We start from the raw sequence: 110128 nt of genomic DNA, 5'->3' as shown, positions 1-110128 counted from the left end.
GCGGAAGGTCGGAAAATTCGGGAAGGCGGACAGTCATGTGGTGGCATGATACGGACTAAAGCGGGGAGCACCATCTCGCCGCCCGGATAAAATTAAGGGGGGACTGGCCATGGCCCGAAGGATTCTGCTGTTCACGCTGCTGGCGCTGTGCGCCTTCGCAGCCCTGGCTGGCCGGTACGACACGATGCGCAAGCAGGTCGAGGCCAGCATGCTGGTTACCGGCGAAGTCGTGGTCGCGCCCGATGGCGCAGTGCAGTCGTACAGCCTCGACCGTGCCGACGCGCTGCCGACAGAAGTCAAGCAACTGCTCGCAGAAGTCGTTCCGGGCTGGGAACTCGATGTGGCGAAGGCCGACGGTGATCCGTTGCAATCGCCGGCCGCGGTCAGGATGAGCGTGCAGTTGCTGGCGCGACCCATCCCCGGCGCCGATGACCAACTCCGGGTCATGATCCAGGACACGGCGTTCTGGGACCCGAAGGCGCCGGTCCAGGTCGAAGCCAAGGGAAAACTCACGCCGCCCGAATATCCACCGTTCGCAAATCGTTCGGGGATGAGCGGAATCGTGTACGTCGTGCTGCGGCTCAATCCCGACGGCGCCATCGCCGAAACGCATGTCGAACGGGTCGACATGACGGTGCTCTCCGATGAAAAGACGTTGCGAAAATTCAGCAAGATCCTCGCCAAGGCCGCTGTAGACGCGGCGAAGCAGTGGACCTTCAGCATTGCACCGGAACGGCTCGCCAGGCCGGGACCGATCGACGTGCGCGTGCCGATCGAGTTCATCAGCTGGAACCAGACTCCGAAAGCGGAGCACGGCCGATGGCGCGCTTACGTACCCGGACCGTACGCGCCGATCCCGTGGCAGAGCCGCACTGCCGACGGCGGTGAGGTCAAGGGCCACATTGGCGCCATGGTGCCCGGCCAGCTCTATTCGACGGACGCACCAATCAAGCTGCGGGGCTCGCCTGCGGGCACCTGAGCGCTGCAGCGGGGTGCCACAAAGCGACACCAATTAGAGCGTCTGTGACAACCACAGCTTCGGATTCCGAGGCCGGGCAACCGCCTTCACGCTTTCCGTGTGCTGATGTTGGCCGCCCGTGCCCGACACCTGCGTTGGTCCCGACACAGGGGCTAATCACGGACGACGGCCGTTGTCATGCGTAGCGCCGGCGTACGTCCATCGCGGAGGCGCTATGAAAAGAATCCTGTTTTTCACGTTCGTGCTGCCGATCCTGCTGGCCGGTTGTTGCAAGCCGCCGGTCATCGGGTCGCAGCCGGTCACGCTGCGTGCGCAGGAAACTGGCATGTGGTGCTGGGCAGCCAGTGGCCAGATGGTCATGCAGCACCTGGGCACCAGCGTCAATCAGTGCACGCAGGCCAACAACCGGTTCGGACGCAGCGACTGCTGCAACAGCCCGGTGCCCAATGCGTGCGTCAACGGAGGCTGGCCGGAGTTCGACAAGTACGGCTTCACCTTCAAGACCACGTCCGACGCTCCGTTGGCCTGGGCAGACGTCCGCAAGCAGATCCACTGCAGGAAGAAGCCATTCGCCTTCAGTTGGCACTGGAGCGGCGGTGGCGGGCACATGATGGTGGTGATCGGCTACGTCACCATCGACGGCGTCAACTACGTCACCATCAACGACCCGTGGGCACCGAACGTCGGTGACCAGCGCGTCATCACCTACGATGCCTATGTCAGTGGTTCCGGCTACACGCACTGGAACGACTACTACGACGTCACCAAACAGTAGGAGCATCGACATGAAACTGCTTATCCTGCTCCTGGGCTGCATGATTGGCGCCGCGGGAGCACAGACCATGAACCAGCAGGCCACCAAGGTGGACGTCCGGCAGGCGACGGAAGCCGCCGGAAAATCGCTGGACACCCTTGCCAAGCTGGTTACCGAGGACAACTACAGCGCCATGGGTTTCGAGTCGGCCAGGGAAGCCGCCGATGCCACCCTTGGCCCACCCATGCCCGTCTACCTGGTGCAACTCGACGAACTGCGCGAGTACGACGGCAGCGATCCCGCTGCCTTGCTCAAGCCACTGGAGCAGGTGATGTTCCCGGTTGTGTCCGGCGGCGCCACCCGTTCCGGCATCACCGTGGAGAACACCGGCGATGGATGGAAGGCGACCGGTTTCGGCAGCGCCCAGCTCACCCAGGCGATCGACCGTGCCAGCAAGGCGGCCGGCGCCACCGACCCGGTCGTCGTGCACGTAGCGGCCCTGCGGACCTACTTCGTCGCCCACAACGACGTGGATGGCATCCTGCAGTTCACGCCCGTCCGGGACGAGCCCGAGCTGGAGTTCAGGGCCGGAGCTTCCGTGCAGGCCGACCAGGCCCTGCTGGCGCTGAAGCCCGTTGCGCAACGCTACAACGGCCTGCCGCTCTGACGCACCCGTGCACTGACACGAAGGCCGGGCGACCGGCCTTCGTACTTTCCAATCAAAGGGGGCATGTTGGGAAAGGGGGGCAAGTCCAGCCTGGCTTCGTCCTCGCCTTTGGATCAGTCGGCCTTCGTCTGCAGACTGACCTTCTCATAACAGCGCTCGTACCTGGGCGCCGGCGGCGAATCAGGGCCGAGGAGTCGGGTCATACCCATCAGGCGCAGGCACTCATGCGGACACTGGCGCAGCGGTTGCGCATGGGGGACATCGAAAGATCTCGCCGCAAGGATGCCAACCCCGGCCGCATGGACACGTGCCATTGGTCCCGAGAAAACAGGGGCGAAGAAAGCAGGGGGCAGAGTGAAGTTCGCTCGAACAAAGAGGCCCGGATTCCTCCGGGCCTTTCATCGATTGAGCGGGGCAGGGTTCAGACCGGCGCAAAGCCCTTGGTCGTCTTCTTGTCGCGCTTCTCGGCCCTCTTCTCTTTCATCGACTTGGCCGGCTTCTTTTTCTGATCCTTTTTCTGGTTCAGGCCCTTGCTCATGTGATTCTCCTGGGCGCACGTGGCGCCGGACTGCGGTCGCAGCCGGTCCATGCAGTATGCGCTTGTGCGGGGAAAAGGGGGCGTCAATCGGTTGCAAGATTCTGTCCGTTTGTTTGAAACGTCTCGCCAGGCGTACGTAGACAATGGAACGGAGGCGCTCTTGCGGGGCATTGCGAATGGCTGAGATGTCATTGGTCGGTGAGATCCGGGTTTTCTGAAGATCGCTCGCGGCAATTCGACGTTCCGTGAAGTTTTGCGGTCTGCTCGACGGCACCATGAACGACGGCGTCACGAATAGTGGATCGTATGATCGTCGTTCATTAATGCGAACGAACATCTGCATGACGCGCATATGCGTACGCGCGTTGCGTTCATGGGCGAATCGCCGTCTCCTCAGTGTCCTCGCTCTCTTTCCGCCGGCAGGCATGTATCGAGCATGGATAGCAGGTCGCTCGGTTCGATGCCGAGATCCCTGAAGCCCTGGGCCCTCGGATTGGCAACGTTGTCGCGCTGCATCAGGGTGACCTGGTCCACGGTCAGCGGCGGGTTCTCCAGAATTCCGGATGCGGCCGCGACAAGTTTCCAGATCGCGAAAGGCATCGGTAGCAGCAGCCTGTTCCTGTCCAGATGGTGTGACACGGCCTGTACCAGCTCACGATAGGTATGGACCGTGGCACCTCCCAGTTCGAAGACGCGGCCCTGCGTTTCAGGTCGTTCGAAAACGGCCGCGGCGGCAGCGGCCACATCCTTGACGTACGCGGGTTGCAGGCGCGTCTTGCCGGCCCCGAACAGGGGTACCACCGGCAGACGGGTCACCCGCTCCAGACTCGAAAGAAATGCGTCGTCGGGTCCGAACATCGTGCTGGGTCGAAGCACTGCCGCCTGATCGAATGTTTCGCGCACGGCGCTCTCCCCGCGAGCGCGGGCACGGACGAAAGCGGAAGGCGAGGCTTCGTCGACGCCGATGCCGGAGACATGCACCAGCCGGGGCACATCCTGCTCCCGGGCACACCGGGCTACCGACCGGGCGCCTTCGACATGAATGGTGTTGAAGTCGAGGTCGCCGCGCTCGACGTATAGAGACACGGCGTTCACCACGCCCCAGGCGCCGGCCACCGCATCCGCTACCGCTGATGCGTCGCGGATGTCCGCCTCCACCCGTTCAGGCTCGGGCGTCAGGCCGCCCGGGTCGAACGTGTCGGGATGGCGGGCGGCGATGCGCACCTTGATGCCCGAGGACGCCAGTCGCCTGACGACTTCGCTGCCCAGGAAACCCGTACCGCCGAAAACGGTGATGGTTCGATCGTCCATGGGCGGATGAACGTAGCATCGCAGCGGTCAACGGGCTGTAAAGCAGTGCCCGTGGCACGAACGCGCGCTGAGTGATGGACTGGCTGGGTCGACACAGGCGTCGGATTCGGGGCAGGGTAGCCCGGCCGGATTTCAGGCCCGGTTCTGGCCGGCGGCGTCCAGCCATTCGCCGAGGCGCTGTTTGTTGGCCGCGTCGAGGTGGATGAAGCGCATTCCGACGAGGATTGCACCGCTGGGCTCGCGTTTCTGGCGGACCACCTGAACCCCGCCTTCCACCGGGATACGACGGTCGCCGAGCTGAAGTTCCACGTGCACCTGGTACAAGGCCTGGTCGACAAGCGGGCCGACGACCTGCACTTTCATACCGCCGCGCGAGATGTCGCGGGTGAGGCCGAGCGCACGCTGGGTCACCACATTGATCACAGGGACAAGTATGTCGACCCCCTTGCGCGGCGCGCGACGGCCTTCCGCATCACCGGTCGTTTCGCCAGTCATCGCGTGCCTCCAGTGCCGGTAAGCAGCCACGCCTGGCCGTCGGCAATCAGGCGTGAGACGGTGTCGACGTCGATCCATGTCTCCTGGCCGCTGTCCTCGTTGGCCAACAACACGCGATGGGCGTCCTTGTGATGGTCGCGCAGCCGGACGCGTACGATACCGCTGTCCCGGCTGAAGGCGATAAGCGCGCCCTTCGGAAGCGAATTGAGGCGTTCCTGCCAGCGCCGCGCGGCGGAGGACTCCAGATCGCCGGCAATCGCGGTGCCACCCATCTGAACCAGCGCGGCAGCGAGGCGCTCGCGTTCGGCTGGTGCGTAACCCGCCAGCGCGAGCGACCCGGCGATCCAGTCGCCAATGGCCGGTTCGACGGCACGGTTGGCGCGGACCGCGTCCACGATCTCGGCGACCACCGTCTTGCAGCGCAGCCATTCCTCGGAATCCGGGCCGAAGCGCGACACCAGGTGCACCATCGCGACAACGGCTTCGTGATACTGGGCCAGCCGGCTTTCCGGCAGCGAGCCCGGCGGCGTGAGTTCGTCGAGCGTGGCGTTCACTATGCGCATCGCCTCCACCTCCGACAGCAGGCCATTGTCGGCTGATGCCGCCCGGGCCTGACCCTGTCCACGGGCGGGGTGGGGGTGCGCACTACGCGCGCGCAGTGGCACGAAGCTCAGGCCGCTCAGTATCCCGGCCCTGTCAAGCAGTTCGTTCACCGCGCCGATGAGTGCCTCGTAGCGTGGACCGTTCTGCGTGTCGTAAACACGGTACAGCACCATGCGGGCGTGGATCGGCAGTTCAATCTCATGCGCGGCATGTCGCAACGCGCGGCAGAATGCCTGCGGGCCAACCGGCAGCAACGCGGCTGTGAGCGGCGGTCGCTCGAGCAGCACGGCGAAACGATGGCCCAGCAGCATCAGCGGGAAGCTTGCGCGCGACTCGTGGCGCGCGGCGATGCCGGCGAGTGCGCCATCTTCGTCGACGATGTGCTCGTCGAGCAGCATCAGTGGCCGCAACTGGTCGCGGAGCATGCCGGTCGACAGCGCGGGAGCCGCGTGATCGCGGGCTGAAAGACACTCGCGCCGCAAGGCATCGATGAACGATGGATGGAAGTCGGCTCCGCGTTGTCCGAGGGCCTGTCGCGAATCTATCCATTGCACGAGCATGTCGTCATCGCGCTCTTCACGTGCGCGCTCGATCATGGCTGCGTCCAGCCGCTTGATGAGCAGCTCGATGTCCGGTCGCATGCGCTCCGCGACCAGATCGAGGATCTGCTCGATCAGGCGTTGTGCGCGGGGCGGCATGGCATCCATGAGGTTCATTCAACCCCCACCTTCATCTACGGATGGTGAACTTCTGGAATATGGATGGTGGAGATGAGGGCAATCCGCCCTGCTGCATGGATCGAGCGTGTGGTCGGTCTCGCTGAATGGGAAGGACATACGCTGGCCGATGGTGAGATGTCCGCACCATAGGTGCGAGTCCCGGCTGGAGGCGGGGAAGGGCACTCCGATCCTGCGTTTTGGACCCCGCGTTTTGTGCGGGTTTCTGCGTTTTTCGATCTCGCAGGCCGATAGGCTGCGAGGCTGATCTCTTCCCGGAGTAGGCCATGCAGCGGCTTGAGCGACCCAGTGTGTTGGAGAATGTCATGCCGGACGCGATCGCGTCTGCTGGGGGAGTCTCCCTTCCGGACGGGGATGAGGCACACCGCATTCTCTTCGAATGGAACCGGACAGCACTGGCTTACGATCGGACGGAAACGGTCTGGGGGCTTATCGAGAAGCGCGCGCGGGCGCATCCGGAGCAGGTGGCAATCGTCGATGGAGACGCCGAGATCGATTACCGGCGCCTGACGGCACGGGCGAGCGCGATTGCGGACGAGCTTGTGGAGCGGGGTGTGGAGCCGGGGACGTTGGTCGGGGTCTGCATGAGCCGCACGTGGGAACTCGTGGCGGCTGTCGTAGGGGTGCTGCGGGCAGGGTGTGCGTACGTGCCGTTGGACCCGGAGTACCCACGCGAGCGGGTGCGCTACATGCTGGAGGATGCTCGGGCAGTTGCCGCCATCGTGGACAGCGAAAAGGGAGCAGAACTCTGTGGCGAAGTACCCTGGCTCGTGCGGCTCGATGAAGTGGGGGAGTCGACCCCGGAAGGGATGGCCGGACCGTCGGCGAGTGGCCTGGCCTATGTCATTTACACCTCGGGCTCGACAGGGCAGCCGAAGGGTGTCGCCGTCGAGCATCGAAGCGTCGTAGCGATGATCAGGTCGATGCGCGAGTTGCTGGACGACGAGGAACTGGCGGGGGTGCTGGCGGCTGCCTCCGTCTGTTTCGACCCCTCGGTCATGGAGATTCTGGGGACGTTGTCGCTTGGCGGGACGGTGGTGCTGGCGGAAAACGCGCTGGCGTTGCTGGAGTTGCCGTCGGCAAACCGGGTGAGGACGGCCATCATGGTGCCGTCGGCGATGCAGGGACTGCTCGCGGCCGGATGGCGGCCGGAGGGGATCCGGTGCATCGTTCTTGGAGGCGAAGTGCTTAAACGGTCGCTGGTAGCGCAGCTGCATGCGCTGGAGCCACGGCCGCGCGTGTTCAACGTATATGGCCCGACCGAGGATACGGTCTATTCGACAGCTGCCGAGATCGCCGTGGGAGCGGAGACGATCACGATCGGCAAGCCGGTGTCGAACTCCCGGTCGTACATCCTGAATGATTCCATGCAGCCGGTTCCGGTCGGGGTCTCCGGAGAGCTGTATCTGGCCGGCGACCAGCTTGCACGTGGATACCTGCATGACGAGGAGCGTACGAGGCAGCGGTTTGTCGAGGTGGATCCGGACGGGCCGATTCCAGAGCAGCGACTGTACAGAACCGGCGATCTATGCCAATGGAGCGAGAACGGCGAGATCGAGTTTCTGGGCCGGGTCGACCAGCAGATCAAGATCCGGGGCTTCCGGATAGAGCTGGAAGAGATCGAGTCCACGTTGGAGTCGATGGAGGGAGTGGACGCTGCAGCGGCGGCGGCCGTCGACGGAGCCGGCGGCAAGAAGATGCTCGTGGGGTATGTGGTGAGCCGGGACAGGGCGGTAACAGGCGAGGCGGCGCGAGCGCACGTGGCGGACCGGCTGCCCAGGCACATGGTGCCCCAGGTCGTGATGCATGTGGAGGAACTGCCACGACTGCCCAATGGCAAGCTCGACCGCAAGCAGCTTCCGCCACCGGAAATCGGACGACGTCATGAAGACGATGGGCACCACGACTTCCACTCCGTAACCGTCGCCTCCAGCGCCGCCGCCTCCAGTACCGCCGGTGGGCTGGCGCACCGCCTGGCGGGCCTTTCGAAGCACGACCGGCATGCGGCCCTGCTTTCGATCGTCAGAGCTGAAGTTGCCCAGATCCTTCGTTTTCACGATCAAGAGCAGATACTGCCGCATCATGCATTGGAAGCCCTCGGCCTCGACTCGCTGGACGCGGTGGAACTGAGCCATCGGCTTGCCACGATCCTGGGCCAAAAGCTGCCCGCATCGATTGTCAACGAGCACCCGACGCCCGCTGCCGTTGCCGATCACCTGCTCGACCTGATGGAGAGCGGCGCCGCAGGGCGTACGACGACAGAGAAGGCGCGAGGTGGAACCTCGGACACGCTCGCTCGTCTCCAGACCCAGCTTCAGTCCGGCTACCCTCCGTTCCTGGCAGCGAAGGCTCCCTCCTGGTCCGCTACCGACAAGGCTACGCTCGTCCAGGAGCTCAAGCGCCTGCTCAGCCGTCCAGGAGCAGACCCGCACAGCAAGTTCGTCCGCACGGGCAGCGCGCATAGAGGCACCGTTGCCGATATGCATACCGGCGAGGAACACGAGTCCATCGTATGGACCACCAACCTCTACCTCGGCCTCAACCGCGACCAGAGCGTCATCGACGAAGCCAGATCCGCGCTGGAGCGCTTCGGGACCGGAATGGGGACATCCGCAACCGCATCCGGCGTGACCGATCTCCACCTGGAGTTCGAAAAAGCCTTTGCCGAGCTGACGGGGAAGCCCGCCGCATGCCTGTTCCCCACGGGGTTCACCGCGAACCTCGGGGTGATCGCAGGAATTCTCGGCGACAGGGATCTGATCGTGATGGACCAGCTTTGTCACGCTTCCATCGTCGACGGCGCCCGCCTGTCGGGTGCGACGATAAGGACGTTTCAACACAACAACCCGTCTGACCTGGAGTCGGTCCTCGAGGCCGAAGCATCGCCTTACCGCACGACCCTCGTGGTTCTGGAAGGCGTGTACAGCATGGGGGAGGGCACGGCACCGGTGCGGGACATCGTGCACACGGCAAAAAAGCACGGTGCACTGGTCCTTGTGGACGAATCGCATTCCTTTGGTTTCTATGGCCCTCGGGGCGCCGGTCTTTGCGCTGATCAGGAAGTCACCGACCAGGTCGATTTCGTCATGACGACCCTCAGCAAGGCGCTTGGGAGCCTCGGCGGTGTCATTGCCGCCAGCGAGGCGCACATCGCCCTCCTGAAGTGGTCTGCTACGGCTTACATTTTCCAGGCGACATCCACCCCGGCTGACATCGCGGCGGCGCTCGCCGCCCTGCGCCGGCTAAGCGCGGACGATTCACTGCGAGAGCGGCTCTGGGATATCACCAATTACATGAGGAAGCGCTTTTCCGAAGCGGGCTACGACCTCGGGACAGGCGATGGCCCGATCGTCACTCCACATTTTCCTGACAGTGAAAAGCTCTACGCGACTGCCCGGGGCCTGAGCAAGCGTGGCATCCACACCTCGGCTGTCACGTATCCGATCGTGGAGCGCGGGCACGGTCGCCTCAGGTTCATCTGCTCGGCTTCGCACACACGGGATGACGTGGACAGAACCCTCGAGGCACTGATCGACGCGGAACGCGAAGCCGAGGCGCAGCAACAGACTATCAAGAGTGGCGCACCGAGTCGGCAGGCCGGACAGAGTTCGAGCGATGCACATCCAGGATGGTCCGGCGTGGAGGAATGGGCCAAGGCTTTTTGTGCCTATCTCAAGGGTGCACTGGCCGGAGCGCCCGGCCTGACACCGAATCTCGTCGTATCGTTCGGACTGCCGGACAATGAAAAACGGATCGCGATCCTGATTGTCGAACGCGACGTCACGCTGGTGGCCCAGGAGACAGCACATTCACCGTCCTGCTCACTTCTGCTCACCGATGGCCGGGCAATCTCCGCCTTGTGCCTGTCTGATGTGCAGGGGCTGCTCGACAGCATCATCAAGGGCTCATGCGTATTGAATGGCCAGGCTGAGGCGTTCATCTGGCTGATCGGGCGAATGGCCGACTGGCAATGCTGGAAGAAGGATCGCCATTCTTCCATTGGCTAGATTCCATTTTTCATTGTCGTGTCATTGACATGGATCAATTCACACGTCCGGTGGCGCCTTACGCTGGCTCCGTTCAGTCGACGAGTCCCCACCATGGCCAGACGCATCCTCCTGCTCCTTGGACACCCCGATGAAGGCAGTACGTACTGCCGCGCGCTCGCGGAAGCATATGCCAGTGGTGCGCTTGCCGCGGGTCATGAGGTCCGCCGGATCGACCTGGCCACGTTCGAGTTTCCGTGGTTGCACAGCAAGGCGGCGTTCACTGGCGCGATTCCGCCTTCTATCGAGTCGGCACAGCAGGACGTGCGCTGGTGCGATCACGTAGTCATCGTGTTTCCACTCTGGCTCGGCATGATGCCGGCGTTGCTGAAGGCGTTCCTGGAGCAGCTGCTGCGTCCGGGCTTCGCTCACGATGTCGCTACCGGTTTCCCGCGCAGGCTGCTGAAGGGACGCAGTGTTCGTGTCTTCGTCACGATGGGCATGCCGGCGATGATCTACCGATGGTTCTATGGCGCGCATGGGGTCAAGGCGCTGAGACGCAACATCCTGGCGTTCTGCGGGTTCGGTCCGATCCGCGAGTGCTTGGTCGGTGCCGTTGAATCTCCCCGGGCCGGAGCGCGCAAGCGCTGGCTCGAAACCGCGACGGGTCTGGGGCGCGCTGGCCGGTGATGAGTCCGCCCACCTCCAGAGGTCTCAACGCCCGATCGGTCACGCGGCTTGCCGCGCTGGCATTGGCCGTCCTGTCGCTGCTGGTCTACATCGATTACCGGAAGGATCTCCGGCAGGCCCAGGCGCGGGTCGCGACCGGCAGCCGGATCGCGGACACGGCATGCGGGCCGATCGAATACGCGGCTGGCGGGCGAGGTCCCGCGGTCATGGTGGTGCACGGCGCGGGCGGCGGGTTCGACCAGGGCATGCTGTTCTCGGACGACCTTGTGGATCAGGGATACCGCGTGATCGCGATGTCCCGGTTCGGTTACCTGCGCACCCCCATGCCGGAAGATGCTTCCGCGGTCGCCCAGGCGGAGGCGCATGCCTGCTTGCTCGATGCACTGAAAATCGACAGCGCGGCGTTGATCGGGGTATCGGCGGGAGCCCCCTCGGCGGTGCAGTTCGCACTGCGGCATCCCGCGCGGACAACGGCACTCGTCCTGCTGGTTCCCGCCATCTACGCGCCGCGTCCGGGAAACGCGCCGCCGTTGAAGACGCCTTCCGGCACGCGCCTGCTGTTCGACACCGCGTTGAGGTCGGACTTCCGGATGTGGGCGGGCTTGAAGGTCGCGCGCCGGAGCATGATCGATTCGATCCTGGCGACGCCTCCCGAGGTCGTGGCGCACGCCAGCTCCAACGAGCAGATGCGCGCTGCGCAATTGCTGGACATGATCCTGCCGGTGAGCAGGCGTCGGGAGGGCCTGATCAACGATGCTGAAGTGACTTCGCATCTTCCCCGTTACGAACTGGAGCGGATCGTAGCCCCGACACTGGCGATCAGCGTCCGGGATGACCAGTTCGGAACGTTCGATGGCGCACGCTACAGCGCCAGCCATATACCCAATGCCCGATTCGTGGGCTTTGAGAACGGTGGGCATGTGTGGATAGGGCACCAGCAGGCAGTCGTGGCCGAGTTGAGCGGGTTCCTGCTCGCTGAAATCCCGCGGCGGGACTGATGTCGGCGCATCGCACACGGCATGTACGTTGTGAACGGGGTTGCGAAAGTAACGAGCTACCCCCGTTTCCGTCAGGACGCCAGCCGCTGCAAGCCCCTCCACATCCGCTGGGCGAGCGGCAGGTCCAGCGGTCCTTCGTCGATCAGGCCGGCGGCCAGCGCACGGCGTAGAGGCGACATGGCAGCGCCGGCACGCAGGATCGCGCGGCGCAACGGCTGCATGCGGCGGCGGTCGTCGGTGAACAGTCCGACCACGGCGCGGGTTCCGAGGTACAGCGGCAGGCTGCCGGCGCGATGACGGTGTTGGTAGCGTGCCAGCAGCGCAGGGTGGGCAGGATCGCCGTGTTGCGCCAGCGAATCGCCCACTGCGTGCGCCAGCCGCTCCACGCTGGCCAGGCCCAGGTTGAAGCCGTGTGCGGTGACCGGATGCATGCCGACCGCAGCGTCGCCGATCAGGGCAAAGCGGGGCGCGACGAAGCGCCGTGCCCAGGTCGCCACCAGCGGGTAGGCGTGGAGGCTGCTGGCCAGGACCATGCTGCCCAGCCGGTGCTCGAAGCGCGTCTCCACCGCCCGCGCGAACTCCGTGGGTGGCAGCGCACACAGCCGCGTCGCTTCCGACCCGGTGACGGTCAGCACCACCGAAGACAGCCGTTCTTCGCGCAGCGGCAGCAGTGCGCGGGTCTGGCCCCGGCCAAACCATTCCCAGGCCGTGCCGTGGTGCGGTTCGTCGTGCGACATGCGGCAGACCAGCATGGTGCGGCCGAAGTCGTGCGACTCCACCGCGATGCCCATCGCTCGTCGGGTCTCCGAGAAGCGACTGTCGGCGGCGACCAGCAACCGTCCTTGCAACACGTGTCCGTCGGCGAGCTGCACGCGCGCACCAGCCTCGTCGGTGGCGACGCCGGTCGCCGTGACGCCAGCGTGGGTGCGGATGGAAGCGCTGCCGCACGCTTCCTTCCAGGCTGCGCTGCGGATCAGGTCGTTGGCGACCAGGCTGCCGAGCTGCGCATGACCGGATTGTCCGGCGTCGACCTTGAAGCCGGCGCCGCTGCTGCCGTCCATCACCCGCGCCATCCGCAGCGGTGCCACTTCGTGTCCGGGAATGTGCTGCCAGACCCCCAACCCGCGCAGGATCCGCATCGAGCCGTGAGTGAGAGCGATCTCGCGCCCGTCGAAAGCGGGATTGGCGATGGAGGCGGCCGGTTGACGCTCCAGGATGTCGATCCGCAATCCAAGCACGGCCAGCGCGCGCGCCAGGCAGAGGCCGGCCGGGCCGGCACCGACGATGATGACGTCTGTGTCCAAGGCATTTTCCGCGAGGGTGTCGCCGGGCAGGCTAGCGCCGCGCGTGCGGCGGGCCCATGATCGAGATCAAGGCCGTCGAAAAAAAGGCCGTGGAGAAGGGCCATGCATGCGCCGGAGGCATTCCGGGCATGGCTTTCCCGTCGTCCCGATTCTCACCCGAAGGCGATCTCCGGCCCCTTCGGCACGATGCCGGTGGGATTGATGTGGCGGTGGCTCTGGTAGTAGTGGCGCTTGATGTGGTCGAAGTCGACGGTCGGGGCGACCGCGGGATGCGCGTACAGACGGCGGGTGTAGGCCCACAGGGCCGGATAGTCCACCAGCCGCCGCAGGTTGCACTTGAAGTGGCCGTGGTAGACCAGGTCGAAGCGCAGCAAGGTAGTGAACAGGCGCCAGTCGGCCTCGGTCAGGGTGTCGCCGCACAGCCAGTGGCTGGCCGACAGCCGCTCCTCCAGCCAGTCGAGCGTGTCGAACACGCCGGTCACCGCCTCGTCGTAGGCCGCCTGGCTGTCGGCGAAGCCGGCTTTGTAGACACCGTTGTTGAGGCCGTCGTAGACGCGCTGGTTGACGGCGTCGATCTCGGCACGCAGTGGAGCGGGGTAGTAGTCGCCCTCGATTGCCCCCGCGTCGTCGAAGGCGCTGTTGAACATGCGGATGATGTCGGCCGATTCGTTGCTGACGATGCGTTGCGTGCGCATGTCCCACAGTACCGGCACGGTCACCCGGCCGGTGTAGTGCGGTTCCGACTTCACGTATATCTGCCAGAGGTTGTCAGCGCCGTGCAGGGGATCGGGGATGACGCCGGGGGCGTCCTTGAAGGTCCAGCCTTCGTCGGCCATCAGCCAGTGGGTGACCGACAGCCCGATCAACGGCTGCAGACCCTTGAGCTGGCGGAAGATCGTGGTGCGGTGGGCCCAGGGGCAGGCGCGGGCGACATAGAGGTGGTAACGACCCGGTTCGGCCTTGAAGCCGCCCTCGCCAGTGGGGCCGGCGCTGCCATCGGCGGTGATCCAGTGGCGGAACACCGATTGCGGACGCTGCAGGCGGCCCTTGTCGTCGATCAGCTTGTCTTTGCCGCTTTCCCAGTTGCCGTCGATCAGCATGCCCATGGTGCGTCCGCATATCTTCGTTGCCGGGTGGTCATTACAAGACAGGCGGCGTGGAGGAGCAGTGACCAACTCGCGGCCAGAGCGATGTGCGTCGCCGTGGTACGAAAAAGCGCCCCGGAACCCCGGGGCGCCCTTGTTTGCAGTTCAGCCGTGAAGGATTACGGGCTGGTCCGCAGGGTCAATCCGTAGGCGCTGAGGATCGAATTGATTGGCGTGTAGTAGCTGTTGCCGCCGCCGGTCCGTCCCTGCCGCCCCTTGCAGCTGCCGCTGCCGCCCGACAGCACGCCCTGGGCCTGGCCGACGCCAGTGATGAAGGAACCGCCGGAATCGCCGCCTTCAGCGCAGGCGGAAGTCCGGGTCAGTCCGGTCACGGTGCCGTCCGGATTGCCGGAGTTGTCCACGTAGGACACGGTCATGTTCTTGCTGAGGATGGAGCCACAACGCCAGCCAGTGGTGCGGCCCGAACGGCAGAGGGCCGCGCCGACCGGGGCTTCAGAGCTGCCGTGCACGGTGACATCGCCCTTGCCGTAGCCGTAGACGTTGGGCGACAGGGTGTGGGTGTTGTCGACCTGGACCCAGCCGCGGTCGGGGCCGGTCTGGTTGCCGTCGGGCATGGCGGAGGCGGCGAACGAACCCAGCCTGACACCGAGTGTCCATTGCGAGACTTCCTGGTAGACGATCTCGCCGGTGTCGCCGCAATGGCCGGCGGTGGCGAAGCCCGGGGTGGAACCCTTGGTTACCGCGAAGCCGATCGAGCAGGCGTACAGGTAGCCGTCGCCGGGCGCGCGCAGGATGCCGCGGCCACCTTCGATGGCGATGCGTCGCTGCGGGGCCTCATTCATGGTCTCGAAACGCACGGTACTGGCATCCACGCCGCTGTGGGCGATGAAGTCGATGGCAGACTCTTCGGCGCCCGGGGCGACGCCCACGACCACGCTGTTGCCGGGCAGATCCACCGACCAGCTGTACACGCCCCTGGGTACCCTGACGCTGCGGGCGAGCTGGCTGTCGAGCTGTCCCTTGGCCGCATTGAGGGCGGCGAGACTGTGACGGGCCTGGCGCGTCTCGATACCGGCAGTGGATTTGACGCCCGCGATCGAGGTGGTTGCGACCACGAAGCCGAACGAGCCGTCGGCCTTGCGCTCCAGCCACGCGCCGGCGAAGTTGCGGCCCAACTGTCGTTGCATGAGCTTTTCCTGCTGCGTGGCCAGGCGCTCGGCCTTGATGTACTGGGCCAGCTGAGTGCCGGACAGGCCCAGGTCGCGCTGCATGGCCGCTTTCAACGCGGGGGAAAGGTCGTCGGCGGCGAAGGCCACCCCGGATACGGCCATGGTGGCGATGGCGAGAACCGACATACTGAACTTGCGCATTCCGAAACTCCTGGGCAAAGAAAAGAAGGGACGTCGACAGCAGTGACGGCAAGTCGGGTGCTGTCGCCATTCACGTACCGACATGGGTAGAGCACCCGGGCATGCCGTGATGCTGAAACGGGCGTTGGTTTGCGTTCCCCTACCTGAGATAGCGGAATTCACTTCACAGTTTCGACTGGCCGGACGCACACCTGATTCCCGTTGCAGGAGAAGAGGGGCGCATATCGCCCTGCATGGGAATACAGGGGAAACAACATGTGCACGACAATAATTCGTTTGCTGCTCGCTGCCGTGCTGATGGCGGCCGGCGGGCAGATGATGCCGGCCAAGGCCGGCGAGACCTACCAGACCTGCAAAGGGTTCATTGACTCGCTGCCCACTACCATCAGTTCCCAGGGAGTCTGGTGCCTGCGCAAGGACCTGAGCACGGCCATCACCAGCGGGTACGCCATCACCATCGCCACCAACAATGTCACCATCGTCTGCAACGACTTCAAGATTGGGGGCTTGGCGGGAGGGCCAGGATCGAGTGCGACGGGCATCTATAGCGATGGCCGCCAGAACGCCGTGATCCGCAACTGCAACATCCGGGGTTTCTACCACGGCGTCCTGATAGTGGGCGGCGCCGGACACCTGGTCGAGGACAACAGGCTGGACAACAACCTCTATAGCGGTATCTGGCTGTTCGATACCGACAACAGCATGGTGAGGCGCAACCGGGTGTACGACACCGGAGGCTATCTGGGTGGCGGCGGTACCTTCGGGATCGCCGCAGATGCGGACATCGTCGACAACACCGTATCAGGCATGTTCACGGATACGGCTGGAGCCAACACGATCGGCATCAGGAGTGGTGGCCGGGGCAGCCAGATCGGCAGGAACCGGGTTGCCGGGCTGATCCCGGGAGCCGACGGCGGGTCTGCCATCGGAATCCTCGCGCAGGGCGGACATCAGACCATAGACGGCAACCGTGTCATCGCAGGCGTACCGGAGGCCGTCGGCCGGGGCATCCAGGCCGTCAGCGAAAGCAACTCGTTCTGCACCGGCAACACCGTCGCTGGATGGGCCTCTCCCGCTGCCAACTCCATCTTCGATTGCCTGGACTCCGGCGGGAACGCCTGGGATTGACTGCACGCCGGGGCGGGGGCTGGCCTCAAGGATTGCTGCCTCTTCGGCAGGGTTGGAGAGCCCCGATCTGGTCTAGAAGCGCTCGCGCCCGCCAACCCGCCCGCGCACCCGATCGAGCAGGGGGCGGGGTCGAACGCCGTGCCGCGCTTGAACACCAGCGTGGGCCGCTCGATGGCAGCGGGCTCGTGGACCAGGTCTCCCGCCAGGATCACGAGATCCGCCTGCAGGCCCGGCTGCACCGTACCGACCTGGTCGGCGATCCCGAGCACCTCGGCGCCGTTCGCGGTCATGATCCGGATCGCTCCTGGCACGTCGAAACCGGCTTCCACCAGCAGTTCGAGATTGCGCTGGTCGCCGAACCCGGGCAGCACGTGGCGCCCGGTGTCGGGACCGGCCACCAGCCTGCCGCCGGCCGCCACGAACATCTTCTCGAAAGCGAGCATCTTGCTGAACAGTGCGGGCTGGTAGGGGCCGTCGTGACTCTCGCGCAGATGCGCCTGTCGAGCGCGATAGGCGTCGATAAGCTCCGGCGACATTGCCGCAAGGGTGCGGCCATCGGCCTGCGGACGATGCGGGAAATGAGTTTCGCCGATCGCCAGCGTGGAGGTCAGCGTCACTTTCTCCCTGACCAGCACCGCGATCAGCCCGGCGACCTCATCGCCGTCCATCTCCAGCCCAGAAAGCGAGGCGCGGTTGGAGACGCAATCGCCCGGGCGCTTGTCCTCGACGAAATCGGTGGCGGCGAGCAGGCCGTGCTCGAGGCTGTCGATTCCCATCCGCGCGGCTTCGGCGAAGGTCAGCGAGCATACGTGGCCGGCGACTTTCAGTCCCAGTGCATGCGCCTGGTCGATCGCCGCCGCGGCGATCTCCGGCTGTACGTGGCGATAGAGCTTGATCCACGTGGCTCCGCGCCCTGCCCATTCGCTGACGAAGGCCCGCGTCTCTTCCGGCGAACTTGGCTTGAACATCGGCGCATTGCCGCCCGGCCCGGTCAGGTAGGGCGCGGAGGGGAAGATCCGAGGGCCCGGCACCGTACCTGCGGCGACCGCCGCGGCAAGCGCGATCTCGCCGTCAGCATCGGCGCTACCCGCAGTGGCGATCGTGGTTACGCCAGAGGCGAGATACAGGCGCGGCGCGGTGTATGCCATGAGCGGCACGCCCGGCATGTGGGTGTGGTTGTGCATCCCGACGATTCCGGGAATGACGGTGTGGCCGGGCAGGTCGAGTCTGTGTGCCGACGCCGGTACCGGTGTCGTCGCCGAATCGCCTACGGCGATGATGCGGCCGTCACCGATCACGACCGTCTGGTCGGGGACCGCTTGGCGGCCGGTTCCGTCGATGAGCAACACGCCCACCAGTGCGACCAGCGGATGGCCGAAGGCGATCGGACTCGGATCAGCACTGGGCTCGTTCGCGGCGGACGCCGCATGTGCGTTGCCCCTCAAGCCGACGCACACAGCCAGCAGCAGCGACATGACGATCGCAGTAGCGATGGGGGGGATTTTCATGCAGTGGCCTCTTTGATCTCATCGTTGCCTGTTCTGGAGGATCTGCGATCGTGTCGCATCGGCTGCATCCGGCCGTAGGTGAGGCTGCGCCACAACCATTCGGCCGGACCAAAGCGGTATCGCTGCAACCACCATGCACCGGCCGCCGCCTGCAGCGGGAAGATGGTCAGCGCAGCGACGCAGACCCCGGCCATCCCGTAGCGCGGGCCAATCCCCAACCCGACCCCATAGAACAGCGCGATGGCCAACACGGTCTGCGCGAGATAGTGGGTGAGCGCCATGCGCCCGATCGGTGCGAACCAGGCGAGCCTGCGCCGCCATGCTGGACGCTGGAACAGCAGTACGAACGCCGACAGGTAGAACAGCGCGAGGTTCAAGGGCGCCAGGTTGCGCAGCATACGCAGAGTCAGCCTGCCGGTTTCCTCCTGCAGCCAGGTCACGGTGGTGGCCAGATCCCGGTGGTCGTGGAGGAACAGCAGCACCATGGTCGCAGCTGCGATCAGCAACGTCGCCCCGCAACTCCACTTCCACAAGCGCAGGTGGTTTGCCGGGTCCTGCAGCATTCCGCTGCTTCCAAGCGCCACGCCAACGAGGAGGCGGCCGAAGACATAGGCGGGAAGAATCCAGACCGCAATCCGCATGCGCAGGTCGCGGGCGAAGTTGCCCTCGAGCATCTCGCTCCAATGCTCACTACCGAACGCGGCCAGAGACTGCGCGGCCGATTCGGCGGAGCTGATCTGCGGCGGCAACAGCGGTGGCAGCACCGGCTGCAGGGCCAGCGGGAGCGCCACCACCACCACTACGCCCGCTACGGCGAGCAATCGCGGCGATACCCTGGCGAACGGCAGCAAGGCCAGCCCAAGGATTGCGTAATAGCGCAGGATGTCGCCCCACCACAGCAGCCATGCATGGGTCAGGCCGATCGCCAGCAGCACGAGCAACCGCCGCACGTAACGCTGTATACGTCCGGGCTGACTGGCGGCGTGCTGCATCTGCATGGCGAAGCCGACTCCGAACAGGATCGAGAACAGAGTGATCGCGGTACCGTCCACCAGCATCGAGGTGGCGACGTCGGCCACGCGGTCGAACGCGGCGCTCGGAAGCGCGTTGCGCTCCGCCTTTGGCAGCAGGCCGTACAGCGACAGGCTTTTGAGGTTGACCAGGAGGACGCCGAACAACGCAAAGCCCCGCAATGCGTCCAACAGCACGAGCCGGCTGTCGCCGGCAGTGGGTTGGGAAAGCTCAGCCACAAATCGCCCCGTTTTTCGTTGGCTACGGGAACCGGATTCCGGGATACCACCCGCTCTCCGCCAGGACGCTCTTTGGGTCCTCCATCCGCAGGATTTCGCGCAGGGCCTGGCGCTTGTCGTCGGCGTTCTGGTAGTAGGCTTTCACGATCCGGTAACCGACCCAGTAGCCGAGGTCGCCCGGGCTTTCCACGCTGCTGTTGTCGAGCCAGTCGCTGAGCTCGGTCTTGCCCATGTCAGCCTGGAACGCGGTTTCGATTTCTTCCTCGCGGCCGCGGGTCAATGCCTCGAAATGCGCATACGCGGTGCTGCCGGAGGTCAGTTCGGCGGCGAACTCGGCAGCGCCTTCCATCAGCGAGCGCTCGAGCACCGTGGGTTGTTCGAGTTTCGCGGCCTCCGGGGCGAGCTGCACGTGCGCATACTCATGCGCGATCACGTGCACGAAGCGGTCCTCCATGTCGGGGTTCATCCACTCGACCGCGCACAGGGCCTCCAGGCCGATCTGCAGGCCGCTGTCGGGATAGCCGATGCCCACCGGCTTGCCGCGACCGACCACGATCGTCACCGGTGGCAGGTTCGTTTCGGGATACAGCGTGGCCAGCTTGCGCAACGCCTGGTCCAGCCGCTGCTTCACCTGCGGCATCACCCGCATGCAGTTGCGCGCCTCTTCGTACAGTTCCGGTCGCGTGTCCAGCGTAGTGGCGATCGCCTCGCCGCTGACCCGGCGGAGCCGGGCGAAGTGGTGCAGACCTTCCGAGCCCTGGTCGAGATACTCGCGCTGAAGTTGCTCGGCAGTGGGCATGCCTCCGGCAGCGTCGTAAATGCGATAGAAGCGTTCCACGTCTTCGATCACCACCGCCGGCGCCACGGTGTCGGCCGTCGTGGGTGCTTGTGCCAGTGCTGCTTGCGCTGGTCCGGCCAGCACGACGAGTGACATCACCAAGGCAAGTGTTCGGTACATCGCGTTCTCCTGGAATTCGCAGGGCATCGGCCGACGGTGGGACGGGCCCGATGATAACGGTCCGCTGAGAGAACTGAAGTCGTAGTCCGTTTCCAAGGGTGTGACGACCTGCGCTGGGTGAAGTGCTCATCGGTGCATCTGCTAGCATCAACCGACACCGGCATTCCAGGGCAGCGCAGCCGGGATTCATGCTCGGGATGCGGGCCCGGCCGGGTGCAGGCAGAGGAGACCTTCGGTCATGTGGGACACCCTGGTCGCAACCCAGGATCTGGGCCGGCTGCACGCGCTGGCTTCGATCCTCATCCGCCATGGTTTCGGCGACCTGGTCCGGCGATTGGGGCTGGCCGGGGCGCTGGCGCGGATGGGCAGGGTGCTGCCGATGGAGCAGTTCGAGGAACTGGTCGCGCTGCCGCCGCATGTGCGGGTGCGGCGGGCGTTGGAGGAAATGGGGCCGTGTTTCGTCAAGCTGGGGCAGGTGCTGGCGACGCGCGTGGACCTGTTTCCGCCGGAATGGATCGCCGAGTTCAGCAGGCTGCAGAGTGCGGCACCGGCTGTAGATTTCGAAGCCATCCATGCCGAGATGTCCACGGCACTTGAAAGTTCGCCGGAATCGGCCTTTCTCTGGCTTGATCCGGTACCGCTGGCGGCCGCATCGATCGCCCAGGTCCACCGCGCCCGTCTGCATGATGGACGCGAGGTCGTGGCCAAGGTGCGGCGCCCGGGCATCCGTCCGATGATCGAGGCCGACCTGCGGCTGTTGCGGTACGCGGCGGGCAAGATCGAAGCGAGATTCCCGGACCTGCGTCGCTTCCACCCGGTTGGCGTGGTGCGCCAGTTCCGCGCCTCGTTGTTGCGGGAACTCGACCTGGCCGCGGAGTGCCGGCACGCCGAGCGTGTTGCCGCAAGCTTCGTCGATGACGAACGGATCGTCGTGCCTGAGGTGCACTGGCCTTTCACCAGCGAGCGGATGAATGTCCAGGACTTCGTCGACGGCATTCCGGTGGCCGACATCGAAGCCTTGGACGCGGCGGGCGTGGACCGCAGGCAGGTCGCGTGCACCGGGGCCCAGGTCGTGCTGAAGATGATGCTGGAGGACGGTTTCTTCCACGCCGACCCGCATCCGGGCAATCTGTTCGTGTTGCCCGGTGGACGCATCGGCGTCATCGATTTCGGCATGGTCGGACGGCTGTCGACGACGCGCCGTGCGGAGGTGGTGAGCCTGCTGTCCGGGCTGGTCGAGCGCGATCCGGACCGGGTGACCGACGTGCTGCTCGAATGGGCGCTGCAACCGGAGGTCGACGAAGAGCAGCTGGCCATCGACATCGACGCCTTCGTCGACAACTACCACGGGGTATCGCTGGGCGATCTCGACCTGGCTGGCATGCTGCTGGACATCACCGGGTTGCTGCGCTCGCACCGTCTTGCGCTTCCTGCGGATCTCGCGCTGTTGATCAAGGTCTGCCTGACGCTGGAAGGGCTGGGACGAAGCCTGGACCCCGACTTCGACATGGCAAGCCAGGCGCGTCCCTTCCTGCGCCGGGCGTTGACCGCGCAGCTGGGTCCCCGTGCGATCGCCCGTCGTGGAATCCACGCCCTGATCGATACCGCCAGCGTGCTGGCGGCAATGCCTAAGGAACTGCGGCGGCTCATGCGCTCGGTCCGCGGCGGCAATGCCAGGCTCCGCCTGCAGATGGAAGATCTTCCGGAGCTCAATCGACAGATCAGCCACTCGGCCAATCGCCTGGCGGGCGGACTGGTGATTGCGGCGCTGATCATCGGTTCGTCGATCGCGATGACGGTAGAGGGTGGGCCGACGCTGCTGGGGCTGCCGTTCTTCGGACTGTTGGGCTTCGTCGGTGCATCGATAGCGGGGATCTGGCTGTTGTGGTCGATCTTCCGAAGCGGCGGCGGGCGGTAGCGGGCAATGGGCAAACGCATCCGGGGAATGGTGCTTGTCAGCGAGCGGGTGGAGAATGGGGATGGGCACGACTTTCTGTGGGCGGAGAGCGCAGGCGAAGGTTTCCGGCTGACGCTCGGCACCGACCCGTGGGGAAAGGCCCGGTTTAGCGTGGTGTCTCCCTGCGTCTGGCGGGATGGCGTCCCCCCACGGGACGCAGAGAATGAAGGGAGTTGAGTCATGGGCAAGTCCGATTCCGATACCATGCCGCGCATGCAAAAGCCTGCTGCCAAGATCCGCTTCAAGGCGAAGCTGCTTCGACCGGCAACGCCGAAGAACGCCACCTGGGCCTTCTTCGTATTACCGAAGGACGCAAGCGCGAAGCTGCCGGCGCGCGGCATGACGACCGTCGACGGCACTCTCGACGGCCACGCGTTCCAGGCCACACTGGAGCCGGATGGCCAAGGCAGCCATTGGCTCAAGGTGACCAAGGCGATGCGTGAGGCGGCCGGCGCCTCGATTGGCGACACCCTCACCCTCGAAATGACGCCGGCGGAAAAGCAGGCCGAGCCCAGTGTGCCGGCGGATCTGCGCAAGGCGCTCGCCGCGGACCCGGCCGCGAAGGCGTTGTGGTCCGAAATCACCACCGTTGCGCGACGTGACTGGATCCAGTGGATCACCTCTGCAAAGAAGGCGGAGACCCGCGAGCGGCGGGTCGCCAGTGCCTGCGACATGCTCGCGTCAGGCAAGCGTCGCGTCTGCTGCTTCGATCGGTCGGGGATCTACGGCAAGGGGCTCTCTGCTCCCGAGGCGGCAGAGTAGCGGAACAGCGGACGGCCATCAGCAGGACGGTAGCTGACCTCAAGCGGTACTTGTGTGCTTGAACAGCCTGACCGGCTTGCCCGATCCGCGCATGATGATGCCCTTGGCCTCGAGGTCCAGCTGTACGGCTTTCAGCCACCATCCGGCCTTTGCGCCGCCAGGGAAGAGATCGTCGGGCAGGGTGGCGAGCAGGGACTCCTTGGCCTGTGCGACCGTGATCCCCGGTGCCGCCTTTGGCAGCGCAACCAGTAGCGCCTTCTTCATCGCCATGTACTTCGCCCGGTCGACGCGCTGGATGTGTCCCGGGGAGGTGATGCTCTGGATCTCGATCTTGTCGTCAGCCTGGGACATCGATTTCTTCCTTTATGGCGATCTTCGGATTGCGGAAGCCCATGCATATCCACGCCTTCAACAGTTTGGCGAAGAACGGCAAGGAGTGGCGTTCGGAATTGGGCACGTTTCCGGGCAGGATCGACGCGTCCGCCAGATCGCCCGTCATGGTTCGCATCTGGAGCGGGGGTAGCGTTCCTGCAGGCCACAGACCGCCATACAGGCTCAACCAATGTCCGGCTTCCAGCTCGAGGAACACCGGCGTGTTGCAGCACCCTGCCACCACGCGTCTGGTGCCTGCCCCGGAGGACAGGCGGAACTCCTTCATCCGTTCGAAGCCTGCGATGAAACGGACGCGGTCCTTCCGGTAGAGGACGAACCGGGTGCCGCCGTGCGGATCGAGCACCGGGCGGGCACCTGCCAGCCGCTCCAGCCGCAGACCGGCTGCCCGGCAACTGTCGCAGCAGCAGTCAACGCTGACGATGGGCGTCTTCTCGACGATCAGTTGGACCTCGCCGCAGGCACAGGCGAGTTGCTGGGTCAGGGACATGCAGGTCCTCCTTTCAGGGGTTTGCTTCAACGACGGATGGACGGGCCCGATTTCGACACGTCAGGCGGACCCTGCAGCCTGGATCTCCGCGAATGCCTGCGCGATGCGCTGGGGCGCCGCCGGGCGTGCGTACATGCGATCCATGTAGGCGCGCAACTGCGGGAAGTCGCCGAGCAGGTCTTCTTCGTTGGCCCAGTCCATCAGGTAGACGGTCACGCAGTCGGCGGCAGTGATGGTGTCGCCGACGATGAAACTGCGGCCTTGCATGTGGCGGTCGAGGATGGTGGCCATCTGCCGGAACTCCTCGCGGGCGAGGTCGATGTCGGCCGGGAGGCGCTTTTCTTCCGGGTACAGGAATGTGTGCTTCACGATGCGCCAGAGCGGTTGCTCCAGTTCGGTCATCGCGAACAGTACCCACTTGTAGACCTGCGCGCGTGCCTGGAGGTCGGGCGGCAGCAGACCCTGTTCGGGATGTTTTTCGGCCAGATACAGGACGATGGCGGCCGATTCGGTCAGGACCAGGTCGCCGTCGACGAGCACCGGGAGCTTGCCGGCAGGATTGAGTCGCAGGAACTCCGGGGTCTGCGCTTCTCCCGCCAGCAGGTCGATGGGAATGAAGTCGAAGTCGACGCCCAGTTCACGCAGCGCCCATTCGGCGCGCAGCGAGCGGGTCGGACCAAGGCCATAGAGCTTCATTGGAGTTCTCCTGTCTGTGGATGTTCTTCCTTGACGAATGGGTGGCGCGAAATTCGACAGGACTCCCCTCGACGCGTCCGTCAGGTGCGAGGCGTTAACGTGACGGCCTCTCCACCACCGGTTCGTAGCCATGCAACTCGAAGGATCCTGCCATTGCGGCCAGGTGCGCTTCCGCTGCCAGGCGTATGCGCCCGTACCGTTTCTGCACTGCTACTGTTCGATCTGCCGCAAGACCGCCGGGGGCAGCGGAGCCGCCATCAACCTGGGGGCCCGCGCCGACACGCTGAAAGTCGAGGGTCGCGAACACCTGGGCGTCTATCGCGCCCGAATCGGCGAGGACGATGAAGAGTGCCGCATCAGCTCCGGGCAGCGACACTTCTGCACCGGCTGCGGCAGCGCGCTATGGCTGTTCGATCCCCTATGGCCGGACCTGGTGCATCCGCACGCATCGGCCATCGACACGCCCCTGCCGCGCGTGCCCGGGCGGGTGCACATCCTGCTGGATTCGAAGGCCAACTGGGTGGAAGTGCCGCGGGGCAAACACGATATCCATCTCGATGGCTTCCCGGAGGAATCGCTCGAGGACTGGCATCGCCGGCATGGGTTGCTGGACGATACGGGAGAGTAGATGCAGCGGCCCCGGCTGGTTCCGTGGCGGAGCGATGTCAGGCAGGGCGATCGCCCGATGGGAGCCCCGCGATGCTAGCCCCGTGTGGCTAGCCAGCGGTCCAGCTGATTGGCGAATGCCTGGCGGTCGCGGGCATTGAACGGCGCGGGCCCGCCGGTCTGAATGCCGGCACCGCGAAGTTCGTCCATGAAGTTCCGCATCGACAGCCGCTCGGCGATGTTGTCGGCGGTATAGCGTTCCCCTCGCGGATTGACGGCGTGGGCGCCGTTCGCGATCACGCGTGCCGCCAGCGGGATGTCCTGGGTGATCACCAGATCGCCGGGACCTGCCCGCTCGGCGATCGCATCGTCGGCAACGTCATAGCCGCCCTGCACCTGCAGGGCGCTGATGTGGCGGGAGGGCGGCGTGCGCAGCCACTGGTTGGCGACCAGGGTGACCTGCACCCGGGTGCGTTCCGCGGCCCGGAACAGGATTTCCTTGACCGGCCCGGGACATGCGTCGGCATCGACCCAGATCCGTGCGGCCCGGATCCGGGCCACAGGCGGGGCCGCGTCGTTCATTCCGATTCGTCGGTGGACGAGGGCGCATCGCCCTTCGCCGCCTCGCGCTCGGCCCGCTTCTTGGCGTCCTTTTCGTCTTTTTTCTTCTGCTTGGCCAGCTCGCGCTGGCGTTTTTCGAACGAGTAGTTGGGTTTCTTGGCCATGGGCACTCTGTGGGTGGACAGGTGGCCAGTGTACGGGAGTGGGGCGAGCTTCGTAGGGCCCCCCGTATACGCCCCGTATGCTGGGCAGGCTTGAGCACATTGGTTTGAAGTGGGACGATCGCGCCCGTGGCCACCACACACACTACGGCGCAACACCTGCGCGACCTTGCCCGGTTGCGCCGCGTCCGTGACCGGATCGACCGGGAATACGCGCGGCCGCTGGACGTCGAGGCGCTCGCCCGTAACGCTGGCATGTCGGCCGGGCACCTGAGCCGCCAGTTCAAGCTGGCCTATGGCGAGTCGCCGTACAGCTACCTGATGACACGGCGTATCGAGCGCGCAATGGCGTTGTTGCGTTGTGGCGAGCTCAGCGTCACCGAGGTCTGCTTCGAGGTCGGATGTTCGTCGCTGGGCACGTTCAGCACGCGTTTCACGGAACTGGTGGGGGTGCCGCCCAGCGTCTACCGGCGCCAGGCGGCGGAGGCGACGGCGGGCATGCCGTCGTGCGTGGCGAAGCAGGTGACGCGGCCGATCAGGAATCGAGAAGCACCGATCTCCAAGCCCGACCTAGCATGACGGCCCCGGCTCGCACCGAGCCCGACTCGAAGAGAGCGTGACGCCATGGACATCACCATCCACTCGACCTTTCTCCCGCACAACGACCCGGCCGCGTCGCTGGCCTTCTACCGCGACACCCTCGGCTTCGAGGTCCGCAAGGATGTCGAATACAACGGGCTGCACTGGATCACCGTCGGCCCGCCCGGCCAGCCCGACACCTGCATCGTCCTGCACCCGCCGGCCGCCACGCCCGGCCTGACTGACCAGGAGCGCCGCACCATCGCAGAAATGATGGCCAAGGGCACTTACGCGATGATCATCCTCGCCAGCGCCGACCTCGACGGCACCTTCGATAGGCTGCAGGCCAGTGGTGCGGAAGTCATCCAGGAGCCCACCGAGCAACCCTATGGCGTGCGTGACTGCGCCTTCCGTGACCCCGCCGGCAATCACGTCCGCATCAACCAGGTGGCCTGAACGAGCCGCATGGCCATGCTGGGCCGTCCGCACGGCCCCGTTCCTTCCATATGCGCTGTCAAGGGAGATTCCAATGAGCTGGAGTAACTGGATCCGACAGTTCCACCGCTGGGTGTCCATGGCATTCACGGTGGGCGTCATTGTCAACGTGGTGGCCGTGTCCACGGCCGGCGGCAAGGAGCCTGCCTTCTGGGTTTACCTGCTGGCATTGGTGCCACTCGCCCTGCTGCTGCTGACCGGTCTGTACCTGTTCGTGTTGCCGTATGCGATCCGGTGGCGCGGAAGGCGGCGGGCCGTCGGGGAAGTGTGAGCGCGAGAAGAAGCACAGGAAGAAACGTGCACGACACGGCGGCAAAGGCCGGAAAAGCGAGCCAGTTGCCTGGCGAACGCATGTGAACGGTGCAGCAACCACGACACGACATCGATGAAGGACCGGAATCCCATGAAGAAGAGCGACATGCAGGAAAAGGCCAACGGGAGTGCTCCCTCCCGGCCGGTTGATGAAGGGGTCAGCGATCCGGGTGATTGGCGGGACCAGATGCTTGCCCGGATCCGGATGCTGATCAGGCAGGCCGACCCTGATGTGGTGGAGGAGGTGAAATGGCGAAAGCCGTCGAACGCGATGCGCGGGGTTCCGGTGTGGTCGCACGATGGGATGATCTGCACCGGCGAGACCTACAAGAACGTGGTGAAGATGACCTTCGTCAAGGGTGCCTCGCTTGAGGATCCCGCGCACCTGTTCAACTCCAGCCTCGAAGGCAATACCCGTCGCGCCATCGATTTCCACGAGGGCGACAGGATCGACGAAAAGGCGTTGAAGGCCCTCATCCGCGCCGCCGTGGCGCTGAACACCTCCAGGGCCGGCTAGCCCGCGGGAGGCGACAACCCGGGCGTATCGCACCGGTCCTCGAACCGCGACCACCGTCACTCCCGGGCCCGGTGCCGGGTCGTTTCGTGCAACCCGTCTCGTCGGCGGGCCGTCGCATGTTGTATTCGTCCCAATCGCCAGCAAGCCTGGCATCGATCCACGGCCCGAGCGGTCGTCGGGTCACCGAGCAGGATATTTCCAAGAGACAAGGAGAACATCGAATGCGCAGGAAACTCGTCATCGGCCTTGGCCTGGCCACCGCACTCGCAGCCGGTACCGCGATCGCCGCTTATGGCAACAACGGCGACATGGGTGTGTTCCTCGATGCGAATGGCAACGTCGTCGGCACCTGGGTGATCGGCTGCGACGGTCAGTTCAGTTATGAGGGCGAACGCACGAAGTCCGCGGTCAAGAACGGCAGCCTGTTCTGCAATCCGCGCTGAGCTGGCGCCACCATGGCTGGACACGAAGGCCGGGGAACCGGCCTTCGTGCTTCCGGATAAAACGCATTCGCCACAGTGAACCGGCCACGCCATGCGTGGCGACGGGAAACGAGGCAATGCAGCGTCCATTTCCTCCTCTTTCGGGGAATTGTCTGCCCGCATCGATGCTGGGACCTTGCAGGTGTCGGCCGTCGCTCGGCGCGTCGACCGCCTGGCAGCGGCGTCGGCTGCCGGATTTCGGCCCCGGGTCGGGCCAACGCCACGACCGGGCTGCGAGGAGATCTGGACATGGTCAAGCAGAAGCAGTGGTTCCTGGCTGTTGCAGTCATCTTGTGCATGGGTGGAGCGGCCTATGCGGCGGACATCGGCAACCTGAGCGGGCAGTCTTGCGGTGACGCGACGGGCACCTGGCACTTCGTCAACAACCAGACCGGTGGCGCAGCCGCGGGCACGCTTGATGCCATGTGGTCGTCCGGGAACGTGTGCAGCGTTTCGGCATCGTCGGTAAACAAGAACAACCAGCACTTCTACTGCATCGCGTCAGGCGCGCTGCTGGGGGCCTCGACAGACCTGCCGGGCAGGCTGGTGCTGTCCGATTTCAGCTGTGGCACGACGCCACCGCCTCCGCCCCCGCCGTGCGATCCGAAGAAGGATCCGGACTGCAAGTGACCGGTAACGACGCCTGTGAGAGTGGGCTCTGCGGAGCCCCTCGATCAGGCGGGGCATATCGATCCATTGGCAATGTTTCGAGGGCTGGATGATGGACCAGATTCACTTTCATGTTCGCAGGCTTTGTCCGTTGGCGCTGGCGATCTGCGCCGTTCTGGCTGCAGGTCCGGCGCTTGCGCAACGGGTCGTCGAGTTGACCCCCAATCTTGTATCGCTGCCGGCCAGCGACTTGTCGCTGGTCACGGACGCGGAGGGTCGGGAGTGGCTGCGCTTCGCCGCCACCAGCTGGAACAACGGACGTGGCCCGCTTGAGGTCGCGGCAGGACCGGTGGAGACCGGTTCGGGCAAGCAGCAGGTCTACCAGGTGGTGTACAGCAGCGATGGCAGTTCGACACTGCATTACTCCGGCTCCATGGAGTACCACGAAGAGCACGATCACATCCATTTCAACGACTTCGCGCTGTATACGCTGCAGCCGTTGAATGCTTCGGGTGGCTCGTCGCGCGCAGGTGCCAAGACCACGTTCTGCATCATGGACAACACGCGGGTCGATACCTCACTTCCGGGCGCGTCGGATACGGCCTTCTACACCAGTTGCAACAAGGAACTGCAAGGCATGTCGGTGGGTTGGGGCGACACTTATGGGGCCCACCTCGATGGCCAGGCATTCGACTTCAGCAATTATCCGGACGGCCTCTACCAGCTCAGGATCGAGATCGACCCGAAGAAACTTCTGGTCGAGGAAAGCAAGTCCGACAATATGTCCTGCCTGCTGTTCTCGGTCACCCGCCCGAGTACCGTGACCGTTCTGGACAGCTCCGGCAATTGCACGGGAGTGACATCGATCACGCCGGACTCGGCCAGGATGGGGACCAGTGTGCAGGTCACCATTTCCGGCTTCGGATTCACCCCGGGCATGAAGGTCCGGTTCGAGGGAGGCAATGGACCACGGCCGGTGGCGAGCGACGTGGTACTGGAATCGGATACCGATACGGTTGATACGATCAGCGCGACGATCACTGTGCCCTACAAGAAACAACCGGGGCGAAAGCCGCTATGGAACCTGCGTGTCGGCGACAGCGTGCTGTTCGATGCCTTCCTCGTGACACCACACTAGCCTGTGACGCACTCGCTGGCCGGGTATAGCGCGACAAGGGTGCGCCGGTTCACGCCGAGTTTGGCGAAGATGTTCTTCAGATGTTTCTTGACGGTGTCTTCCATGATCCCGAGTTCACGCGCGATTTCCTTGTTGGTGAAGCCGCGACGCAGGTGAACGACCACTTCGGCCTCACGCGGGGTGAGCGTTCCGGCGATACAGGCAACCGGCGCATCGTCATTCGCATCGGCATTCCGTTCGACAGCATGCAGCTCCATATGCAGCGCTACGATGGCCCGGGTCATCAACTCGCGCGATAGCCACAATTCGCCCTGGATGACCGCCTTGATCGCCTTGCGGTAGACCTCGGGCGGACTGGTGGCCGGCAGGAAGCCATCGAGGCGGTGGTGCGTCACGTCGCTCATAAGCGTCGACGGCACCCTGTCCCAGGCCAGAAGGATCCTCATTCGCGGGCAGCGTTCGCGAAGCAGGCAAAGAAGTCGGGTGCCGGCGATGTCCAGCCAGTCCTTGTCGAGCAGCAGGATCTGGGGCGCGGTGGGCGCAGCACAGCTGCGCAGGCAGGTATCGCCATCGCATGGGCCGGCCAGCAGACGGATTCCGGGAGTGTCGGCCTGCATCGCGCGTACCGTGGCATGCAACGCGGCACGGCCTGAACAGACCATCACCGTGATGGGTGCGGTACCGGCGGTGGCATTGCACCGTGCATTCGCCCCACGGACGGGGCGAGTGGCCTGCGCCAGGCAGGCATTCTCTGCGTACATCGTCCTCACCTGATGGCGTGGTACCCGGTACCAACGCATGATGGGTTTGATGGCGGACATGCGTGTCTTCGGGAACCTGGGATGGTCTGACGGACTGTGCGAAGGGGTTCTTCCACCTTCCCTCATGGCCCGTACGCGATACCGTCGCAGGAACAAAAACGGGGAGCCATGGAATCCCCAGCTGTTCAAGACCCCGTTGCCCGTGACCTATTTCCCTCTGACGTTTGGGACGATGCAACGCCGTTCGGTTGATTCACTCTGCGATACCGATCGACCACTCCAACCATGGAGAGCCCATGAGCACCATCCCATATCAATCGATCTGGCGCCTGATGCTGGCATCGGCAGTCGCGCTGGCATATCTGGCACCGGCTCAGGCGGATGAAGCCGACGCGGCGCAGAGCGACAGTCTGGCGCAGCGGGTCAATGCACTTGATGCCGAGCTCTTCGCGGCATTCAACGCCTGCGAGGTGGACAGGCAGATGGCGATGCTGGAGGAGGACATCGAGTTCTACCACGACAAGGGCGGCCTGACGCGAGGCAGGAGCGGCATGGAAAGGATGACCCGCGAGCGCTGCGCTTCCCGTCAGGTGCAGCTGCGGCGCGAAATCGTGGAAGGCAGCCTCAAGGTATATCCGGTGCGCGACTATGGCGCGATCCAGGAAGGTATGCACCGGTTCTATCTCACGGAGCAGGGCGGACAGGAGCAATTGATCGAGATCGCCAGGTTCGTGCACGTATGGGAGCAGGGCGATACCGGCTGGAAGATCGTGCGTGCCCTCAGCTACGACCACCGTACGCCCTAGGCGGGAAGTATCCGCTTCGGTGGTGCATTGGACCAGGATTGCAGGCGATACTCCTGTCATGACAGAAACCACTCCCGCACTGTCGCGTCACCTCGGCAGAGCTGCATTGGCCGGCGTGCTCGTGTTCGCCCTGGTCGTTCTGGCAGCGCAGTTCGTTCGGACCGACCTCGACTGGCTGCACACACCGCTGAGTTTCTACCTGCTCGACCCGCATGGCCTGTGGGTGCAGGGTGCGTACTTTGCGCTGGCGGCGGCCATGGTGCTGCTCGGTTGCGGCTGGTACCGGGCGCTGCAGCCGGGCGCGCGAAGTGCCGCGCCGTTGTTGTTGTTCGTATGCGCCGGCGTGGCGCTTGCGGTCACGGCAGTGGCGGAGACTGGCCGCCGTGGAGACCCGATCACGCTCGAATCGCTGGTGCATGGCCTTGCGGCACAGGCGGCGTTCCTGTGCGTGACCGTGGCGATGCTGCTGCAGGCGTGGCGCTTGCGCGGCGATGTTCGTTGGCGTCACCGTTTCGCGGTGGCGTTCGGATTGGCGGCGATCGCGTTCGCGGGGGTGTGGGTGCTTGCCTTGTGGCGCGATGCGCCGCGCGGGTTGCTCCAGAAGGCCGAGATCGCGGCCATCCTGCTGTGGTTGGGAATGGCGGCGAACTGGTTGCGGGCAGGCGCGGCCGGCCCGATACACGTGCAGGCCGGGAAGAGTCGGCTGGAGGTTCCGTAGGGCGAGGAAACCGCCGGACGATCCTACCGGCCGGTGTCGCGCACGACGGCCGGTAGGACTGGACTGCCGGGGCTTACTTCTTCAGCTCCATCACCGGCACGAACCCGCCGTAGATCAGGCGCTTGCCATCGAACGGCCAGGGGTTCTTCTCCGGGTCCATGCGCGGGTCGTTGCCTTCCATCATCTTTTTCATGCCGGCGTCGCGGGTGGCCTTGTCCGGCCACTCGATCCACGAAAACACGACGGTCTCGTCGTCCTTGGCCTTGACCGCGCCGAAGAAGTCGGTGTGCTCGCCGTGGGGGACGTCGTCGCCCCAGCATTCCAGGACGCGCAGCGCGCCGTATTCGATGAAGATCGAGTCGCCGGTGCGGGCATGTTCGATGAACTTGGCCTTGTTGGCGGTGGGCACTGCAAGAATGAATCCGTCGACATAGGACATGGCAATCTCCAGGTCGGGGCTGACACGAAATGTGCGCCTTCCGGTCCTCGACGAGTGTGAAGGGCCGAGATCGACATCCCGACACGGCGCGATTGCGCCGAACGAAGCGACCTACTTGTGGTAGGCCGGAATCAGCGACGCGCGCAGGTTGCTCTCTTCCAGCATCCGCCGCAGCCGCTGTTCGACCTCTGGCAGGTTCTCCAGGTGCTGCGGCGCATACAGGGAGTAGGTGGGCCTGTCGGCCGGATACAGGCCCTGACTGCGGCCAACGCTGACGTTGGGGGTCCCGCAGGCACGCGACCACAGCCGTTTCAGGTCGGACGGACCTATGCTCTGGTCGCTGCCAAGGGTGAACCTGAACATCGCTGTCTGGTGACTCATGTGCTCGGCTCCGCGTGGCACCCGAGTATGCGCCTTTTGCGCGCCCGCGGCGGGCCGGGCCTCGGTGGCGGCGTCGGAAGGAGTAGGATGTACCTGTAGTCGTTGCATCTCGCGTCCCGTCCGACCGCCGTCCAGTCGCCCGCTTCGCTCCTTTTCATGCCCTTGTTTCGCCCTGTGCGGAACAGTGCCCCTTCCGGAGCGCCCATGCCGGGTTACACCACCCGCAATCTCACCCTGCATATCGGCGGGGAGGAATACCGACTGCGTGCATTGAGCGATCGCCAGCAATTCATCGATCGCGAGGGTGCTGCCGATCGCGCCGGCATTTCCTCGGCTCAGTGGAGCCTGTTCGGCCAGCCGTGGCCGGCCGGCTGCGTGCTGGCCGAAGCCATGAGCAGCTTCGACATCGCCGGCAAGCGGATCCTCGAACTGGGCTGCGGGCTGGCGCTGTCGAGTCTGGTGCTGCAGCGGCGTGGCGCGGACATCACCGCCAGCGACTACCATCCGCTGGCGTCCTCCTTCCTGGAATACAACGCCGCGCTCAATGGCTTGCCCGCGATTGCCTTCCACGACCTGCCGTGGGCAACTCCGGACGCGACGCTGGGACACTTCGATCTGATCATCGGCAGCGACATTCTCTACGAGCGCGGCCATGCCGCGCTGCTTTCCGCGCTGATGCTGCGTCATGCCCATCCCGCTGCCGAACTGGTGATCGTCGATCCCGGCCGCGGCCAGAGTTCGCGTTTCGTTCGTGCCATCCGTGCCCAAGGTTATGAATGCAGTGAGGAGCGCATGCGCTTCGACGAAGCCGAGACGAAGCCTTTTCCCGGGCGCCTGTTGTACTGCCGGCGCCCCGCCGCCGTGACTGCGTCATGACCGTGTCATCGCGCAAGCCGGCGGTATCTTGCAGTCGCTGCGATGCGGTCTGCTGCCGTCTGACCGTAGTGCTGATGCCGGGTGACGACGTGCCCCCGCACATGGTCGAACACAGCGAGAGCGGTCCGGATGTGATGGCGCGCAGCGAGGATGGCTGGTGCGTGGCCGTGGACCGCGATCGCATGTGTTGCAGCATCTACTCGCAGCGCCCGGCGATCTGTCGCAAGTTCGCGATGGGCAGCGCCTACTGCCGCGAAGAACGCGAAGCCTACCGACAGCGGAACGAGCGGACGATCCCGCTCGAGCTGGCGCCGGACTGAGAAAGCGACCGGCCGCCTGTTCAGCCGGTCGAGGTGTCCAGGGTGCACGCCTCGAGCGTGCTCTTGGATGCCTCGGGTGAGCGCCCCAGCCTTCAGCCGTTGTCGATAACCGGCCGGACAATGGTCTCGTAGGCCATTTCCCGGGGTGGTTCACAGCCTGCGCCACATGACGTTCTCAACACCGACGGGCAATGTCGCCCGAACGGGAGAACCGGAGATGACGCGAATCTATCGTGGGCAGGCGCAGATCGAGAGCCTGGACACCTACTTCATCGATGCCATCGGCCTGGCACGTTCGGCGGCGGGATGGCTGCAGCCGCGCAACCGCAACACGCTCCTGGACCCGACCAGTGCCGATTCCGCCATCGTACGCACGGCGCTCACCACGTATTTCGGAGTGCAGTTCGGGCCCGGCCCGGTGCCCGCGATGAGCCAGGGCGACACCACCTTCGTGGACACGCTGCAGACCGTGTACGCGGCCATGGCGACGGCGCTCAATACCTGGACGGTCTACGTCGAGTACGCGGATTGGGACGAGCACGATGCCGGCGAGTACGCGGCGGCCGGGCCGCCGGTAGTGTTTCCGGGCCCCGACGGCGAGGTCGACCCGGCGAATCCGAACAGCTTCCAGGCGACCTGGGCCGACGTGCGCAACAACATCAACCGGGGCACGCAGAGCTACGTGTTCATGCACAACGGCGTCCCGCTCACGGTCTCGCCCGCCCGGGATCTGGCGTTCAAGATCCAGCTCAATGTACGGTTCCGGAACGCCGATGACGAACTCAAACAGGAAACGATCCTGCACGAGATGTCGCACGCGCTGGCCGACACCAACGATGCCGCCTATGCGGACACCATCGTCCAGGCGCGCCAGATCTGTGCTGCCCACGGCGCGCCGACGGCACGCGACACCGCTGATTGCTGGGGGTTCTTTCCGTTCGATATCTAGCGGATGGCGCCCGATGCTAGAGTGCCCGGCTCGCCATCAGACCGCCCGGAGCACACGCGATGACCAGCACCACCGCCTTCTACCCGATCGGCACTTCCGGCGTACCCTGGGGCCAAACCGAGAAGCAGGAATGGTTGTCGCGGCAGGTGCGTCATCGCAGCTACGCGGACGAGGTGCTTGCCCGCATCGAGCGCCTTCGCGGACGCTTCGACGTGGAGGAGTACGGTCGACTCGACTACGCTGACGGGATGTATCCGCTATGCGCCATTCGCAATCCCGACTGGCGCGACGACCTGCCGATGGCGTTGGTCACCGGCGGCGTGCATGGCTACGAGACCAGCGGCGTCCATGGGGCGCTGCAGTTCGTCGAACAGCATGGTGCGGACTACGACGGCCGGGCCAATCTTCTGGTCGCACCATGCGTCAGTCCATGGGCATACGAGCGCATCCTTCGCTGGAATCCGGGTGCAATCGATCCGAACCGGTCGTTCCGCGGAAACAGCCCTGCCGGGGAGTCGGCGGCGTTGCTGGGTCTGGTCGCGCCGCTGCTCGGCCGTTTCGTGCTGCATATCGACTTGCACGAGACCACCGACAGCGACGAGACCGAGTTCCGCCCGGCGCTGGCCGCGCGTGACGGCAAGCCGTTCGAACCGGGCGAGATCCCGGACGGCTTCTACCTGGTCGACGACAGCGAGAACCCGCAGCCGGAATTCCAGCAGGCGATCATCGCGGCGGTCGAGCAGGTCACCCACATCGCTCCGGCCGATGCCAGGGGCGAGATCATCGGCTCGCCCGTGGTCGCCCCCGGCGTCATCCGATACCCGTTGAAGTCGCTTGGCCTGTGTGCCGGCATCACCGGCGCCCGCTACACCACGACCACCGAGGTCTATCCGGACAGCCCGCGCGCGACGCCCGCGCAATGCAACGACGCCCAGGTGGCCGCGGTGCGTGCAGCGATCGGGTACGCGCTGGCGCATTGAACGGTTCCGCCCCCCGAGCGCGGTCGTCATCCGCGACATCGTCGGTTTTTTGGCCGGAGCCGTGATCCGATCGCGCCTGTCAACCTGACCGCGTGCTCGAACGTTAGACTCGGAATAGTCCGCCCCATACGGTGCCCGTGTGACTTTCGCGACGTCCGCCAGAGCCCTGCTGTTGTTGTTCTGCCTGTTGCCGCTGCCGCTGGCGGCGCAGGAACAGGCCGAAGGCGACCACGTGAAGGTGACCTGGCTGGTACCGGAGCGTTTCGGCCCGCAGCCGGAGACGATCGGGCTGCATTTCGAGGTCGATCCGCACTGGCATGTGTACTGGCTCAATCCCGGCGATTCGGGGGCCGAGCCGCGGTTCGATTTCTCCGGAAACGCGACCGTCGGGCCGCCACAGTGGCCGGCACCGACACGGTTGCCGGTCGCGCACCTGACCAACCTCGGCTATGAAGGGAGCGTGGCCTACCTGTTCGAGGTCACGCCGGCGCAGGGTGCGCAGCAGGTCGAACTGAGCGTCGACCTGGAATGGCTAGTGTGCGAGGAGGAATGCATCCCGGGTTTCGCCACGATGAGCTTGAACCGCCCACTCGGAGAGAGCGGGCAATGGCGGCCGGAGACGCTGCAGCGGCGCGACGCCGCCGCCGCACGGGTGCCGAAGCCCGGGGCCGGCTCCGGCTGGACGCTCGGCGCGGCGCATGTCGATGAAGGCAGCCTCTCGCTGGATGCGAGCGGATCGGGGCAGGCGCCGCCGCAGCTGTACCCGAAGGACGGGGCCTTTGTGTCGCCGGCAGAGCCACGGGTCGAACGCAGCGGGGACGGTTGGCGGTTCCGTTTTGCGACCCAGGCGGGCATGCAGGCGCCGGATGCGCTGGGTTTCGTGCTGGTCGAGGGCGATGAAAGCTGGGACTTCGATGGCATCGCAACGTTATCCGGGGCCGTGGCCGCAGTGCCGGACGGAGGCGCGCAGGGGGCGGTCGCGCTCGGATGGCTGCTGGCGTTGGCCTTTGCCGGCGGAGTGATCCTTAACCTGATGCCCTGTGTGTTCCCGGTGCTGGCGATCAAGCTGTTCAGCCTGATCGGGATGCCCGGTGGGACGGGATTGCAATCGCGCCTGCGCGAAGGACTGCTGTATACCGCCGGCGTGCTGGCCACCTTCGCTGCCTTGGGCGGAGTGTTCCTGGCTTTGCGCGCCGGAGGGGCGGCGGTGGGCTGGGGCTTCCAGTTGCAGTCGCCGGTGGTGGTGCTGTTGCTGGTGCTGTTGTTCTGGACGATGGCGCTGGCGTTCCTGGGCGTGTTCGAGCTCGGCCACGGCCTGACCCGGCTGGCGGGCAAAGGCGGGGGCGGGTCGTTCGCGACCGGCGTACTGGCGGTGTTTGTGGCTGCGCCGTGCACCGGGCCGTTCATGGGGGCGGCGCTCGGAGCCTCGGCCACCTTGCCGGCGCAGCAGGCGATGGCGATCTTCCTCGGCCTCGGTGCGGGCCTGGCGGCACCGTTCCTGCTGTTGGCGGCGACCCCGGCACTGGTCGAACGACTGCCGAAACCCGGGCCGTGGATGGATACCCTGCGCCAGCTGCTGGCTTTCCCGCTGTTGGCCACGGTGCTGTGGCTGCTGTGGGTGCTGGGCCGGCTCGGCGGCGAGGGCCGCTGGTTGCTCGGTGGCATCGCACTGCTGTCGCTGTCGTTCGCGCTGTGGTTGTTGCGCAGTCGGCGTCGTGGCCTGCGCTGGACGGCCGTGGTGCTTGCGGTGGCCACGCTCGGGTTCGCTGTGCGCGATGCCGACCGCCTGTCGGCGCCGGCGACAGCGGTCGCCACTGCGTCCGCTTGGCAGGCTTACGACAGGGCCCGCATCGATGCGGCGCGTGCCGTTGGGCAGGCGGTGTTCATCGACTACACGGCGGCCTGGTGCATCACCTGCCAGGTGAACAAGGCGGTGGTGCTGGATACGGAAGAAACCCTGCGACTGTTCGACGACCACGACGTTCTGCGCGTTCGTGCCGACTGGACCCGCTACGACCCGGCGATTACCGCTGCACTGGCCGAACTGGGCCGCAACTCGGTGCCGGTGTACGTGTTCTATCCGGCCAACGGTGGCGCCGAGCGGGTGCTGCCCCAGATTCTCGGTCGCGGCGATATCCGCGATCTTTTCCCTGCCGATTCCACAGGAGACAGCTCATGAACTTCCGCAAATCGATCCCCGGCCTGCTGCTTGCCGTCATGGTGGCGGTGCCGGCCGTCGCCTTCGCCGATGCCGTGCCGGGCCAGCCGGCACCAGCCTTCAGCCTTGTCGACGCGAGCGGCAAGACCCACCGCTTGTCCGACTACACCGGCAAGTGGGTGGTGCTGGAGTGGTTCAACAAGGATTGCCCGTACGTGAAGAAGCACTATCTCGGTTCGGACAACATGCAGGCAACCCAGGCGGCAGCGACCGCGAAAGGCGTCGAATGGTTGACGGTGATCTCCTCGGCCGAAGGCAAGCAAGGTCATTTGGCCCCGGCTGCGGCACTCGACGTGGCCAGAGAATACAAGCTGGCCGCCAGCGCACCGTTCCTGCTCGACGCCAGCGGCACGGTGGGCAAGGCCTATGGGGCCAAGACCACACCGCATATGTACATCATCGATCCGCAGGGCACGGTGGTTTATGCCGGCGCAATCGACAGTAACAACTCAGCCAATCCGGCCACGATCGCGGGGGCGACCAATTACGTGACCGCGGCGCTGGACGAGGCCATGAGCGGCAAGCAGGTTTCCATCCCGGCGACCCAGCCCTATGGCTGCACCGTGAAATACTGATGCCCTGAAGAGGGGCTGGCATGTCGCCATGCGGCGCCGCCCGGACGGGCTGCGCCGGTTGTGGCGGTTGCGCATCGGCAGGGGCATGGAACCTGCCGATGGCGGATTGGTCTGCTTATGCCGCGATACTTCAGCCTCGCTCGATTCGGCGGGCTTGTTTCAGCAGGCCCGTTTCAGCGGGCTTATCTCGGCAGGCTTATCCCGGCAAGCTTATTTCAGTCGTGGCAGCTTGAAACGCAGCATGCGCCCGACCAGGGACATGGTCCGCATCACCTTGGCGGTGCGCGGATCGGCCGGGAAGAAGGACTCGATCGCCAGTTCCGACAGGGTCACTTCGACCGGGGTGCCGAACACGGTGGTGGTGCTGAGGAAGGACAGTTCGCCGAACTCGCTGCGTAGCCGCATCGGCACGGCGATCGCGTCCGGTTCCAGTTCCTCCTCCAGTTCCGGCCCGGGGTAGCCCTGCAGTTCCTGCAGAAGCTCTTCCAGCGTGCCGTCGCCGGTGCTTTCGACCTGCTGGCGCAGGCGGTGCAGCAGGTGCGCGCGCCACTGGCCGAGGTTGACCACGCGCGGCGCCACCCCTTCCGGGTGCAGGCTCAGGCGCAGCACGTTGATTGGCGGTTCCAGCAATTCTGGCGCCACGCCGCGCAGGAACGGCGCCACCGCGCGATTGGCCGCATGCATGCGCCAGTGGCGGTCGACGGCCAGAGCGGGAAAAGGTTCATGGCCGCGCAGCACCAGTTCGATGGTGCGTCGTGCCGCGTCCAGGCCGGCATCGTCCAGCGGGCGCTCCCCGTAGACCGGCGCGTAACCGGCCGCGGTGAACATGCGGTTGCGCTCGCGCAGGGGAACGTCGAGCCGGTCCGACAGCCGCAGCAACATGGCGCGACTGGGGCGGAGCGGCCGGTTTCGAGGAAGCTCAGGTGCCGCGACGAGATCTCGGCCAGGCCGGCCAGGTCTTCCTGCGACAGCCGGCGGCGATGGCGCCATTCGCGCAGTTGATCGCCGAAGGGGGGCATGGGTTCGTGGACGGTCATGGCTGCAGACCATAGCCGAAGACAGGGAAGCTAGTGCATTACCTGCCAGGTAATGGTTCCGGTGCACGGGCGCGGGCAGCATGCCTCCCGACCCAACCACGAGGAGAACTGCCATGTCGATGCAACACCGCTTCGCGAATCCCGGATTCCTGCCCCGCCTGTTGCGCGTCGATGGCCTGGCCACCGGTGCGACGGCCCTGTTGTTGATTGCCGGCGCGGACATGCTGGCGCCGTTGCTGGCATTGCCGGCCGGCCTGTTGCGCATCGCGGGCCTGATCTGCGTACCGTTCGTGGCCTGGGTGCTGCTGCTGTCGCGTCATGCCCGGGTGCCGCGCCTGGCCATGGTCGCGGTGGTGGCGATCAACTTCGCCTGGGTGGCGGCCAGTGCCTGGGTGGCCTTCGGCCCGGTCTGGCAGCCGACGGGGTTCGGTATCGTCTTTGTATGCGCGCAGGCTCTGGTGGTCCTGGTCTTCGCCGAACTGGGCTGGATGGGCCTGCACGCCACGCGGCAGGGGCGGACTGCGCTGGCCTGATGGTGCACTCCGGGTCGCCGCCTGGGCATGCCTGAGGATGGAGCCGGAATCCGCGCATGGACGCGCCGCTTCGGTCGGCACCTGCAGATACCTGAGGAGGGAGGCATCATGTCTCCCGTGTCGATTTCCATCGGCCCGGATCGTCGATGGATCGAGGTCCCTCGATACTGGAGAAACCGCATGTCCCTCATTAAGCCCATCACCCCGCACCTGTGGTTCGACAAACAGGCCCGGGAGGCCGCTGAATTCTACTGCTCCGTGTTCCCGGACTCGCAGATGGAGTCTGTCACCACCTTGCACGACACCCCTTCGGGCGACTGCGACGTGATCTCCTTCAGCCTGCGCCGGCAGCCGTTCATGGCGATCAGCGCCGGACCGCTGTTCAGCTTCAATCCCTCGGTTTCGTTCATGGTCAACTTCGACCCCTCGCGCGACCCGCAGGCACGCGAGCATCTGGACGCCGCGTGGGAGAAGCTGATCGACGGCGGGCAGGCGCTGATGCCGCTCGACGCGTACCCCTTCAGCCCGCGCTATGGCTGGGTGCAGGACCGCTACGGCCTGTCGTGGCAGTTGATCCTGACCGATCAGGCCGGCGAGCCGCGGCCGGACATCATGCCGGCGTTGCTGTTCACCGGCGACGTCTGCGGCAAGGCCGAGGAGGCGGGCGCGTTCTACCGGTCGGTGTTCGACGGTTCGCGGGATGGGCAACTTGTCCGCTATCCGGCCGGCATGGAGCCGGAAAAGGAGGGGACGGTGATGTTCTCCGACTTCCGCCTCGACGATGACTGGTTCGTCGCGATGGACAGCGCCCGCGAGCACGGTTTCGGCTTCAACGAAGCGGTTTCCTTCATGGTCCATTGCCGCGACCAGGCGGAGGTCGACCGTTATTGGGCACAGCTGTCCACCGTGCCTGAAGCCGAGCAATGCGGCTGGTGCAAGGACCGCTACGGCCTGTCCTGGCAGGTCACCCCGGCGGTGCTTGGCGAACTGATATCGTCGGGCGACAAGGACCAGGTGGCGCGGGTGACGCAGGCATTCCTTGATATGAAGAAGTTCGACGTGGCGGCGATCGAGGCCGCGGCGAAGGGAGGTCGCTGAGATGGCCGGCGACAACACGGTGAAGGGACCGGCGTCCTATTTTCCTTCCATCGAGAAGACCTACGGCAAGCCGATCAACCACTGGCTGGACGTGCTGGATGCCATGGAGGGAAAGAAGCACATGGAAATGGTGGCCGCACTCAAGTCCGGGCACGGGATCGGCCATGGGCATGCCAATGCGCTGGTCGCCTATCATCGTGCCCGGGCGGACACTGACGGCCTGCCCATGCCACTGCCCGGACAATCGGGCCCCGGGAGATTTCCGATGCGTTTGTTGTTGGCCTTGATGGTCCTGCCGCTGCTGTTGCTGGCCGGTGTTGTACGGGCGGGTGATCTTGCCATCGTCAATGCGCGTATTTACCCATCTCCCGACGCGGAGCCGATCACGGACGGTACGGTGCTGGTGCGCGACGGCCGTATCGTCCAGGTCGGCACCGCCGTGGAGGTGCCGGATGGCGCGATGGTGATCGATGCCGGGGGCGACACGGTCACCGCCGGCTTCTGGAACAGCCACGTGCACCCGCTGCCGCTGCCGTTGCGCGAGGCCGCGACACGCTCGCCGGCCGAGTTGGAGTTCGCGCTGCGGCAGATGTTCGCTCGCTGGGGTTTCACCACGGTGTTCGATATCGCCTCGTTTCCGTCGGGCAATACCGCCACGCTGCGCGGGCGCATCAACGCGGGTGAGGTGGCAGGCCCATCGCTGCTGACCGTAGACATGCCGTTCTTCCCCGCGGATGGCACACCGTCCTACGTGAAGGACCTGCTGGATTCGATGACTGCGCCGAGTGCCGAGGTCGCGACGGCCGACGAGGCCCGTGAGCGTGCACGCCGACAGCTGGCTGATGGTGCCGACGGGGTGAAACTGTTCATCGGTGCGATCGTCGATGACGGAACGGGGGTGAGGCTGATGGACCTGGAAATTGTCCGCGCGGTCGTCGAAGAGGCCCATCGCGCCGGCAAGCCCGCGTTCGCCCATCCGACCACGCTGGAGGGCATCGAGATCGCGCTTGCTGGTGGCGTCGACGTGCTCGCGCATCCCACGCCGGCTTCCGGTGCATGGAGTGCCGAGCTCGCACGACGGCTGGTGGAAGAGGGTGTCGCGTTGACGCCGACGCTGGAACTGTTCGAGATCGAGGTGCGCAAGGAGAATGCGCCGGAGGCGGTCGTGGAGAGGATCGCCGGCATCGCCCAGCAGCAGTTGCGCGTGTTCCACGAAGCCGGCGGGCAGGTGCTGTTCGGCACCGACATCGGCTACAGCGACCAGGCCGACACTCGCCGAGAGTTCGAACGCATGGCCGGTGCGGGGATGGACTGGCGCGCGATCCTCGCCAGCCTTACCACCGCGCCGGCCCGGCGTTTCGGCCAGGATTCGCGCAAGGGGCGCATCGAGGCGGGGATGGACGCCGACCTGGTCGTGCTCGGCAGCGATCCCGCCGACGACCCGCAGGCCTTTTCAGGTGTGCGCTACACCGTGCGCGGTGGTGAGGTGATCCACCCGGCGCCATGGCATCGGCCGTAGTCGCCAACGACGCGATCAACCTTCCGGCGTTAATCCCGGCTGAAACGACCCGGGGCGGGTCATTGTCATGACTCAGTGAAGGCCGCTTGTCGGAATACCCTCGGGAAGGTCTGAACAAGGGTATCGAAGGACTTGTTCAGAGGTTCCCTTACAGCACTGCGCGCAAAATGAAGAAGAAGATCACCGCCAGCACCGCGCCGGCGGGCACGGTGATCAGCCACGACAGGAAGATGTTGCGGATCACGGTGAGATTGATGGCCGAGATGCCACGGGCGATGCCGACGCCCAGGACCGCGCCGACCAGGGTGTGGGTGGTCGAGATCGGCAACCCGGTACTCGATGCCAGCACGATGGTGCTCGCCGCCGACATCTCGGCGGCAAAGCCGCGACTGGGGGTGAGCGCGGTGATCTTCTGGCCGACAGTGCGCATGACCTGCCGCCCGTAGGTCGCCAGGCCCAGCACGATGCCGCCGCCGCCCAGCAGCAAGACCCACGGCGATACCGCCGAGCGCCCCTCGACCATGCCGGTCGAAGCCACGGAAATGACCGCGGCGACCGGGCCGACCGCGTTGGCGACGTCGTTGGAGCCGTGCGCGAACGCCATCGAGCAGGCGGTGATGACCATCAGCACGCCGAAGATGCGCTCGACCGTTGCGAAGCGGAACTTGCGGTCGGCCTTGGGATCGACCTGGATGCGGTCGATGATCAGCTTGCCGGCGATGGCCACCGCGATGGCCATCGCGACCGAGATCATGAGGTTCTGCCGGGTGGTCAGGTCCAGCCCGACGTGGGAGAGCCCCTTGGTCAGGGTCATCATGACGATCATGAAGGCGGCGACCAGCATGTAGGCCGGCACGAAGCGGCGCGCCCGCGCGATCGGATCGGTGCGATCCAGGATCAGCACCTGCACGCTGCGGAAAATGAAAAAGGCGAAGGTGCCGGCGACGACCGGCGACACCACCCAGCTCATCACGATCTGCCCGACCTTGCCCCAGTGGACCGCTTCGGTGCCGATGCCGACCGCGGCGAAACCGACGATCGCGCCGATGATGGAGTGGGTGGTGGACACCGGCCAGCCCATCTTCGAGGCGATGTTGAGCCAGACTGCCGCCGCCAGCAGCGCGGCGAGCATGCCGTAGATCATCAGCTCGGGGGTGTCGGCCAGCAGGCTGGCGTCGACGATGCCGCTGCGAATGGTCGAGGTGACGCTGCCACCGGCCAGCACCGCGCCAGCGAACTCGAACACCGCGGCGATGATCACCGCCTGCTTGAAGCTGATCGCCTTGGCGCCGGTGGAGGTGGCCATGGCGTTGGCGACGTCGTTGGCGCCGATCGCCCACGCCATGTACAGGCCGAAGATCGCAGCCAGCGCGATGTACAGGGTCATCTGCTCCATGCCGTTCTCCTCAGCGCGCCAGCAGGCGTTGCAGGCGGCTGCCCACGCGCTGGGCGTAGTCGCCGACCTCTCCGATCCACTCGATCGCCCGGTACATGAACACGACGTCCACCGGCGGCAGGTCTTTTTCGCGGAGGAACAGCGCCGCGCGCACTTCGGCCTGCAACTGGTCGGTGTCGTCCTCGATCGCGTCGAGCTGGTCGATCAGTTCCTCGACGAGGTCCACCTCTGCACCGCGGAAACCGGTCTCGAACAGTTCGTCCAGCTCGTTGACGCCGCGCTCGGCCTGGTCGACCGCATCCACACAGCGGCGAACCAGCTTCATGAGCGCGTCTCCCACCTCGACCGGGAAGGTCATGCGCCGGCCGATGACGATGCCGGATACGTCCTTGGCGGTATTGGCCACCCGGTCCTGGACCATCAGCAGGTCCAGCAGGTCGGCGCGCGGCACCGGCATCCACAGGTTGTCTGGCAAGTTCAGGCGCACATCTTTCTTCATGTCGTCGGCGACCTGCTCTTTCGACACGATGCGCTCGCGCGCGGCATCGGCGGCGCTCCAGTCGCCCTTCAGCACCGCTTCCATGAACGGGGTCAGCTCGCGCGCGCAGGCGGCCGCTTCCTTGAAGTGCTTCTGCAGCGGCCGGACCGGCGAACGACCGAAAAGATTGGCGACAAAGCTGCCTGCCATGCTGGATTCCTCGTGGGAGCGGGGCCGGCGGACCGTGCCGGTTGTCATCAAACCGCAATTGTCTGCGGAAAACGGTGTCGAGGGAACCGTGGGATGGCGATCGGGCCCGCGGTCCCGGCTGCAGCGCGTTCAGGTGGGCGCCGCCACGCTACGGGCCGACCGCCCCCAACCCTTGGCACTGTCCGGGCCGGCCTGGGGCCGGTACAACCCGACGCCCCCCTCGGGGAATTTCGAATCCGGGAGAACAGTTTTGAAGAAGACCCTGCTGTACGCCGCCACCGTCGCCGTCCTGGGCCTTGTGGCCCCGGTGACCACCGCCACTGCTCACGACCGCTGTCTCGATGCCGGCTGCGACGCGCGCATGCTGTTCGACTCGCCGGACGCGGGCTCCGGTGCCGCTGTGGCCACGGTGGCCTCGCCGCGCATGGGCGAGTGGGGCATCGACACCGGCGGCATGGACCGCGATGCCCGCCCGGGTGCCGATTTCTTCGCCTACGTAAACGGCAACTGGGCGCAGACCACCGAAATTCCGTCAGACCGCTCCAGGTACGGCGCCTTCGATCTGCTGCGCGAGTTGTCTGAAGCGCGCGTGCGCCAGTTGGTGGAGGGTTACCCGCTCGGCGACCCGGCGGTCGACGGCGATGCCGCCAAGGTTGCGGCCCTGTACCAGGGCTTCATGGACGAGGCGGCCGTCGAGGCGCTGGGCGCCAGGCCACTCCAGCCGCACCTTGACGCGATCCGCGGCGCGCGGGACAAGAATGCGCTGGCCGCCTTGATGGGCCGGGCCCATGGCGGCTTTGGCGGCAGCTTTTTCGGCGCCTTCGTCAGCGACGATCAGCGCGACCCGGACAACTACGCTTTGTACCTGAGCCAGTCCGGCCTTGGCCTAGGCGACCGCCAGATGTACCTGGACGAGAAGTTCGAACCGCAGCGCGAGCGCTACGTCGAATACCTGGCACAGATGCTGGAACTGACCGGCTGGGAACGGCCGGAGCACAACGCCAAGGCGATCATGGCGATGGAAATGAAGATCGCCGAGGCGCACTGGACCCGTGCCGAGAGCCGTGACCGCGACAAGACCTACAACCCGGTCGAGATGGCCGGGATGAACGCGCATGCACCGGGTTTCCCATGGGCGACTTTCTTCGAGGCCGCCGGCGTCGAGGCCGCCGGGCGCGTGGTGTTGCGTCAGGATTCGGCGATGCCCGAACTGGCGAAGATCTTCGCCGAGACCGAGCTGGACACGTTGAAGGCGTGGATGGCATTCCAGACGGCCGACTCCGCGGCACCGTTGCTGTCGAAGGCCTTCGTCGACGCCCAGTACGAGTTCCGCAACAAGTTCCTGAACGGCCAGCCGGAACAGCGCGATCGCTGGAAGCGCGGCGTCGAGTTCGCCGAGCGCGCGATGGGCGAGGCGATCGGCCGCGACTACGTGCAGTTGTATTTCCCCGCCGACGCCAAGGCCAAGATGGATGCCCTGGTCGCCAACGTGAAGGTGGCGATGGGCGCGCGGCTGGATCAGCTTGAGTGGATGGGGCCGGAGACCAAGGCCGAGGCCCGGGACAAGCTCAAGGGCTTCGGCTTGAAGATCGGCTACCCGGACAAGTGGCGCGATTACAGCGACCTCGAGGTCGTCAACGGCGACCTGTTCGGCAATGCCGAGCGTTCGCAGCGCTTCCACTGGGATTTCCGCCGCAACCGCCTCGGCCGGCCGGTCGACAAGGACGAGTGGGGCATGACTCCGCAAACGGTCAATGCCTACTACTCGTCGGTGAAGAACGAAATCGTGTTCCCGGCCGCGATCCTGCAGCCGCCGTTCTTCGACCCGGATGCCGACCCGGCGGTCAACTATGGCGGCATCGGTGGCGTGATCGGCCACGAAATCATCCATGGCTTCGACGACCAGGGCCGCAAGTCCGATGGTAATGGCGTGCTGCGCGACTGGTGGAGCGTCGACGATGCCGCACGCTTCGAGGCCGAGGCGGCCAAGCTCGGTGCGCAGTATGAAAGTTACGAGTTCCCGGAACTGCCCGGCATGCACATCAACGGCCAGGTCGCGATGGGCGAGAACATCGGCGACCTCGGCGGCCTGACCATTGCTTTCGAAGCCTACCAGCGCTCGCTGGATGGCCAGCCGGCGCCGGTACTCGACGGCTTCACCGGCGAGCAGCGCTTTTTCATGGGCTGGGCGCAGGTGTGGCGCACGCTCTGGCGCGATGACGCACTGCGCCAGCAATTGGTCAACGGCCCGCACTCACCCGGCCAGATCCGCGCCTTCGCGCCGCTGCGAAACATCGATGCGTGGTACGACGCCTTCGGCATCGGGCAGGGCGATACGCTCTACATCGCTCCGGAGGAACGCGTACGGATCTGGTGATTCGCACACTCCGACAACCATCGCGGGGCCGGATTACCGGCCCCGTTTTCATGTGTGCGATCCTTCGATGGCCGCGCGGATTGCGGCTGGATCGTGCCGTTTCAGTGAAGTTCTGCGTGTCGCCTCGATCTCGCTGAAAGGACGCTCTGATGCGCTTTACAGCAAAAAACAGGCCATTTTCTGCATCCCGTTGATTTGCGCCATGCGTATGCGGACGCTAGCCTGTTTGGATTCCAAGTGTCTTAGAGAGGTCCGGGCTGCCCGTGATTTCGCGAGGTTCCGTGTGTTTGTGTTTCTGTCTGTTTGCATTGTCCATGTCCGGGGCGCGTGCGGCCGAGGGTGATCCCGAGTTCGATCTGGGCGGTGCGGTCCGCTTCAATTACGGTTGGCTCGACTACGGCGACAATCCAGGTGCCGACCTCGAGCTGCTGCGTGTCGACGCCAAGGGCAGCGCAGGTCCAGCATTCTTCTCCCTCCAGTACCGCTGGTACGACGGTTTCCATGCCGTGCATCACGCGTGGGCGGGCTGGAAGCTTGATGATGTCTCCGATGTCCGTGTCGGCATCCAGCAGGCGCCGTTCGGGCTGTTGCCGTATGCCTCACAAAGTTTCTGGTTCGGTTCCGGCTATTACCTCGGCATCGAGGACGACTACGACCTGGGCGTGGTCTGGCAGCGTGCCGAAGGCCCGCATCAGTTCCATGCCGGGGTTTTCCTTGCGGACGAATACGGCACCGGGGCGCGCTACGACCGCTATTCGTTCGACGTCGCCACCACCGATGACCTGCCGTACCGCGAACGTGAGCGGTTGAATTTACGCTACGAGAATTCTCGCGACTGGAATGGCGCCGAGCTTGCGCTGGGTGCCTCGCTGTTCAGCGGCAAGGTCGAGAATCGCATCGATGGCGGCAAGCACGGACACGACGGTGCGGCCGTGCATGCGCAATGGAAACGCGGCGGCACGACCGTGCAACTGCAGTGGGCGCGCTACCGTTACCGCATTCCGGAATCGCGGATCGCGATGTCGGCGTTCGAGTTCCCGTTCGAGATCGCGGCCGAGGCCGACGTGCCTACGTTCAACGTCGCCTATGCGCTGCCGAGCTCCGGCTGGTTCGACGGCATCACCTGCTACAACAATCTCAGCACGACACAACCGGTCGGCAGCGATCCGGGCCTGCGGGAGTCGTGGCAGAACGTCACCGGTTGCAGTTTCTCGAAGGGGCCGATGTTCACCTATGTCGACTGGATCGCAGGCAAGAACATGTGGTTCGTCGGAGGCTCCGGCATTGGTATCGAAGAGCCCGGATCGGATCGCTGGCGCTCGCGCCTGAACATCAATCTCGGCTTCTATTTCTGACGCCGAAGGGCCGCGTATCGCGGTCGAACGTGGACGCGGCACGGCAGCAACGACTGCGCTTGCCGTATCCGTCCAATCGAGGAAGACAGCTTCACCGAGGAGTACGCGCCATGAGCGAACAGCAGATTGCAGCGCTCGAAAAGGTCTACGAGACCGATTACGAGGCAGGCCAGAACAACATCAAGGCGTTCGGCCTCGACTTGCACAACCCCGTCTTCATCGTCAGTGCGGCCCTGACGTTGCTGTTCGTCGTGCTCTCTCTGGCCGCCCCGGAGCGTGCGGGCGAGGTGCTGCTCGGAGCCCGGGTGTGGATCCAGAATACCTTCGACTGGATGTTCCTGTCGGCAGGCAATATTTTCGTCCTGTTCTGCCTGGCGCTGATCGTGCTGCCGGTAGGCAACATCCGGATTGGCGGCCAGGAGGCAAAACCCGAGTTCTCGCGACCGTCATGGTTTGCGATGCTGTTCGCGGCGGGCATGGGCATCGGCCTGATGTTCTGGAGCGTGGCCGAGCCGGTGGGTTACTTCACCGAGTGGTACGGCACCCCGCTGGACATCGCTGGCGGTACTGAAACGTCGCGCGAGGCTGCGCTCGGCGCCACCATGTACCACTGGGGCCTGCACCCGTGGGCGATCTACGGGGTGGTGGCGTTGTCGCTGGCATTCTTCGCCTACAACAAGGGTCTGCCACTGACCATTCGCTCGACCTTCTATCCGATCTTCGGCGAACGGGTCTGGGGGCCGCTGGGTCACGTCATCGATACGCTGGCGGTGCTGGCGACACTGTTCGGCCTGGCGACTTCATTGGGTCTGGGTGCCAAGCAGGCCGCGGGCGGCATCGAGTTCCTGTTCGGCGTATCGGGCGGGTTGGCGTTGCAGGTCGGCATCATCGCCGGCGTCACCGCCATCGCCACGATTTCGGTGATTCGGGGGATCAATGGTGGTGTCAAGCTGCTGAGCAATATCAACATGATATTGGCGGCGGCATTGCTGCTGTTCGTGATCATTGCCGGTTCGCTGCTGGCTTTCGCCGGCAATGTCGGAACCACCGTGCTGTCCTATGCGGAGTACATCCTGCCGCTGAGCAATCCGGCCGGTCGCACGGACGACACCTTCTACCATGGCTGGACCATCTTCTATTGGGCCTGGTGGATTTCGTGGTCGCCCTTCGTGGGCATGTTCATTGCCCGTGTGTCCAAGGGCAGGACAGTGCGCGAGTTCATGACCGCGGTGCTGCTGGTGCCGATGCTGCTGACCATCGTCTGGATGAGCGCGTTCGGCGGCAACGGACTGGATCAGTCGATGACGGGAATCGGCGAGCTGGCCAAGGGGATCGGCGACGAGTCTCTGGCGCTGTTCCAGATGCTGCAACACTTGCCGTGGACGGCGATCACTTCGTTGATGGCCATCGTGCTGGTGCTGCTGTTCTTCATCACCTCGTCGGATTCTGGCTCGCTGGTGATCGACAGCATTACTTCGGGCGGCATGGTCGATGCGCCGGTCGTACAGCGCATCTTCTGGGCGGTGACCGAGGGCCTGGTTGCCGCGGTGCTGCTGGCCATCGGCGGCGAGGCGGCGCTGAAAGCCCTGCAGGCCGGTGCTGTGAGTCTGGGATTGCCGTTCACCTTCGTGCTGCTGTTGATGTGCGTGAGTCTGGCGATGGGGCTGCACCACGAGCGCAAGCTGATGCGCCTGACGGGGTAGAGCCGCGCCGCTTGCGTTTCCGCGACCAGACCGCAACATTCGCGGTTGGAGCGGATATGCGGACAGTCGATGAAACAGCAGGCGGGATGGGGGATGTGGCAACGGGTCAAGGGCTTGTTGGCGTTGCTGCGCAGCCATCACGAGGACGTGCCGCCGCATCTGCGCAAGCCGGTGATCCGCAGGCGCGGGCGCACTACCGAGCTGCAATTCGCCCGCGGCGTGGGGCAGAGCCGGATGCTGGCCGCCGAGCCGGACCGGCTGCTGATCGATTACACCCGCACCATGATGGGTGCGCTGCTGCTGGTGCCGCGGCCATCGCGCATCGGCATGGTCGGGCTGGGCGGCGGTTCGCAGGCCAAGTTCTGCTACCGGCACCTGCCCGAGGCCGATGTCGAGGTAATGGAGAACAACCCGCACGTGATCGCGTTGCGCAAGCGATTCCGTGTGCCCGATGACGATGCGCGCTTTCGCATCGTGCCGGGCGATGCGGCACGCCTGTTGCAAGAGCGGTGTGGTCGTTACGACCTGCTGCTGGTCGACGGCTATGACGAGACCGGTATCCCGGAGGCGTTGTCCACCCAGCGCTTCTACGATGACTGCCGCGACTCGCTGGCGACGAACGGGGCGCTGGCGATCAACTTGTATTGCAAGGACCCGCAACCGCATATCGAAAAGCTGCGGCGCAGTTTCGGCAAGACGCGGGTGGCGGTGGTGGAAGAGATCAGGCAGAGCAACCGGGTCGCCTTCGCCTGGGTCGGCACGCCGGCGGTGGACGAGGTGCCGGCACTGTCGCCGGCAGGGTGCGTGGAGTTGGCGGCCGAGTTCGTTCGGTTGCGCGGACTTGGCCGGCGGTCCCGGGGTTGATGGCCGCCCGCGTCCGGGAACGCGGGCGGCGCGTGCTCACGCGGCTTTGCGCAGTGCCACGGCAGGGAAGTCCACCGGCACATCGAAGGCGACATTGATGTAGTTGGTGAACAGGTTGAGGGCGACATGGGCCAGGAGCTCGACGACCTCGCCATCGTCGAAACCGGCGGCGCGCAGGGCGTCGACGTCGGCTGCATCTACCTGGGCGCGCTTGGACACTACTTTCAGCGCGAAGTCGAGTGCGGCGGCGGTGCGCGGGTCGTCGCTGCGGCCTTGCTGCGCCTCGGACAGTTCGGCGCTGCTGGCGCCGGCCTTGCGGCCGAGTGCGGTGTGCGCAGCCAGGCAATAGTGGCAGTCGTTGTAGTTGGCGACGGCCACCGCGATCAGTTCGCCCAGCCGGGCACCGAGCCGGCCCGAGCCGAGTGCGCCGAAGCTGTTCCACATGCTCGACAGCGCTGCGGGCGAGTTGGCGACGGCGCGGAACATGGCCGGAGTGACGCCGAACGCGCCGTGGATGGCCTGCAGGATGGGCTGGCTGGCAGCGGGGGCGGTGTCGATGCTGACGAGGGGGATACGGGACATGCTGGATCTCCTTGTGTGGGATGGCGCGCCTTGCTGGCGCAGGACTACTTTCCACTGTCCCTTGGGCTGATTTGTGACGTATAGTCCTTGTTTGTTGTCTTATCGTCCCGAACATGGATCGACTGCACGCCCTCCTGCAACGCTTCAGCGTCAATGCCCGGATGTTCCACTCCGGCCCGCTGTGCGGCCTGCACGACTTCGACGACGCGGATGCCCAGGGCTATCTGCACCTGATCCGGCGCGGAGAGGTGGATATCCGGCATGGCGACGGCGGCCGTGACCGCGTCGACAGGCCGAGCCTGGTGCTGTATCCGCGGCCGCTCGGGCACCGCTTCGTCACCGACCCCGACGAGGGCGCCGACATGGCCTGTGCCCATATCCAGCTCGGGGCCCGGCCCGACAACCCTGTCGCACGGGCATTGCCACCGGTGCTGGTGATGCCGCTGGAAGAACTGCCGGCCGCGAGCGGTCTGCTGGAGCTGTTGTTCGACGAGGCGTTCTCGCGTCAGTGCGGTCACCAGCACGTGGTGGACCGGCTGTTCGAGGTAGTGCTGGTGCTGATCCTGCGCCGCCTGCTCGACCAGGGCCGGATCCATGGCGGCGCGCTGGCAGGACTGGCCGATTCGCGGCTGTCCAAGGCGCTGGTCGCCCTGCATGAAGCGCCGGCGGAACCCTGGACGTTGCCATCGCTGGCCGAGCGTGCAGGCATGTCGCGCAGCCGCTTCGCCGAGGCGTTCACGGCCACGGTGGGGCAGCCCCCGGCGGCTTATCTGACCGGATATCGCATTGCGCTGGCGCAGGATCTGTTGCGCCGCGACCGCCCGCTCGGGCGGGTGGCCGAGTCGGTGGGCTATGGCAGTGCCGCTGCGTTGTCGCGGGCGTTCAGCGCCCACTGCGGAATGTCCCCGCGCGAATGGCGGAAAACGCAGGTGGCGTAGCGCCGGTCAGGTCAAGCGGGCAGGCCGTGGCCGCCGACCGGTTCGGTTTCGATGCGCTGGTCGAAGCCGGCGATCAGTGGCCGGGCGCGTGCGATCGCCTCCTGTACGGCTGGCAGCGACAGCGATGCCTTGTGGCTGTCGGCACTGTCCCAGACTTCCGTGATCCAGATACCGTCCGTGTCGGTCGGGTCCTTCGCGATGACATAGCTCTGGCAGCCCGGCATGCCGGCGGTGCCTTCCAGCAGGATTTCGACGAGGGCATCGCGTTGTCCCGGCATTGCGCGCACCTTTCCGATCAGTCCGTACATGGCGGGTTCTCCATTGATGGGGGAGGCGCGGCCGGCCAGTGCCAGCGTCGCGACGCCGGCGATGCTGGTGACGAGGAAGGCGCGTCGATGCACGGGACGGTCGCTCAGAAACCGCCGAAGCGGGCCACGGCGGCGGCGAGGATGAAGATCAGGCCGATTGCGGCCAGTTCGATGCGGACGATCTTGCGCGCCCGGGCCACATCGGCGGCAGGCGGAGTGAAGGCAGGGTCGTCGCGCAGGGCGCGTCGCCAACGCATGAAGTTGAGCGTGGGCAGGGCCGAGAGCAGGCCGATCAGCACGTACAGGCCGATCTTGGCGTGGAACCAGGGATTGTGCAGGTAGAAGTCGTAACCCTTGACGCCGTAGACCAGCCTCAGCACACCGAAGCCCAGCAGCAGCACGGCGCAGGCACCGTAGCCGCCGTCCAGGCGGGCCAGGCGTCCGGCGGTGGCCCTATCCACTGTGCCGCGCAGCAGGGCAGCCTCGGTCACGAGCATGGCGACAAGTCCGAACACCAGCAGGTGGTGGGCGGCGGCGAGCAGCAGATCGGTGAGCATGGTGGAGTCGCTGATGTAGGAGCGGAAACGCTAGCGGTATGGCCGGGGCGTAGCAAGTCCCGAATGGCGTGCTGCCGGGCATCTCCGGGCCGCAGGAGTCGTCGTTCGCGTGCGTGCCCGTGGATCCCCCTCCATGCTCCATGAACGTTCCCGTCACGCCGGCTTCGCCTCGTCTGAAGCCGGAATATGCTTGGCTTGCCAGCATGAGGAAGTGTCGGACAACCGATGCCTCCGGACCCGGGAGGGCGCCATGAAACAGCATCACGCATTCTGCACGCGCGACATGCGGCATGCCAACGAGGTGATCGCGCTTGCTCGTGAGAGCGGCGTGCCCGACGACGACATCGCCCTGATCGCCCGCTCCGATATCGAGATCCTCGAAGTGCCCAACGAGCGCAAGGAGGCCGACACCGATTTCATGCCGGCTGTACTGAGAGGCGTGCTGTACGGCGGCCTGGCCGGCATCGTGGTCGGGATCGTGGCCATGGTGATCCTGCCGATGGGCATGGCCGGCCTGGCGTTGATGGCTGCGGGCGGTGCCGTCGTCGGTGCCTGGGCCTCGGGATTGATGGGCTCGGCGCTGCCGGATCCGATCCGGCGCAAGTTCAAGGACGAGATCGACGCCGGGCGCGTCCTGGTGGTCATCGACGCGGATGAGGAGACCCAGCAGATGCTGGTGCAGCGTCTGGGTGAGCGCGGGGCGGTCCATCTCGACCATAGTGCGCCCGCGGCGATGCGCTAGCGCGACGTAGGCGAAGTCGCGCGGGGGAGGCCGTCATACCCGGTCGCGCAGTGCCTCGACTCCGGATTCGTGCGCGCAATGGGCGCAGCAGTAAAAGGTACCGTCATCCTCGACGCCGTGGCCGATGATCGCGCACCGGCAATGTGCGCATCGCGGAGCAAGCGCGTGGATGGCGCACTCGAAGGAATCAAAGGTGCCCTTCCGGCCGGGCATTTCGACGCGGAAGGCCTTGTCGTAGTTGTTGCCGCATACGTCGCAGGTGGCCATGGGGACTCCTCTTCTGGGACCTCCCCCGGCGATGCGCCGTGATTCAGGGGTTTCCTGCGCACTCGCCGGGAGAGGGGCAGGGTGCGGCCTGCCCGGTCTGGAGGTCTTGGGCAGCCCGGCTGCCCAGCAACGGCTTGCTGACTATCGAGTTACTGCGTGGGGTAGGTCAGCCCACTGGTGTCGACCCCCAGCACGCCTTCGATGCCACGAGCGATTTCATCGGCCCTGTCGAACTCGGCCTGGCTGGGTACCTCGCCTGAGAGATGCACGACGCCGTTGACGGTCTCGACGTTGATCCCGGTGCCGGTGGTCTCGTCGTTGGCCAGGAGCTCGGTCTTGACCTTGGTCGTGATCCAGGCGTCGCGGACGGGCTGGGACGACTCGGCCGTGTTCTCCGTGGCCTGCTCCTCCATCTCGGGCTCATCCTGATTGGCGATCGCAGGTGTCGCGCCGGCCGCATGGGCCGCGCCGCCGAACAGCAGGGCCGCGAACATGCATGAAACGAGGCCTTTTGAAACGAACCGGGTGTTCATCATCCGGACTTTCATGATTCCCTCCTGCAATGGAAATCGATATCACCCTGGAAGCAGGCGGATCCCGTGCTTCCGGGTGCCATCGACCCTACGCACACCACGGTTAATGAACTGGATGCCGGGTGTTAGCGGGAAGTACCCATTGCGTACACGATGGGTTTGCGTTGCGCGAAAAACATGTTGTCCTGGAATCGGACGCACACTTTGAGATGAACGGCTCCGAAAGGACGCCAGTTTGCTCACGAGGTGCAGCAGCCCGGGCGGGTACGCCGTTGCAGCGTCGCCGATGCAGGTGCCCTCAGGCGGCTTCGTCGGTGCTCAGCGGCTTGTCGAGGCGGGCGAACCACTCGCCGTCCTGCGGGACGAACATCGAGCAGCACGCCATCGGCGCCTTGTAGATGTGCAGCGATACCGCAACCGAGTCGTCGCGGGTGTTGCGGATGGTGTGGTACTCGTGCGGCGGGATCAGGCTGCCGGCGCTGCCCGGGCCGGCCTGCATGCCGCCGGCGGCGCGGAAACGGAAGCGCTCGCCGTCGCGTTCGAGCAGTTCGTACTGGGTGATCTCCAGCTCGCCGTCCCAGACGCCTTCCACGCACCACAGGCCACAATGATCATGCACCGGGGTGCCCTGGCCCGGGCCCCAGGTCATCGCGACGACGCTGTAGCCGTGGCGGGGGCTGCGGTAGATCTCGCGGCGGGCGTAGTGGTCGTCGATAGGCTCGTAGACGCAGGCGGGCAGGGCGACATCGCGGTCGCGGATCATCCGGCACAGGGTGTCGCGCAGCGAGGCGGTGATCGCGTGCTCGTCACCGCTGGCGACGGCCATGTCGATGGCCTCGACCAGCTTGTCGTGGCCGGGGAAGTCGAGATCGGGCAGGGCGGTGGCTTCGGCATGCATATGAGCGATTGTAACCTGCTTATCACCTGGCGTTATGTATGACGCCGCACGGTCCAGGCCGGGGAACGGTCCGCCACGCGCTGGATGCCCCTCCCCGGAAGGGGAGGGGCGGGCCGGCTCAGAGCACGGTCAGGGTCACGTCGATGTTGCCGCGGGTGGCGTTGGAATACGGGCACACCTGATGCGCCTGTGCCACCAGTGCCTCGGCCTGCTCGCGCGGCATGCCGGGGATGGAAACCTTCAGCTCCACCTCGATGCCGAACCCGGCAGGGATCTGGCCGATGCCCACCTGGCCTTCGATGGCGGTGTTGGCGGGCAGGGCGATTTTCTGGCGGCCGGCTACGAACTTCAGCGCGCCGATGAAGCAGGCCGAGTAGCCGGCCGCAAACATCTGCTCCGGATTGGTGCCGGGGCCACCCGTACCGCCGAGCTCGCGCGGGGTGGAGAGCTGGAGGTCAAAGGCGTTGTCGGAGGCGACGGCGCGGCCGTCGCGGCCTCCGGTGGCAGTGGCGGTGGCGCGGTACAGCACGGTTTCGATGGACATGGGATGGTTTCTCCTGGTGCACGACGAAAGGGGCCGGTCGTCGTCTCCGACTTCAATTGGTAGCGATTAAATCGTGCGCTATGTATATGCCGCCAGTCGGGTGCGTGGCGCAGTACGCTGGTCGTCAATCCGGCAGGTGTTCGATCAGATCGTGGCGCAGCGCTTCCAGTTGCGCCTTGAGGGGGCCCGCCCGACGGATGTCGAGTGCGGTGGCGCACAGCACCTGGTACGGCACCTCCGCGGCCCTGGTCTTGAGGGACTTGCCGGTGCGGGTCAGGGTGATGACCACCTGGCGTTCGTCCTGTGCGGCTCGTGCACGGGTCACCAGTCCGGCGGACTCCAGCCGCTTGAGCAGCGGGGTAAGCGTGGCTGAGTCCAGGAACAGGCGTTCGCCAATCTGCGAGACGGTCCTCGCATCCTGTTCCCACAGCACCAGCATCACCAGGTACTGCGGGTAGGTCAGACCGAGCGGCGCAAGCAGCTTTCGGTAGACCTTGGTCATGGCCAGCGAGGCCGAATGCAGGGCGAAGCACAACTGGTGGTCCAGCTTGAGTGCATCGGCCGGCTTTGCCGGGAGGGAGGTCTTCTTTGCCATGCGAGCAAATTACATAGCGCGCTATGTAATTGCAAGCGATCAATGTGCGCATGGTGCGCATGAGCGGAACGATGCGTGCCGGTCGCGGCATCATGGTCACGGCAGGCGTGTTGCAGCTCGCGCGCGCTACCCTCTGCGTGCCACATCGCGTGCTACAGCTCGGCCAGGAACCCGCCCACTGCCGGCCCGAAGCGGTCGATGTCGACCAGGAAGGCGTCATGTCCCTGTGGCGAGGGCAGCGGCAGGAAGGCGGCGTCGCAGCCGCCGGCGCGCAGGCCTTCGGCGATCTCCTCCTGCTGCTGCAGCGGGAACAGGATGTCGGTGTGCACCCCGATCGCCATGGCTTTCTCCAGTCCGCCTGCGCCGATCGCAGCCAGCGCGGCACGGGCGTCGGTGTCGTGGTCGCCGCAGCGCGAGGAGCAATGCTCGCCGATGTCGAACCAGTCCATCGACCGGCTCAGATACAGGTAGCAGTTGGGGTCGAAGCGGCGTATGAAGCGGCGGGCGTGGGCTTCGAGGTAGCTCTCGACTTCGAACTCGAGGCCGAACGGCTCGTCGTCGGCGCGGTCCGAGTCCAGCCGCACGCGACCGAAGCGGCCGTCCCACTCCAGCGCCGAACGATAAGTGATCACGCCGAGCTTGCGCGCCATGCGCATGCCGGACTCGGGGTAGTGCTCGTCACCGTAGTTGCCGCCGTTCCATTCCGGGTCGAGACGGATGGCCTCGCGCTGCAGCGAGCGGATCGCGATCGAGAACGGCAGCGCCCGTGCGGCGCCGGAGATGTTGATGTGGCCGCGGGCGATGCCCGGTCGTTCCGCGAGCAGTGCCAGCGCAGTCATGCCGCCCATGGAGTTGCCGATCAGGCAGGCAAGTCGTTTGATACCGAGCGTGTCGACCACGTGCGCGGCGGCGCGAGCGCCATCCTCGATGGACAGCTCGGGAAAGTCGAGCGCGTAGACGCGACCGGTGTCCGGATTGATCGAGGCCGGCCCGGTCGATCCCTTGCAACTGCCCAGCGAGTTGACGCAGACCACGAACCAGCGGTCGGTGTCGATCGGCTTGCCGGGGCCGACCATCGCCTCCCACCAGCCCGGCTGCGGGTCGTCGTCGCTGGCGGCGGCGTGGGCGTCGGGGGACAGCCCGGTCACGATCAGGATGGCATTGCCGCCGTCCTGTGCCAGCCTGCCCCAGGTCTCGTAGGCGACACGGGCACCATGCAGTTCGCCGCCGCGCTTCATCGTGAAGGGCGATGGCAGATCGATCCAGCGGGTGCCGGGCGGGATGAATTCGGTCATGCGCGGTTGCGTGTCCTTGGTGTTGCGACACGCGATTGTCCCCGGAAGCGGGCCGCGGGGGAAATGCGTGCCGGTACGCATGAGAAAACCGCGGGTTATGGCGCCGCTTCAGTTCGTTTCCAACTGGGCCGCAGACGACGCTTCTGTCGGGCGGTGGCACGGCGGGTGCCGTGTCAGCCGTCCGACAGGAGGCGTTCAACCGCCGCTGGAGATGACTTCCAGTTCCTCGTTGAAACGCTGGTACCGGCTGTAGTCGCTTTCGCTCAACTTGAAACGTTGCAGGGTCTCGGCCGCATAACGGCGGATTTCCCACAGTTCCTTCGGGTCGGACATCAGGCTGAGCAACTGCCTGCGCAGGCCATCGTCGACGACCTGGCTGTTGCGCAATGCCATCGCCGCACTGATGCGGTCGTCGACGGATCGTTCAGGGGCGAGGGCGTCGAGCAGGGGGCGTATGTCCCCGGCATCCTTGGCCATTGCGCCGAGCTTGAACAGGCTTTCCGAGCGCACGCCTGCGTCGGCGTGGGTGGAAGACAACTCGCCGAGCCGCGAGACCGTGCTGTCCATTTCGCTGGCCGGCAGCGGGATGTCCGGCATCGCATGGATGGCTGAGCGCAGCACTTCCGGGTCGCGGTCGGGATCGGCCAGCAGCTGCTTGGTCAGTTCGTAGGTGTCCTGGCCGGCAATGCCGAGCCGCGCAAGCAGGTCGAGGCCAACGGCCTGCATCTCTTCGTCGTCGCTGATCGCCATCTCCAGGCCGAGTTGTTCGACCGCCGGGTCGCGTACCTCGCCGAGGATGGAGAGCAGGTGCTCCGCGGTCGATGAGGTCGGATCCATGCGCAGCGCATCAATCAGACCGCGCAGGGCCTGGCTGTTGTTCTCGGCATCGTCGAGCAGGGCCTGCTTGAGTTCCAGCAGTTCCTGGATCTGCTCGGGAGTGGGGTTCGCAATCCCGAGCAGTCGCTTCAGCTCGGCCACGGAGGCGGTGCTTTCCCGATAGGGAGCGGTTTCGGCGGCGGGGTCGTGGCTGGCCTCGCCCGGTAGTGGATCGCCCGTTGACGGGGTCGCCCCGAGCCGTTGTTGCCCGCTTGCCGCAGTCGCTGCAGTGGCGTCCGCGGGCTCGCCGAGCCCGCGGACCACCAGTACACCGATCGCGATGGCGGAGATCGTGCCGATGGCTCCCAGCACGAGTTTCTTGGTCTTCATCGCGGTGTCCGTGTGTTTACAGCTTCTGGGTGGATTGTTCCATGATGTTCTGGAACTGCTTCGCGTAGCCCTCGATGAGGCTGGCGCGATCGGTGCCGTTCACCACCCGGCGCGCGTTCCAGTAGTCGGTCTTGCCGGAATAGACGTAGTCGCCCAGCTTCCTGCCGGTGAACATGCCGTAGTGCATGCCGTGCGACATGACGACGTAGGCGATCCTCGGTTCAAGCGCGCGTTCCGGGTACTTGAACAGGTCCACTCCTACGATCGGCGACATCTTCTTGTAGTTGTAGTCGTGGGTGAGCTGCACGTAGCCGCGCCCCTTGTACTTGCAACCGCCGCTGTAGTTCACGCAGTGGGTGTTGCTGTACTCGGTGATCGGCTGGTAGGTGTTGGCCACTTCGTGCTTGGTGGTCGCCCACACGTAGGCGATCTGGCGCATCCATACCGTCTGGTTGTTGATCGCGGGGCGCTTGTCCTGCTCCATGTTGTCGATCAGGTAGTTGATGCCGTTCCTCTGGCTGGTGCTTGGGGTGCCGTAGTAGTAGGCGAAGCGGTTGAAGAACTTGGTCCGGTCGATCCTGTAACCGCTCGCGGTGCTGGTCGGGTTGTAGGTGATGGTGTCCGACACGGTGTTCGACAGGCGGCCGTGGCTGTTCTTCAGCTGCATGTAGACGCGCTTGGTGCCACCGCCGGTAGACAGGGTGAAGTCGACTGTCTTGCCGGTGTAGCTCTTCCAGCTGGCGCCGGAGAACGTGGAGCTGTGGCTGATGCGGTAGTGGCTCGGGGTCGAGGTGCTGAAGTTGAACGAGACCTTCACGTAGCGGCTGCTGGTCGAGGCGGCTCCGCCATTGATGGTGACGCCGGAAAGGCCGATCGACGGAGTGGTTGCGTTCTGATTGAGATAGGTGCCATGTACCCAGCGCGCCTCGCTGGCGTACCAGATTTTGCGCCAGTCGCCGGAACTGCCGATGACCGACCACTTGGATCCCTTCGGCGAGGTGCCGACGATGCCGTAGCCGGTGCCGGGACCTGAGCGGACGTTGAGGGTGTCGGCGGTGACCGTGCCGCAGTTCAGACTGGCTGACGAGGTGTAGCCGGCATGGAGCCAGCGGGCGTGGTTGTTGAACCAGATCTTCTTCCAGTCACCGGAGCTGCTGGTGGTGACGTAGGTCTCGCCCGAGTTGACGCTGCCGACGATGCTGTAACCAGTGCCGGGGCCCGAACGGACATTGAGCGTGGAGGCGGTGACCTTCACGCCGGAACAGGTGGCAGCGATGGCGGGCGTGGAGGTTGCGAACGATGCGGCCAGTACGGCACAGGGCAGTATGGCTCCGAGTGGAGCCTTGCGTATGGAGCGTAATGCCAGGGTCATAAGTTCGTGTCCTTGAATGATCGGTGAGGCAGGAAGGTTGTGAACACCACGATCCCGCGTCGATACGGCGTATCTCCGTCAGGATTGCGGTTCGTCAAGGGCGGTATCCGCCCGGCACAGCGACAATGGCCTGGCCTGCGCATCACGGATCGTCAGGATGCGGCCCTGTCCCGCATCGACGGTCACCGACATGCAGGCGCAGCCATATCCGTAGTGGGGGCCGTTGGTGGCCACCCATTGCTCATCATCGAAGCCCGGCCAATCGCCTTCCGCCTGCGCACCGCCCTGCATGGCGATGGTCCAGGTGCGATCGCGGTCGGTCAGCCAGGCATTTCCGGGCGTGGGGTTCTCGAACCAGCCGCAGCGGGTTTCGTGGCGGGCTGTGGGCTCTGCATCGCGAGACGCGACAGCAGGAGGCGAAGCCGAAGATTGATGAGCCGGAGCAGGCTCGGGCGTGGAGGATGCCTCGTCCATCTGTGCCGGGGCCTGGCAGGCGCACAGGGCTGTCAGCAGCCCTGCCAGGGCGACAGGCATCATGCGTGTCCTCACATTCCCCTCCCTTGGTCTATCGGGACAGCCACCGTCCCCGATCGGTAGTTGTCCATCCTAGTGAGGCATTGTTGCAGCGATGTCATGCCATTTATGTGGCGACATTCACGTATTCACATGGGCGATGGCACTGTTGGCGGAGCCTGCAACTGGAAGCCATCGACTTCGCGGTGGAGTTGGCGCAGCTGCTGGCCAAGCGTATCGATATTGGCCTCGATGGCTGCCAAAGCGTCCTGTCGGGATGTAGACAACAGGTCGTGTGCTGTTCGATGCAGCCCGGCGCGTTGCCCCAGCCATCGCTTCGCCAGCCGGTTGCCGGTTTCGCCCAGCTCGTTGCGTTCCTCGTGCTGTGGCAGGCCATATCCACCGTCCTGCAGCAGGGTCGCCGGACGGCTGAATCCGCCTTCCATCCACAGCAGCTCGTTCAGGGCTTCCAATCCGGCCGAAGTCTCCGCGTCCCGGGAGGCGGCGCCACGACCGAGGAAGCGACGCTTGAGGTCGTCGCGTGCCTGCAATTCCTCGCGGCGCTGCGCGGCCTGTTCCAGCAGCAGCAGGGCGGCACTGGCGCGCAGGTCGGCCTGTCCAAGCCATGGGGCCCGCCGGGAAGGCGACATTGCCAGCCAGTCCCGTGCGTTGGCCGACGGCAGGTCGAGCGCGTGCCGCGCAACCGTGTACATCTCCTGGTAGTACGTGCTCAAAGCTTCGAAGCGATAACCCAGCCGCAGCGCTTCGTCCGCGTCATCAAGTACTGAAGTGTCGGCGATGCCCGCTCTGCTCAGGCGCCGCAGCAAGCCTGTGGGCGTAATACTGCCGAGGCGCTCACTGGCGAGCCGCGGCACGCCGTCGTGCAGCAACTTGAATGTTTCCACCGCGCAATTGTTGGAGAGGAAGTAGTAACGGCCGTCATATCCCCAGTGCAGCTGCGCGGCGCGTTCGAGCAGGGTGGCGACTTCGTCGCGCTGCAGTCGCAACGGAACCGAGCGCAGCCCGCGCAGTTCGACCCGGGTGTACTCCTCGATCACCTGGTCCAGAGGCAGCACGAACAGGCGCGAAGGATAGGAGCCGGTCAGGCCGCGCAGGTTGGATATCTGCACGTCGTCGACGAAGGCACGAAACGACAACACCAGGTGGTGTTGCAGATCGAGCCGGCAATCGGGTCCGCGCGGGCGTCCCGGGGCGCAGACGACCACGCGCAGCATGCTGTGGCCCCAGCGGCTCATCACCCGGTGGTCGGGTTCGGCGAGCAGGTAGTCGATGGCATGAACGCGCTCGGGATCGATCCGCAACAGCGCGGAGCTGGATTCATCGGGCGGCGCCTGGATGTAGACCAGGTCCGGGGCGCACACCGCCATCGGCGGTTCGACGCCGAAGTGTGCGGCGAAATGGCGGTACAGCGCGGGGCGGCGGCAGGCGTAGGCCGGATCGAGCAGGAAGTATTCGAGATTGACCGCAACGAATTCGGCCGGGGCGGTCAGCTCGTACGGATCAGGGCTGCGGTCGCTGAGAGCATTGCGCGAGGTACGCAGGCCCAGCCGCATCGGGCTGACCTGCCAGCCGGCCAGGTCGAGCAGGCGTGGATCCCCGGACAGGCGGCCGCCGCGGCTGCGGTCGTAGTAATGGGCCAGCTCGTGGATGACGGCGGCGAGCGCGGTATGTTGTGCCGCGTCCGGAACCGGCATCGTCGCATCACCGGACAGGCCGTCGAGCAGGCGACGGTCGAGCAGCAGCCGCGGGCCACGGGTGCGGCCATGCACGTCGTCGGGCAGATCGTCGCGCCATTCGACCCGGATGCGCGGGTCCAGCGCCTGCCTCCAGCGCGGTGGCAGGAGGCGGAGGGCATCGTCGAGCAGTTGCCGGCTGGTCGAGACCTCGGCCGCAGTGAGCCCGTCCTCGACAAGCCCCGGCCGCGGGCCGTCGGCAGGCAGCGCTGCCTGCGCCGGGGCGGTACCGGCCAGCAGGCTGCACAGTGCCAGGCAACCGGCCATCCACCGCCGGCGTGGCCGCGGTGGCCGGTGCTCCACCGGATTACAGCGCCAGGATCGCCTGGGCCAGTTCCATGTCGCTGGCGTGGCGGGCATCGGCATCGCGCTCGCGCAGCAGATTCAGCGCCGCTTCCAGCTGCGCGCCGCGGATCCGGCCGTCGCTGGCGACGAACACGGCGGCTGCGCCACGTGCCTGCAGCACGACCTTGTCATTGCCCGAAGTGCTGCCGGACGAGGCAGAGGTGCCGGCCGAGGAAGCACTGGCGGACGCGCCGGCAATGCTGCTGGCGACGGCCGGGGTGGATGCGAGGGCGAGCAGGGTGCAGAACAGGAGGGTCCGGGTCATGCCTGGGTACGAGCGAGGGAAAGGAGGGCAGAGTATAGGGCGAGGGCTGTCCTGTTCGTGAGCGCGGGAGCAGGAAATTGCGATGGCATCGCGGTATCCACTACTCGGTCAGGTCACTCGATCAGGTTGGCCTGCAGGGTCGCGGTATGGGTTTGCAGGCCGAAGTGACCGTAGGTGTAGGTATGGCTGGCATCCTCGTCCCAGATCGACGAGGAGTGGATCCATCCGACGGTGCAGTAGCCGGTTGCGCAGATGACCTGGTCGTACCACGACTTGATCGAATACACGCGACTGCCGAAGCGTTCGCCGTACAGGGCGTCGAGGAACGGGCTGCTGATCGACAGTCCCCAGTAGCCACAGGTGCTGTTGGCCACGTTGTAGGGGTAGGTGCCGCATGAGCGAAGGCCGCGGAAGGCGCCGGCGATGCCGACGAAGGTGTCGACGTACTCAGCCAGACCATGGTCCATGATCTGCTTCGCGGCCAGCGTGGCGCCCATCGAATGGCCGATGACATCGATCCTTCCGGTACACGAAACGGCGATGGCCTCCACGAGCGCGTCGAGCACCGGCGTCTCCTCGCTGCCGTTGTGGTCGTTGCAGGCAGCGCAACTGCCGTTGCCCCAGGCCGGGCGGAGAATTTCCGCATCGCTCAGGCCCCGGGCCAGCAATTCATTGCGGGTGTTGTCCCACGATGCAGGCGAGCTGGTGTTGCCATGCACCAGGACCACCGCATCGCGGCAGACGGCATGGGCCGCGGGAGCGAAGAGTGCGACGGCCAGAATGACCGACATGGATGCGAGCAGTTTCGGGGTTACGGTGCGCATGGGCCGTTCTCCTTGTCCGGTGTGTTCGGGTGCGGCGACAGATTGGCCGCCCCGCCGTTTTCGTTGCGGCAGGTGATCGTCTGTTCGGCTCAGGGCACGTAGGTCACGCTCAGCCTGGCGCTGGCGCCGTTGCCGATCCACAGATAGTGGGTCGAACCCTGGTCGTTGGCGAAGCGGAGCCGCAACTGGGTGCGGCCTGCCTTGTTGATGGCGGCCAGGCCGGCCGCATCGAAGACGTTGCTGCTCTGGCTGCCACCGCTGAACGGCAGCAGGCTGGCCACGCCATGCGCCGTTGCCGGGTGGGTCCAGTCGGCAGCCTCGACGCCGCAGGCGCCCAGGCAGCCGCTGTGAACGTCGAGCAGCAGCGTGTTGCCTGCGGGATTGCCCCAGGGATCGCCGTAGGCGCTGCGGTAGGTCACGGTCAGGGTGGCCGCGGTGATTGTGGCGCTGTCGGGAATGGCGGAGGTGTCGAAAGACAGCAGGCTGCGATTGAGCTTGCCATCGGTGCCCCGACCGATCGCGAGGCCCATCCAGGCTTCCAGCGTGCCGACCTCGGGCGCGTCGCCGTTGGCCCAGGCCTTCACATAGCCGTCGCTGGCGTCTTCGTTGTCGAAGGTCAGCGTAACCGGCTCGCCGCCGCCGTTTCCGTTGCCTCCGGTCACCGTCACGTTGACCTGGGCCGACGTGCCGACGTTGCCGGCCAGGTCGTGGGCGCGGGCCAGCAGGACATGGGGGCCGTCGTTCGCGCTGCCGGCATCCCATGTCGTCGCGTAGGGCGCCGTCGAATCGCTTCCGACCAGGTTGCCGTCGACCAGGAACTCGACACGATCCACGCCGATGTCGTCGCTGGCGTTGGCGGTCAGGGTGACCAGGCCGCTCACCGTCGCGCCATCGGCCGGCGAGGTGAGTGCCACCACGGGCGGGATGCCGTCGAGGTTGTCCAGCCCCCAGAACAGGCCGATGTGGTAGCTGGAGCAGATATTGGCGTCGAGGATATAGGCGCCGGCCGTGCCGCACTGCGTCTCGCCGCCCCCGGGGTCCACCGGTGTGCCGTGTCCCATGCCGGTAATGGAGTAGGTCTCGACCCGCGGAGTGCCGGCTGCGTCCTTGTAGACCTTGTGCGGGTAGCCGGCGACGGTGTCGGACACGTCCGCCACCGGGGCAATGCCATGCACATTGGTCCATTGCTCCATCGACTCGGTCATGTTCATCGGGCGCACGACGTAGTCGGCATCGCCATGCCAGATCGAAACGATGGGCCATGGACCGTTCCAGTTGCTGGCCGCGCGCACCAGATCGCCCCAGCCGGAGGGCGATTTGTCGATGCCCGGATTCATGCAGCTGAAGGCGGCGGTCTGGCTGGTCGCGCAGCGATAGGGAATGCCGGCCACGATGGCGCCGCCGGCGAATACGTCCGGATAGGTGGCCAGCATCACCGCGGTCATCGCACCGCCCGCGGACAGGCCGGTGACATAGACGCGGTCGCTGGCGGTGGCGTGGTCGGCGACCATGCGCTCGACCATCTGCCTGATCGACAGCGCCTCGCCCTGGCCACGGCTGGTGTCGGCGCTGTTGAACCAGTTGAAACATCTGCTGGCGTTGTTGCTGCTTTGCTGTTCCGGAAGCAGCAGGGCGAACTGCCAGCGCTCGGCCAGCATCCGCCAGCCGGCGCCATCGCCATAGCCGGAAGCGCTCTGCGAACAGCCGTGCAGAGCGACCACCAGCGGCGCGTTCGCAGGCAATCCGGCGGGGACGTGCTTGAACATCCGGAGGTTGCCGGGATTGCTGCCGAAACCGGTGACCTCGGTCTGGGCCAGGGCCGGCAGGGCAGCGATCGCGAGCAGCAGGCCGAGCAGGGGCCGAAGTGGAGACAGCGTGCGCCGCTGCAATGCCGGCGCGGAGCGTCGACCAGCGGGGAGTGTGGGAGTTGCGGATGGAACTTCGGCGACGACGGACATCGGCTTCCCCATGCAGCAACGGATGGCCTGGAGTAATCCATCCCCCGCAACCCGGGGCCAGTGTCCATAGGGGCAAGCTGCAGTGCAGCATCGCGCCGACTGTCAGCCATCCGTCGACGCGACGGCCTGTTGGGTTTCGTGATGGGGACCGTCATCGCGCTGACGACGGCCTGAATCGCACCCGGAAGGGTTCACGCATCGCGCACTTGCAGGACGTGATCCTGCTTTTGCCCGCCCAGGCGGACAGCGAAGTCGAACCGGAGTGATGGATGCCCCTGTCCCACGCGATCGGCGGCAAGGTGTGCAACAAGGTCGTGGCCGTATTCGCCGATACCGCCACGGCGAGCGCGGCCGCGACGTCGCTGCGTACCGCGCTGCATCTCGGGCATGGCCAAGTCAGGGTGATCCGTCCGCGCTTCCCGCTACCGGGACGCAGGCTCGATTCCGGAATGGCGGATGTCAGGCCCGGAGCCAGGTCCAGAGTGAAGCGTGCAGCGCTGCGCCCGCAATTTGCCATGGCCCTGGCCGGCGCGTTGGCCGGGGCAGCGGTTTTCATGTTGTTGCGGGCCACCGGCGTGACCCTGATCGTGACCTCGGTCCTGGTGGCATTGGTGGCACTGGTGCTCTACGGGGCGCTGTCAGGGCTGCTGATCGGCCGTCTTCTTGGATTGCGTGCCGATCGTGGCAGCCACGCCAGCGCCGTCCTGGACGAGCTCCGGAAAGGTCACGCCGCAGTCGTCGTGCATGCGCACGGCAGCAATGAACGCGACCGCGCCGATGCGATGCTGGCGTCCCGGGGCGGCCGGATGATGGCCATGCCTTGATGTACCGTCCAGGTTTCCACGTGTTCGAGGAGTCAGGCATGTCGCAGTCTTTCCGCCCGAAGGTCCGGGACTTCGATCCCGAAGTCATGCGCCTGTTCGACCAGTATGTGCATGGTGCGATCGATCGCCGTGGTTTCCTGGCCGGCGCGGCACGCTTCGCGGCCGGAGCCGCAGGGGCTGCCGGGCTGCTGGCCGCGTTGAGCCCGAATTTCGCCGCCGCGCAGCAGGTCGAGCCCGACGATGCCCGGCTCGACACCGGATACCGCGAGTTCCCGTCGCCGCAGGGCCATGGCACCGCGCGCGGTTATCTGGCCCGGCCCGCCGATGCCGACGGACCGTTGCCGGTGGTGCTGGTCGTGCATGAGAACCGGGGCCTCAATCCGCACATCGAGGACGTGACCCGGCGTCTCGCCCTCGAGAACTACATCGCATTCGCACCGGATGCACTATTCCCGCTCGGCGGCTATCCCGGTGACGAGGATGCGGCGCGCGCGCTGTTCCCGGAACTCGACCAGGCCAGGGTGCGCGAGGATTTTCTTGCCGCGGCACGGATGCTTGAGGGCATCGAGGGCGGCAATGGGCGCATGGGCGTGGTCGGTTTCTGCTATGGCGGGCTGATGTCCAACTACCTGGCCACACAGCTGCCGGAGCTGGCCGCCGCGGCCCCGTTCTACGGCAGTGCACCGCCACTGGAAGACGTGTCGGGCATCAAGGCCGAAATGCTGGTGGTGCTGGCCGATGACGACCCGCGCGTCAATGCCACCTGGCCCGACTACGAAACCGCGCTGAAGGCTGCCGGAGTGAAGTACGAGCTGTTCCAGCCCGAGGGCACGCTGCACGGTTTCAACAACGACACCACGCCCCGCTACGACGAGAAAGCTGCGAACGATGCCTGGGCGAAGTTGCTGGTGCTGTTCGAGCGGACCCTGCGCGTCGACGGATAGCGCGGGACGCCACTACGAGCCGGTGAACGCTTCCCGTTCGGCGTCGCTCAGCGGCAGTGCCACGGCACGGCCGGTTTCCGCGGCTTCGACCGCGGCTTCGAGCACCGCCATCACCGCCACCGCCTGCGCTGGCGGGACCGGGTTGCGGCCATATCCACGCAGGGCATCGGCAATCGCAGCGTAGTAGCGCGATTGGTCGCCGCGAGGCGTGGCCAACGGTCGTGGCTCGTGGCTGCCGTCATGCACCATCAGCGGGTCGTCGTCGCGACCCCAGTCGGCATCGCCCGGGCGGACGCCGGCCAGCAACTGGGACTCTTGCGGGTCCGCCTTGGCCTTGACCGCACTGCCAAGCGTGCCGTGCACGGCGAACCGGGTCTGGCCACCGGCGGTGAGCATGTCGGCATGGAGCACGGCCCGTCGCGCACCGTGTTCGAGGACGACATGCGCCCAGTCGGTCGTGGCCGCACCGGCCCGCTGCAGAGCGAAAGAAGCCTGCACACGGTCGGGCAGGCCGAACAATTGCAGGGCCTGGTCGACCAGGTGCGGACCGAGGTCCCACCACAGCCCGCTGCCCACTCCGGCCTGCTCGCGCCAGCGCACGCGGACTTCCGGGCGGAAGCGTTCGATGCGCGATTCCAGATGTACCGGTTCGCCGACCAGACCGTCGTCGATGGCCTGACGGATCGCGAGGAAGTCGGTGTCCCAGCGGCGGTTCTGGAACACCGACAGCAGTCGGCCGTGTTCCTGTGCCAGTGCAGCCAGTTCGCGCGCCTCGTGCAGCGACAGCGTGAACGGCTTGTCCACCACCACATGCTTGCCGGCCAGCAGTGCCGCGCGGGCGAGCGGGGCATGGCTGTCGTTGGGCGAGGCGATCACCACCAGTTCGACGCGCGGATCCGAGATCGCGCGCAGCGCGTCGCCGATCACCTCGGCATCGAGCAGGTCGGCATGCACCTTGGCGGCATCGCCCGACGCGACGATCGACAGATCGAGCCCGGGAATGGCGCGGATCAGCGGCGCATGGAAGCTGCGGCCGGCGAATCCATAACCGATCAGGGCGACTCGCAGGGGGGCTGTGGTCATTAGTTCTGGTTCCTGATGCGGTGGCACGCCCGGCGGGTGCGAAGGTTCGTGGACGGGAAGGACGAACGTCAGGATAACGGCCGTGCCTCGCACGGCGGCTCCCGTGCCGGCCCGGGCCTGGTGGCAGTGTAAAATGCCGGCCCGATTCACGGAGTTCATCGATGTCCAGCAATCCGCCGCCCTGTCCGCAATGCAGCCTCGAGAACACCTACGTGGACGACACCCGTTATGTGTGTGCGGACTGCGGCTACGAATGGCCGATCGTCGACGGCGAAGGTGCGGAAAGCAGCGTGGTCGTGCGCGACAGCAACGGCAACGTGCTGGCCACCGGCGACAGCGTGGTGGTGATCAAGGACCTCAAGGTCAAGGGTTCGTCGATTCCGCTCAAGCAGGGCACGATGATCCGCAACATCCGCCTGGTCGAGGACGATGCCGAGCATATCGAAGGCAACTCCGACAAGATCAAGGGCCTGGTCCTGAAGACCTGCTTCCTGCGCAAGGCCTGAGGCCCGGGAGTCACGGAGCGCGCGACAGGTCCAGGGTGCCTTCACCGCTGAAACGGCGGGTGCCGAACAGCCCGCCTTCCAGCTTGCCGTTTACCTTGTAGTTCCAGGCCGGCTCATGGCTGGAGTCGGCCAGGCCGGTGATCTGCCGGACCACGTTGAGCGCCGAAACGGTTACCGGAATCGTGACCAGGGTTTCGCCGTAGCGCGGTACCGTGCCGGCTTCATTGCTGACGCCGGTGGCCAGGCGCTGGCCGTTGAGGTCGAGCCGCAACGCGGCGCCGCTGTAGTCGACGGCGCTGTCGTTGGGATTCTGGACGCGCAGCTTGACCGCCAGCCTCAATTCCATGCCGTCGCCCGGCAACGATTCGATTCCGGCCACGTCGATGTTGAGCGGGTCGCGGTTGGGCAGGCTTGCGCAGGCGCCGAGCAGGACCGCCAGCAGCAGGGCCGCCGTGGCACGTAGCCCGGGGAGCGAAGGGCGGTTCCTGAACGGAATCGTCATCATGGCGAAATCCTCACGTGATCTGTTGCAGTCTGCCATGAGGGCCGCCGCGCCGGATGACCGGTTGTGCGGGCGGTTTCCCCCGGATGCGACCGGGTGTAGCGTGTACCCAACGGCCCAGAACCAATCGACGAGGCTTGCCATGCACATTCCATATCAGGCGATCCGCTTGCGGATGATCCATGTCCTCTGTGCTCTCGTGGCGATGGCCATGCTGGCGTCCTGCGCGAGCGGCCCACGCGTCCGCGCCGAACTCGATCCGGAGGCCGACTTCTCGCGCTACCGCAGTTATGCGTTCTACGAGCCGCTGGCGATGGAGGAGTCGGGCTACGGCAGCTACCTCAGCGATCGGATCAAGACGTCGATCCGGCGCGAAATGGAGGCTCGCGGCTATGTGTTCGACGCGCAGTCGCCGGACCTCAGGGTCAATTTCCAGGCCGTGGTGCAGGACAAGACCGATGTCTACAGCGTGCCGCGCACCGATATCCAGTACTTCTACAGCTATCGTCACCGCCACTATGTCGCGGTGCCGGTGTGGTACGACCAGACCCAGGTGAGCCGGTACCGCGAAGGTACGCTGACCGTCGACCTGGTCGATGCGGCGCGCAACCGGCTGGTCTGGACCGGCGATGCGATCGGCCGGGTGGTGCAGCGCACACCGCAGGAGCGTTCCGCCGCGGCAGACCAGGCGGTCACCGCGATCTTCGCGCAATTCCCGTTTGCCGCCGGTTCGCGGGCGGCAATGCCCTGAGGCCGCAGCGGCGGAGCAGGGCGGTCCGCTCCGGTCGGGGACGCGGCGGCCCGTACGCGCGGGCTTGCCGGGGGGCGTGCGTTCGGGCGAGGATGCGGCGCAATCTGATCACGCGGACGCCCAATGACCTCGCCTGAAAACCTGTCCCCCCGCAACCTGGCTCCGCGCAGCAGGATCCTCGCCTTCCTGTTCGAAACCAGCCTGGTGGTGCAGATCCTGGTCGGTCTGGTCGCCGGCCTGCTGCTGGCCTGGTTGTGGCCGTCCGCGGCGGCTTCGGTGGGGCTGCTCGGCGCGGTGTTCGTGTCGGCGCTGAAGGCGGTCGCTCCGGTGCTGGTGCTGGTGCTGGTCACCGCGGCGATCGCCAATCACCGCCAGGGACAGTCGACGCGCATCCGTCCGATCATCGGCCTGTACCTGGTCGGGACGCTGCTGGCGGCCGTGGTCGCGGTGGCGGCCAGCTTCATGTTCCCGTTGACGCTGCAACTGGCCGGTGCGGATGTGGAGATGGCGCCGCCGGAGGGCATCGTCGAAGTGCTGCGGACGCTGCTGCTGAAGATCGTCGACAACCCGGTCAACGCGCTGCGCGATGGCAACTTCATCGGCATCCTGGCCTGGGCGGTGGGGCTGGGTATCGCGTTCCGGCATGCGGGCGAGGGCACCCGCGCGGTGGTGTCCGACCTGGCCGGTGCGGTGACCTTCATCGTGCGGGTGGTGATCCGTTTCGCGCCGCTGGGCATCTTCGGCCTGGTCGCGGCGACGCTGGCCGAGTCCGGTTTCGGTGCGCTGCTCGATTACGTGCGGCTGCTGGCGGTGCTGGTCGGCAGCATGCTGTTCGTGGCGCTGGTCGCCAATCCGCTGATCGTGTTCGCGCTGACCCGCAGCAATCCGTACCCGCTGGTGCTGACCTGTCTGCGCGAGAGCGGCATCACTGCGTTCTTCACCCGCAGTTCGGCGGCCAACATCCCGGTCAACATGGATCTGTGCCGGCGCCTGGGGCTGCCGGAGGACACCTATTCGGTGTCGATCCCGCTCGGTGCGACCATCAACATGGCCGGCGCGGCGATCACCATCACCGTGCTGACGCTGGCGGCGGTTCACACACTCGGCATCGAGGTCGACATCGCGACCGCGCTGCTGCTGAGCGTGGTCGCCGCGGTCGCGGCCTGCGGCGCGTCGGGCGTGGCGGGAGGATCGCTGCTGCTGATACCACTGGCCTGCGCGATGTTCGGCATCTCCAACGACATCGCGATGCAGGTGGTCGCGATCGGCTTCATCATCGGGGTGGTGCAGGATTCGTGCGAGACCGCGTTGAATTCGTCGACGGATGTGGTGTTCACCGCGGCGGCCAGCAAGATGGGGAAATGACCGAAGTCCCGCCCGCGCTGGCGACCGGGTTGCCCGATGCCCAGCGGGAGGCGCTGGAGGCGGCCTACGATTCGCCGCCGCGGGCCTATCACAACTTCGGCCATGTGCTGGAGGTGTTGCGGCACTACGAAGCGGTGGCGGCCGGCCCTGGCTGGCGGCAGCCGGACGAGGTCCGCCTGGCCGTGCTCTACCACGATGCGATCTACCAGCCGGGACGCGGCGACAACGAGGCGCGCTCGGCCGTGTTCGCGGTCGAGCAGATCGGACGCTGGATGCCCGATGCCGGTATCGATGCCGCCCGCGTGGCCGAGCTGATCGAGTTGACCGCGCGGCACGGGACGTTCTCGCCCGGGGACTTCGACGACGATTCCGCAGCGGACGACGTGCGTCACTTCCTCGATTGCGACATGGCCATCCTCGGCGCCGAGCCGGCCGCGTTCGATGCCTATGACCGCGGCATCGCCAGCGAGTATCGCGGCCACGTGCCAGCCTGGTTGTTCCGGCTCAATCGCAGGCGCTTCATCAAGGGACTGCTGCAGCGCGAACGCATCTACCTGAGCGAATTCTTCCACAAGCGGCTTGAACAGAAGGCACGGGCCAACCTGCGGCGCCTGTTGACGCAGAAACGGTGATGTTGCGCGTGAAACCAAGCCGCGCGGACGTTGCCTTCGACCCTACAATCGGCCGTCCACGATCCGTTGAAGACACTAATCGATGACCGATGCCGCCGTGACCATCCCCCGTGCGCAGGATCTGCCTGCAGGCAATTCCAAGGGGCGCGTGCTGTTCGCCAGCCTGATCGGCACCACCATCGAGTTCTTCGATTTCTACATCTACGCCACCGCCGCGGTGCTGGTGTTCCCGGCGCTGTTCTTCCCGGCCGCCGATCCGGCCTCGTCGACGCTGCAATCGCTGGCGACTTTCGCGCTGGCGTTCTTCGCCCGCCCGATCGGTTCGGCGGTGTTCGGCCACTTCGGCGACCGGGTCGGGCGCAAGGCGACCCTGGTCGCGGCGCTGCTGACGATGGGCCTGTCGACGGTGGTGATCGGCCTGCTGCCGACGTATGCGCAATGGGGCGTGGCGGCGCCGGCATTGCTGGCCCTGTGCCGGTTCGGGCAGGGCCTCGGCCTGGGCGGCGAGTGGGGCGGGGCGGTGCTGCTGGCGACCGAGAACGCGCCGCCGGGCCAGCGCGCCTGGTACGGCATGTTCCCGCAGCTCGGCGCGCCGATCGGCTTCTTCCTTGCCACCGGCACCTTCCTGCTGCTGACCGCGGTGATGGACGACGACGCCTTCTTCTCCTGGGGCTGGCGGGTTCCGTTCATCGGCAGCGCGGTACTGGTGTTCCTCGGCCTGTGGATCCGCCTGCGGATCAGCGAGACGCCGGCCTTCCAGCGCGTGATCGACCGCCAGGAGCGCGTCCGTATGCCGATGCTCGACGTGCTGACCCGGCATCCGGGCGCGCTGCTCAAAGGCACGGTGGCGGCGCTGGCGACCTTCGTGCTGTTCTACCTGATGACCGTGTTCGCACTGAGCTGGGGCACCTCGCAGCTCGGCTACACGCGCGAGCAGTTCCTGTGGATGCAGATGGCGGGCGTGGTGTGCTTTGCCATCACCATCCCGCTGGCGGCGGCGTATGCGGATCGTGTCGGCCGCCGACGGATGATGATGCTGGCGACGCTGGCCGTGCTCGTGTTCGGGCTGGCGTTCGAGCCGCTGTTCGTCGCTGGCAGTACCGTGGGCGTGGCGCTGTTCCTCGCGCTGGGACTGGGGGTCATGGGCCTGACCTACGGGCCGCTCGGCACGATCCTGGCCGAGCTGTTCCCGGCCGAGGTGCGCTACAGCGGAGCCTCGCTGGCGTTCAACCTGTCGGGCATCTTCGGCGCGTCGCTGGCGCCGTACGCGGCGACATGGCTGGCCGGCCGCTACGGACTGGCGGCGGTCGGCTGGTATGCGGCCGGCGCTGCGTTGCTGACGTTGCTTGCCCTGCTGGCGATCCCGCGCAAGCTCCACGATTGAGTCGCGTGTCATCGGTTTGACGCGCCGGAGCCCCGTGGCGAAGGATGCAGGCATGCATGAAACCCGACTGTCATCCGACCGACATAGCCTCAGCTGATGAACATCCTGATGCTGTCGGACGTCTACTTCCCGCGGGTCAACGGGGTCTCCACCTCGATCCGTACGTTCGCCCGGTCGCTGCTGCAGATGGGTCACAGGGTCACCCTGGTCGTGCCGGATTACGGCGAGGGCAGTGGCCAGGATGACGATGACGGACTGCCGGGACTGGAAGTCATCCGGCTGCCATCGCGGGTGATCTTCTTCGACCCCGAAGATCGTCTGATCCGCGCCCCGGCCATGCGCGAGGTGTTGCCGAAGCTGGTGGCGGGACGCTGGGACGTGGTGCACATCCATACGCCGTTCCGCGCTCACAGGCTTGGCGTGCGGCTGTCCGACTTGACCGCCGTGCCGACGGTCGAGACCTATCACACCTATTTCGAGGAGTACATCGCCCACTACCTGCCATGGCTGCCGGGCGGGCTTCTGCGGATGATCGCGCGGCAGGTGTCGCGCTTCCTCTGCCATGGCGTCGACCACCTGATCGTGCCGAGCCGGCAGATGGTCGAGGTGCTTGAGCGCTATGGCGTGGAGACGCCTTCGACAGTGATCCCGACCGGTATCGACCTGGATGAGTTCAAGGGTGGCGATGGCGCCGCGTTCCGGCACCGGCATGGAATCGCGCCGGCGCGGCCGACTCTGGTCACGGTCAGCCGGCTGGCGATGGAGAAGAACATCGCCTTCCTGATCGAGGTGGTGAAGCGGCTGGTGCCGGAATTCCCCGACCTGCTCTTCATCGTCGCAGGCGAGGGGCCGGATGCGACGCGGCTGAAGCAGATGGTCGACCGGTTGGGGATCGCTGACAACGTGCGCTTCTTCGGCAACCTGGATCGGCGTACCGAACTGCTCGATGCCTACCGTGCCGGCGATGTGTTCGTGTTCGCCTCGCCGACCGAGACCCAGGGCCTGGTGCTGACCGAGGCGATGGCGTTGGGCGTGCCGGTGGTGTCGACCGCGGTGATGGGTACCGCCACAGTGTTGCAGGGCACCTGCAGCGCGCTGGTCAGTGGCGAGGACGTGGCCGAATTCGCGGGCCATGTTGCCGGGCTATTGCGTTCGCCGGAGCGTCGGGCGGCGTTGTCGGCCGCGGGTCCGGCGGACGCGATGACATGGAGCACGGATGCCCTGATGGGGCGGGTGGTCGACCTCTATCAGCGGCTTGTCGATGAAGGATGAGTGCAGGGTTCACGTCACGGGACGTGCCCGTCCGGCGGCGGCAAGCGCGGCCAGGGCGAGCAGGCCGGATACGCCCAGAATCGACGCATAGGCCAAGGTTGGCGCCGTGGTCAGCCGGGCCGCGAGCAGGCTGCCACTGACGGCCAGCACGGTGGCGGTGAACAAGGCATCGAACAGCTGCAGTGCGGATGCGCTGTCGCCCTGGCGGCCATCCGGTGCCAGTTCCAGCGTGAGCACGGCCAGGGTCGGGCGGGTCAGGCCCATGCCGAGTCCCGCCGCGACCCAGCCGCACAGGGCAATCGCCACCGGCATGTCGGCCCAGGCGGCGGTCGCGGTGGCGGCCGTTCCGGTCACCAGCAGCGCCAGCCCGGCCTGCATCAGGCGCACCGGCTCGCATCCATCCAGTCGCGAGCGCAGCCACGAGCCCAGCGACCAGCCGATCGCCCCCAGCGTCAGCGCCATGCCCGCCTGGGCCGGGGCGAAGCCGTGTTCGCGCGAGAGCATCAAGGGCAGCAGGGCCTCGGTGCCGAAGAAGGCCGCCGAGGCCAGCCCGCGCAGGGCTACCACCGTCGGCAGACCGCGTGCCAGCCTCAAGGTTCCAGCCGGCAGCAGTTGCCGGCAGGCCAGCATCAGCAGAAGGATCGCGAACGCACACAACATCCAGCCAGCAGTGGTGCCCATCCGTGCGGCCGGGTGGAGCAGCATGGCGCCGCCGGCGGCGATGGCCGCCCAAGCCAGCCGTGGCCACAACGATGTGGTCGTTGCACGCGCGGTGTTGTCGCTGCCGGCAATCCGGACCGGGCCGAGCACCAGCGGCGCGACCATCACCGTGCCCGCGGCCACCGCCAGGAACACCAGTCGCCAGTGCAGGTGTTCGACGATCAGGCCGCTCAGTGCCGGGCCGACCATGGCCGGCACCACCCAGGCCGCGGAGAAGGCGGCGAACATGCGCGCATGCAGCGCTTTCGGATAGGCCTGCGCGACCACGATGTAGAGCGCGACCGACAGCAGTCCGCCCCCGAGCCCCTGCGCCGCGCGGCCGAGAATGAAGACGCGCATGTCGGTGGCCAGTCCGGCGGCCAGAAGACCGAGCACGAAAGCCACGATGCCGGCCCTTAGCGGCGGATGCGCGCCGCGGGCGTCGCTCCATTGTCCGCCGGCCACCAGACCGATTACGCTGGCTGCGAGCGTGGTGCCAAACGCCATCGCATACATCGACAGTCCGTCAAGGGCGGTGGCGATGGTGGGCATCGCGGTTGCCACGCCGAGTGCCTCGAAGGCATACAGCGCTTCGAGCATGACGATGGCCACAGTCATGGTGCGATAACGGGGCGAGAGCAGGCCATCCGGGCGAGCGGCCGGGTCGGTGTGCGATGTGGCCAGGGTGGTGGACATCGATGGGGCGCCTGGATTAATGGGGGTGTGGCAGGGCACGCGCTCGCATCTAAGGTTGCATGCGGCATGGCGGAAGCGCGAGGATATGACCTCAAGTTTGGTTGAGGTCAACAGGCGGTGATATGGGACTAAGCTCCGAACTCAGCGTCGGCCACGTGGCCGAACGCAGCGGCGTGGCGGTATCGGCATTGCACTTCTACGAATCGAAGGGCCTGATTCACAGCCACAGGACCGCCGGCAACCAGCGTCGTTACGGGCGCGACACTCTACGGCGATTGGCGGTGATCCGGGTCGCGCAACGGGTCGGGATCCCGTTGGCGACGATCCGCGAGGCCCTGGCCACGCTGCCGGACAACCGCACACCGACGCGCAAGGACTGGATGCGGCTGTCGACGCGCTGGCGCGAGGAGCTGGACGAACGCATCCATCAGCTGACCCGGCTCAGGGACACGCTTGGCGAATGCATCGGTTGCGGCTGCCTGTCGCTGGAGCGTTGCAGGCTGGCCAACCCGGGCGACCGCCTGCATGAAGACGGGGCGGGCGCCCGGCGCTGGGAGGAATAGGAAAGAAGAGAAAGAGGAAAGAATCCGACCGGGCCGTTTTTCGGCCGTCGCGTCGTCGTGGTCCGGGCGGGCCCTGGCCCGGCAAGCGAAGCGTCTTCGCGCTCATTGGCCGTCGGTCCCGGGTAAGGCCTGCGGCCTTGCCCGGGCCAAGGTGAAACGGGAGTGGAGGACGTCTCAGTGTGCGTGCGCGAGCTTGCCCAAGGCGTGGTCGAGAACGCGCTGCAGCTTGCGGGCGGCGCCGGATACGGCAGAGGCGACGGTATCGGCGTCTTCGGAGGCGGTCATCGGCGGCCGGCCTTCGAGCCGGGCTTCCATCAGGCAGACCTTGTCGTTGCCGCCGCTCTTGCCTCCGTTTTTGTCGCGGACGTGGACTTCGATTCGGGTGATCTGGTCGCCGAAGCGGTCGAGTGACCCCGCGACGGAAGATTCGACATGCCGCGTCAGGGATTCATCGTGCTGGACGTGGCTGTCGGTGTTGATCTGTACCTTCATTGCGCCTCCATTGTAGTTCTTGGGAGGGCGGATCGTCGGTTCGCGTCCGCCCGGCACCATCTAGGTAGTGCCTGTACTCAGACCACGCGAAGGGCGTCAGGTTCCGGCCGGAGTAAGAGCCGGATAGCTCTCCCCCCTTCCGGCTGCGACTGAACGTGGTGAAGCATCCGGGTTCAGGGCGTGGGACGTATACCCGGCGTAGAATCCGCCGATGTTCGTCAATATCGCCGCCTACCATTTCACTCCGGTCGACGATCCGGCCGTTCTCGCCGCGCGCCTGCGCGACTTTGCCGAATCGGGCGAGCTGCGCGGTACCGTGCTGGTCGCCGGAGAGGGGGTCAACCTGTTCCTGGCCGGTACGGCCAAGGCCATCGAGGGCTTCCTCGACGCGTTGCGTGAGGACGTGCGCTTCGCCGATGTCGTCGTCAAGTACAGCCACAGCCGCACGCAGCCATTCTCCCGCCTCAAGGTCAAGCTCAAGCGCGAGATCATCGCCTTCCGCCGCGAGGATGCCTCGCCACTGGTCGGGCGTGCGCCGACGGTGGCGCCGGCCGACCTCGCGCGTTGGCTGGAGCGGGGGCATGACGACGACGGCCGCCGGGTGGTGATGCTCGATACCCGCAACCGCGAGGAGGTCGGCCACGGCACCTTCGCCAATGCGCTGACCCTGCCGATCGACAACTTCACCGACCTGCCCGACGCGCTGGAGCCGCACCGCGAGGCGCTGGCCGACGCCACCGTGGTCAGTTTCTGCACCGGCGGCATTCGCTGCGAGAAGGCGGCGCTGTGGATGCACGCCACCGGCATGGACAACGTGTTGCAGCTCGACGGCGGCATCCTCGGCTACTTCGAACAGGTTGGCGGTGCGCACTACGACGGCCGCTGCTTCGTGTTCGACGAGCGTGTCGCGCTGGATCCCGGACTGGCGCCGCTGGTCGATGCAGGCGATGTCGATGACGACATGGAAGATGCCGCCCGGGAAGCATCCGGCACCGGCAGGCAGGCGGCCTGACGCTGCCAGGCCACCTGCTGCGGGAGTTGCGGCGCCTGGGCGCCTGAGAGATGGGGCCGGGAGGGCTCAGACGTTGACGTTGGCCATGGCTGCCGCCGGATAACGGGTGCCAGCGACTTCGTAGTGGGCCAGGACTTCGTCCAGTTGGGCCCACTCGGCGGCGTCCAGCGCCAGCGTCGTCGCGGCCGCGTTTTCGTCCAGGCGGCTGATCCGGCGCGTGCCGGGAATCGGCACGATGTCTGGCCCGCGATGCAGCAGCCAGGCCAGCGCCAGTTGTGCCGGCGTGCATCCGCGTGCCTGCGCCAGTTCGGTCACCGCCTGTACCAGCGCACGGTTGACGTCGATGTTGCCGTCCTGGAAGCGCGGGTTCTGCCGTCGCCAGTCATCGGCGGCGAGCCTATCGGTCGATGGGATCGCTCCGGTGAGGAAGCCGCGACCGAGCGGGCTGTAGGCGACGAAGCCGACGTGCAGTTCGCGGCAGGCCACGAGGGCGTCGTTCTCCACGTCGCGCGTCCACAGCGAATACTCGCTCTGCAGCGCAGCGATCGGATGCACGGCGGCGGCACGGCGCACGGTGTCGCCTGAAGCCTCGGACAGGCCGAGGTGGCGCACCTTGCCGGCCTCGACCAGTCGCGCCATCGCGCCGACGGTGTCCTCGACCGGCACCTTGGGGTCGACGCGGTGCTGGTAGTACAGGTCGATGTGGTCGACGCCGAGTCGCTTCAGGCTGGCATCGCAGGCCGCGGCGACGTATTTGGGCGAGCCGTCGATGCCAAGGAAGGTGCCGTCGGCTGCGCGCACATTGCCGAACTTGGTCGCCAGCACGACTTCGTCGCGGCGACGGGCGAGGACCTTGGCCAGCAGCGCCTCGTTGCGGCCGACGCCGTACATGTCGGCGGTGTCGAGGAAGTTCACGCCGATGTCGATGGCATGGTCGAGCACGGCCAGGTTGGCCTGCTCGTCGGACGGGCCATAGAAGTCGGACATGCCCATGCAGCCGAGGCCGATCGTGGACACGGTGAGGCCTTGTCCAAGTTGGCGGCGTGGAACGGTGGTCGTGGCGGGGGAGGTCATGGCAGGCTCCTGGGGGTGTGGATTGGGGCAGTGCGGGCAGGCTAGGTCCGGTCGCGCCCGGTCCGGTAGCAGGTTGCCGCAGGATTCTTGCCCGATCCTGCATGTTGATCGGCAGGCTTCAGCGGAGAATGAGTGCGCGACGTATGCTTGGTCGCACGTCAACTGCCATTAAAATCATGCAATTGCAGACGAAATCAAAAGCCATGCCTGCGCCGGCCGCCGATCCCCGTCAGCAGGAGCTGTCCGAACGGATTGCCCGATTGGTGCCAGGTGATGGCGTGCATGGCTCAGCCTGGGAATCCCTGACCCTGATCCAGGCCAGCACGCCCAATGACGGCCTGCCATCGGTCTACGAGCCCTGCCTGTGCGTGGTCGTGCAGGGCAGCAAGCGGGCGCTGGTGGGCGACCGGGTGTTCCACTACGACCCGCTCAACTACCTGGTGGTGTCGGTGACCCTGCCGGCGGTGGGGCAGATCCTGGAAGCCAGTCCGGAACGCCCTTACCTGTGCCTGCGGCTGGACATCGATACCGAGGAGGTCTCGCGGCTGATGCTGGATCTGGGTCCCGGTGCCGCGACGGCAACGGCGGGCGCTGGCGAGCCGGGGTTGTATGTGGCCTCGATGTCGGGAGCCCTGCTCGATGCGTTGCTGCGGCTGGTGCGCCTGCTGGACGAGCCGCGCGAGCTGCCGGTACTGGCGCCGGCAGCGTGCCGCGAGATCCACTACCGGGTGTTGATGGGCGAACTCGGCCACCGCCTGCGCGACCTGGCGGTGCACGATGGGCGGACGCAGCGGGTGGCACGTGCGATCGAGTGGATCCGGTCGCGTTTCGACCAGTCGCTGCGGATCGAGTCGCTGGCCGAGGCGGTGCACATGAGTCCGTCGTCGCTGCACCACCAGTTCAAGGCGGTGACGGCAATGTCACCGCTGCAGTTCCAGAAGCAGTTGCGCCTGCACGAGGCGCGGCGGTTGATGTTCAGCGAGGGACTGGAGGCGGCCTCGGCCGCGCACCGGGTCGGTTACGAGAGTCCGTCGCAGTTCAGCCGCGAATACCGTCGGCTGTTCGGCGCGCCGCCGCGGCGCGAGGTGCGGGCGATGCGGGGAGTGCTGGAGTGATGGTGTGAGATCGGTTCGTATCCCGCGGAAGCCGGCTGCCATGCCTTTGCGGGACGCGCCGTGAATACGTCCATGTAGGCTCTTCCGCAACATCCATGTTGCGGACGGTCCCGCAAAGGCATGGCAGCCGGCTTCTGGATGGTTGGCCGGCGCTCATGGTGGAAATCTCCTTGACCACTCCATGCTGCGGGTGTGGCCGTAGCCACACTCGCATCCGGAAGATGTGGGGTAGAGATCAGCCCGCCAGGATCGTAGCCCGGGTAAGCGAAGCGCACCCGGGAGATCACGGTCAGCCCGCCAGTTCGATCAGCAGCTTGTTGAGGCGGCCGACGTAGCCGGCGGGGTCTTTCAACCCGTGGCCGGCGGCCAGCGAGGCCTGCTCGAACAGGATGTGGCTGAGGGCGCTGAAGCGTTCGCCGTCGCTTTCACGGTCGAGCCGTTCGATCAGCGGGTGGCCGGGGTTGAATTCGAACACCGGCTTTGACTCGGGTATGGACTGGCCGGTGGCTTCGAGTATCTGCCGCATCTGCGCACCAACGTCGTGTTCGCCGGCGGCGAGCACCGCCGGGGATTCGGTCAGGCGATGGGATACGCGCACATCCGAAACCTGGTCGCCGAGTGCGGTCTTGATCCGTCCAACCAGGCCTTCGCTGGCCTTGGCAGCTTCCTCCAGCGCGGCCTTGTCCTCGCTGGAATCCAGGCTGCCGAGGTCGAGGTCGCCACGGCTGATGTCGACGAAGGACTTGCTGTCGAATTCGCGCAGGTAGCCCATCATCCACTCGTCGATGCGGTCGCTGAGCAACAGCACCTCCACGCCCTTCTTGCGGAATACCTCCAGGTGCGGGCTGCCCTGCAGCTGGGTGTGGCTTTCGCCGATCAGGTAGTAGATCTTGTCCTGGCCGTCCTTCATCCGTCCGACATAGTCAGCCAGCGCCACCGACGGTTTGCCGCTGTCGTCAAAGGTAGAGGCGAAGCGGAACAGGGCGGCGATCTTCTCGGTGTTGCCGAAGTCCTCGGCCGGGCCTTCCTTCAGCACCTCGCCGAACTGGTCCCAGAACTTCGCGTACTTTTCCGCGTCGTCATTGGCCAGCTTGCCGAGCATGTCGAGCACGCGCTTGGTCAATGCGGTCTTCATCGAGCCGATGACCGGGCTGTTCTGCAGGATCTCGCGCGAGACGTTCAGCGACAGGTCGCTGGAATCCACCACGCCGCGGATGAAGCGCAGGTAGTGGGGCAGGAACTGGTCGGCGCGGTCGGTGATGAAGACGCGCTGCACGTACAGCTTGAGGCCGTGGCTGGCGTCGCGGTGGTAAAGGTCGAAGCCGGCGCGGCCCGGCACGTACAGCAGCGAGGTGTACTCCAGGTTGCCCTCGACCTTGTTGTGACTCCACGCCAGCGGGTCCTCGAAGTCGTGGGCGGTGTGCTGGTAGAAGCTGCGGTATTCCTCGTCGGTCACGTCGTTGCGCGGCCGGGTCCACAGCGCGCTGGCGTCGTTGACGCTCTCCCACTCGTCGCCGGCCTTGCCGTCGTCGTCCTGCTTCGGCATCTCGATCGCGGCGCCGATGTGGTCGGCGTAGCGCTTGATGATGCCGCGCAGGCGCCAGTCATCGGCGAACTCGCGGGTGTCTTCCTTCAGGTGCAGGACGATGCGGGTGCCAGGCTCGGGCTTGTCGAGGGTGGCGATGTCGAACTCGCCTTCGCCGTTCGAGCTCCAGTGCACGCCCTCGTCGGCCGGCGCGCCGGCGCGCCGGGTGAACACCTCGACCTTGTCGGCGACGATGAACGAGGAGTAGAAGCCGACGCCGAACTGGCCGATCAGCTGTGAGTCCTTCTTCTGCTCGCCGGTCATGCCGCGCAGCAGTTCGGCGGTGCCGGAACGGGCGATGGTGCCGAGGTTGGCGACGACCTCGTCGCGGTTCATGCCGATGCCGTTGTCCTCGATGGTGACGGTGCCGGCATCCTTGTCGGTGGAGATGCGGATGCGCGGCTCGCCCTGGCCTTCGAGCAGTTCGGGCCGGGCGATGGCCTGGAAGCGCAGGTTGTCGATGGCGTCGGAGGCGTTGGAGACCAGCTCGCGCAGGAAGATCTCCTGGTTCGAATACAGCGAGTGGATCATCAGCTGCAGCAGCTGCTTGACCTCGGTCTGGAAGCCGAGGGTTTCCTTGTGGGTTTCGACGCTCATGGCGGGCTCCTGTGCGCGGTGGTGCGTGGACAGGGCGCTGGATGGGGCCGTGCGGCGAGCTTTCAAGCCTCAATGTTCCGTGCCCGTCATTCCGGGCATGGGATCTGCTTTGAGTGCGTGCATGAGGACGCGCCCGGGCATGGCTCTGCAGGACACGCCGTAAACCCGTCCATGGGGGCTCATCCGCAACATCCATGTCGCGGAAGGTCCTGCAGAGCCATGCCCGGGCGCGTCTGGACAGTTGGCTGGAAAGCCGATTGCTTGCCCGGGCTACGAAACCATGGCGCTGATCAGCGCTCGCGCACGTCGAGCAGTTCGACCTCGAATACCAGCGAGCCGTTGGGCGGGATCACGCCGCCGGCACCACGGCTGCCATAGCCGAGTTCAGCCGGGATATGCAGTTCGCGCTTGCCGCCCACGCGCATGCCGGCCACGCCTTCGTCCCAGCCGCGGATCACCCGGCCGGCACCAAGCAGGAAGGTGAAAGGCTCGCCGCGGTCGACCGAGCTGTCGAACTTCTCGCCGCGCCGGTCCGGCTGGCGCTCGTCGTAGTTCCAGCCGGTGTAGTGAACGGTCACTTCCATGCCGGGGCGGGCGAGGGCGCCATCGCCTTCGTGCACGTCGATACGCTGCAGTTCGGCGACGGTGCCGCCCGGCGGCGGGCCGGGGTCGCGGCAGGCGGAGAGGGTCAGTAGCAGGCTGGCGAAGAACAGGCAGGCGAAGAGCTGGCTGGCGAATGGAATGGAGCGCTGCATCGGCACGGGTCACGATGGGCGGGCCAGTATCGCATCGCCGCCCTTCGACGTGCGCCGGCCGGAGGGGGCCGGCCGGCGTGTTGTCCCTGCCGAGGCGACTCAGGCCGCCGCTGGATCGGTGGCCTGCGGGATCAGGCGATCGTATTCGGCTTCCAGCTGGTTGAAGCTGGCCCAGAGCCCGGGCGGCGTTTCGTCGCGCAGGCGCGCGATCAGCACGCGCAGGTGGGCGTGCCAGCCGCCGGCGACGCTGAGCATGGAGTCGCGGCTTGGCAGGCGGCTGTGGGTCAGGGTCAGTTCGACCTCGCTGCCGCGCGGCTGCAGTTCGAAGGCGACCTCGGAGCCGACGCCTTCGTCGTTCTCGTTCCAGGTGATGACCAGCCGCTCATGCGGCGTGCACTCGACCACCCGCCCATGGATGCGTACCTCGTCGGCCATGTCGGCGTACTTGGCCGGTGCGGGCTCGTCGTTCTCGGTCAGCGAGTTGTTGCGGAACACCAGTTCATGACGATCACCGGGCGCGCCGAAGGCGCCGCCGGCCAGCCACTGGCGGCGCAGTTCCGGTTCGGTCAGGTAGCGCCAGACACGCTCGACCGGGCCGGGCAGGGTGCGTTGCAGGCGGATGGTGTCGGCCGCGAGCAGGGTGCCGTGGGCATCGTTGTTCATGTTCATCGACTCACTCCTTCTTCTTGCGTTTGCGCCGCTGGGGAGGGACAGGCGCGGGGACAGGGCGGGCGGCATCGTCCGCCCTCAGCAGGGCTTCCAGGGCATCCAAGCGGCTGTTCCAGAAGCGTTCGTAGTGGCGGATCCATTCCAGGCCGGCGTGCATCGGCATGGCCTCGAGGTGGCAGGTGTGGGTGCGGCCGCTGATCTCGCGCCGGACCAGGCCGGCGTGTTCGAGCACCTTGATGTGCTTGGAGGCCGCGGCCAGCGACATCTCGAACGGCGCAGCCAGCTCGCCAACCTTGTGCGGTTGCCGGGCCAGCGCCTGCAGCATCGAGCGCCGGGTCGGGTCGGACAGGGCGTGGAACAGGGCGTCCAGTGTTTGCGGATTATTTTCAACCATGTGGTTGACTATCCGCAGGTGCAGGACAAATGTCAACCGTTTGGTGAAATGTTTGTGCGGTGGCCGACAAGCGGTCATGGCGCTCCGGTGCCGGTCTCATGGCCCGACTCGCACATCCCTCCCGCGCTGCTGCGGGAGGGATGTGTTGCGTACAGATTGCGTGGCGATATGGAGCAGGCTCACTGAACGGGTTCTTGCGTCGCCTCGGCCAACTGATCGAGGGCCTCCGCCAGGGTGACTTCGCCCCGGAAGCCGCCGGCACTGGTGACTGCCTGCTGGTGCTCGATGGCATGCGCGAACCGGACCGCGGGGTCGTCCTGCAGGCGTTCGTACAAGGCCTTCAATCGCGGATAGTCGGCCAGATCGATGACGTCGTCGTGGTAACGGGTCCATCGCGCGATGCCCGCGAAATACGCGTCGGCCAGACTGCGCTGCCCACCCAGCAGCCAGGGCTGATCGCCGAGCATGGCCTCGAGGTCCGCATGGGCCTTCTCCACCAGTGCCCGCCCGTACTCGCGCAGTGCCTGTTTCTCGGTGTCGCCGATCGAATGCTCCAGCAGGTACCAGAGAGGCGCGAAGGCGCCGAAATAGGTGGTGTTGAGGTAGGCCAGCATCTGGTTGAGCCGGTCGAACTCCGGCGTGCCCTGGGCGAAGGCCAAGCCATTGCTCGTGGCCTGGGAACCGAGGTGATTGAGGATCGCCAGGCTCTCGCGGAGCAGGTGTCCATCGGCGGTCAGCAGGGAGGGGGTCTCGGCGACCGGATTGATGCGGCGGTAGGCCTCGCTGGTGGCGACCTCGGGCATCTCGATCCGGCACAGACGATAGGGCAGGCCAAGCCATTCCAGGGCGACGATGGAGCCGAATGAACAGCCGGAGGGGACGCCGTAGAAGAGGATGGGGGACATGGTCAGGTGCTCCTGTGTGGGTTGGGTTCGCCCGCGTTGCGGGGCACCTGAAATCTATTGACATGGACGATGGCTGAGTAGTCGTCTAGATTGACTTCGAATGTCCACATACATGGACGATGTCCGTGCTCAATCTCAATGACCTGCAATTCTTCGTCGCCGCGGTGGAGCAAGGGAGCTTCGCCGCGGCCGCCCGGCATCTCGGCGTGCCCAAGTCCACCGTCAGCAAGCGCGTGGCCGCGCTGGAGGAAGCGCTGTCGGCGCGCCTGATCCACCGCACCTCGCGCAGTTTCGTGCTCACCGACCTTGGCCGCGACTTCCACGAGCATGCACGTGCCGCGCTGATCGAAACCGAGGCGGCCGAGAGCGTGGTGCGGCAACGGCAGGCCGAGCCCCGCGGCGTGGTGCGCCTGACCTGCTCCATCCCCACCGCGCAGGGCGTGCTGGCCGTGCATCTGCCCGTGCTGGCACGCGCCCACCCGCGGTTGCGGCTCGAGGTCGAGGTCACCGACCGCTTCGTGGATCTGTTGCAGGAGAACGTCGACATCGCCCTGCGCTGCCACCGGATGCCGCTGCCCGATTCCGGGCTGATCCAGCGCCAGCTGCTGGTGGAACCCTTCATCCTGGTCGCCTCGCCGGCCTATCTCGCCGACCGTGGCCAGCCGGACACGCCGGCAGACCTGGCCTCGCACGCGGGCCTGCCGAGTGCGCCGACCGCGCGCGAATGGCGGCTGACCGGTCCCGATGGGGCGGAATGCGCCGTCGCCCCGCAGCCGGCCATGGTTGCGAACGAATCCAGCGTGCTGATCGGAGCTGCGTGTGCCGGGCTCGGCATCACCTGCTTGCCGGAACCGATGTGCCGCCAGGCCATCGCCGCCGGCATGCTCGCCCGCGTATTGCCGGACTGGCAGGCAGGTACGATCACCACCACCCTGTTGACCACCCATCGTCGTGGGCAACTGCCCGGCGTGCGCGCCGTGATGGACTTCCTTGTCGACCGCGTCGGCGCGGAGTGACGCCGCGGCCGGGTTCCTGCTACCGGTTCAACGCGAGAGCCAGGCCACCGCACCGCGACCGGCGCGCAGGCCGCTCGCGAAACAGGCCTGCAACAGGTAGCCGCCGGTCGGCGCTTCCCAGTCGAGCATCTCGCCGGCGCAGAAGATGCCGGAGAGGTCACGACCTTGCAGATCATGACTGGACAGGGGGCGCAGCATCAGAGAGTCGTCGAGTGCTTCCAGGCGCACGCCACCTGCACTGCTGATCGCCTCGGCAATCGGTCGTGGCTGCTTGAGCACGAGAGGCAGGCGTTTGATCGCGGCGGCGATCCTGCCTGCATCGTCGAGTGCCTCCGGGCCGAGGGTTTCGATCACCAGCGCGGCCTTCGCCGCGGACAGTCCGCCCTGGCGACGCAGGTGCTCGACGCGGCTGCGCTTGCCGCGCGGGCGGGCGAGGTCGCGTTGCAGGCGTTCGAGGTCGCGGCCCGGGGCGAGGTCGAGGGTCAGACTGGCTCTGCCGTCGCGGGCGATCGCCTCGCGCAGGTCGGCCGAAAGGGCATAGACCAGGCTGCCTTCGATGCCCGTTTCCGTCAGCACGCACTCGCCCTGCAATGCGTGTTCGCCGCCGGCATCGCGCCAGTGCGCGATCACGGGCTTCAACGGCGCGCCTGCGTGGCGGGCAAGGTGTTCGCTCCAGCCGATATCGAAGCCGCAGTTGGCCGGCTTGAGCGGAGCGACGTCGATGCCACGTGCCATCAGTGATGAGACCCAGCTGCCGTCGGAGCCCAGTTGCGGCCAGCTGCCACCGCCGAGTGCCAGCACCGTGGCTGGCGCCTGCAGCGCGATCTCGCCAGCGGGTGTCTCGAAGCGCAGCGCGCCGTCGTCACCCCAGCCCAGCCAGCGATGGTGGACGTGGAAGCGCACGCCCTGCTCGCGCAGCCGCCTTACCCAGCCGCGCAGCAGCGGCGCGGCCTTGCGGTCGTCCGGGAACACGCGTCCGGAGGTGCCGACGTAGGTTTCGATACCAAAGCCGCGCGCCCAGTCGCGCAGGGCATCGGCATCGAAATCGTCGAGCCAGCGACCGACCTCGGCGGCGCGCTCGCGGTAGCGGGTGTCGAAGGCCGGACGCGGCTCGCCATGAGTCAGGTTGAGCCCGCCCTTGCCGGCGATCAGGAACTTGCGTCCGACCGAGCCCTTGGCCTCGAACAGGTCGACCTCGATGCCGGCCGCCCGTGCGGTTTCGGCCGCCATCAGGCCGGCGGGGCCGCCGCCGATGACGGCGAGGCCGGGCAGGGTGGTCGGGATGGAGGGCATGCGTGGCGACGGCATCGGGACAGGGGCCGACATTATGCCGGCTGCCGACTCTCGCCCCGGCTGCGGTAATGTCAGCGCCTTGTGCATGGCGGGAGCCGGGAATGGGGAACAGCAGGCAAGGGGTGGGGCAAGGGGCGATGGGACGGGCGATCACCGGTTTGATGCTTGGGGTGGCGCTGTCGATGGCGGTTGTGCCTTCGATGGCGCAGGAAGCCGCCCCCGCGAGCGAGGCCAGCACGCTGGCCGCTTTCGATGCCTTCGTCGAAGCCACCCGCGAAACCTTCGACGTGCCCGGCATCGCCGTGGCCATCGTCAAGGACGGCGAGGTCGTGCTCGAAAAGGGCTACGGCTTCAAGAGCCTGGAATCGCGCGAGCCGGTCGAGCCACAGACGCTGTTCGCGATCGCCTCGCTGACCAAGGCCTTCACCTCCGTCTCGCTGTCGATCCTCGCCGACGAGGGCGAACTGTCGCTCGACGACCGCGTCATCGACCACCTGCCATGGTTCCGCATGTCGGACGCCTACATCACGCAGGAGATGCGTATCCGCGACCTGCTCGTGCACCGCAGCGGGCTGGCACTGGGTGCCGGCGACCTGCTGTACTGGCCGACCACCGACTACAGCACGGAGGAGGTGGCGCGACGTCTGCGCGACGTGCCGATCGACGGCAGCTTCCGCGGCCAGTACGCCTACGACAACATCCTCTACGGCGTCGCCCAGCTGGTGATCGAGGCGGCCAGCGGGCAGTCGTATGCCGACTTCCTGCAGCAGCGCATCCTCGACCCGCTCGGCATGGCCGGCACCCGCTTCAACAGCGATCGCCTGCAGCCCGGCGACAACGTCGCCACCGGCTATGCCAAGGCCGATTTCAAGGACGTGCAGCCGGCACCGCGCATGGCCTGGGCCAACGTCTCCGGTGCGGGCGGTCTGTACTCCAGCGTCCACGACCTGACCCGCTGGATGAGCATGCACCTGGCCGGCGGCACCTACCGCGATGCGGCCGGAACCGAGCAACGGCTGTTCAGCGAGAAGCGCCAGCAGGCGATGTGGACGGTGGTGACGCCGCGCGCGGTCGGCAAGGCGCCGGTGCCCGAACTCGAGCCGGCGATGCCGAACTTCTCCGGCTACGGCGAAGGCTGGAGCCTGACCGATTACCGCGGCGAAAAGCTGGTCTGGCACACCGGCGGCTGGCCGGGCATGGTGTCGCGGCTGACCCTGGTGCCGTCGAAGGGCATCGGCATCATCGTGCTGACCAATGCCGAAGTCGGTGCGGCGTTCAACGCGGTCACCATGCGCGCGCTGGACGCGATGCTCGATGTGCCGGGGCACCATGAGCCAACGCGCGACTGGAACGCCGCCTATGCCTCAGCGGTAGCCAAGAGCCGGGATGAGGCCGGGGAGGACTGGCGGAAGCACCTGGCCGCACGCGATGCGAAGTCGAAACCTTCATTGCCGTTGACGGGCTATGCGCGTACCTATCGCGACCCGTGGTACGGCAACATCGACGTTTCCATGCAGGACGGCAGGTTGCTGATGCAGTTCGCGCACACCCCGGTGCTGCGCGGTTCGCTGGAACACTGGCATCACGACACCTTCATCGTCCGTTGGCATGAGCGCTGGTTGAATGCAGATGCCTTCGTCACCTTCTCGCTGAACCCGGATGGCAAGGTCCGCGAGGCACGGATGGAGGCGATCTCGCCGCTGACCGACTTCAGCTTCGACTTCCATCATCTGCGGCTCAAGCCGGTGGAGCAGGGCGAAACGAACGACGAATGAAGCTGGAGGTGCGCGGTGAGCTGGCTGGGAATCGTCCTGATCGTGCTGGGCATCTGGCTGGCGTTCAAGGTCACCGGCTGCCTGCTGAAGGTGCTGGTCTGGGGGCTGGTGCTGCTGTGCGCCTACTGGTTGCTCGCACCGCTGCTCGGACTGCCCTGGCCGCCGTGGTCTGCGGCTGCTCCGTTGCCACCAACGTAGTCCGCATACGCCTTGCGCGGCGAGAATGGCATCAGTCCCTGTGCCCAGACTCCGCGCGGTACGGTTTCCAGTTTCATCACCCCGTATTCCTCCGGCCATTGCCCGCGCGGCGGCCGGCGGAAGGTGCCCATCAGCATGTCGACCAACGGCAGGTGGATCGCATAGTTCACGTCCACGTAGTCGGCGTGCCGGGCGTGGTGCCAGTGGTGATAGCGCGGGGTGACCAGTACGTATTCCAGCCAGCCGAAGTCCATGCGCAGGTTGGCGTGCGCGAGCACCGCCTGCACGCCGACCAGGATCACGTAGCCGTTGATCGCTTCGGCCGAAAAGCCGAGCACGACCAGCGGCAGCAGCACCGCGCTGCGGGTGAGCACGATCTCGACCAGGTGAATGCGTGATCCGGCCAGCCAGTCCATGCGTCGGCTCGAATGATGCACGGCATGGAAGCGCCACAGCCAGGGGATGTTGTGATACGCCCGGTGCAGCAGCGCCTGTGCCAGGTCGGCGACGAAGACCGCGATCAGGAACTGCAGCCATACCGGCAGCGACTGGATCGCGGCCTTGAGCGCCGGAAACGCCGCGAATGCTGCAACCGTCGAGGTCGAGGCAGTCACCGCGATCAGCAGGAACTGGACCAGCACGTGGCTCATGAAGAAATAGGCCAGGTCGGTGCGCCACTCGTGCCGGAGCGGCGACATTGGCCGCACCGGAAGCATCCTTTCGATCGGGATGAAGACCAGCGCCGAGAAGAACAGCGAGATCACGAACCAGTCCAGCCCCAGCGAGAACGGCGTCGATTCGATCGAATCGAAGTGCACCGTGGCGCCGCCCAGCAGCACCGCCAGCGCCGCGCTGCCGACCCCGACCAGTGCGACCCGCTTGTTGCGGTTGCGCAGGATCGCCAACGTGCCGAGCAGGAACGCCACGACCAGCCCGGCCAACAGCAGCTGGCGCGCGAACTGCTCGCTGTAGACGGCGCGAAAATCGCGGCTGGTCAGCAGTTCGGGGAAATGGAAACACAGCACGCCGAGCAAGGCCGAAAGGCCCAGTCCGGCGGAAATCCAGGCGAACCACGAGCGCTGCGCAGGTTCCATGCGTATCCCCCTTCAGTGAGTTCCGCAGAAGTTAGTCGAACAGCGGCCGCGTCGCCACATCGCTTTGGGGGAGGTTCCGCGGGCGAGGACTCATGGGCGCTGATGAACCCCCGTGTGGTGGATGTTTCCGGGTTCAACAGCGCACGGGTGGCGACCGGCGAGGCCCTCCCCGGCAAGGTATGGCTGCGACAGGTGCTCCTGCATCGCGAATCTGGATGAACGCGTCTTGACATCACCAAGCGGCCGTCGGGGTCATCATGTCGAGGGAATCTTCATCTTGCGCGTACGAAGCGCGGTCCACCTGATATGGGAAAGCGCACTGGGACAGGGTCGTTGAACGGGGCGGAGACTGGCATGGATCATTCGATGACGCCACAGCGTCTGGGGGTGGATCGCCTGGTACTGGCGCTCCTCATTGGTGTGAGCGCCTGGTTGTCCCTGGTGCTGGTGCGCGGACCCGGTGAGTTGTCTGCGATCTGGATCGGCAATGGCCTCCTTGCGGGCTGGCTGCTGTCCAGGTCGACGCGCCTGTGGCCGGGCTACGTGGCGGTGGGGTTCCTCGCCGACTTTCTTGCGCACGTGCTGACCGGAGATCCGGCAACGTATGCCGCCGCCATCGGGATCAGCAATGTCATCGAGGTGTTGATCGTTGCCGGTTTCGTCAGGTGGCGCGTGCCCGATGTGGGCGATCCCAGGACCTGGGTCAGGTTGGGCGGCATCGCGACAGGCAGTACGCTGGTGGCCTGTGCGGTGTCGGGCATCCTCGCCGCCACGATCGTCGCCACCCTGAAAGACGGCTCGTTCCTGCGCGGCCTGTTCAGCTGGTACGCAGCACATGTCGTCGGCATGGTGATATTCGCCACGACGACCCTCGTCGTCCATCGCGAAGGGTTGCGACCGGTGGTGGTATCGGGAAAGCTCGGGAGCTTCGTCGGCGTGATGCTGTTGCTGGCGGTGGTCGCCACCACCGTGTTCTTCTTCAGGTATCCGCTGCTCTTCCTGGCGTATCCCCCGCTGCTGCTGGGTGCGGTCCGGCACGGTTTCGCCGGCGTTGCCGTCGGGGTGATGCTGCTCGCGGTCATCGGCAGCGTCGCAACGGCGATGGGGTACGGCCCGCTGTGGTCGATCGAGGGCATCGGCGCGTCCGGACGCATTGCGTTGCTACAGCTGTACATTGCCGGCGGCTGCCTGATGACGATCCCGGTGGCGCTGGCGATGGGCGAGCGCAGGCAGCTGACGGCGCGCGTGCGCGACAGCGAGCGTCGCTACAAGCTGCTCGCGGACTACTCGCACGACGTCGTGGTGCGGATGCGTACGGACGGCGAACGGTTATACGTTTCGCCTTCGGCCAAGGACATGCTCGGCTGGGATCCGGACGAAATGCTCGGCTCGCGCTGGAACCTGGTGCATCCGGACGATCGCGAGCGCCAGGCCGAGGCGATGGCCGATGTCATCAGCTCCGGCCAGGCGAGGACGGACGTCTACCGCGTGCGCCACAAGGATGGCCACTACGTCTGGGTGGAAGCGGCGGTGCAGCCGATCCCAAGCGCCGACCGGAAGGGTGAATTCGACATCATCTATGCCAATCGCGACGTCAGCAGCAGGGTCGCCGCCGAGGAGGCGCTGGAGGAAAGCCGGCGCGAACTCGAGCGCCTCGTCCGTATCGACACGTTGACCGGCCTGGCCAACCGGCGCCAGTTCGAGGAACGCATGTCGCTGGCGCTCCAGCGTCTGCAGCGACACGGGCATCCACTTGCCCTGATCTACCTTGATGTCGATCACTTCAAGGGCATCAACGACACCCATGGCCATGACGTGGGCGATCAGATCCTGTGCGCATTCGCGCAGCGCCTCCGGGAGAACGTCCGCGCGATCGATCTTCCGGCGCGTATTGGCGGCGATGAGTTCGTGGTCATCGTCGAGGATGCGGCCGTCCCGGATGCCGCCGAAACGATCGCAAGCAAGTTGATCGAAGCGACGGGCCGGCCCGTTCCGGTGAATGGCACGGCCTTGAAGATCACGACCAGCATTGGTATCGCCTACGCGCACGTGCCCGTCGATGCCAGGACACTGATGTCGATCGCGGACGCCGCCTTGTATGGGGCCAAAAAGGCGGGCCGGAATACGTACTGCGTCAAGCCGCTGGGCGGCCCGCTGGAGTGCTGATCCCTGAGCGCGGCCGGTGCCGCGCGGTCATACCGCCAGGCCGGCGGCGTGGCCGGATGCCCACGCCCACTGGAAGTTGTAGCCGCCCAGCCAGCCGGTGACGTCGACGACCTCGCCGATGAAGTACAGCCCCGGCACATGGCGGGATTCCATCGTGGACGACGACAGGCCGTTGGTGTCGACCCCGCCCAGGGTCACCTCGGCGGTGCGGTAGCCCTCGGTGCCGCTGGCGACCAGCGGCCAGCTTTCGATCACCTGTGCCAGTTCGCGCAGTTGCGGCAGGTTGAACTGCCTCATCGGCCGGTGCGCGGGATTGCCCGGCAGCCAGACCTCGCACAGACGCTGGGCAAAGCGCTTGGGCAACACCTCGCCGAGCACGGTCTTGAGTTCCGCGGCCGGGCGCTCGGCCTGCTGGTGTTGCAGCCATTCCAGCGCATCCTCGCCGGGCAGCAGGTCCAGCCGCAGGTCGTCGCCGGGTTGCCAGTACGAGGAGATCTGCAGGATCGCCGGGCCACTGATGCCGCGGTGGGTCACCAGCATCGCGTTGCTGAAACTCTGGCCGTTGCAACTGGCGGTGACCGGCAACGACACGCCGCTCAGGTCGGCCATGCGCTCCTGGTGCTTGCCGCTGAGGGTCAGCGGGACCAGGCCGGCACGGGTCGGCAGCACGTCGTGTCCGAACCGGCGCGCGAGGTCGTAGCCGAAACCGGTCGCGCCCATGCTCGGGATCGACAAGCCGCCGCTGGCGACCACCAGCTTCGGGGCGCGTAACGTCCCGCGGGTGGTTTTCAGACGGAAGTTCCCATGAGAACTGCCGTCGTCGTCATGGTGCACCTGCTCGATCGAACACGATGTCTCGATGTGCACGTCGGCATCCGTGCACTCATCGACCAGCATCTTCACGATCAGCTTGCTCGACACATCGCAGAACAGCTGCCCGAGTTCCTTCTCGTGATACGCGATGCGGTGGCGTTCGACCATGTCGATGAAATGCCACGGCGTGTAGCGCGCCAGTGCGGACTTGCAGAAGTGCGGGTTGGCCGAGAGGAAGTTGGCGGGCGAGGTGCCGGTATTGGTGAAATTGCAGCGGCCGCCGCCGGACATCAGGATTTTCTTGCCGACCCGGTTGGCATGCTCGACCACGCGCACGCGCAGCCCGCGCCGGCCGGCGGTGAGCGCGCACATCAGCCCGGCGGCACCGCCGCCGATGATGATCACGTCGCAGGTATTGCCCGCCGTCGGGGTCATGCCATCACTGTGGGGCGACACGCACATCCGGCCGCAGCGCGACGCTGCCGAGTTCGCCCATCAACTGCAGTTCGCGGTCCTGGATCAGCGCCTGCAGACGCATGCCACGCTTGCCGATGGCCGCGAGTTCGTCCACCGTCCCGGGCGGGAGGTCGAGGACGGTCAGGTTCTTCAGCCGGGTCAAGGAGCTGGCGATCTTGCCCCACCAGATTTCGGCCGAGTTGCCGCTGTAGTTGATCACCACCACCTGACGGGCACGCGCGCAGGCCTTCTTGATGCGCGACTCGTCCGGTTGGCCGAGGTCGATCCACAGGTCGATGTCGCCGGTGTAGTCGCGCTGCCAGAGGTCCGGATCCTCCTCGGTGCTCAGGCCGCGGCCGAATTCGAGACGATCGCTCGCGTAGAGGGCAAAGGCGACCACGCGCACCATCAGCCGCTGGTCGGTTTCGGACGGGTGCTGGGCCAGGGTCAGGTCATGGGTGGCGTAGTAATGCCGGTCCATGTCGCTGATCTGCAGCTCCGCCTTGACGACGGTGGAATTGAGGGCCATGTGCGGTTCACCGCGAAAAAGAGCGCCATTCTATCGTTCTGGCGTTTGCGCGGGTGATGCTGGCGGCTGCGCGCGCCTGCGACGCCGGCGACGGCTATCCTGCCCGCATGACCCGGCACGACTACGCTACCGATGGCGGCATTCCAGATGGTGTCCGCGCCAGCCGTTTCCAGCTGCCGCCGGGGCCGTGGACGACGGTGCTGGACGGGCTGTGCGCGGCGTTTCCGCGGATCGGCCGCGACACCTGGCGCGACCGCTTCGCGCGCGGCCGGGTCCTCGACGGCGCGGGCGAGCCGCTGGCGCCGGATGCGCGCTACCGCATCGGCATGGAGGTCCGCTACTTCCGCGAGGTGGCGCAGGAGCCGACCATTCCGTTCGAGGAGGGGCTTATCCATGTCGATGAACACCTGGTGGTCGCCGACAAGCCGCACTTCCTGCCGGTCGCCCCCGCCGGTGCCTTCGTGGCCGAAACGTTGCTGGGGCGGCTGACGCGACGCCTGGGCAACCCGGACCTGGTGCCGCTGCATCGGATCGACCGCGGCACCGCCGGGCTGGTGATGTTCTCCGCCAACCCGGCCACCCGGGCCCGCTACCAGTCGCTGTTCCCGCAAAGGCGCATCTGCAAGATCTACGAAGCGCTGGCGCCGGCGATGGAGGGCGCTGTGTTTCCATTGACGCGCAAGTCCCGCCTTGAACGTGGCGATCCGTTCTTCCGCATGCGCGAGACGGATGGCCCGCCCAACAGCGAAAGCCGGATCGAGGCCGTCGGGCAGGACGGTGCTGTCTGGCGCTACCGGCTGGAACCGGTGACCGGCCGCAAGCATCAGCTGCGCGTGCACATGGCGGCGCTGGGGGCACCGATCCTCAATGACCCGTTGTATCCGGAGTGCCGGGTGGCCGAAGGCGATGATTTCGAGCGGCCGCTCAAGCTGCTGGCGCGCGAGCTGGCGTTCGATGATCCGCTGGATGGGAGCCTGCGGCGGTTCCTGAGCGGGTCTTCGCTCCAGGCCCCATCTCAATAACGCCAACAGGCCTAGCGGCTCAGACCCATTCCCGCGAGGGCAGGGCGACCTTGCGCTGGGGGCGACCGACCAGATCGAGGAAGCGGTTGAAGACCTCCTCCGAGCGCGCCTTCATCGCCGAGATGTGCTCGCGGGTGTGGGCACGGATGGTGTCGGCATCGGTGGCGTGGCCGCAGGCCGCCAGTTCGTCGAGGTAATGCGGATTGGACAGCCAGCGCTCGATCAGCTTTTCGTCCATCTCCAGGTGGAACTGGAAACCATAGGCGTTGTCGCCCCAGCGGAAGGCCTGCGGCTCGCACAGCGGCGAGCGGGCCAGATGCACCGCGTCGCCCGGCACCTCGAAGCTGTAGCGGTGCCACTGGAACACCGGCGCGGCCTCGCCCAAGGGGGCCAGCACCGGGTCTTCACGCCCGTCCGGCGTGGTCGCGAGCGGATGCCAGCCGACCTCGGGCACCGGGTGCCGGCGGATCGGCGCGCCGAGGACGTGCGCCAGCAACTGCGCCCCGAGGCAGATGCCGAGTACCGGGCGGCCGAGCTTGAGCATCTGCTCGATCGCATGCAGTTCGGTCCGCAGGTGGGCGCGGCGATCCTTCTCCTCCACGTTCATCGGCCCGCCCAGCACGACCAGCCCACGGTAGCGCTCCATGTTCGGCTGCGCGTCCGGGTCGCGCTCGAAATTGGTGAAGCGGATGCGATGGCCGCGGCGGCGGATCAGCGGGTCGAGCGTGCCCAGCGGTTCGGCGGCAACGTGCTGGAAGACCTGGATGCGGGGCATGGGCGGAGCGGCAGGGCGGACGGCGCGGTTCGGCCACTATGCCAAATCCAGGCGCTGGGCCGGAGTATCACGGAGATGACGAATGCTCAGGTCGTCATGACGATCCGGCACCGGAGGCCATCCTTGCCGACCTTCGTCGTCCCGGCGAAAGCCGGGATCCATTGTGCGTTTGCTTCCAGCTGCCACGCGATCCGTAGCCCGGGTAAGCGCAGCGCACCCGGGACTGGTTCGGGGTGCGACGAACGGCCCCGGGTGCGCTGCGCTTACCCGGGCTACATGACTTACATGACCGGGACGACGGTCGTCGGAACCGAGTGCTCAGCGGCCGCGATGCGGCTTCTTGGGTCCGCGCGGACCGGCCTTGCCGTGCGGTTTGCCGTGCGGCTTGCCCGGGTGCGGGCGCCGCGGCGGGCGACCGTCGCGAAGGGCCGGGGCAGGACCGCCCTCAGGCAGGTCGCGCGGACGGCTGATCCGCAGCGGCTGGCCGGCGACGCGGACCTTCTTCAGGTGCTCCATCAGCTCGCGTGGCATGCCTTCGGGCAGGTCGACGTAGCTGTGGTCCTGCTGGATGTCGATGCGGCCGATATAGCGGCTTTCCAGTTCGGCCTCGTTGGCGATGGCGCCGACGATGTTGCCGGGCTTGACCCCATGCACGTGGCCGACCTCGATGCGGAAGGTCTCCATGCCGGCTTCGGGTTCATGCGTGGTGCGTTCGCGGCGCGGGCGAGGAGCGTCGTCGTCGAACATCGCTTCGGCACGGTTGCGCGGCGCGCGGTCGCTGCCGGGCCTGTCGGCACCGCGCTTGTCGAAACCAGGCTTGTCAAAGCCCGGCTTGTCGAAACCGGGCTTGTCGAAACCGGGCCGGCTGCGTTCGGGCCGTGGCCTCTCCTTCGGGGCGTCCAGCAACAGTGGCCGGTCGCCTTGAACCATTCCGGCCAGTGCCGCGGCGATCTCGGCCATCGGCACGTTCTTTTCGCGCTCGTAGCGTTCGACCAGGTCGCGGAACAGGGTCAGGTCGGCACGCTCCAGCGATTCGCCGATGCGATCGAGGAACTTGTTGACCCGCTGCTCGTTGACGGTATCGATGCTCGGCAACTCCATCGGCTCGATCGGCTGCCGGGTCGCGCGCTCGATCGCGCGCAGCATGCCGCGCTCGCGCGGGGTCACGAACAGGATCGCCTCGCCGCTGCGGCCGGCCCGCCCGGTGCGGCCGATGCGGTGGACGTAGCTCTCGGTGTCGTAGGGGATGTCGTAGTTCAGCACGTGGCTGATCCGTTCCACGTCGAGCCCGCGGGCGGCCACGTCGGTGGCGACCAGTACGTCGATGCGACCGTCCTTGAGCTGCTGTACGGTCTTCTCGCGCTGGGCCTGCTGCACGTCGCCGTTGATCGCGGCGGCGGAGAAGCCGCGCGCGGTCAGCTTCTCGGCCAGTTCGTCGGTGCCGAGCTTGGTGCGGGCGAAGATGATCATCGCGTCGAACGGCTCGGCTTCGAGGATGCGGGTCAGCGCGTCGAGCTTGTGCACGCCGCTGACCGACCAGTAACGCTGGCGGATATTGGCAGCGGTGCTGGTCTTGGTCTTGATCGCGATCTCGACCGGGTCCTTGAGGTAGGTCTGGGCGATGCGCTTGATCTGGCTCGGCATGGTGGCCGAGAACAGCGCGACCTGGCGGGTCTCGGGGGTCTTCTTCAGCACCGCCTCGACATCGTCGATGAAGCCCATCCGCAGCATCTCGTCGGCCTCGTCGAGGACCAGGCAGTCCAGCTCGGACAGGTCCAGCGAGCCGCGCTCGAGGTGGTCGATGATCCGACCCGGGGTGCCGACCACCACATCGACGCCACGCCGCAGCGCCGCCAGCTGCGGCCCGTAGCTCTGGCCGCCGTAGATCGGCAGCACGTGGAAGCCGGGCAGGTGGTGGGCGTACTTCTGGAACGCCTCGGCGACCTGGATCGCCAGCTCGCGGGTCGGTGCCAGCACCAGTGCCCGCGGCTTCTTCTGCCCGGGCTTGGCACGGGCGAGGACCGGCAGCGCGAATGCGGCGGTCTTGCCGGTGCCGGTCTGGGCCTGGCCCAGCACGTCACGGCCTTCGAGCAGCGGCGGGATGGTCGCGGCCTGGATCGGCGAGGGCGACTCGTAGCCGACATCGGACAACGCCTTGAGCAGCGGCTCGGGCAGGGCCAGATCGCTGAACTTGAGGGAAGGGGAAGGAATGTCGTCGTTCATCGGGTAAACCCTCGATACCGCCCGCGAGGGCCAATCGACCATTGTACGCCGGGGAAGGGGCTCTCCGGAGCCTGATCGTGGCGGGCGTCAGTGTTCGCTCAGGCCCATTCTCCAGTTCCGTTCTTCACATGCGCTCAGACACGCACGCTCAATCATGCCCGTTCAACCCGGTCGCGCCCGCGCCGCTTGGCGGCCAGCAGGGCACTGTCGGCACGGTCGGTGACGGTCTTCAGTTCCTCGCCCGGGCGGGCCTGGGTGACCCCGGCACTGATGGTGACCGACTGCGGCGATTCGATCGCGGCCACCGCCTTGCGGATCCGTTCGGCCACCCGGATCGCGGCTTCGGCGTCGAGATCGGGCAGCAGGGCCACGAATTCCTCGCCCCCGATCCGCGCCAGCAGATCGTGTTTGCGCAGGCTGGCCCGCATCACCCTCGATACCTCCTGCAGCAGCGCATCGCCGGACGCATGGCCATGCTCGTCGTTGACCGCCTTGAAATGATCGAGGTCGAAGAACACCACCGACAGCGGGTCTCCGGAGTGCATGTGGGCACGGTGCATGCGCTGCGCGTGAGCCTGCCAGCCGTCGCGGTTGATGGTGCCGGTCAGCGAGTCGTGGTGCAGGCGCTCCAGCAGCCGTTGCCGGTGGACGAAGATCTCCGCGGCGGCGGCCATCTGCGCGGCGCGCTGGGTCAGGCCGACCACACAGCCGGCGACGAAGAACAGCAGGTAGGCGACCCACAGTCCCGGTGAGGCGTCCAGGAGCCACAACAGCCCGAACATCGGCAGCGCTATCGCCACGATCACGCCAGCGGCCGAGAACCGGGTCTGGGCGAACGGCAGCAGGATGATGATCAGCAGCATCACCACCACGTGGGTCAGGCTCAGTCGCTGGGGTTCGATCGCGCTGGTGGTCGCGATCGCGATGCCGAAGACGAATGCGTACAGGATCCCGAATACCTCGATACGGCGGCCGGAACCGGCACTGCGCATCAGCCAGGCGACGATCAGCAACGCGATCACCAGCGACAGCCGGATCAACAGTGTCCAGCGTGCGGACGGACCCAGTACGGCCAGATCCCGCGCCCAACCCACCGCGAACAGCAGCGGCATGGAAAAGGTCAGCAGGGTCAGGCCGGGGCGGGTCTTGGCAAAGGCGAACTTGCGGAACCGTTGCAGTTCCGAGCCGTCCAGCGGGGTACGGTTACGCCATGCAAACTTCCAGCCCATAGGCCATGGTCCCCCTGTTCAAGCGGCATGCACCGGATACATGCGGGCGGCGGGCACGTGCGACCATGGAATCCCGGGTTCTATGAACCGCGTCCCGGACTTGCCGATGCCGACGACCCCGAACGCGATACTACGCTTCGACAATTCATTCATACGTGAAATGCCGGCCGACCCCGAGAGCGGCCCCGGGGTCCGCCAGGTTGAGGGCGCGCTGTGGTCGGCCGTGGCGCCGACCCCGGTGGCGGCGCCACGGATGCTGGCCTGGTCGGCCGAGATGGCCGCAAGCCTGGGGCTGGATGCCACGTTCATGAACAGCCCGCTGGCGGCCGAAGTGCTGGCCGGCAACCGCCTGCTGGAAGGCATGCAGCCATTCGCCGCCAACTACGGCGGGCACCAGTTCGGCCACTGGGCCGGGCAGCTTGGCGACGGCCGCGCGATCAGCCTGGGCGAGGCCATCAACGGGGCAGGGGAGCGCTGGGAACTGCAGCTCAAGGGTGCAGGCCCGACCCCGTACTCGCGCAGCGCCGATGGCCGTGCGGTGCTGCGCTCCTCGATCCGCGAGTTCCTGTGCAGCGAGGCCATGCACCACCTTGGTGTGCCGACCACGCGCGCGCTCAGCCTGGTCGGTACCGGTGAGACGGTCGTCCGCGACATGTTCTATGACGGCCACCCCGAGGCCGAGCCGGGCGCGATCACCTGCCGGGTCGCGCCGTCGTTCATCCGCTTTGGCAATTTCGAGCTGCCCGCCTCGCGCGGCGACAACGAGCTGCTTCGCAAACTCACGGACTTCTGCATCCGCCGCGATTTCCCGCACCTGTCCGGCGAGGGCGAACAGTTGTATGGCGACTGGTTCGCCGAGGTCTGCGGGCGCACCGCGGTGACGGTCGCGCACTGGATGCGGGTCGGCTTCGTTCACGGGGTGATGAACACCGACAACATGTCGATCCTCGGCCTGACCATCGACTACGGGCCCTACGGCTGGATCGACGACTTCGACCCGGACTGGACCCCCAACACCACCGATGCGACCCATGGCCGCTACCGCTTCGGCCAGCAGCCACAGGTGGCGTACTGGAACCTCGGCCGCCTGGCCGGCGCGCTGTCGCCGCTGTTCGATGGAACGGAAGCCTTGCAGGATGGCTTGCGCCGCTATGTCGATGCGTTCAACGCCGCCGAGCGCGGCAACATCGCCGCCAAGCTCGGACTGGAGGGCTGCCGCGACGACGACATCGGCCTGATGCAATCCCTGCGCGACCTGCTCAAGCAGGGCGAGATCGACATGACCCTGTTCTTCCGCCAACTGGCGGATGTCGATCCGTCGGCGCCGTCGCTGGATGGCTTCGATGATGCCTTCTACGACACCGGCAAGCGCGACGCGGTGGCGCCGGCACTGCTGCAATGGCTGACGACCTACGTCGCCCGCGTCGCCGACGACCCGCTGCCGGCCGAACACCGCAAGGCGCTGATGGATTCCGCCAACCCGCGCTACGTGCTGCGCAACTACCTGGCCCAGCAAGCGATCGACCGCGCCCACCAGGGCGACATGGACGGCGTCATCGAACTGCTCGACGTGATGCGCCACCCCTACGACGACCAGCATTCCCCCGACAAGCCGGGCCGCGAGGCCTTCGCCGCACGCCGGCCGGACTGGGCACGCGACCGGGCCGGCTGCTCGATGCTGTCGTGCAGTTCGTGAGGGGCTGAAGGGGTCCGGAAGGCGCTTATTTGCGGTTCTTCTCCCAAGTGAGGGGGGCTTGCCTCTTACCGCTTGCGTTGGCGTTCGATCGCCGGTTCTCGCCGCTACTTCTCACCGCTACCTGGCTGTCCCGCCGCGACCTGCCGGCCTTGACGGCGAATGTCCCCCGGCCGCCGCCTGCGGCGGCGGCCTCCTCCTTGATTTCGCCGTCAAGGCCGACAGGCCACGTCGAAACGCGAAGCTGGTTCTCCGTGGGATTCTGCTTCTGGAACTACCGGCCATGTCCGAACGCCGGGGGCGAAGGCCCTTGGGTGCGAAATCAAGGAGGAGGCGCCGGCCCTGGCCGGTGCCGGGGGACATTCGCATCCAAGGGCCTTCGTCCCGGGCGCCCCGGCCATCCAACAGACCCGGCGCTTTTCCCTCGATTGGGCGAAGAACCTTATTTAGGTCTCCTGTTGTCCTTGAGTGGGGAATCGGTGACTTCGCAGCTTGCGATAGTCGTTAAAACAATGTGAGTTTTCGTGGAGGCTGATGGACTCATGCAGCAAATCTCAATTGCCGCATCTTCACAATCCAACTACGTATTCCCAATGTAGGCTGAGAACGGGTCCTGTATTTCCGATACCCGAGACTGAGGAGCATTGAAATGTTTCCGACCAAGCAACATCTGACGATGGCGCGTACGCTCGGCGTGGCGATCGTCGTCGCCCTGGGCTTTGCCGGCTGCGCCACCTATGGTGACGAGTTTGCAACGATCAACTCACGCCTCGATCAACTCGACGCGAGGGTGCAGGGCGCGGCCCAGAGCGCCGAATCCGCCAATCAGTCCGCGCAGCAGGCCAACCGACGGTTGGATCAATTGGAAGGCCGCGTCCAACAGCTCGAAGCGGCACCACGCCGCGTGCCACGCGGTTAGTCGCTCCTGCACAACTCCTGACTTTACCGTTTGAAGCCGTGACTGGTGGCCTTTGCTAGCCACCGGTCTCTTTGCTTCACCGGGTCTTCGACCCAAGGAGCCGCCCCATCCGTACGTGCATACACCCTGCGATCCGGGCCGCTTATGGCGCGCTAGCGCTGGCGCTGGCATTCGCGAGCTTCGGCGTGGCCAGTGCCGAGGATGCCGCCGCGCAACCGGTGGCCGCTATCGACTTGCTTCCGCGCGGCCAAGAAGTGTCCGGCACGGTGATTGAGCTCGCGGGCTGGGTTGTCGCAACCAGGGACAGCGAAGGCTATCCGTTCGCGGTCATGGACAAGGCCGCTGCACAGATCCTGGTGTTCGGCGGCGACGGCCGGCTTCGCGGCGCGGCGCCTGGGCTCTTTGGCTCGGCGATCGGCGATCATTCGGCCCCCGGCATCGCCGGTCTCGCTCTTCGCGAGATTCCGGGCCGGGATCGCACGACGCCTGCTGGTCGCTTCGTGGGCGGATTCGGCCCATCAACCGACGCCGGGCGCGTCCTGTGGGTGGACTACGATTCCGCGGTCTCCATGCACCCTACGGCGACTGGCGTCCCGGCCGAGAGACGCGCCGAACGCCTTGCATCGCCTTCGCCGGACGACAACCGCATCACTCATGGTTGCATCAACGTCGCACCCGAGTTTTACGAGGAGATCATCCGTCCGACGTTCGAGCGGGGCGGAGTGTTCTACATCTTGCCGGACACGGCGTCGCTAGCGGAGACCTTCCCGGAGTTCGTGCAAAGTCGCGCGACTGCGCAACGCAATGATGGGAGACGCGCCTGGCCCGCCAGCCACTGACGGGCGCGTCGGCGCGTTGCCATTGGTGTGCAAAGCAGCGCAGCAGATGACGCTACTCAAGGCCAAGCCGAAGCGGCTTCGCGGCTCAGCTTAGTTCTGGCGTTGGTCTATGTCCGCTTGTGGCCGAACGCCGCCCCGACTGCACGCCAGCCCGCTGTCCCATCCTCCACACTCCACACAGGAAGGACGCACGCGCCCAGATGGAACAGGGCGGCGCATGCGCCGCCCCGTGACAGGTCAGAGGATCGCGCCTTGCCCGCCCGACGATGTGCCAGGCGGGGTAGGCGAGGTGGCCGGGATGCTTATTCGGCGATCACAACCGCCTTGCTCTGGGTGCTGGTCACCGTGTAGTTCGACAGCACCGAGATGTAGCCGGTCACCTGGTAGGTGTAGGTGCCGGGCTCGGTCACCGCGTATTCCAGCACTTCGGGGTTGTCGAGGCTGGCGGCCGAGGCGACCGGTTGGCCGTGGGGGTCGAGCAGGTAGAAGTCCAGGTCCACGGCGCCCGCATCCCATTCCAGGGCGGCCCTGATCGAAACGGTGTCCTGTCCGACCTCGAACGGGATTTCATCGATCTGCAGGTTTTCCGCCGACGGGCCCATCAGGCCGGTGAAGGTCTCGGTTTGCTCGGTCAGGCTGATGTTGCTGGCCATGAGCCGGCCATCGAGCAGGGCGCCATCGAAGTAGACGTTGCCCTGGATGCCGCGGATCTCGACCTTGTGGATGCCGGAGGACAGGTTGTTGACCGCGAAGCGGCCGCCGAAGTCGGCGGTTTCGTTGAAGAAGCTCATGCGGCCGCGGAACACGCCGTCGATGTAGACGTCGGCCAGGCCGCCCTTGTTGTCGCGCGGGTACTGCAGCTGCAGCGCCGGTCCGTTGAAGGAGAGGTTCACGCGCGGCACCGACTTCTTGCTGACTCTGGACTTCAGGTAGCTTCCATCGGTCGCGCCGCTGGCGGCTACCGTCTGCCAGGTGCCGCCGTAGGCGAGCAGGGCGTCGCCGTCGGAGATCCCGTTCCACTGGCCCTGGCTCGACCAGGCGGTCATGCCATCGAGGAACTCGGTGCGCCTGCCTTCGGTGCGTGATGCGAGATCGACGGCCGCCAGCACGTTGATGTAGCCGCCGCCGACCTCGTGATAACCGTAGCCGGGCATCGGGGTCGCGGTGTCCACCAGGATCCGCTCGATCTGGTCGGGCGACAGGTCCGGATTGGCTTCCAGCAGCAGTGCGGCGACACCGGCCACGAACGGGGTCGCCATGCTGGTGCCGCTCATGCCGGCGTAGTAGGCGGTGTAGCCCGGGTTGGTCGGGTCGAGGACCGGGCCGAGCACGGGCAGTGGGGTATTGAGTGCGCGGGTGGAGACGATGCTCGATCCGGGGGCGACCACGTCGATGTGCTTGTAGAAGTCGCCTTCCAGGCCCCGGCTGGAGAAGCCGGACAGGTCGCCGGCCTTGGTGCCGGAGCCGACGTTGATGACCCACGGCACGATCGCGTACGGGTTGAGGGTGTCCTGGCCGGGGCCGTCGTTGCCGGCGGCGAAGGTCACCACCATGCCGCGCTTGTAGGCCTCGTAGCTGGCTTTGTTGATCGGGTTGTTGGGGTCGTAGACGCTGTTGGAACTGCCCCAGGAGTTGGTGATGATGTCGATGTCGTAGCGGTCCTGGCTCGCCAGCGCCCAGTCGAAGCCCATCAGTGCGTACAGGATGCTGATCGCTTCACCGGCGCCGAGGCCGATCAGGCTGGCTTCCGGAGCGATGCCCGCGTAGTAGTTCGGGCGACGCGGATCATTGGCCGAGGCCGCGCCGGTGCCGCCGACCGTGCCGGCGACATGGGTGCCGTGGCCGCTGCTGGTGTCGGTGTTGGGCTGGTTTTCCAGATAGGTGCTGACGCCGACCAGGCCGAGGTCGCCGATCAGTTTGACGTTCTGGACCGTCTTGCTGCCGAGCGGGAGGTCCGGGTGGGTGGCGTCGACGCCCGAATCCAGCACGGCCACGGTCACGCCATTGCCGTACAGGCCGATATGGTCGTGGACCTTGTGGCCGTCGGTGATTTCGCCGGCCTCGTAGTTGAAGTACTTCAGCGGGGCGTTGAAGTAGAGGCTCTCGACGCCGTCCCAGCTCGCGACCTCGCGCACCTGCGCGCTGGTCAGCACGGCGCCGACCATCGGCAGCTCCTGCATCACCAGCGTGCTGGGGGTCAGGTTGAGCAGCTGGTGGACCTTGCCGCTGTCGCTGAAGGTGACGATGACCTCATGGCTGGGCTTGCTGGCGAGGCGTGCCTGGAGGTCGCCGGAAATCAGCGCCTCGGCGCTGACACTGGAGGAGAAGGCCAGGCCGGCGGCAATGGCAAGACCGAGCGAGGTACGGGTCAGCGGGGACGACAGGCGCATCGGTGTGCTCCGTGAAGATGGGGTGAACGCCATGACTTTGCGGTTCCGTATCCGATGAAACCATCCGGGGAACCCCCCACCGCGGCTGGGGGATTGCCCCCAGCCGGCGCCGGTTGGTTCACGAGGAGCGGCTGAACAGGCTGTGGCTCTAGAATGTGCGGATGTCCCTGATCAATCTCATAGACGTCGACTACAGCGTCGGCGGTCCCCTGCTGCTCGAAAAAGTCGGGCTGTCCATCGAGCCCGGCGAGCGTATTGCCCTGATCGGCCGTAACGGCGCCGGCAAGTCCACCCTGATGCGCCTGATCGATGGCGAACTGCAACCCGACGATGGCGAGGTGCGCCGCGCCGAGGGCGTGCGCATCGCCCGGCTCGAACAGGAGGTGCCGGCCGGCGCCAAAGGCGATGTCTGGGACGTGGTGGCCGACGGTCTGGGTGAGCTGGGCGCGTGGCTGGCCGAGTTCCACCACCTCAGCCATGCCGAGACGGTCGACACCGACGCACTCGCGCGGGTGCAGGCCAGGATCGAGGCTGCCGAAGGCTGGTCGCTGGACCAGCGCGTAACCGAGACGCTGGACAAGCTCGACCTCGATGGCGACGCGACCTTCGCCAGCCTGTCCGGCGGCATGAAACGCCGCGTGCTGCTGGCCCGGGCACTGGTGTCGACGCCGGACGTGCTGCTGCTCGATGAGCCGACCAACCACCTCGACATCGAGGCGATCGACTGGCTGGAAAGCTTCCTCAAGGGCTGGCCGGGGGCGCTGGTGTTCATCACCCACGACCGCCGCTTCCTGCGCGCGCTGGCTACCCGCATCGTCGAGATCGACCGTGGCCAGGTCACCAGCTGGCCCGGCGACTGGGCCAACTACCTGCGTCGGAAGGAAGAGCGCCTCAACGCGGAAGCGCAGGAGAACGCCCGCTTCGACAAGATGCTTGCGCAGGAAGAAGTGTGGATCCGCCAGGGCATCAAGGCCCGGCGTACCCGTGACGAAGGCCGCGTGCGCCGGCTCAAGCAGATGCGCGCCGAGCGCGTGGAGCGTCGCGAACAGCAGGGCAACGTGAAGATGGCACTGGCCCAGGGCGAGGCGTCCGGGCGCAAGGTCATCGAAGCGAAGGGGCTTGGCTTCGCCTACGGCGACAAGGTGCTGGTGCAGGGTCTGGACACCACCATCATGCGCGGCGACCGGATCGGCCTGATCGGTCCGAACGGTAGCGGCAAGACCACCCTGATCAAGCTGCTGCTGGGTGAGCTGGCGCCGCCGCGAGGCGAGGTGAGGCTGGGCAGCAACCTGCAGGTCGCCTATTTCGACCAGTACCGCGCCACCCTGCGCGAGGACTGGAACGCACTGGAGAACGTTGCCGAGGGTCGCGAGTTTGTCGAAGTCGGCGGCAAGTCCAAGCATGTCATCGGCTACCTGCAGGACTTCCTGTTCACGCCCGAACGCGCCCGCGCGCCGATCACCCGCCTGTCCGGCGGCGAGCGCAACCGCCTGCTGCTGGCCAGGCTGTTCGCGCAGCCGTCCAACCTGCTGGTGATGGACGAACCGACCAACGACCTCGACGTCGAGACGCTGGAGTTGCTGGAGGAGATGCTGGCCGACTATCCCGGCACCTTGCTGCTGGTCAGCCACGATCGCGATTTCCTCGACAACGTGGTCACCTCGACCCTGGTGATGGAAGGGGCGGGCCGCGTCGGCGAATACATCGGCGGCTACAGCGATTGGGAGCGGCAACGGTCGAAGCCGAAACCCGAACCGGAGCGTGGCAGGCGGGCAGCCGAACCGGTTTCGCCTCCGACGCCGACACCCGCCCGCCGCAAGCTCAGCTATAAGGACGCGCGTGAGCTGGAGCAGCTGCCGGTCCGGATCGAACAACTGGAAACCCGGTTGTCCGAACTGACCGAAGCGATGAACGATCCGTCGTTCTTCCAGCAGGATCCGGCGACCGTCACGGCTCATACCGCCGAGCTCGGCGAGACCCAGGCCGCGCTCGACACCGCCTATGCGCGTTGGGCCGAACTGGAAGATGCCGGCGCCTGATCACTGGGCCGGATTTGCAGTGAACTAGCGCGGTCCGTGCCAATGATCGAGCGCGGGGCAGCCAGCCGTGCCATCAGTTTCCGCGTGGCCGGATGCGTGCACCGTCGCGCAGGTCGTCGGCCGGGTAGAGCACCACCCGTTCGCCGGCGTCCAGGCCGTCCAGCACCTCCGCCTCGCGGCTGTTGCGTGCGCCCACGGCCACCTTGCGCAGGCGCGCACGTCCGGCGTCGGCGACGAACACCGCCCAGTCGCCGTCTTCCCGGAACAGGCTGCCGACCGGCAGTCGGGTCGCCTCGGCCTTGTGCCAGACCACGATCCGGACTTCGACGCGGTAGGCATCGCCAAGGGCTTCGCGCGCCTCGACCGGGTCCTCGAAATCGCTGATCACGTTGACCCGTTGCTCCTCGACACCGAGCGCGGAGACCTTGAGGAAACCGGCCGGTTCGATGCGCCTCACCCGTCCGCGCAGGGTGTCGCTGCCGCCCCACTGCTCGATCAGCACCGCGTCGCCCGGCGACACCCGCACCGCTTCGGACGACAGCAGGTCGGAGACGATCTCCAGCCGGCGCGCATCTCCGATCTCCAGCAGGTCGGCACCGGCCTGGACCACGCCG

Annotated in this window: 109 protein-coding genes and 3 pseudogenes (2 of these 112 running past the window's edge); 55 read left to right on the top strand and 57 right to left on the bottom strand. The window is 66.2% G+C overall.

What is annotated here, in order from left to right:
* Positions 1-37: the beginning of an ATP-dependent RNA helicase DbpA gene (gene dbpA, locus FKV23_RS09680; protein ID WP_141623665.1), read on the bottom strand. The gene continues 1349 nt to the left of window position 1, outside the view; only the first 37 of its 1386 coding nucleotides appear in the window; the start codon lies at positions 35-37; its stop codon lies beyond the left edge, outside the window.
* Between the two features lie 147 nt (positions 38-184).
* On the opposite strand from dbpA, the gene FKV23_RS09675 reads away from it, so the two are divergent.
* The 3 genes from FKV23_RS09675 to FKV23_RS09665 all read left to right on the top strand — a co-directional run bounded on the left by FKV23_RS09675 (position 185) and on the right by FKV23_RS09665 (position 2400).
* Entirely contained in the window at positions 185-979 is a 795-nt protein-coding gene (locus FKV23_RS09675; RefSeq protein ID WP_167285145.1) for an energy transducer TonB, read from the top strand.
* A 214-nt stretch (positions 980-1193) separates the two neighbouring features.
* Complete coding sequence (locus FKV23_RS09670) at positions 1194-1754, top strand: papain-like cysteine protease family protein (RefSeq protein ID WP_141623663.1); 561 nt, start codon at positions 1194-1196, stop codon at positions 1752-1754.
* Between the two features lie 10 nt (positions 1755-1764).
* The gene (locus FKV23_RS09665; protein ID WP_141623662.1) at positions 1765-2400 is read left to right on the top strand and encodes a hypothetical protein; all 636 of its coding nucleotides are present in this window, start codon (positions 1765-1767) and stop codon (positions 2398-2400) included.
* 931 nt (positions 2401-3331) lie between these two features.
* On the opposite strand, the gene FKV23_RS09660 is transcribed toward FKV23_RS09665, so the two are convergent.
* From FKV23_RS09660 to FKV23_RS09650, 3 genes are all read right to left on the bottom strand, one after another.
* The gene (locus FKV23_RS09660) at positions 3332-4249 is read right to left on the bottom strand and encodes a complex I NDUFA9 subunit family protein (RefSeq protein ID WP_141623661.1); all 918 of its coding nucleotides are present in this window, start codon (positions 4247-4249) and stop codon (positions 3332-3334) included.
* Between the two features lie 132 nt (positions 4250-4381).
* The gene (locus FKV23_RS17225) at positions 4382-4744 is read right to left on the bottom strand and encodes a PilZ domain-containing protein (RefSeq protein WP_167285143.1); all 363 of its coding nucleotides are present in this window, start codon (positions 4742-4744) and stop codon (positions 4382-4384) included.
* Positions 4741-6063: a DUF1631 family protein gene (locus FKV23_RS09650; protein ID WP_141623660.1), complete on the bottom strand. Its 1323-nt coding sequence runs from the start codon at positions 6061-6063 to the stop codon at positions 4741-4743. Before FKV23_RS09650 ends, FKV23_RS17225 begins: the two co-directional genes overlap by 4 nt.
* A gap of 326 nt (positions 6064-6389) precedes the next feature.
* Here FKV23_RS09650 and FKV23_RS09645 point away from each other — a divergent pair, with 326 nt between their 5' ends.
* The 3 genes from FKV23_RS09645 (at position 6390) to FKV23_RS09635 (ending at position 11758) form a co-directional block, all read left to right on the top strand.
* The gene (locus tag FKV23_RS09645) at positions 6390-10091 is read left to right on the top strand and encodes an amino acid adenylation domain-containing protein (RefSeq protein WP_208543140.1); all 3702 of its coding nucleotides are present in this window, start codon (positions 6390-6392) and stop codon (positions 10089-10091) included.
* Positions 10092-10184: 93 nt separating this feature from the next.
* Positions 10185-10760 carry an NAD(P)H-dependent oxidoreductase gene (locus tag FKV23_RS09640; protein WP_141623658.1) on the top strand — a complete coding sequence of 192 codons (576 nt, stop codon included), beginning with the start codon at positions 10185-10187 and terminating at the stop codon, positions 10758-10760.
* Positions 10760-11758, top strand: a complete 999-nt coding sequence (locus FKV23_RS09635; protein ID WP_141623657.1) for an alpha/beta fold hydrolase — start codon at positions 10760-10762, stop codon at positions 11756-11758. The genes FKV23_RS09640 and FKV23_RS09635 overlap by 1 nt, the downstream gene beginning before the upstream one ends.
* Positions 11759-11829: 71 nt before the next feature.
* Here the strand turns inward: FKV23_RS09635 and ubiM are convergent, their stop codons facing one another.
* The 3 genes from ubiM to FKV23_RS09620 form a co-directional block, all read right to left on the bottom strand.
* Positions 11830-13062 carry a 5-demethoxyubiquinol-8 5-hydroxylase UbiM gene (gene ubiM, locus FKV23_RS09630; protein ID WP_141623656.1) on the bottom strand — a complete coding sequence of 411 codons (1233 nt, stop codon included), beginning with the start codon at positions 13060-13062 and terminating at the stop codon, positions 11830-11832.
* A 152-nt stretch (positions 13063-13214) separates the two neighbouring features.
* Positions 13215-14168, bottom strand: coding sequence for a glutathione S-transferase family protein (locus FKV23_RS09625; protein WP_141623655.1), 954 nt, complete (start codon positions 14166-14168; stop codon positions 13215-13217).
* 158 nt (positions 14169-14326) lie between these two features.
* Positions 14327-15538, bottom strand: a complete 1212-nt coding sequence (locus FKV23_RS09620) for a S1 family peptidase (protein WP_167285141.1) — start codon at positions 15536-15538, stop codon at positions 14327-14329.
* Between the two features lie 255 nt (positions 15539-15793).
* Between FKV23_RS09620 and FKV23_RS17515 the strand changes: the two are divergent.
* Positions 15794-16366: pseudogene (locus FKV23_RS17515) on the top strand (right-handed parallel beta-helix repeat-containing protein); the annotation flags it as partial.
* A gap of 122 nt (positions 16367-16488) precedes the next feature.
* Here the strand turns inward: FKV23_RS17515 and FKV23_RS09610 are convergent.
* From FKV23_RS09610 to FKV23_RS09600, 3 genes are read right to left on the bottom strand one after another with little or no spacing between them, the layout of a single operon-like run.
* On the bottom strand, positions 16489-18141 hold the full coding sequence (locus tag FKV23_RS09610) for an amidohydrolase family protein (RefSeq protein WP_167285139.1): 1653 nt from the start codon (positions 18139-18141) through the stop codon (positions 16489-16491).
* A gap of 29 nt (positions 18142-18170) precedes the next feature.
* Entirely contained in the window at positions 18171-19424 is a 1254-nt protein-coding gene (locus FKV23_RS09605) for a DUF418 domain-containing protein (protein WP_141623651.1), read from the bottom strand.
* A gap of 22 nt (positions 19425-19446) precedes the next feature.
* Positions 19447-20382, bottom strand: a complete 936-nt coding sequence (locus tag FKV23_RS09600; RefSeq protein WP_244243968.1) for a gliding motility protein GldB-related protein — start codon at positions 20380-20382, stop codon at positions 19447-19449.
* Between the two features lie 238 nt (positions 20383-20620).
* Between FKV23_RS09600 and FKV23_RS09595 the strand changes: the two genes are divergently transcribed.
* Together FKV23_RS09595 and FKV23_RS09590 are read left to right on the top strand one after the other, a co-directional pair.
* Entirely contained in the window at positions 20621-22300 is a 1680-nt protein-coding gene (locus FKV23_RS09595; protein WP_141623649.1) for an ABC1 kinase family protein, read from the top strand.
* A gap of 252 nt (positions 22301-22552) precedes the next feature.
* Complete coding sequence (locus tag FKV23_RS09590; RefSeq protein ID WP_141625145.1) at positions 22553-23101, top strand: YdeI/OmpD-associated family protein; 549 nt, start codon at positions 22553-22555, stop codon at positions 23099-23101.
* A 39-nt stretch (positions 23102-23140) separates the two neighbouring features.
* Here the strand turns inward: FKV23_RS09590 and FKV23_RS09585 are convergent, their stop codons facing one another.
* From FKV23_RS09585 to FKV23_RS09575, 3 genes are read right to left on the bottom strand one after another with little or no spacing between them, the layout of a single operon-like run.
* Positions 23141-23452 (bottom strand): DUF6958 family protein, encoded by a 312-nt coding sequence (locus FKV23_RS09585; RefSeq protein WP_141623648.1) that lies wholly within the window; start codon positions 23450-23452, stop codon positions 23141-23143.
* A complete protein-coding gene (locus FKV23_RS09580; RefSeq protein WP_141623647.1) occupies positions 23439-23981 on the bottom strand; it encodes a GFA family protein in 543 nt (180 codons plus the stop codon). Before FKV23_RS09580 ends, FKV23_RS09585 begins: the two co-directional genes overlap by 14 nt.
* A 60-nt stretch (positions 23982-24041) precedes the next feature.
* Positions 24042-24677, bottom strand: a complete 636-nt coding sequence (locus tag FKV23_RS09575) for a glutathione S-transferase family protein (RefSeq protein ID WP_141623646.1) — start codon at positions 24675-24677, stop codon at positions 24042-24044.
* Between the two features lie 130 nt (positions 24678-24807).
* Here FKV23_RS09575 and FKV23_RS09570 point away from each other — a divergent pair, with 130 nt between their 5' ends.
* The gene (locus tag FKV23_RS09570) at positions 24808-25305 is read left to right on the top strand and encodes a GFA family protein (RefSeq protein WP_141623645.1); all 498 of its coding nucleotides are present in this window, start codon (positions 24808-24810) and stop codon (positions 25303-25305) included.
* A 74-nt stretch (positions 25306-25379) separates the two neighbouring features.
* Here the strand turns inward: FKV23_RS09570 and FKV23_RS09565 are convergent, their stop codons facing one another.
* Positions 25380-25865, bottom strand: coding sequence for a YaiI/YqxD family protein (locus FKV23_RS09565; RefSeq protein ID WP_141623644.1), 486 nt, complete (start codon positions 25863-25865; stop codon positions 25380-25382).
* Positions 25862-26008, bottom strand: coding sequence for a hypothetical protein (locus FKV23_RS17220; RefSeq protein ID WP_167285137.1), 147 nt, complete (start codon positions 26006-26008; stop codon positions 25862-25864). Before FKV23_RS17220 ends, FKV23_RS09565 begins: the two co-directional genes overlap by 4 nt.
* 126 nt (positions 26009-26134) lie before the next feature.
* On the opposite strand from FKV23_RS17220, the gene FKV23_RS09560 reads away from it, so the two are divergent.
* From FKV23_RS09560 to FKV23_RS09530, 7 genes are all read left to right on the top strand, one after another.
* Entirely contained in the window at positions 26135-26584 is a 450-nt protein-coding gene (locus FKV23_RS09560; RefSeq protein WP_141623643.1) for a helix-turn-helix transcriptional regulator, read from the top strand.
* Between the two features lie 45 nt (positions 26585-26629).
* Entirely contained in the window at positions 26630-27040 is a 411-nt protein-coding gene (locus FKV23_RS09555) for a VOC family protein (RefSeq protein ID WP_141623642.1), read from the top strand.
* 73 nt (positions 27041-27113) lie between these two features.
* Entirely contained in the window at positions 27114-27350 is a 237-nt protein-coding gene (locus FKV23_RS09550) for a hypothetical protein (protein WP_141623641.1), read from the top strand.
* A 132-nt stretch (positions 27351-27482) separates the two neighbouring features.
* Positions 27483-27908 carry a DUF1801 domain-containing protein gene (locus tag FKV23_RS09545; protein ID WP_141623640.1) on the top strand — a complete coding sequence of 142 codons (426 nt, stop codon included), beginning with the start codon at positions 27483-27485 and terminating at the stop codon, positions 27906-27908.
* A gap of 221 nt (positions 27909-28129) precedes the next feature.
* The gene (locus FKV23_RS09540; RefSeq protein ID WP_141623639.1) at positions 28130-28351 is read left to right on the top strand and encodes a DUF6289 family protein; all 222 of its coding nucleotides are present in this window, start codon (positions 28130-28132) and stop codon (positions 28349-28351) included.
* Positions 28352-28639: 288 nt separating this feature from the next.
* Positions 28640-29020 carry a hypothetical protein gene (locus tag FKV23_RS09535; RefSeq protein ID WP_141623638.1) on the top strand — a complete coding sequence of 127 codons (381 nt, stop codon included), beginning with the start codon at positions 28640-28642 and terminating at the stop codon, positions 29018-29020.
* 88 nt (positions 29021-29108) lie between these two features.
* The gene (locus FKV23_RS09530; RefSeq protein ID WP_141623637.1) at positions 29109-30137 is read left to right on the top strand and encodes a lysyl oxidase family protein; all 1029 of its coding nucleotides are present in this window, start codon (positions 29109-29111) and stop codon (positions 30135-30137) included.
* Here the strand turns inward: FKV23_RS09530 and FKV23_RS09525 are convergent.
* Positions 30134-30898 carry a helix-turn-helix transcriptional regulator gene (locus FKV23_RS09525; protein ID WP_167285135.1) on the bottom strand — a complete coding sequence of 255 codons (765 nt, stop codon included), beginning with the start codon at positions 30896-30898 and terminating at the stop codon, positions 30134-30136. The two genes, FKV23_RS09530 and FKV23_RS09525, sit on opposite strands and share 4 nt — an antisense overlap.
* Positions 30899-31194: 296 nt before the next feature.
* Here FKV23_RS09525 and FKV23_RS09520 point away from each other — a divergent pair, with 296 nt between their 5' ends.
* Together FKV23_RS09520 and FKV23_RS09515 are read left to right on the top strand one after the other, a co-directional pair.
* Positions 31195-31704 carry a nuclear transport factor 2 family protein gene (locus tag FKV23_RS09520; RefSeq protein ID WP_141623635.1) on the top strand — a complete coding sequence of 170 codons (510 nt, stop codon included), beginning with the start codon at positions 31195-31197 and terminating at the stop codon, positions 31702-31704.
* 58 nt (positions 31705-31762) lie between these two features.
* Entirely contained in the window at positions 31763-32422 is a 660-nt protein-coding gene (locus tag FKV23_RS09515; protein ID WP_141623634.1) for a DUF998 domain-containing protein, read from the top strand.
* Between the two features lie 73 nt (positions 32423-32495).
* Here FKV23_RS09515 and FKV23_RS09510 read toward each other — a convergent pair whose 3' ends face one another.
* Positions 32496-32861, bottom strand: coding sequence for a DUF1428 domain-containing protein (locus FKV23_RS09510; protein WP_141623633.1), 366 nt, complete (start codon positions 32859-32861; stop codon positions 32496-32498).
* Between the two features lie 111 nt (positions 32862-32972).
* Positions 32973-33242, bottom strand: coding sequence for a hypothetical protein (locus FKV23_RS09505; protein ID WP_141623632.1), 270 nt, complete (start codon positions 33240-33242; stop codon positions 32973-32975).
* Positions 33243-33446: 204 nt separating this feature from the next.
* Here FKV23_RS09505 and FKV23_RS09500 point away from each other — a divergent pair, with 204 nt between their 5' ends.
* From FKV23_RS09500 to FKV23_RS09475, 6 genes are all read left to right on the top strand, one after another.
* Positions 33447-34118, top strand: coding sequence for a class I SAM-dependent methyltransferase (locus FKV23_RS09500; RefSeq protein WP_141623631.1), 672 nt, complete (start codon positions 33447-33449; stop codon positions 34116-34118).
* Positions 34115-34438, top strand: coding sequence for a YkgJ family cysteine cluster protein (locus FKV23_RS09495; RefSeq protein WP_141623630.1), 324 nt, complete (start codon positions 34115-34117; stop codon positions 34436-34438). Before FKV23_RS09500 ends, FKV23_RS09495 begins: the two co-directional genes overlap by 4 nt.
* Before the next feature lie 217 nt (positions 34439-34655).
* Positions 34656-35387: a hypothetical protein gene (locus FKV23_RS09490; RefSeq protein WP_141623629.1), complete on the top strand. Its 732-nt coding sequence runs from the start codon at positions 34656-34658 to the stop codon at positions 35385-35387.
* Between the two features lie 59 nt (positions 35388-35446).
* The gene (locus FKV23_RS09485; RefSeq protein WP_141623628.1) at positions 35447-36367 is read left to right on the top strand and encodes a M14 family metallopeptidase; all 921 of its coding nucleotides are present in this window, start codon (positions 35447-35449) and stop codon (positions 36365-36367) included.
* 139 nt (positions 36368-36506) lie between these two features.
* Positions 36507-38546: a protein-disulfide reductase DsbD family protein gene (locus FKV23_RS09480; RefSeq protein ID WP_141623627.1), complete on the top strand. Its 2040-nt coding sequence runs from the start codon at positions 36507-36509 to the stop codon at positions 38544-38546.
* Positions 38543-39160: a thioredoxin family protein gene (locus tag FKV23_RS09475; protein WP_141623626.1), complete on the top strand. Its 618-nt coding sequence runs from the start codon at positions 38543-38545 to the stop codon at positions 39158-39160. Before FKV23_RS09480 ends, FKV23_RS09475 begins: the two co-directional genes overlap by 4 nt.
* A 210-nt stretch (positions 39161-39370) precedes the next feature.
* On the opposite strand, the gene FKV23_RS09470 is transcribed toward FKV23_RS09475, so the two are convergent.
* Both FKV23_RS09470 and FKV23_RS17510 read right to left on the bottom strand, forming a co-directional pair.
* A complete protein-coding gene (locus FKV23_RS09470; RefSeq protein WP_244243966.1) occupies positions 39371-40042 on the bottom strand; it encodes an MmyB family transcriptional regulator in 672 nt (223 codons plus the stop codon).
* Positions 40043-40107: 65 nt separating this feature from the next.
* Positions 40108-40179 (bottom strand): annotated as a pseudogene (locus FKV23_RS17510) (hypothetical protein); the annotation flags it as partial.
* 131 nt (positions 40180-40310) lie between these two features.
* On the opposite strand from FKV23_RS17510, the gene FKV23_RS09465 reads away from it, so the two are divergent.
* From FKV23_RS09465 to FKV23_RS09450, 4 genes and pseudogenes are all read left to right on the top strand, one after another.
* Complete coding sequence (locus tag FKV23_RS09465; protein ID WP_141623625.1) at positions 40311-40730, top strand: hypothetical protein; 420 nt, start codon at positions 40311-40313, stop codon at positions 40728-40730.
* Positions 40731-40838: 108 nt separating this feature from the next.
* On the top strand, positions 40839-41828 hold the full coding sequence (locus tag FKV23_RS09460; protein ID WP_208543139.1) for a VOC family protein: 990 nt from the start codon (positions 40839-40841) through the stop codon (positions 41826-41828).
* A gap of 1 nt (position 41829) precedes the next feature.
* A pseudogene (locus tag FKV23_RS09455) lies at positions 41830-42030 on the top strand (DUF4287 domain-containing protein); the annotation flags it as partial.
* 24 nt (positions 42031-42054) lie between these two features.
* Positions 42055-43347, top strand: a complete 1293-nt coding sequence (locus FKV23_RS09450) for an amidohydrolase family protein (protein WP_341867587.1) — start codon at positions 42055-42057, stop codon at positions 43345-43347.
* A 148-nt stretch (positions 43348-43495) separates the two neighbouring features.
* Here the strand turns inward: FKV23_RS09450 and FKV23_RS09445 are convergent, their stop codons facing one another.
* Positions 43496-44743, bottom strand: a complete 1248-nt coding sequence (locus tag FKV23_RS09445; protein WP_141623624.1) for an inorganic phosphate transporter — start codon at positions 44741-44743, stop codon at positions 43496-43498.
* A gap of 10 nt (positions 44744-44753) precedes the next feature.
* Positions 44754-45431 (bottom strand): TIGR00153 family protein, encoded by a 678-nt coding sequence (locus tag FKV23_RS09440; protein WP_141623623.1) that lies wholly within the window; start codon positions 45429-45431, stop codon positions 44754-44756.
* 250 nt (positions 45432-45681) lie between these two features.
* On the opposite strand from FKV23_RS09440, the gene FKV23_RS09435 reads away from it, so the two are divergent.
* The 4 genes from FKV23_RS09435 to FKV23_RS09420 all read left to right on the top strand — a co-directional run bounded on the left by FKV23_RS09435 (position 45682) and on the right by FKV23_RS09420 (position 51730).
* Complete coding sequence (locus FKV23_RS09435; protein WP_244243965.1) at positions 45682-47808, top strand: M13 family metallopeptidase; 2127 nt, start codon at positions 45682-45684, stop codon at positions 47806-47808.
* A 314-nt stretch (positions 47809-48122) separates the two neighbouring features.
* Positions 48123-49163, top strand: coding sequence for a hypothetical protein (locus FKV23_RS09430; protein WP_244243964.1), 1041 nt, complete (start codon positions 48123-48125; stop codon positions 49161-49163).
* 110 nt (positions 49164-49273) lie between these two features.
* Entirely contained in the window at positions 49274-50866 is a 1593-nt protein-coding gene (locus FKV23_RS09425; protein ID WP_141623621.1) for a BCCT family transporter, read from the top strand.
* 69 nt (positions 50867-50935) lie between these two features.
* Complete coding sequence (locus tag FKV23_RS09420) at positions 50936-51730, top strand: fused MFS/spermidine synthase (protein ID WP_141623620.1); 795 nt, start codon at positions 50936-50938, stop codon at positions 51728-51730.
* A gap of 36 nt (positions 51731-51766) precedes the next feature.
* Here the strand turns inward: FKV23_RS09420 and FKV23_RS09415 are convergent, their stop codons facing one another.
* Positions 51767-52312, bottom strand: coding sequence for a carboxymuconolactone decarboxylase family protein (locus FKV23_RS09415; protein ID WP_141623619.1), 546 nt, complete (start codon positions 52310-52312; stop codon positions 51767-51769).
* Between the two features lie 113 nt (positions 52313-52425).
* Here FKV23_RS09415 and FKV23_RS09410 point away from each other — a divergent pair, with 113 nt between their 5' ends.
* Complete coding sequence (locus FKV23_RS09410; RefSeq protein WP_141623618.1) at positions 52426-53250, top strand: AraC family transcriptional regulator; 825 nt, start codon at positions 52426-52428, stop codon at positions 53248-53250.
* Between the two features lie 11 nt (positions 53251-53261).
* Here FKV23_RS09410 and FKV23_RS09405 read toward each other — a convergent pair whose 3' ends face one another.
* Both FKV23_RS09405 and FKV23_RS09400 read right to left on the bottom strand, forming a co-directional pair.
* Positions 53262-53651 carry a putative quinol monooxygenase gene (locus tag FKV23_RS09405; RefSeq protein ID WP_244243963.1) on the bottom strand — a complete coding sequence of 130 codons (390 nt, stop codon included), beginning with the start codon at positions 53649-53651 and terminating at the stop codon, positions 53262-53264.
* A gap of 11 nt (positions 53652-53662) precedes the next feature.
* A complete protein-coding gene (locus FKV23_RS09400; RefSeq protein WP_141623617.1) occupies positions 53663-54115 on the bottom strand; it encodes a DUF2214 family protein in 453 nt (150 codons plus the stop codon).
* A 250-nt stretch (positions 54116-54365) separates the two neighbouring features.
* Here FKV23_RS09400 and FKV23_RS09395 point away from each other — a divergent pair, with 250 nt between their 5' ends.
* Positions 54366-54857: a hypothetical protein gene (locus FKV23_RS09395; RefSeq protein ID WP_208543138.1), complete on the top strand. Its 492-nt coding sequence runs from the start codon at positions 54366-54368 to the stop codon at positions 54855-54857.
* Between the two features lie 33 nt (positions 54858-54890).
* Here the strand turns inward: FKV23_RS09395 and FKV23_RS09390 are convergent, their stop codons facing one another.
* From FKV23_RS09390 to FKV23_RS17345, 13 genes are all read right to left on the bottom strand, one after another.
* Entirely contained in the window at positions 54891-55124 is a 234-nt protein-coding gene (locus FKV23_RS09390; RefSeq protein WP_141623616.1) for a hypothetical protein, read from the bottom strand.
* A gap of 149 nt (positions 55125-55273) precedes the next feature.
* Positions 55274-55672, bottom strand: coding sequence for a BON domain-containing protein (locus FKV23_RS09385; RefSeq protein WP_244243962.1), 399 nt, complete (start codon positions 55670-55672; stop codon positions 55274-55276).
* A gap of 283 nt (positions 55673-55955) precedes the next feature.
* Positions 55956-56555: a cysteine dioxygenase family protein gene (locus tag FKV23_RS09380; protein WP_407067621.1), complete on the bottom strand. Its 600-nt coding sequence runs from the start codon at positions 56553-56555 to the stop codon at positions 55956-55958.
* A 118-nt stretch (positions 56556-56673) separates the two neighbouring features.
* A complete protein-coding gene (locus FKV23_RS09375; protein ID WP_141623615.1) occupies positions 56674-57099 on the bottom strand; it encodes an organic hydroperoxide resistance protein in 426 nt (141 codons plus the stop codon).
* A gap of 124 nt (positions 57100-57223) precedes the next feature.
* Positions 57224-57694 (bottom strand): MarR family winged helix-turn-helix transcriptional regulator, encoded by a 471-nt coding sequence (locus FKV23_RS09370; protein ID WP_141623614.1) that lies wholly within the window; start codon positions 57692-57694, stop codon positions 57224-57226.
* A 152-nt stretch (positions 57695-57846) separates the two neighbouring features.
* Positions 57847-58989: a homoserine O-acetyltransferase MetX gene (gene metX, locus FKV23_RS09365; protein WP_141623613.1), complete on the bottom strand. Its 1143-nt coding sequence runs from the start codon at positions 58987-58989 to the stop codon at positions 57847-57849.
* A gap of 195 nt (positions 58990-59184) precedes the next feature.
* Positions 59185-60195: a hypothetical protein gene (locus FKV23_RS09360; protein WP_141623612.1), complete on the bottom strand. Its 1011-nt coding sequence runs from the start codon at positions 60193-60195 to the stop codon at positions 59185-59187.
* A 16-nt stretch (positions 60196-60211) separates the two neighbouring features.
* Positions 60212-61567, bottom strand: a complete 1356-nt coding sequence (locus tag FKV23_RS09355; RefSeq protein WP_141623611.1) for an SH3 domain-containing protein — start codon at positions 61565-61567, stop codon at positions 60212-60214.
* 78 nt (positions 61568-61645) lie between these two features.
* Positions 61646-62104, bottom strand: a complete 459-nt coding sequence (locus FKV23_RS09350) for a DUF4087 domain-containing protein (protein ID WP_244243961.1) — start codon at positions 62102-62104, stop codon at positions 61646-61648.
* A 125-nt stretch (positions 62105-62229) separates the two neighbouring features.
* Positions 62230-64101 carry a zinc-dependent peptidase gene (locus FKV23_RS09345; RefSeq protein WP_208543137.1) on the bottom strand — a complete coding sequence of 624 codons (1872 nt, stop codon included), beginning with the start codon at positions 64099-64101 and terminating at the stop codon, positions 62230-62232.
* Between the two features lie 40 nt (positions 64102-64141).
* Positions 64142-64444 carry a DUF2388 domain-containing protein gene (locus tag FKV23_RS09340; protein WP_141623609.1) on the bottom strand — a complete coding sequence of 101 codons (303 nt, stop codon included), beginning with the start codon at positions 64442-64444 and terminating at the stop codon, positions 64142-64144.
* 113 nt (positions 64445-64557) lie between these two features.
* A complete protein-coding gene (locus tag FKV23_RS09335; RefSeq protein ID WP_208543136.1) occupies positions 64558-65268 on the bottom strand; it encodes an alpha/beta fold hydrolase in 711 nt (236 codons plus the stop codon).
* A gap of 89 nt (positions 65269-65357) precedes the next feature.
* Positions 65358-67226: an extracellular catalytic domain type 1 short-chain-length polyhydroxyalkanoate depolymerase gene (locus FKV23_RS17345; protein ID WP_141623608.1), complete on the bottom strand. Its 1869-nt coding sequence runs from the start codon at positions 67224-67226 to the stop codon at positions 65358-65360.
* Positions 67227-67495: 269 nt separating this feature from the next.
* On the opposite strand from FKV23_RS17345, the gene FKV23_RS09325 reads away from it, so the two are divergent.
* Positions 67496-68050: a hypothetical protein gene (locus FKV23_RS09325; RefSeq protein WP_141623607.1), complete on the top strand. Its 555-nt coding sequence runs from the start codon at positions 67496-67498 to the stop codon at positions 68048-68050.
* Between the two features lie 38 nt (positions 68051-68088).
* Entirely contained in the window at positions 68089-68994 is a 906-nt protein-coding gene (locus FKV23_RS09320; RefSeq protein ID WP_141623606.1) for a dienelactone hydrolase family protein, read from the top strand.
* Between the two features lie 12 nt (positions 68995-69006).
* On the opposite strand, the gene FKV23_RS09315 is transcribed toward FKV23_RS09320, so the two are convergent.
* Positions 69007-70077, bottom strand: coding sequence for an oxidoreductase (locus FKV23_RS09315; protein ID WP_141623605.1), 1071 nt, complete (start codon positions 70075-70077; stop codon positions 69007-69009).
* 161 nt (positions 70078-70238) lie between these two features.
* On the opposite strand from FKV23_RS09315, the gene FKV23_RS09310 reads away from it, so the two are divergent.
* Positions 70239-70583, top strand: a complete 345-nt coding sequence (locus FKV23_RS09310) for a zinc ribbon domain-containing protein YjdM (RefSeq protein WP_141623604.1) — start codon at positions 70239-70241, stop codon at positions 70581-70583.
* Positions 70584-70593: 10 nt separating this feature from the next.
* Here the strand turns inward: FKV23_RS09310 and FKV23_RS09305 are convergent, their stop codons facing one another.
* A complete protein-coding gene (locus FKV23_RS09305) occupies positions 70594-71088 on the bottom strand; it encodes an LEA type 2 family protein (RefSeq protein ID WP_244243960.1) in 495 nt (164 codons plus the stop codon).
* Between the two features lie 139 nt (positions 71089-71227).
* Between FKV23_RS09305 and FKV23_RS09300 the strand changes: the two genes are divergently transcribed.
* The 5 genes from FKV23_RS09300 to FKV23_RS09280 all read left to right on the top strand — a co-directional run bounded on the left by FKV23_RS09300 (position 71228) and on the right by FKV23_RS09280 (position 76489).
* The gene (locus tag FKV23_RS09300; protein WP_167285133.1) at positions 71228-71836 is read left to right on the top strand and encodes a DUF4136 domain-containing protein; all 609 of its coding nucleotides are present in this window, start codon (positions 71228-71230) and stop codon (positions 71834-71836) included.
* 123 nt (positions 71837-71959) lie between these two features.
* Positions 71960-73201, top strand: coding sequence for a serine/threonine transporter SstT (gene sstT, locus FKV23_RS09295; protein ID WP_141623603.1), 1242 nt, complete (start codon positions 71960-71962; stop codon positions 73199-73201).
* Positions 73198-73833: an HD domain-containing protein gene (locus FKV23_RS09290; protein WP_141623602.1), complete on the top strand. Its 636-nt coding sequence runs from the start codon at positions 73198-73200 to the stop codon at positions 73831-73833. Before sstT ends, FKV23_RS09290 begins: the two co-directional genes overlap by 4 nt.
* An 82-nt stretch (positions 73834-73915) precedes the next feature.
* The gene (locus FKV23_RS09285) at positions 73916-75217 is read left to right on the top strand and encodes an MFS transporter (RefSeq protein WP_141623601.1); all 1302 of its coding nucleotides are present in this window, start codon (positions 73916-73918) and stop codon (positions 75215-75217) included.
* A 96-nt stretch (positions 75218-75313) separates the two neighbouring features.
* The gene (locus FKV23_RS09280) at positions 75314-76489 is read left to right on the top strand and encodes a glycosyltransferase (protein ID WP_141623600.1); all 1176 of its coding nucleotides are present in this window, start codon (positions 75314-75316) and stop codon (positions 76487-76489) included.
* A 9-nt stretch (positions 76490-76498) separates the two neighbouring features.
* Here FKV23_RS09280 and FKV23_RS09275 read toward each other — a convergent pair whose 3' ends face one another.
* Entirely contained in the window at positions 76499-77884 is a 1386-nt protein-coding gene (locus FKV23_RS09275; RefSeq protein WP_141623599.1) for an MFS transporter, read from the bottom strand.
* Between the two features lie 122 nt (positions 77885-78006).
* Here FKV23_RS09275 and soxR point away from each other — a divergent pair, with 122 nt between their 5' ends.
* Complete coding sequence (soxR, locus tag FKV23_RS09270) at positions 78007-78447, top strand: redox-sensitive transcriptional activator SoxR (protein WP_141623598.1); 441 nt, start codon at positions 78007-78009, stop codon at positions 78445-78447.
* 174 nt (positions 78448-78621) lie between these two features.
* Here soxR and FKV23_RS09265 read toward each other — a convergent pair whose 3' ends face one another.
* Positions 78622-78939, bottom strand: coding sequence for an HPF/RaiA family ribosome-associated protein (locus FKV23_RS09265; protein ID WP_141623597.1), 318 nt, complete (start codon positions 78937-78939; stop codon positions 78622-78624).
* A gap of 211 nt (positions 78940-79150) precedes the next feature.
* Here FKV23_RS09265 and FKV23_RS09260 point away from each other — a divergent pair, with 211 nt between their 5' ends.
* Complete coding sequence (locus FKV23_RS09260) at positions 79151-79951, top strand: sulfurtransferase (protein WP_141623596.1); 801 nt, start codon at positions 79151-79153, stop codon at positions 79949-79951.
* 66 nt (positions 79952-80017) lie between these two features.
* Here the strand turns inward: FKV23_RS09260 and FKV23_RS09255 are convergent, their stop codons facing one another.
* Entirely contained in the window at positions 80018-81025 is a 1008-nt protein-coding gene (locus FKV23_RS09255) for an aldo/keto reductase (RefSeq protein WP_141623595.1), read from the bottom strand.
* 203 nt (positions 81026-81228) lie between these two features.
* On the opposite strand from FKV23_RS09255, the gene FKV23_RS09250 reads away from it, so the two are divergent.
* A complete protein-coding gene (locus tag FKV23_RS09250; protein WP_244243959.1) occupies positions 81229-82140 on the top strand; it encodes an AraC family transcriptional regulator in 912 nt (303 codons plus the stop codon).
* A 289-nt stretch (positions 82141-82429) separates the two neighbouring features.
* Here FKV23_RS09250 and htpG read toward each other — a convergent pair whose 3' ends face one another.
* The 5 genes from htpG to FKV23_RS09225 form a co-directional block, all read right to left on the bottom strand.
* Positions 82430-84322, bottom strand: coding sequence for a molecular chaperone HtpG (gene htpG, locus FKV23_RS09245; RefSeq protein ID WP_141623593.1), 1893 nt, complete (start codon positions 84320-84322; stop codon positions 82430-82432).
* Between the two features lie 290 nt (positions 84323-84612).
* A complete protein-coding gene (locus tag FKV23_RS09240; protein WP_141623592.1) occupies positions 84613-85077 on the bottom strand; it encodes an FKBP-type peptidyl-prolyl cis-trans isomerase in 465 nt (154 codons plus the stop codon).
* Positions 85078-85176: 99 nt separating this feature from the next.
* On the bottom strand, positions 85177-85746 hold the full coding sequence (locus FKV23_RS09235; protein WP_141623591.1) for an SRPBCC family protein: 570 nt from the start codon (positions 85744-85746) through the stop codon (positions 85177-85179).
* Between the two features lie 4 nt (positions 85747-85750).
* Positions 85751-86140, bottom strand: a complete 390-nt coding sequence (locus FKV23_RS09230; protein WP_141623590.1) for an ArsR/SmtB family transcription factor — start codon at positions 86138-86140, stop codon at positions 85751-85753.
* 179 nt (positions 86141-86319) lie between these two features.
* A complete protein-coding gene (locus tag FKV23_RS09225; RefSeq protein WP_141623589.1) occupies positions 86320-87045 on the bottom strand; it encodes a glutathione S-transferase family protein in 726 nt (241 codons plus the stop codon).
* Positions 87046-87170: 125 nt separating this feature from the next.
* On the opposite strand from FKV23_RS09225, the gene FKV23_RS09220 reads away from it, so the two are divergent.
* On the top strand, positions 87171-88061 hold the full coding sequence (locus FKV23_RS09220; protein ID WP_208543135.1) for a LysR substrate-binding domain-containing protein: 891 nt from the start codon (positions 87171-87173) through the stop codon (positions 88059-88061).
* Positions 88062-88088: 27 nt separating this feature from the next.
* Here FKV23_RS09220 and FKV23_RS09215 read toward each other — a convergent pair whose 3' ends face one another.
* Entirely contained in the window at positions 88089-89354 is a 1266-nt protein-coding gene (locus tag FKV23_RS09215) for a TIGR03862 family flavoprotein (protein ID WP_141623587.1), read from the bottom strand.
* A 137-nt stretch (positions 89355-89491) separates the two neighbouring features.
* Here FKV23_RS09215 and FKV23_RS09210 point away from each other — a divergent pair, with 137 nt between their 5' ends.
* Together FKV23_RS09210 and FKV23_RS09205 are read left to right on the top strand one after the other, a co-directional pair.
* Positions 89492-91129, top strand: a complete 1638-nt coding sequence (locus FKV23_RS09210) for a serine hydrolase (RefSeq protein ID WP_141625134.1) — start codon at positions 89492-89494, stop codon at positions 91127-91129.
* A gap of 15 nt (positions 91130-91144) precedes the next feature.
* Positions 91145-91327 carry a DUF4175 domain-containing protein gene (locus FKV23_RS09205; RefSeq protein ID WP_141623586.1) on the top strand — a complete coding sequence of 61 codons (183 nt, stop codon included), beginning with the start codon at positions 91145-91147 and terminating at the stop codon, positions 91325-91327.
* Here the strand turns inward: FKV23_RS09205 and FKV23_RS09200 are convergent.
* Positions 91252-92421, bottom strand: coding sequence for a sterol desaturase family protein (locus FKV23_RS09200; RefSeq protein ID WP_141623585.1), 1170 nt, complete (start codon positions 92419-92421; stop codon positions 91252-91254). The two genes, FKV23_RS09205 and FKV23_RS09200, sit on opposite strands and share 76 nt — an antisense overlap.
* Positions 92422-92775: 354 nt before the next feature.
* Here FKV23_RS09200 and FKV23_RS09195 point away from each other — a divergent pair, with 354 nt between their 5' ends.
* A complete protein-coding gene (locus FKV23_RS09195; RefSeq protein ID WP_167285131.1) occupies positions 92776-94587 on the top strand; it encodes a sensor domain-containing diguanylate cyclase in 1812 nt (603 codons plus the stop codon).
* Between the two features lie 27 nt (positions 94588-94614).
* Here the strand turns inward: FKV23_RS09195 and FKV23_RS09190 are convergent, their stop codons facing one another.
* Together FKV23_RS09190 and FKV23_RS09185 are read right to left on the bottom strand one after the other, a co-directional pair.
* On the bottom strand, positions 94615-95835 hold the full coding sequence (locus FKV23_RS09190) for a BaiN/RdsA family NAD(P)/FAD-dependent oxidoreductase (RefSeq protein WP_141623583.1): 1221 nt from the start codon (positions 95833-95835) through the stop codon (positions 94615-94617).
* Between the two features lie 4 nt (positions 95836-95839).
* Positions 95840-96385, bottom strand: a complete 546-nt coding sequence (locus tag FKV23_RS09185; protein ID WP_141623582.1) for a YaeQ family protein — start codon at positions 96383-96385, stop codon at positions 95840-95842.
* Between the two features lie 56 nt (positions 96386-96441).
* Here FKV23_RS09185 and FKV23_RS09180 point away from each other — a divergent pair, with 56 nt between their 5' ends.
* Complete coding sequence (locus tag FKV23_RS09180) at positions 96442-97407, top strand: pseudouridine synthase (RefSeq protein ID WP_141623581.1); 966 nt, start codon at positions 96442-96444, stop codon at positions 97405-97407.
* 19 nt (positions 97408-97426) lie between these two features.
* Here the strand turns inward: FKV23_RS09180 and FKV23_RS09175 are convergent, their stop codons facing one another.
* From FKV23_RS09175 to FKV23_RS09165, 3 genes are all read right to left on the bottom strand, one after another.
* Positions 97427-98182 carry a glutamine amidotransferase-related protein gene (locus FKV23_RS09175; protein ID WP_141623580.1) on the bottom strand — a complete coding sequence of 252 codons (756 nt, stop codon included), beginning with the start codon at positions 98180-98182 and terminating at the stop codon, positions 97427-97429.
* 318 nt (positions 98183-98500) lie between these two features.
* Positions 98501-100405 (bottom strand): DEAD/DEAH box helicase, encoded by a 1905-nt coding sequence (locus FKV23_RS09170; protein WP_141623579.1) that lies wholly within the window; start codon positions 100403-100405, stop codon positions 98501-98503.
* A gap of 152 nt (positions 100406-100557) precedes the next feature.
* Entirely contained in the window at positions 100558-101634 is a 1077-nt protein-coding gene (locus FKV23_RS09165) for a GGDEF domain-containing protein (protein ID WP_141623578.1), read from the bottom strand.
* Positions 101635-101740: 106 nt separating this feature from the next.
* On the opposite strand from FKV23_RS09165, the gene FKV23_RS09160 reads away from it, so the two are divergent.
* From FKV23_RS09160 to FKV23_RS09150, 3 genes are all read left to right on the top strand, one after another.
* The gene (locus tag FKV23_RS09160; RefSeq protein ID WP_141623577.1) at positions 101741-103330 is read left to right on the top strand and encodes a protein adenylyltransferase SelO; all 1590 of its coding nucleotides are present in this window, start codon (positions 101741-101743) and stop codon (positions 103328-103330) included.
* A 646-nt stretch (positions 103331-103976) separates the two neighbouring features.
* Positions 103977-104246 (top strand): coiled-coil domain-containing protein, encoded by a 270-nt coding sequence (locus tag FKV23_RS09155; RefSeq protein WP_141623576.1) that lies wholly within the window; start codon positions 103977-103979, stop codon positions 104244-104246.
* Between the two features lie 158 nt (positions 104247-104404).
* Positions 104405-105085 (top strand): L,D-transpeptidase, encoded by a 681-nt coding sequence (locus FKV23_RS09150; protein WP_141625133.1) that lies wholly within the window; start codon positions 104405-104407, stop codon positions 105083-105085.
* A 302-nt stretch (positions 105086-105387) separates the two neighbouring features.
* Here FKV23_RS09150 and FKV23_RS09145 read toward each other — a convergent pair whose 3' ends face one another.
* A complete protein-coding gene (locus tag FKV23_RS09145; protein ID WP_141623575.1) occupies positions 105388-107475 on the bottom strand; it encodes a S8 family serine peptidase in 2088 nt (695 codons plus the stop codon).
* A gap of 161 nt (positions 107476-107636) precedes the next feature.
* On the opposite strand from FKV23_RS09145, the gene FKV23_RS09140 reads away from it, so the two are divergent.
* The gene (locus FKV23_RS09140; protein ID WP_141623574.1) at positions 107637-109514 is read left to right on the top strand and encodes an ATP-binding cassette domain-containing protein; all 1878 of its coding nucleotides are present in this window, start codon (positions 107637-107639) and stop codon (positions 109512-109514) included.
* A 73-nt stretch (positions 109515-109587) separates the two neighbouring features.
* Here FKV23_RS09140 and FKV23_RS09135 read toward each other — a convergent pair whose 3' ends face one another.
* A protein-coding gene (locus FKV23_RS09135) for an efflux RND transporter periplasmic adaptor subunit (protein ID WP_141623573.1) crosses the window boundary here: on the bottom strand, positions 109588-110128 show its final stretch. 749 nt of this gene lie beyond the right edge of the window; only the last 541 of its 1290 coding nucleotides appear in the window; its start codon lies beyond the right edge, outside the window; it ends in the stop codon at positions 109588-109590.

It is taken from the genome of Lysobacter alkalisoli (genome assembly GCF_006547045.1).
Taxonomy (GTDB): Bacteria; Pseudomonadota; Gammaproteobacteria; order Xanthomonadales; family Xanthomonadaceae; genus Marilutibacter; species Marilutibacter alkalisoli.
The sequence above is the reverse complement of the archived record's forward strand: the minus strand, read 5'-3'. Positions and strand labels throughout refer to the sequence as shown.

What these genes read in the sequence shown, in the direction of transcription:
- FKV23_RS09585 (WP_141623648.1), bottom strand. Translation starts at nt 23,452, where the DNA reads ATGTCCCAGGCTGACGACAAGATCGAGATCCAGAGCATCACCTCCCCG.
- FKV23_RS09505 (WP_141623632.1), bottom strand. Translation starts at nt 33,242, where the DNA reads ATGAGTCACCAGACAGCGATGTTCAGGTTCACCCTTGGCAGCGACCAG.
- FKV23_RS09165 (WP_141623578.1), bottom strand. Translation starts at nt 101,634, where the DNA reads ATGGGCTGGAAGTTTGCATGGCGTAACCGTACCCCGCTGGACGGCTCG.
- soxR (WP_141623598.1), top strand. Translation starts at nt 78,007, where the DNA reads ATGGGACTAAGCTCCGAACTCAGCGTCGGCCACGTGGCCGAACGCAGC.
- FKV23_RS09290 (WP_141623602.1), top strand. Translation starts at nt 73,198, where the DNA reads ATGACCGAAGTCCCGCCCGCGCTGGCGACCGGGTTGCCCGATGCCCAG.
- FKV23_RS09185 (WP_141623582.1), bottom strand. Translation starts at nt 96,385, where the DNA reads ATGGCCCTCAATTCCACCGTCGTCAAGGCGGAGCTGCAGATCAGCGAC.
- FKV23_RS17220 (WP_167285137.1), bottom strand. Translation starts at nt 26,008, where the DNA reads ATGGCCAAGAAACCCAACTACTCGTTCGAAAAACGCCAGCGCGAGCTG.
- FKV23_RS09155 (WP_141623576.1), top strand. Translation starts at nt 103,977, where the DNA reads ATGTTTCCGACCAAGCAACATCTGACGATGGCGCGTACGCTCGGCGTG.
- FKV23_RS09495 (WP_141623630.1), top strand. Translation starts at nt 34,115, where the DNA reads ATGACCGTGTCATCGCGCAAGCCGGCGGTATCTTGCAGTCGCTGCGAT.
- FKV23_RS09225 (WP_141623589.1), bottom strand. Translation starts at nt 87,045, where the DNA reads ATGTCCCCCATCCTCTTCTACGGCGTCCCCTCCGGCTGTTCATTCGGC.
- FKV23_RS09280 (WP_141623600.1), top strand. Translation starts at nt 75,314, where the DNA reads ATGAACATCCTGATGCTGTCGGACGTCTACTTCCCGCGGGTCAACGGG.
- FKV23_RS09285 (WP_141623601.1), top strand. Translation starts at nt 73,916, where the DNA reads ATGACCGATGCCGCCGTGACCATCCCCCGTGCGCAGGATCTGCCTGCA.
- FKV23_RS09395 (WP_208543138.1), top strand. Translation starts at nt 54,366, where the DNA reads ATGAAACAGCATCACGCATTCTGCACGCGCGACATGCGGCATGCCAAC.
- sstT (WP_141623603.1), top strand. Translation starts at nt 71,960, where the DNA reads ATGACCTCGCCTGAAAACCTGTCCCCCCGCAACCTGGCTCCGCGCAGC.
- FKV23_RS09555 (WP_141623642.1), top strand. Translation starts at nt 26,630, where the DNA reads ATGGACATCACCATCCACTCGACCTTTCTCCCGCACAACGACCCGGCC.
- FKV23_RS09660 (WP_141623661.1), bottom strand. Translation starts at nt 4,249, where the DNA reads ATGGACGATCGAACCATCACCGTTTTCGGCGGTACGGGTTTCCTGGGC.
- FKV23_RS09305 (WP_244243960.1), bottom strand. Translation starts at nt 71,088, where the DNA reads ATGATGACGATTCCGTTCAGGAACCGCCCTTCGCTCCCCGGGCTACGT.
- FKV23_RS09645 (WP_208543140.1), top strand. Translation starts at nt 6,390, where the DNA reads ATGCCGGACGCGATCGCGTCTGCTGGGGGAGTCTCCCTTCCGGACGGG.
- FKV23_RS09600 (WP_244243968.1), bottom strand. Translation starts at nt 20,382, where the DNA reads ATGTACCGAACACTTGCCTTGGTGATGTCACTCGTCGTGCTGGCCGGA.
- FKV23_RS09310 (WP_141623604.1), top strand. Translation starts at nt 70,239, where the DNA reads ATGTCCAGCAATCCGCCGCCCTGTCCGCAATGCAGCCTCGAGAACACC.
- FKV23_RS09410 (WP_141623618.1), top strand. Translation starts at nt 52,426, where the DNA reads ATGGATCGACTGCACGCCCTCCTGCAACGCTTCAGCGTCAATGCCCGG.
- FKV23_RS09620 (WP_167285141.1), bottom strand. Translation starts at nt 15,538, where the DNA reads ATGCGCAAGTTCAGTATGTCGGTTCTCGCCATCGCCACCATGGCCGTA.
- FKV23_RS09240 (WP_141623592.1), bottom strand. Translation starts at nt 85,077, where the DNA reads ATGCAGCGCTCCATTCCATTCGCCAGCCAGCTCTTCGCCTGCCTGTTC.
- FKV23_RS09140 (WP_141623574.1), top strand. Translation starts at nt 107,637, where the DNA reads ATGTCCCTGATCAATCTCATAGACGTCGACTACAGCGTCGGCGGTCCC.
- FKV23_RS17225 (WP_167285143.1), bottom strand. Translation starts at nt 4,744, where the DNA reads ATGACTGGCGAAACGACCGGTGATGCGGAAGGCCGTCGCGCGCCGCGC.
- FKV23_RS09670 (WP_141623663.1), top strand. Translation starts at nt 1,194, where the DNA reads ATGAAAAGAATCCTGTTTTTCACGTTCGTGCTGCCGATCCTGCTGGCC.
- FKV23_RS09475 (WP_141623626.1), top strand. Translation starts at nt 38,543, where the DNA reads ATGAACTTCCGCAAATCGATCCCCGGCCTGCTGCTTGCCGTCATGGTG.
- FKV23_RS09215 (WP_141623587.1), bottom strand. Translation starts at nt 89,354, where the DNA reads ATGCCCTCCATCCCGACCACCCTGCCCGGCCTCGCCGTCATCGGCGGC.
- FKV23_RS09515 (WP_141623634.1), top strand. Translation starts at nt 31,763, where the DNA reads ATGACAGAAACCACTCCCGCACTGTCGCGTCACCTCGGCAGAGCTGCA.
- FKV23_RS09550 (WP_141623641.1), top strand. Translation starts at nt 27,114, where the DNA reads ATGAGCTGGAGTAACTGGATCCGACAGTTCCACCGCTGGGTGTCCATG.
- FKV23_RS09525 (WP_167285135.1), bottom strand. Translation starts at nt 30,898, where the DNA reads ATGTACGCAGAGAATGCCTGCCTGGCGCAGGCCACTCGCCCCGTCCGT.
- FKV23_RS09190 (WP_141623583.1), bottom strand. Translation starts at nt 95,835, where the DNA reads ATGACCCCGACGGCGGGCAATACCTGCGACGTGATCATCATCGGCGGC.
- FKV23_RS09235 (WP_141623591.1), bottom strand. Translation starts at nt 85,746, where the DNA reads ATGAACATGAACAACGATGCCCACGGCACCCTGCTCGCGGCCGACACC.
- FKV23_RS09145 (WP_141623575.1), bottom strand. Translation starts at nt 107,475, where the DNA reads ATGCGCCTGTCGTCCCCGCTGACCCGTACCTCGCTCGGTCTTGCCATT.
- FKV23_RS09445 (WP_141623624.1), bottom strand. Translation starts at nt 44,743, where the DNA reads ATGGAGCAGATGACCCTGTACATCGCGCTGGCTGCGATCTTCGGCCTG.
- FKV23_RS09540 (WP_141623639.1), top strand. Translation starts at nt 28,130, where the DNA reads ATGCGCAGGAAACTCGTCATCGGCCTTGGCCTGGCCACCGCACTCGCA.
- FKV23_RS09195 (WP_167285131.1), top strand. Translation starts at nt 92,776, where the DNA reads ATGGATCATTCGATGACGCCACAGCGTCTGGGGGTGGATCGCCTGGTA.
- FKV23_RS09260 (WP_141623596.1), top strand. Translation starts at nt 79,151, where the DNA reads ATGTTCGTCAATATCGCCGCCTACCATTTCACTCCGGTCGACGATCCG.
- FKV23_RS09345 (WP_208543137.1), bottom strand. Translation starts at nt 64,101, where the DNA reads ATGGCCGGTTGCCTGGCACTGTGCAGCCTGCTGGCCGGTACCGCCCCG.
- FKV23_RS09535 (WP_141623638.1), top strand. Translation starts at nt 28,640, where the DNA reads ATGGTCAAGCAGAAGCAGTGGTTCCTGGCTGTTGCAGTCATCTTGTGC.
- FKV23_RS09465 (WP_141623625.1), top strand. Translation starts at nt 40,311, where the DNA reads ATGTCGATGCAACACCGCTTCGCGAATCCCGGATTCCTGCCCCGCCTG.
- FKV23_RS09485 (WP_141623628.1), top strand. Translation starts at nt 35,447, where the DNA reads ATGACCAGCACCACCGCCTTCTACCCGATCGGCACTTCCGGCGTACCC.
- FKV23_RS09390 (WP_141623616.1), bottom strand. Translation starts at nt 55,124, where the DNA reads ATGGCCACCTGCGACGTATGCGGCAACAACTACGACAAGGCCTTCCGC.
- FKV23_RS09490 (WP_141623629.1), top strand. Translation starts at nt 34,656, where the DNA reads ATGACGCGAATCTATCGTGGGCAGGCGCAGATCGAGAGCCTGGACACC.
- FKV23_RS09415 (WP_141623619.1), bottom strand. Translation starts at nt 52,312, where the DNA reads ATGTCCCGTATCCCCCTCGTCAGCATCGACACCGCCCCCGCTGCCAGC.
- FKV23_RS09210 (WP_141625134.1), top strand. Translation starts at nt 89,492, where the DNA reads ATGGGACGGGCGATCACCGGTTTGATGCTTGGGGTGGCGCTGTCGATG.
- FKV23_RS09255 (WP_141623595.1), bottom strand. Translation starts at nt 81,025, where the DNA reads ATGACCTCCCCCGCCACGACCACCGTTCCACGCCGCCAACTTGGACAA.
- FKV23_RS09510 (WP_141623633.1), bottom strand. Translation starts at nt 32,861, where the DNA reads ATGTCCTATGTCGACGGATTCATTCTTGCAGTGCCCACCGCCAACAAG.
- FKV23_RS09380 (WP_407067621.1), bottom strand. Translation starts at nt 56,555, where the DNA reads ATGCATGCCGAAGCCACCGCCCTGCCCGATCTCGACTTCCCCGGCCAC.
- FKV23_RS09565 (WP_141623644.1), bottom strand. Translation starts at nt 25,865, where the DNA reads ATGAACGACGCGGCCCCGCCTGTGGCCCGGATCCGGGCCGCACGGATC.
- FKV23_RS09430 (WP_244243964.1), top strand. Translation starts at nt 48,123, where the DNA reads ATGTCCGGGGCGCGTGCGGCCGAGGGTGATCCCGAGTTCGATCTGGGC.
- FKV23_RS09470 (WP_244243966.1), bottom strand. Translation starts at nt 40,042, where the DNA reads ATGTTGCTGCGGCTGTCGGACCGGCTCGACGTTCCCCTGCGCGAGCGC.
- FKV23_RS09580 (WP_141623647.1), bottom strand. Translation starts at nt 23,981, where the DNA reads ATGTCCCTGACCCAGCAACTCGCCTGTGCCTGCGGCGAGGTCCAACTG.
- FKV23_RS09520 (WP_141623635.1), top strand. Translation starts at nt 31,195, where the DNA reads ATGAGCACCATCCCATATCAATCGATCTGGCGCCTGATGCTGGCATCG.
- FKV23_RS09675 (WP_167285145.1), top strand. Translation starts at nt 185, where the DNA reads ATGCGCAAGCAGGTCGAGGCCAGCATGCTGGTTACCGGCGAAGTCGTG.
- FKV23_RS09650 (WP_141623660.1), bottom strand. Translation starts at nt 6,063, where the DNA reads ATGAACCTCATGGATGCCATGCCGCCCCGCGCACAACGCCTGATCGAG.
- FKV23_RS09325 (WP_141623607.1), top strand. Translation starts at nt 67,496, where the DNA reads ATGCCCCTGTCCCACGCGATCGGCGGCAAGGTGTGCAACAAGGTCGTG.
- FKV23_RS09300 (WP_167285133.1), top strand. Translation starts at nt 71,228, where the DNA reads ATGCACATTCCATATCAGGCGATCCGCTTGCGGATGATCCATGTCCTC.
- FKV23_RS09420 (WP_141623620.1), top strand. Translation starts at nt 50,936, where the DNA reads ATGAAACAGCAGGCGGGATGGGGGATGTGGCAACGGGTCAAGGGCTTG.
- FKV23_RS09590 (WP_141625145.1), top strand. Translation starts at nt 22,553, where the DNA reads ATGCAAAAGCCTGCTGCCAAGATCCGCTTCAAGGCGAAGCTGCTTCGA.
- FKV23_RS09355 (WP_141623611.1), bottom strand. Translation starts at nt 61,567, where the DNA reads ATGACCCTGGCATTACGCTCCATACGCAAGGCTCCACTCGGAGCCATA.
- FKV23_RS09425 (WP_141623621.1), top strand. Translation starts at nt 49,274, where the DNA reads ATGAGCGAACAGCAGATTGCAGCGCTCGAAAAGGTCTACGAGACCGAT.
- FKV23_RS09570 (WP_141623645.1), top strand. Translation starts at nt 24,808, where the DNA reads ATGCAACTCGAAGGATCCTGCCATTGCGGCCAGGTGCGCTTCCGCTGC.
- FKV23_RS09610 (WP_167285139.1), bottom strand. Translation starts at nt 18,141, where the DNA reads ATGTCGCTGCTGCTGGCTGTGTGCGTCGGCTTGAGGGGCAACGCACAT.
- FKV23_RS09175 (WP_141623580.1), bottom strand. Translation starts at nt 98,182, where the DNA reads ATGCCCCGCATCCAGGTCTTCCAGCACGTTGCCGCCGAACCGCTGGGC.
- metX (WP_141623613.1), bottom strand. Translation starts at nt 58,989, where the DNA reads ATGACCGAATTCATCCCGCCCGGCACCCGCTGGATCGATCTGCCATCG.
- FKV23_RS09180 (WP_141623581.1), top strand. Translation starts at nt 96,442, where the DNA reads ATGCTGGCGGCTGCGCGCGCCTGCGACGCCGGCGACGGCTATCCTGCC.
- FKV23_RS09595 (WP_141623649.1), top strand. Translation starts at nt 20,621, where the DNA reads ATGTGGGACACCCTGGTCGCAACCCAGGATCTGGGCCGGCTGCACGCG.
- FKV23_RS09370 (WP_141623614.1), bottom strand. Translation starts at nt 57,694, where the DNA reads ATGGCAAAGAAGACCTCCCTCCCGGCAAAGCCGGCCGATGCACTCAAG.
- FKV23_RS09340 (WP_141623609.1), bottom strand. Translation starts at nt 64,444, where the DNA reads ATGACCCGGACCCTCCTGTTCTGCACCCTGCTCGCCCTCGCATCCACC.
- htpG (WP_141623593.1), bottom strand. Translation starts at nt 84,322, where the DNA reads ATGAGCGTCGAAACCCACAAGGAAACCCTCGGCTTCCAGACCGAGGTC.
- FKV23_RS09625 (WP_141623655.1), bottom strand. Translation starts at nt 14,168, where the DNA reads ATGGGCATGCTGATCGACGGCAACTGGGAAAGCGGCAAAGACAAGCTG.
- FKV23_RS17345 (WP_141623608.1), bottom strand. Translation starts at nt 67,226, where the DNA reads ATGTCCGTCGTCGCCGAAGTTCCATCCGCAACTCCCACACTCCCCGCT.
- FKV23_RS09385 (WP_244243962.1), bottom strand. Translation starts at nt 55,672, where the DNA reads ATGAAAGTCCGGATGATGAACACCCGGTTCGTTTCAAAAGGCCTCGTT.
- FKV23_RS09160 (WP_141623577.1), top strand. Translation starts at nt 101,741, where the DNA reads ATGCCGACGACCCCGAACGCGATACTACGCTTCGACAATTCATTCATA.
- FKV23_RS09350 (WP_244243961.1), bottom strand. Translation starts at nt 62,104, where the DNA reads ATGATGCCTGTCGCCCTGGCAGGGCTGCTGACAGCCCTGTGCGCCTGC.
- FKV23_RS09640 (WP_141623658.1), top strand. Translation starts at nt 10,185, where the DNA reads ATGGCCAGACGCATCCTCCTGCTCCTTGGACACCCCGATGAAGGCAGT.
- FKV23_RS09500 (WP_141623631.1), top strand. Translation starts at nt 33,447, where the DNA reads ATGCCGGGTTACACCACCCGCAATCTCACCCTGCATATCGGCGGGGAG.
- FKV23_RS09665 (WP_141623662.1), top strand. Translation starts at nt 1,765, where the DNA reads ATGAAACTGCTTATCCTGCTCCTGGGCTGCATGATTGGCGCCGCGGGA.
- FKV23_RS09315 (WP_141623605.1), bottom strand. Translation starts at nt 70,077, where the DNA reads ATGACCACAGCCCCCCTGCGAGTCGCCCTGATCGGTTATGGATTCGCC.
- FKV23_RS09450 (WP_341867587.1), top strand. Translation starts at nt 42,055, where the DNA reads ATGCCACTGCCCGGACAATCGGGCCCCGGGAGATTTCCGATGCGTTTG.
- FKV23_RS09275 (WP_141623599.1), bottom strand. Translation starts at nt 77,884, where the DNA reads ATGTCCACCACCCTGGCCACATCGCACACCGACCCGGCCGCTCGCCCG.
- FKV23_RS09530 (WP_141623637.1), top strand. Translation starts at nt 29,109, where the DNA reads ATGATGGACCAGATTCACTTTCATGTTCGCAGGCTTTGTCCGTTGGCG.
- FKV23_RS09575 (WP_141623646.1), bottom strand. Translation starts at nt 24,677, where the DNA reads ATGAAGCTCTATGGCCTTGGTCCGACCCGCTCGCTGCGCGCCGAATGG.
- FKV23_RS09375 (WP_141623615.1), bottom strand. Translation starts at nt 57,099, where the DNA reads ATGTCCATCGAAACCGTGCTGTACCGCGCCACCGCCACTGCCACCGGA.
- FKV23_RS09360 (WP_141623612.1), bottom strand. Translation starts at nt 60,195, where the DNA reads ATGAAGACCAAGAAACTCGTGCTGGGAGCCATCGGCACGATCTCCGCC.
- FKV23_RS09230 (WP_141623590.1), bottom strand. Translation starts at nt 86,140, where the DNA reads ATGGTTGAAAATAATCCGCAAACACTGGACGCCCTGTTCCACGCCCTG.
- FKV23_RS09265 (WP_141623597.1), bottom strand. Translation starts at nt 78,939, where the DNA reads ATGAAGGTACAGATCAACACCGACAGCCACGTCCAGCACGATGAATCC.
- FKV23_RS09200 (WP_141623585.1), bottom strand. Translation starts at nt 92,421, where the DNA reads ATGGAACCTGCGCAGCGCTCGTGGTTCGCCTGGATTTCCGCCGGACTG.
- FKV23_RS09335 (WP_208543136.1), bottom strand. Translation starts at nt 65,268, where the DNA reads ATGCGCACCGTAACCCCGAAACTGCTCGCATCCATGTCGGTCATTCTG.
- FKV23_RS09635 (WP_141623657.1), top strand. Translation starts at nt 10,760, where the DNA reads ATGAGTCCGCCCACCTCCAGAGGTCTCAACGCCCGATCGGTCACGCGG.
- FKV23_RS09460 (WP_208543139.1), top strand. Translation starts at nt 40,839, where the DNA reads ATGTCTCCCGTGTCGATTTCCATCGGCCCGGATCGTCGATGGATCGAG.
- FKV23_RS09170 (WP_141623579.1), bottom strand. Translation starts at nt 100,405, where the DNA reads ATGAACGACGACATTCCTTCCCCTTCCCTCAAGTTCAGCGATCTGGCC.
- FKV23_RS09545 (WP_141623640.1), top strand. Translation starts at nt 27,483, where the DNA reads ATGAAGAAGAGCGACATGCAGGAAAAGGCCAACGGGAGTGCTCCCTCC.
- FKV23_RS09440 (WP_141623623.1), bottom strand. Translation starts at nt 45,431, where the DNA reads ATGGCAGGCAGCTTTGTCGCCAATCTTTTCGGTCGTTCGCCGGTCCGG.
- FKV23_RS09400 (WP_141623617.1), bottom strand. Translation starts at nt 54,115, where the DNA reads ATGCTCACCGATCTGCTGCTCGCCGCCGCCCACCACCTGCTGGTGTTC.
- FKV23_RS09250 (WP_244243959.1), top strand. Translation starts at nt 81,229, where the DNA reads ATGCCTGCGCCGGCCGCCGATCCCCGTCAGCAGGAGCTGTCCGAACGG.
- FKV23_RS09320 (WP_141623606.1), top strand. Translation starts at nt 68,089, where the DNA reads ATGTCGCAGTCTTTCCGCCCGAAGGTCCGGGACTTCGATCCCGAAGTC.